The organism is Agromyces zhanjiangensis, assembly GCF_040496055.1.
Classification (GTDB): domain Bacteria; phylum Actinomycetota; class Actinomycetes; order Actinomycetales; family Microbacteriaceae; genus Agromyces; species Agromyces zhanjiangensis.
Genome location: NZ_JBEPKB010000004.1, coordinates 1 through 113731, shown reverse-complemented (window position 1 = coordinate 113731; position 113731 = coordinate 1). Strand labels below are relative to the sequence as shown.

Below are 113731 nucleotides of genomic sequence, written 5' to 3'. Positions count from 1 at the left end.
AGTCGCGGATGTCGAGGATCTCGGCGATCTCCTCGTCGGGCTGCAGCTCGAGCAGGTTCGCCACGTGCTGGCCCTTGGCGTCGCGGCCGGCCTCCTGGATCTCGTAGGTCTTCGCGCGGTACACGCGGCCCATGTTCGTGAAGAAGAGGAGCCAGTGGTGGGTCGTCGTCACGAAGAAGTGGTCGACGACGTCGTCGGCGCGCAGCTGCGCGCCCTTCACGCCCTTTCCGCCGCGGTGCTGCGAACGGTAGTTGTCGCTGCGCGTGCGCTTGACGTACCCCCCGCGCGTGACGGTGACGACCATCTCCTCCTCGGGGATGAGGTCCTCCACCGACATGTCCCCGTCGAAGCCGGGCACGATGTGCGTGCGGCGCTCGTCGCCGAACTTGTCGACGATCTCGCGGAGCTCCTCGGCGATGATCGTGCGCTGGCGGGCCGGCGTCGCGAGGATGTCGAGGTAGTCGGCGATCTGCCGCTCGAGCTCGGCCGCCTCGTCCATGATCTTCTGGCGCTCGAGCGCGGCGAGGCGTCGGAGCTGGAGCTCGAGGATCGCGCGGGCCTGGAGCTCGTCGATGTCGAGCAGCTCGATGAGCCCGTCGCGTGCGTCCTCCGCGGTCGCCGAGCGGCGGATGAGCGCGATCACCTCGTCGAGCGCGTCGAGGGCCTTGAGGTAGCCGCGAAGGATGTGCATCCGCTCCTCGGCCTTGCGGAGGCGGTACTCGGTGCGGCGCACGATGACGTCGATCTGGTGGTCGACCCAGTGCGAGATGAACCCGTCGATCGACAGCGTGCGCGGCACGCCGTCGACGATCGCGAGCATGTTGGCGCCGAAGTTGTCCTGCAGCTGCGTGTGCTTGTAGAGGTTGTTCAGCACGACCTTGGCGACCGCGTCGCGCTTCAGCACGATCACGAGGCGCTGGCCCGTGCGGCCAGAGGACTCGTCGCGGATGTCCGCGATTCCCGCGAGCTTGCCGTCCTTCACGAGGTCGGCGATCTTGATCGCCAGGTTGTCGGGGTTCACCTGGTACGGCAGCTCGGTGACGACGAGGCAGGTGCGGCCCTGGATCTCCTCGACGTTCACGACCGCGCGCATCGTGATCGACCCGCGCCCGGTGCGGTAGGCGTCGTGGATGCCCTTCACGCCGAGGATCTGCGCCGCCGTCGGGAAGTCCGGACCCTTGATGCGCTGGATGAGCGCGTCCTGGAGCTCCTCTCGCGATGCATCCGGGTTCTCGAGCGCCCAGAGGGCGCCGTCGGCGACCTCGCGCAGGTTGTGCGGCGGGATGTTCGTCGCCATGCCGACCGCGATGCCCACCGAGCCGTTGACGAGCAGGTTCGGGAAGCGGCTCGGCAGGACAGTCGGCTCCTGCGTGCGGCCGTCGTAGTTGTCCTGGAAGTCGACGGTGTCTTCCTCGATGTCGCGCACCATCTCCATGGCGAGCGGCGACATCTTGGTCTCGGTGTACCGGTGCGCGGCCGCGCCGTCGTTGCCCGGCGAACCGAAGTTGCCCTGGCCGAGCGCGAGCGGGTAGCGCATCGCCCACGGCTGCACGAGGCGCACGAGCGAGTCGTAGACCGCGCTGTCGCCGTGCGGGTGGAACTGCCCCATCACGTCGCCGATGACGCGCGTGCACTTCGAGAAGGCGCGGTCGGGGCGGTACCCGCCGTCGTACATCGTGTAGATCACTCGACGGTGCACCGGCTTCAACCCGTCGCGGACGTCGGGAAGCGCGCGGCCGATGATGACGCTCATCGCGTAGTCGAGGTACGAGCGCTGCATCTCGAGGTGCAGGTCGACCTGGTCGATGCGACCGTGGACGCCGAAGCCCTCGCCGTCGGGGATGCCGGGCTCGATGATGTCAGATGTCAAGGAAACGCACGTCCTTCGCGTTCTTCTGGATGAATGCCCGGCGCGACTCGACGTCGTCGCCCATCAGCGTCGAGAAGATCTCGTCGGCCGCCGCGGCGTCGTCCATCGTGACCTGCAGCAGGGTGCGGGTCTCGGGGTTCATCGTCGTGTCCCACAGCTCCTGGTGGTTCATCTCGCCGAGGCCCTTGTAGCGCTGCACGCCGTTCTCCTTGGGCAGGCGCCGGCCGGCCGCCTGGCCGTCGGCGATGACCGCGTCGCGCTCCCGGTCGGAGTACACGTAGTCGTGGTCGGCGTTGGACCACTTGATGCGGTACAGCGGCGGCTGTGCGAGGTAGACGTAGCCCATCTCGATGAGCGGCCGCATGTAGCGGAACAGCAGCGTGAGCAGCAGGGTCGTGATGTGCTGGCCGTCGACATCGGCGTCGGCCATGAGCACGATCTTGTGGTACCTGGCCTTCTCGGCGTTGAAGTCCTCGCCGATGCCCGTGCCGAACGCCGTGATCATCGCCTGGATCTCGGCGTTGCCGAGCGCGCGGTCGAGTCGCGCCTTCTCGACGTTCAGGATCTTCCCGCGGAGCGGGAGGATGGCCTGCGTCTCGGGGTTCCGGCCCGTCTTCGCCGAACCGCCGGCCGAGTCGCCCTCGACGAGGAAGATCTCCGACACGGTCGGGTCCTTGCTCGTGCAGTCGCTGAGCTTGCCGGGCATGCCGCTCGTCTCGAGGAACCCCTTGCGGCGGGTCGCCTCGCGCGCCTTGCGCGCGGCGATGCGGGCGGTGGCCGCCTGCTGCGCCTTGCGGATGACGTCGCGGGCCTGGTTCGGGTTGCGGTCGAACCAGTCGCCGAGCTGGTCGCCGACCACGCGCTGCACGAACGACTTCGCCTCGGTGTTGCCGAGCTTGGTCTTCGTCTGGCCCTCGAACTGCGGCTCGGAGAGCTTGACCGAGATGACGGCGGTGAGCCCCTCGCGGACGTCGTCGCCGGAGAGGTTGTCGTCCTTCTCCTTGATGATGCCCTTCTCGCGCGCGTAGCGGTTCACGAGGGTCGTGAGCGCCGCTCGGAACCCCTCCTCGTGCGTGCCGCCCTCGTGCGTGTTGATCGTGTTGGCGTAGGTGTGGACCGACTCGGTGTACGCCGTTGTCCACTGCATCGCCACCTCGAGCGCGATGTGGCGCTCGGTGTCCTCCGCCTCGAAGGAGATGATCTCGTCGTTGACCAACTCGACCTTCTTGGACTTGTTGAGGTACTCGACGTAGTCGACGAGCCCGCGCTCGTAGAGGAAGGTGTCGGTGCGCTGGACCGGGATCGTGATGGCCCCCGTCGTCGGGGTGTCCTCCGGGTCGATCTCGACGTGGCCGGCCCGCATGTCGGTCAGCGTGATCCGGAGCCCCTTGTTGAGGAACGCCATCTGCTGGAACCTGGTCCGGAGGGTCTCGTAGTCGAACTCCACGGTCTCGAAGATGTCGGCGCTCGGCCAGAACGTGATCGTGGTGCCTGTCTCGCCGCTCGCCTCGTCCCGCGAGAGCGGCGCGTTCGGCACGCCGACGGCGTAGGACTGGCGCCAGACGTGACCCTGCCGCTTGACCTCGACCTCGAGCCGGCTCGACAGCGCGTTCACGACCGAGGACCCGACGCCGTGGAGGCCGCCCGAGACCGCGTACCCGCCGCCGCCGAACTTGCCGCCGGCGTGGAGCACCGTGAGCACGACCTCGACGGTGGACCGCCCCTCGGTCTTGTGGGTGTCGACCGGGATGCCACGGCCGTTGTCGATCACGCGCACGCCGCCGTCGGGCAGGATCGTCACGTCGATGTCGTCGGCGAAGCCGGCGAGCGCCTCGTCGACCGAGTTGTCGACGATCTCGTAGACGAGGTGGTGGAGTCCGCGTGGCCCGGTCGAGCCGATGTACATGCCGGGACGCTTCCGAACCGCTTCGAGGCCCTCGAGAACCTGGATCGCGTCGGCGCCGTATTCAGGCGCACCCTGGGCCTTCGTCGGTTCCGCTGTCATGGGTGAATCGGGCTCCAAACCGTCGTTCTGGCGACTCTCGATCCTATCAAGGTCCGGTCGTCACCCGAGCCGCTCCGCGCCGATCTGAGGCCTCGAGAGAGGCGAAGTGACCGATTTTGCCGTCTCAGCCGTAGGTGTCGCGCGGACCGCGCCCTGGAACCGATCTGGGACCCTTTTTCCAGGTGGGGGCATCCGGGCCTTGGAAACGGATGGTGTCGACCCCCGCACGGGGATGTCGATCGAGGATCGCCCTGATGAGCTCCTCCCGCATCATCCGGAGCTGCGTGGCCCAGGCCGTGGACTCGCATCGGACCTGCAGCACGCCGCCCTCGATCGCGATGGGCTCGGAGTGACGGGCGATGTCCTCGCCGGCGATCTCGGGCCACGCCGACAGGAGGTCCTGCTGCGAGAGCGCACCGGTCCAGCCGAGCTGGGCGGTCAGCGCGTCGATCGCAGCGCCGAGGGGCTTCGGATCGCGGCCCGGCGTGAACGGCTCGCTGCCCTCGACCTCTCGGGTGCGCACACGCGCGCGGCCGGGCCGGGTCCTCGGCTCGCCGCCGAAGATCTCGCGGAAGTGCTGGTAGGTGCGTGCGGCCTCAGACACCGGATGCCTCCGTCGGCATGGGGTCGACGGTCGACCCGATGGCGTCGAGCGGTGACGGACCATCGACGACCTCGCCGGCAGCGATGCGGATGACGCGTTCGGAGAGCGGTTCCGGCACGTCCTCGAGCACCGCCGCGGTGATGAGCACCTGCTCGTAGCCGCCGACCGCCGCGGCCAGCCGCTCGCGCCGCATCCGGTCGAGCTCGGCGAAGACGTCGTCGAGTACGAGCACCGGGTCGCCGGTCGTCGAGTCGCGGCGCAGCAGCTCGGCCGACGCGAGTCGCAGGGCGAGCGCGAAGGACCAGGACTCCCCGTGGCTGGCGTACCCCTTCGCCGGGAGGCCGTTGAGCAGGAGCAGGACGTCGTCGCGGTGCGGTCCGGCCAGCGTCACGCCGCGCTCGAGTTCCTTGCGGCGGAGGGCGGTGAGCGCCGATGCGAACCGTTCGGCCGTGGACGCGCGGCGGGTCGATCCGCCGTCGGTCTCGTCGTCGCCCGGCGCGGACGTGGCATCCGCCTGGTCGTCGTCGGGGTCGGCACCGTCGATCGAGAGCACCGACCGCAGTTCCGGACGATGGTCGTCGTCGACGATCGACCGGTACGCGGCCGCGAGCGGCTCGCGCAGCTCGGCGACCAGTTCCTCGCGACGATCGACGAGCTCGGCCCCCAGGGTGACCAGCCGCTCGTCCCAGATGTCGAGGGTCGTGAGCTGCGACGCGGCGAGGCCGCGCGCACGGGCGCTCTTCAGCAGCGAGTTGCGCTGCTTGAGGACGCGCTCGTAGTCGGCCATGACGCCCGCGAGCCGTGGGACGCGTTGGACCAGCAGGCCGTCGAGCATGCGACGTCGCACCGACGGTTCGCCGCGCACGATGGCCAGGTCCTCCGGTGCGAAGAGGACCGTGTGCGCGTAGCGCGGCAGGTCGCGCGGCTTCGCCGCTCCTCGGTTGACCTGCGCGCGGTTCGCACCCTGCCGGTTGAGCTGGAGTTCGAGGAGGACCTCGCGACCCCCCGCCGAGAGGAGCGCACGGACGATCGCGGCATCCGCCCCGGATCGGATCAGCGCCTGATCGCTCGAGACCCGATGCGACCCCAGTGTGGCGAGGTAGCCGATCGCCTCGACGAGGTTCGTCTTGCCCTGGCCGTTGCGCCCGACGATGACCGTCGCGCCGGGCTCGAACGACAGCTCTGCCGATCGGTAGTTGCGGAAGTCGGTGAGCGAGAGCCTCGCGACGTGCACGGTGCGGCTCCCTTCTTGCGAACCCCCACGGTACCCGCCCGCGCCGACATCGACGGCGCGGGGACGCCGGCCTACCGGAGCAGCAGGTTCGGCTGCAGGAGGTAGCGGTAGCTGTCGGCGCCGGCCTGCTCCCGCGAGGTCTGGCTCGTGATGAGCACCGGCCCGGGCTTGTTCGGGTTCTCTGTCTTGGTGAACGAGATGCGCACGAACTCGCTCGGAACCGCCTGCAGGCCGTCGAGGAGGAACTGCGGCTTGAGCGACACGACCGTCTCGTCGCCGGTGAGGATGGCGTCGATCGACTCCGACGCCTGGGCCTGCTCGCTGCCGATGGCCTCGAGGGTGAGCCCGTCGGCCGTGAACGAGTAGCGGAGCGCGGCCTCGCGCTCGAGCACGAGCGCGACGCGACGCGTCGCCTCGATGAGCTCCGCCGTGTTCATGACGGCGTAGTTGTCGACGGTCTCGGGGAACAACCGGCGCACGGGCGGGAAGTTGCCCTTGATCAGCAGGCTGGTGACGGTCTTCCGATCGGCGGAGAACGCGATGAGCTCGCGGTCGTCGCGACTCGTGATCGCCACCGAGATCGTGCCCGAGTGGCCGAACGTCTTGCCGACCTCCTGGAGCGTGCGCGCGGGCACCAGCGCGGTGGTCGCCGTATCGGCGTCGCCCGCGACGCCCCCGCCGTCCCAGTCGATCTCGCGGATGGCGACGCGGTACCGGTCGGTGGCGACGAGGCTCAGGTTGGTCTCGCGCACCTCGAGCTGCACGCCGGTGATGACGGGGGTGACGTCGTCGCGGGACGCCGCGACCGCGACCTGCGCGACGGCCGACGCGAACTCCTCGGCGGGGACGACCCCCGTCTGCTCCCCGATCTCGGGGATCGACGGGTACTCCTCGACCGGCATCGAGAGCAGCGTGAAGCTGGCCGAGCCGCAGGTCACCGAGATGCGCGACTCCTCGGTCGACACCCGCACGGGCGCGTTCGGCAGGCGGCCGGCGATCTCGGCGAGCAGCCGACCGGACACGAGCACGGTGCCCGGCTCCTCGACATCGGCTTGGATCTCGGTGCGCGACGACACCTCGTAGTCGAAGGAGGAGAGGACGAGTCCATCGCCCTCGGCCTGGATCAGCACCCCGGAGAGGATCGGGAGGGTCGTGCGCTGCGGCAGCAGCTTGACGGCGAACGATACGGCCTCACTGAAGACGTCGCGATTGACCTGGAACTTCACGGTTCTCCCGTCGTGGAGGTGCTGGATGGCTCCCATGCTATCCGGACGCCCGTTTCCGACGCGGTGTTTTCAGGCGCCGGGATGCGCCTCGGCCGCTCGCTCGACTCGTCCACTCCCAGGTTGCCGAACGCCGTGGGTTAATCCATCTATCTCTTAACGGTGTTAACCGGTGTGGAAACTGTGGATGGCGTTCGGAGATCCGCGGGATCGTGCCGATCGAGGGCCCTCGGGGCTGTGCACGGCGTGTGGAAACCCGTGGGGGCGGCATCCGTCGACGTCGACCGGTGTTCGGAGTTGTACACAGGCCGACGGCCCGTCTCAACAGTCGTGGCGCGGTTGCTCGTTAACAATCCACAGATTTTCCACACCTGTGCGGAATCGTGTCGGCGGGCTCCCAGGATGCGCCGCAGGGCGGCCGGATGGCGCGCCGACGCGCCGCGCCGGCGCGCGGCGTCCGTCACCCGGACTCAGCGGTAGCGTGCGGTCTGCTTGATGCGGGCCGTGAGCTCGGTGACCTGGTTGTAGATCGAGCGGCGCTCCTTCATGAGCTCCGAGATCTTCTTGTTCGCGTACATCACGGTCGTGTGGTCGCGGTTGCCGAAGAGCTGGCCGATCTTCGGCAGCGAGAGGCTCGTCAGCTCACGGCAGAGGTACATCGCGATCTGGCGCGCCGTCGCGACCGCCTGCGAACGGCTCGACCCGTACAGGTCGTCGACCGTGAGCTTGAAGTAGTCGGCCGTCGCCGTGATGATGTCGACCGGCGCGACCACGTTGTCCGTGTCGTCGGTGATGAGGTCCTTCAGGACCGTCTGAACGAGCGGCATGTCGACCGGCGTGCGGTTCAGGCTCGCGAACGCCGTCACGCGGATGAGCGTGCCCTCGAGCTCGCGGATGTTGCTCGAGACCTTCGAGGCCATGTACTCGAGGATGTCGTCGGGCACCTGCAGGTGCTCGTTCTGCGCCTTCTTGCGGAGGATCGCGATGCGCGTCTCGAGGTCGGGCGCCTGGACGTCGGTGATGAGGCCCCACTCGAACCGGCTGCGCATCCGGTCCTCGAAGCCGGTGAGGTGCTTCGGGGGCACGTCGCTCGTGATCACGACCTGCTTGTTGTGGTCGTGGAGCGTGTTGAAGGTGTGGAAGAACGCCTCCTGCGTCTCCGCCTTGCCCTGGAGGAACTGGATGTCGTCGATCAGCAGGATGTCGATGTTCCGGTAGCGCTGCTGGAAGAGCGAACCGCGGTTGTTCGCGATCGAGTTGATGAAGTCGTTCGTGAACTCCTCGGACGACACGTACCGCACCCGGATCCCCGGGTACAGGCTCATCGCGTAGTGGCCGATCGCATGCAGGAGGTGGGTCTTGCCGAGGCCCGAGTCGCCGTAGATGAACAGCGGGTTGTAGGCCTTCGCCGGCGCCTCGGCCACTGCGACCGCCGCGGCGTGCGCGAAGCGGTTGGACTGGCCGATGACGAAGCTGTCGAAGGAGTACTTCGGGTTCAGGCGCGCATCGCGAGGGCGATCGATGCTGCCGCTGCCGCTGTCGAAGATGGGCTGCGGGCCGACGGCGACCTCGTCGACGCCGTCCATGCCGAGCGCCGCGCTCATGCCGGCGCCGGCCATGCCCGGGCCGCCCATTCCGGGTGCGCTCCCGCCGACGGATGGCGCCGCCCCGACCGGGCCGCTCGCCGCGGGTTCCGCCGGGCGCAGGTCCTCGAGCTCGGGGTTCACGACCACGTAGAAGGAGGTGACCGGCGAGGGCGCCTCGATCGCGCTCATCGCCGACAGCAGCGAGACCCGCATGCGCTGGTTCAGCATGCTCGCCGTGAAGTCGTTCGGAACCTCCAGGTAGAAGGTCCCCGCGGCGATGCCCTTCGGCTCGACCAGGCTGAGGAACCCCTGCAGCATCGGCGTGATCGCCTCGTCGTCGGAGAGTCGCTCGAGGACCGTCGCCCACGTCTCGCTGATGGGCTGTTCCGTCATCGCTCCCCGCAATCTCTCGCACCGTTCGGCGGCCGCTCGTCGCTCCCCCGAGCGATTCGGTGGAGCGGCCCGAAGGCGTCTGTACACAGCGTTCTCCACCGCCTGTGGGCAGAGTTGCGAGAACCGCGTGATTCCGCTGCACAGGCTGGGGATAACTGGTGTCACACGCTAGCGAATCGGACCTGCTCCGACAAATGCCCGGTGGGGGATCCCGAGCCTCAGCGGCGTGTCGTTCCGCGGAGGAACCTGTGGATCGGTGGAGAATGTCCGTTCCGATGTGCGCTCGGTTTGACCGTGGCATCCGCAAGCCGTAGTTTTAATCAGTTGACCGCAGCCCTTTCGGGCACCGAGTTCTCCCCGCCGGCGCACCTGTGACGCGTCCGTGCGCGGAATTTCCCAGCCGGAGAAGAAGATGAGCAAGCGTACGTTCCAGCCCAACAACCGTCGTCGCGCCAAGAAGCACGGCTTCCGCGCCCGCATGCGCACGCGTGCCGGCCGCGCGATCCTCTCGGCCCGCCGCTCCAAGGGCCGCACCGAGCTCTCCGCGTAAGTTCCTCGGTGCTCGCCAAAGCCAACCGCATCACGAGCGCCGATGACTACCGGTTCATCGTGCGCCGTGGTGCGAAGGTCGCCGGTGCCCACACCGTGAGCTACGTCCGCTCACGCGAGGCGGGTTCCGACGCGCGCTTCGGCGTCATCGTGTCCAAGAAGGTCGGCACGGCCGTCCGCCGCAACCTGGTTCGCCGGCGGATCAAGGCGGCCGGCCGCGAATTCGTCGACGGCGGCATCACCGCCGTCGACGTCGTCGTACGTGCGCTCCCCGCGGCGGCAAACGCCGGATTCGCCGATCTCCGCGACGAGCTCGGCGCGGCACTGGCCTCGCGAGCCGCTCGACGAGCCGCGGTCGCTCCGGTCCCACGCTCCGGAGCGTCGTCTCCGACCGTCGCCCCAGTGGAAGACCTCTGACGTGAAGAACCTCGCCTGGTTCGTCTGGCTCCTGCCCCGCAATGCGGGCGTGCTGCTCATCCGCGCCTACCGGGCCGTGGTCTCCCCGCTCTACGGCGACGTCTGCCGGTACTACCCCTCGTGCTCCGCCTACGGCCTCGGCGCCGTCCAGCACCGCGGCCTCGTCGTCGGTTCGGCACTCACCGCCTGGCGCATCGTGCGCTGCAACCCCTGGTCCGCGGGCGGCATCGACGACGTGCCCCTTCCACGGGTCCGTCGATTCCACGTCACCCGAGTCGGACTCGTGGTTCCGGCCGACTGGGCCGGCTCCCGCGGCCGCCACGTCGATCGTGACGGTCGTCGCCGTCGGGTCGCCGTGCCGCCGATCGCCGCGGCGGAGGTGCACGCCGGTCACGGCCACGAGGCATTCGACCACGCTGGCCGAACCCACGATCACACCCCGAACGTCGTCGACCCGGCATCCGCCTCGCCGAGCACCGGCGCCGCACCCGAACGCTCCCCCATCACGTCCCGGAAGGACTGACCCACCCCAATGGACATCTTCAGCATTCTCCTGTGGCCCATCAAATGGGTCATCGAGCTGATCCTCGTCGCGTTCCACTCGCTCTGGACGTTCCTCGGTCTGCCCTTCGATGCCGGTGTGACGTGGGTCCTCTCGATCGTGGGCCTCGTCGTGGTGGTTCGTGCCGCACTGATCCCGATCTTCGTCCGTCAGATCAAGAGCCAGCGGCGGATGCTCGAGGTAGCGCCGCAGCTGAAGAAGATCCAGGACAAGTACAAGGGCAAGAAGGACCAGTTCTCGCGCGAGGCGATGTCGCGCGAGACCATGGAGCTCTACAAGCGGACCGGCACCAACCCGCTGTCGTCGTGCCTGCCGCTCCTGCTGCAGATGCCGATCTTCTTCGGGCTCTTCTCGGTGCTGAACGACGCGTCCCGCAACGCGGAGCGCGGCGGCGTGGGCGTCCTCACCCCGGCACTGGCCGAGTCGTTCTCGAACGCCACGTTCCTCGGAGCCCCGCTGAACTCGACCTTCATCGGCGAGTGGAACGCCATGATCGCGGGCGATCCGTTCAGCGCGTCGACCATGTTCGTCGCCATCACGATGATCATCCTGATGACCGCCTCGCAGTTCATCACGCAGCTCCAGATCGTCTCGAAGAACATGTCGCCCGAGACCAAGGCGAGCCCGATGTTCCGGCAGCAGCGCATCCTGCTGTACCTGCTCCCGCTGGTCTTCGCATTCTCGGGTGTCGCCTTCCCGCTCGGCGTCATGTTCTACTGGCTGGTCTCGAACTTCTGGACGATGGGCCAGCAGTTCATCGTCATCCGCAACATGCCCACCCCCGGCAGCGATGCCGCCAAGGCCCGCGAGGCGCGCCTCGCCCGCAAGGGCAAGCTCGTCGTCGAGTCCAAGTCGGACGGCGACGACGCCGAGCCGCAGAAGCCCACCACGACGCAGCGCCAGCAGCCCATGGGCAAGAACCGCTCGAAGAAGCAGAACAGGAAGTGACCCCGATGACGGACGTCCAGCACGACGCCGCGACCCGGACCCTCGAACAGCTCGAGGAGGAGGGCGACATCGCGGCCGACTACATCGAGGAACTGCTCGACATCTGCGACCTCGACGGCGACATCGACATCGACGCGCGCAACGGTCGCGCGTACGTTTCGGTGCACGCGGCCGAGGCGGCCGACCTCGCCCTGCTCTCCCGTCCCGAGACGGTGACCGCGCTGCAGGAGCTCACCCGCCTCGCCGTGCAGACGAAGACCGGCGCGTTCTCGCGGCTCATCCTCGATGTCGGCGGATCGCGCGACGCGCGGCGCGACGAGCTCGGCCGACTGGTCGCTCGCGCCGCCGAGCGCCTCGACGGCGGCGCGTCCGAGGCGGCGCTCCCGCCGATGTCGTCGTACGAGCGCAAGCTCGTGCACGACCTCGTCGCGGAGCGCGGCCTGCACTCGGAGTCGCGCGGTGAGGGTGCGGACCGCCACACCGTCATCACCCGCGTCGGCTGATCCGCCGCCGCCGTTTCACGTGAAACATGACTGACTCGTCCTCGGACCTCTCCCCCGGACTCGAGCCCGAGCCCGCGGCTGCGGCGAGCGTGTTCGGCGATCGCCTCGACGTCGCACGCGACTTCACCGAGAACCTCGCCGCCCACGGCGAGGAGTTGGGCCTGATCGGACCGCTCGAGCTTCCTCGGCTGTGGACGCGTCACGTGGTCAACTCCGGCCTGGTGGCCCCGCTGCTCCGCCCGGGTCGCGTCGGCGATGTCGGCTCCGGGGCGGGGCTGCCCGGCCTCGTACTGGCCATCGCGCGCCCAGACGTTCACCTGACCCTCATCGAACCGATGGAGCGCCGGGTGGCATGGCTCGAGCGGCAGGTCGGCGAACTCGGGCTCGAGAACGTCGACGTGGTTCGTGCGCGCGCTGAGGAGGTCAAGCTCAAGGGCCGGCTCGACCAGGTCACGGCCCGGGCCGTGAGCGCGCTCCGGACCCTCATCCCCATCACCGCTCCCCTGCTCCGACCAGGTGGCGAACTCGTCCTGATGAAGGGCAGCGGGGTCGACGGCGAGATCGGCGCGGCCGAGAAGGCGATTCGCAAGTACCGCTTGACGGACGTCGAGGTGATGGTGCTCGGTGAGGGCATCGTCGACGACGTGACCCGCGTGTTCCGCGCGCGCGTTCCGGCGGAGTAGCCGACGCGTTGGTCGCCGGTTTCGTCGGCGGCATCGTTCGCTCCCTGTAGTCCCGAACGCCCGTGTGCGAGATGATCACGGCATGGCCGCGCACCAGTTGGTCCAGCCGCCGAAGGCCCGGCCGGGTGACCGGGTCGCCGTGCTCTCGCCGGCGTGGGCGGCCCCGGCGCACTTCCCTGCGATCCACGAGCAGGCGATGCGGCGACTCGAGGCGCTGACCGGACTCGTGCCGGTGGAGTACCCGACGACCGGTCGTCCCGATGCGAGTGCGACCGACCGTGCCGCGGACCTGATGGCGGCGTTCACCGACCCGTCCATGCGCGCCGTCCTCGCCACCATCGGAGGGGACGACCAGATCCTGGTCATCCCCCACCTGGACGCGGCCGCGGTGCGCGACGATCCGAAGCCGTTCATCGGGTACAGCGACAACACCAACCTGCACAACTGGCTCTGGTCCAACGGGATCGCGAGCTTCTACGGCGGCAGTACGCAGGTCCACCTCGGAGCAGGTGCCGGCATCGACGACATCCATGCGCGGTCTCTTCGTGCCGCGCTGATGGACGGCGGGAGGCTCGACGTGGTCGATCCGGGCGAGTCGGAGGACTTCGGCGTGCCGTGGACCGATCCGAGGTCGTTGTCGGAGTTCGGGAAGCGTGAGCCCACCGAGCCGTGGACCTGGGGCGGAGCGAACACTGCAGTGTCCGGCTCGACGTGGGGCGGATGCCTCGAGGTCATCGACCAATTGCTCGTCGCCGGGCGGTTCCCATTCGAGCCGGACGTGCTCGAAGAGTCGATCTTGCTGATCGAGACGAGCGAACTCCTGCCGCCGGCGGACTGGGTGACCCGCATCCTGCGTGCGATGGGCGAGCGCGGCCTGCTGGCACCCGTCGCGGGCGTGATCGCCGCCCGCCCTCCAGCGAGCTCCCTGGACGTGATGCCCGTGGATGTGGATCGGATCGCGTATCGCGCGGCACAGCGCGATGCGATCCTCGCAGTCTTCGCGCACTACAACCCGGACGCGGTCGTCTGCATCGGCCCACCATTCGGTCACACCCGACCTCAATGGATCCTTCCGCACGGTGGGGTCGTCTTGCTGGACCCCTCTGCGGCAACGATCACCGCAGACTACGGCCCCACCGCCTGATCGCGTCGCCCGCCCGTTTCACGTGAAACGGGCGGATGCGTCGTCTTTCGGCGGCGGGCCGATCTCCTCGGACGGTGCGCGCCGGCACGTGCCATGTTCCCGATCGCAGTGCTCGGCCGGGGCGGTTGGGACGAAGGTGCAGACGAAGTGCCGGGGTGTCGCCCCGCGATCCATCGGATCGAAGTGCGCACACAACGGCATCGTGAGGAGAGGCACCACATCTCCGACGCCGTGACCTCGCGAACCGTGACCACCGGAACCCGGCCTGACGGGGAATCAATGCGTCCAAAGCGGGCTCGAAGTGTTTCACGTGAAACACACCGGGTCACCGTCGAGACATGATCAGGCAGGCCAGGGGCTCGTTCAGCTCTCCACTCCGCGGTACGTCGACTACGTCGATGCGTCCGTCGACGACTGCACACCGTCGTCCTCACGAACCCGACGGACTTCCGTCCGCTTCCCGTCCGCTTCCTCTGCGTCCTTCATGTCCGTCGTCCCATCGTCCCTGTCTCCCTCGCCCCCTTCGCTTCGTTGGACCCGTCTTCTCCTCCGCTACCTCTTCTTCGCCTTCCTCCTCCTCCTCCTCCGCTTCTCTGGTCTCTCCTACCTGTCTCCCTCCTCTGTGTCTCCCTCCTCTGTCTCCCTCCTCTCTGTGTCGCTGTCTGTCTTCTCCGTCACTCAATCCCCACCGGCCCGGTCCATCACCCGGACTACTCACCCTTCGGCTCCTCACTCGGGATTCCACGCCGTGCCATCATGCAGGCGTGAACGTCGTCGGTCGCGCGAGATGCACGACGGAGTCGTGCATGAGCGGATCCATGCACTCGGAGCAACCGATCGAAGCCGCGACGCTCGTGGCGTCACGTTTCACGTGAAACGGCGGCACATGCGCAGTACCCCATGCCCATGCCGCGGGTGACTCGGTCGCGCCTTCGCCGGCTGGAACCGGAATCGCGAGTGCGACGCGGACATCGCCGCGCGTGCGAACACGGGGTATGGGCGACTCTGACTGTCCGCGAGCGTATGCATTCTCCCCAGACGTGGGCTGCCGTTGGGGTGCGCAGTGAGCACCTCTCCGCCATGCGCACAGGATCGGATGGCATGGGAGCAGGGTCACCGGGTCCACTCGAGCGCTCCCCCTCCTCCGGAAGGTGCTCCAGGCTGTTCGCGCGACATGTCGCGGCGCGGCGGAATAGGCGGAACGTGACGAATCCGACGACGCGTCCACCGGCATGATCACTCACGGACCTCATGGCCAACGTGACCAGGAGGCGCACCTCGCCGGGTATACGGAGATCCAGGCACGACCGAGCGCGCACGAACTGCCCCGGCTTCTCCGGTCGCCGCCCGGCTTCAGGGGCGCATCCATGTCCGACCCGAGCGAATTCCCACCGACCCGTGTGCCCGCCGCCGCGTTCCACGTGAAACGGCGTGAGCAGCCGGGCCGCGTCTCGACAGCGCGACGAACGGCCGACGGGCCGACTCTCGGAGCACCCTTTCGAACTCGGCGTCGGGGCTCCTCGCACGGTGCGCCGGTTCGCCGGATCCGCCGACCCGGTCAACGGGCGAGCGTGTCACCCGGGCCTTCCCCAGCAAACCAGGGTGGCACGTCCACGTACACACGCCTGCGCCGTCCCTGAGAGCCGATGCGTGTCCAGGCGCTGTGTCATGCCTCTGCGTTTCACGTGAAACGGTCGGTTGGAGTCGAACTCCGGCATGGTGACGACGAGATCGTGGATCCTCGGCGAAGCCGCTGCGTCGGTGTCCGCCGCGGCGATTAGGCTTGGGGCTCGGGGCGATCGCAGGGCATCGACGCGATCTCGGATGGGTCAGGAGTACGGCATGGCGAACGGTGGGCGCGGCTGGTTCCAGCGAAGGAAGCCGCAGTCCGATGCCGTCCAGCCGACGACCGGCTCGCGCGAACCGGAACTCACGAGGATCGAGGCGTACGAGGCGGAGCAGCGCGCCGAGGCAGCGGCCGAGGCTGCGAGGCGGCAGGCGATCGAGACCGGGCGGCCCGACTTCGACTCCCTCCTGCGTCCGGCGGCGGACGATGGAGGCGTACCGCGCCCGATGCCCCGTGCGGCGCAACCGGCGATGCCCGGCACAGTTCCAGCTCCGGTCGCGCCGACTGGCGCAGCGAGTGCTGACGACGACCCCGACCGCCGCTGGGCGCCGCCGGAGGAGTCGTGGCGTGCACCGACCGACGCCCGCCACGCCGTTCCGACGCCGACCGACGCACGCCCGGCCGGCGAGGCCGGACACGATGCCCGCCCGGCCGCGGAGGCGTCGACCACCGCGAGCAGAGACGCGACGGCGCGGACGGATTCATCGTCGCCCGACACAGGGCGCGCGAACGCACCGCGGGCGACGGCACGCTACGACTGGGATGCGGCGACGGCAGCCGCGCTCACCGACGAAGCAACGCCCTCGCAGGGGCCGGCCAATCAACCGCTCCCCCACAGCGACCCCGACAAGCTGCTCGAGGACATCATCCGCGAGATCGTCGGGGACGCGACGGCCGAGACTGTCTCGAGCCTTCACCAGCCGCGACCGCAGGCTGCGAGCCCGCAGGTCCCTGCGAGCGAGGCGAGCGGTCCAACGCCGCCGGCACCGGATGCTCCGGATGCCCCTGGTGCCGGCGCGGACGTCTTCCCGGACGAGGAGTCCGGCGCGACGCAGGATGAGATCGATCCTGCCGCCGAGGTCGCGGCCACCGAGGACGTTCCAGGACCGACGATCGACGCGGCATCCGCTCCCCCGGAGCCGTATGCTGTCGGGGCGGGTGAGGAGCCTCCAGCGGAGGCTGAAGCGGTAGACGCCGAACGTGCAGAGCCGGCAGCCCACCCCTATGCCGCAGCGACGAGTCACGCCGTCGTGGCCGGGCCACACGGGTCGGTTTCACGTGAAACACCAGAATCATACGGAGGAACTCCCCTGGCCGATCAGCTTGCCGACGAGACCCGACGCCGCCTCGCGCTCGACCAGGCCGTGCTGCCGCTTCCCGGGGCCACGCGCATCTTCACGATCTCGAACCAGAAGGGCGGCGTCGGGAAGACGACGTCGGCGGTGAACCTCGCGGCCGCGCTCGCGCGAGCGGGGGCCCACGTCCTCGTCGTCGACCTCGACCCGCAGGGCAACGCGTCGACGGCACTGGGAGTGGACCACCGCTCCGACCTGCAGAGCGTGTACGAGGTGCTCGTCGCCGATCTCCCGATCGCCGAGGTCGTGCAGCCCTCGACCGAGCACGACAACCTGGATTGCGTGCCCGCGACGATCCACCTCGCCGGAGCCGAGATCGAACTGGTCTCGCTGGTCGCCCGCGAGCAGCGGCTCCGCCGTGCACTCGATGCGCACCTCGCAGCCATGGAGCGCCCTTACGACTACGTGTTCATCGACTGCCCGCCGTCGCTCGGACTGCTCACGATCAACGCGTTCGTAGCTGCGCGAGAGGTGCTCATCCCCATCCAGTGCGAGTACTACGCGCTGGAGGGCCTGTCGCAGCTGCTGAGCAACATCGAGCTCATCGAGCGCCACCTGAATCCCGAGCTGCGCCTGACGACCATCCTCCTGACGATGTACGACTCGCGGACGAATCTCGCCCAGCAGGTGGCGCAGGAGGTCCGGGACCACTTCCCCACGCAGACGCTCGACACCATCATCCCCCGTTCCGTCCGGGTCTCCGAGGCTCCGAGCTACGGCCAGAGCGTGATCAGCTACGACTTCGCGTCGACCGGTTCCCTCTCCTATCGGGAGGCGGCGGCGGAGATCGCATGGCGTGGGGCGCAGAGCGTGTCAGAACAGAAGGAGTCACACTGATGGCGACCAAGCGCACCGGTCTCGGCCGCGGGATCGGCGCACTGATTCCGACCAACGAGGATGCGGCGCCGAAGGTCAGCCGTCCCGTCGACGTGTTCTTCCCCGACGGTGAGAAGCCGACGACCGCGGTCGCCGCGGTCGAGAACGCGGTCGAGGCCAACCTCGTCACGGTCCCCGGCGCTCACCTCGCCAGGCTCGACCCTGACGACATCGTTCCGAACGCGCAGCAGCCGCGATCGGTGTTCGATCCCGAGGATCTCGAGGAGCTCGTCCACTCGGTCCGCGAGTTCGGCGTCCTTCAGCCGATCGTGGTCCGCCCCCACCCCGATCAGCCCGGCAAGTACGAGCTCGTCATGGGCGAGCGTCGACTTCGCGCGACCAAGGCCGCCGGCCTCGACTCGATCCCCGCGGTCGTCAAGGACACGGCGAACGAGGCGATGCTCCGCGACGCACTCCTCGAGAACCTCCATCGCTCGCAGCTGAACCCGCTCGAGGAGGCATCCGCCTACCAGCAGTTGCTCGCCGACTTCGGGATCACGCAGGAGGAGCTTGCATCGAGGATCGGGCGATCCCGGCCGCAGATCTCGAACACGCTCCGGCTGCTGAAGCTGCCCGAGCCGGTCCAGGTGCGCGTCGCAGCGGGAGTCCTGAGCGCCGGCCACGCGAGGGCGATCCTCGCCGCAGGCGACCCGGAGGCGATGCAGCGCCTCGCAGACAAGATCGTCAACGAGGACCTCTCCGTGCGCGCCGCCGAGGCGATCGCGGCGTCGTCGCCGAAGCCGGCGCGCCTGAAGCCCGCGGCAGGCAAGCGCCAGGAGTTCCTCGACGACCTGTCGACGCGACTCGGTGATCGGCTCGACACGCGCGTGAAGATCTCGCTCGGCGCTCGGAAAGGCCAGATCAACATCGATTTCGCGACCGTTCAGGACCTTCGTCGCATCCTGTCGGAGCTCGGCGAGAACCTCGACGGGCTCTGAGCGGCCCGCGCCCGTTCCGAGCGGCCGGGACCGCAGCGGCGCGTCAGGCTCCGCGGTGTGCGGCCGTGCGGACCAACCCGTCGTAGACGGTCGCCGCATCCGTGTCGGACGCCTCGATGGCGAGGGGTACGAGCGAGGTCTCGGTGAGGCCGGGGAGCACGTTCGCCTCGAGGAACCACGGCGTGCCCTCGTCGTCGACGATGAGGTCGACCCGCGAGAGGTCGCGGAGGCCGAGCGTGCGATGAGCGGACAGGGCCGCGGCCGTCGCTCGCTCGACGTCCTCCTCGGAGAGGCGGCAGGGCGAGAAGAAGGTGGTCTCCCCCGCGTTGTAGCGTGCCTGGAACGAGTAGACGCCGGCCGACGGGACGATCTCGACCGCGGTGAGTGCACGCGGGGCGCCATCCGTCTCGACGATCGCCACCGCGAGTTCGGTGCCGATGACGCGTCGCTCGACCACCGCGACGTCGGCGTACGTGAACGCGTCGACCATCGCGCGCGGCAGGTCGGCGGGCGCCTCGACGATCGTCACGCCCTGTGCCGAGCCGCCTGATCCGGGCTTGACCACGAGGTCTCCGGGCAGCGCCTCGCGCACCACCCTGAGCACGCTCGCCGCACCGAGTTCGCGGAAGGCCTCGTGCGAGAGGACGATCGACTCGGGCACCGAACCGCCGGCGGCCGCGATGAGCGAACTGGCGACCGGCTTCGACCATGCCCGACGCGCGGCGGCGCCCGTCGAGCCGACGGTGGGGATCCGCAGCGCCGCGAGCAGTTCGAGGAGGGTGCCGTCCTCGCCGCTCGAGCCGTGCAGCGCGGGGAAGACCACGTCGGGTCGGTGCTCGGCGAGGTACGGCAGCAGTCCGAAGTCGGGATCGCGAAGTTCGACACGGTGGCCGGCCTCGGTGAGCGCGTCGGCCACGCGCCGCCCGGAGCGGAGCGAGACATCGCGCTCGTGCGAGATGCCCCCGGCGAGCACGACGACGGAAAGGCCGGTGGAATCGCTCATGATCAGGGGTTCTCCACTACTTGAGGTCGGTGGGCGGGGCCAGCTCGATGCCGGGCCGATCGGGGACTTGGAGCGTTCCGGTGCCGGCGAAGGTGTCGAGCAGGTCGAGCTCGCCGTTCACGACCGTCGCCAGGCGGCGGATGCCGAGGCGGATGGCGTCGGGGGTCGGATAGCAGAACGAGAGTCGCATCGCGTGCCGACCTCGACCGTCGGCGAAGAATGCGGTGCCCGGCGTATAGGCGACGAGCTCGCGGACGGCGCGCGGGAGCATCTGCTTCGAGTCGAGCACGTCGGGCAGCGTCACCCACACGTAGAACCCGCCGTTCGGGTTCGTCCACGAGAGCTGGGGCAGGTACTCCCCCAGTGCCTCGATCATCGCGTCCTTCCGTTCGCGGTAGACGCCGCGGAACGCGTCGATCTGTCCGCGCCAGTCCGCCTGCGAGAGGTACTCCGACACGACGAGCTGGCTGAACGAGGACGGCGAGAGGATCGCCGACTCGGCGGCGAGGATGAGCTTCTCACGGATGGCGTGGGGCGCGAGCGCCCACCCGACGCGGAAGCCGGGCGCGAGCGTCTTCGAGAAGGACCCGAGGTAGATCACGCCCTCTGGATCCATCGATCGCAGCGCGTCGGGCGCGGGCTGGTCGAAGTGCAGGAGGCCGTACGGGTTGTCCTCGAGCACGAGGATCTCGTTGGCCCGGCAGATCTCGAGGATCTCGGGCCGGCGCGCGGCCGAGAGCGTGACACCGGCGGGGTTGTGGAAGTTCGGGATCGTGTAGAGGAACTTGATCCGACGGCCCTGGCCGCGCAGGTGGGCGATGGTCTCGCGCAGCGCCTCGGGGATGAGGCCGTCGTCGTCCATGGCGACGTGCACCACGGAGGCCTGGTAGGACCGGAAGACGCCCATCGCGCCGACGTAGGAGGGCGCTTCGGCGAGCACGACGTCGCCCGGGTCGAGGAAGAGCTTCGCGACGAAGTCGAGCGCCTGCTGCGACCCGGTCGAGGTCACGACGTTGTCGACCGACGCGCGGATGCCCTCCAGGGACATGACCTCGAGGATGTGCTCGCGCAGCGACGGGACGCCCTGGCCGGAGCCGTACTGGAGCGCCACCGGGCCCTGCTCGCGCATCGTCCGCTCGAACGCCGAGGTGATGAGCTCCTGCGGGAGTGCGGACACGTATGGCATGCCTCCCGCGAGGGAGACGACCTCGGGGCGCGAGGCGACGGCGAACAGCGCGCGCACCTCGGAGGCGGCGAAGCCGGCGGCTCGGTCGGCGTAGTTCGCGTACCACGGATCGAGGTTGTTGCCGGCCCGTTGGGGCACTCCGTCAGAGGTCACTGCTGGTTCCGTTCTGCTCAGGCATTCCATGCTAGCCAGCCGGCCCGAGCCCGCTGAACCGGATGCCGCTGCGTGACGCGAACCGATCCGGGCCGCGGTGACGGTCCGCGCGACGGTGGGGTGTTCGGGCGGCGATGACGACGAAGGGCTGCAACCGCTCGGTGCGGTTGCAGCCCTTCGTGACGTCGGATGCGTCGGGATCAGCCGATGAACTCGGCGAGGTCCTGCTCGAGGATCGGCTTCGGCTTGGCGCCGATGACCGTGCGGACGACCTCGCCGCCCTTGAAGACCTTCATCGCGGGGATCGCGGTGATCTGGTACTTCATGGCGAGGCCCGGGTTCTCGTCGACGTTGAGCTTGACGATGTCGAGCTTGTCGGAGTGCTCGGTCGCGATCTGGTCGAGGATCGGGCTCACCGCGCGACACGGACCGCACCACTCGGCCCAGAAGTCGACGAGGACGGCCTTGTCGTTCTGCAGCACCTCCTGGTCGAAGGTGGCCTCGGACACTGCACGTGCAGTCATGGATATCTCCTTTGGTGGAAGCGATGACCGGAGCATCCGCCGGCATATGTCGATGCCGGCATCCGATCCGGAAGAGCGTCAGCGGGCGGCGTCGGCGAGGTCGACGGCGACGAGCTCATCGACCTCGGCGGCCTCGGCGGCGGCCGCAGCCGGCTCGCCGTCGGTGTCCTCGAGGGCCGCGAGGTAGTGCTCGGCGTCGAGTGCCGCGACCGTGCCGGATCCGGCCGCGGTGACGGCCTGGCGGTAGGTCGGGTCGATCACGTCGCCGGCCGCGAACACGCCGGGGACCGACGTGCGCGACGAGCGGCCGTCGACGGCGATGGTGCCCTCGGCGGTCAGGTCGAGCTTGCCGTGCACGAGGTGCGTGCGGGGGTCGTTGCCGATCGCGACGAACAGGCCGTCGAGGTCGAGCGCGCTGACGTCGCCCGAGACGGTGTCGCGCAACGTGACACCGGTTACGGCGGTGTCGCCGTGGATGGCATCGACGGCGGCGTTCCACACGAACTCGATCTTGGGGTTGTCGAACGCGCGCTGCTGCATGATCTTCGACGCCTTGAGCTGGTCGCGGCGGTGGATCACATAGACCTTGTCGGCGAATCGCGTGAGGAAGGTCGCCTCCTCCATGGCCGAGTCGCCGCCGCCCACCACCGCGATCGTCTTCTCGCGGAAGAAGAAACCGTCGCACGTGGCGCACCACGACAGCCCGTGGCCCGAGAGGCGCTCCTCTTCGGGCAGGCCGAGCTTGCGGTAGGCCGAGCCCGTTGCGAAGATGATCGACTTCGCCTCGTGCTCGCCCCCGTTGCCGAGCTTCACGCGCTTGACCGGACCCTCGACGTCGAGCTCGACGACATCGTCGTAGACGACCTCGGTGCCGAAGCGCTCCGCCTGGGCCTGCATCTTGCCCATCAGGTCGGGTCCCATGATCCCCTCGGGGAAGCCCGGGAAGTTCTCGACCTCGGTGGTGTTCATGAGCTCGCCGCCGATCTCGACGGAACTGGCGATCAGCAGCGGCTTCAGCTCGGCGCGGGCTGCGTAGATGGCGGCGGTGAAGCCCGCCGGACCAGACCCGATGATGATGATGTCGCGCAAACCCGCTCCTGTCGTTCCGTGCGATGCCTGCGGCATCCTACGTTCCGGATGCCACGACATGGTGAACACAGTCTAGGCGGCGCCTATTCCGGGCCCGATGGCGCTCACGGGCGGGTCACAGGCTGCGCGCGGCGGAGCGGATGGCCGGGGCTCGCGTCCCCGCGTCATCCGCCGTCATCGACGCCTCAGGCGGGCCACCACGGGCTCGGCGAAGCCGCGCAGCTCGGGCGAGCGCAGCAGCCAGAGGATGCCGCCGTAGAGCACGGCCATGGCCGTGCCGGTGATCGCCATCACGAGGATCGCACCCCAGCGGTCCGCGATCGCGAACCCGCCGGGGGCGAACCCGCCGAACGCCTGCACGATGGCCACGCCGGCGATCACGGGGACGATGACCGCGGCGAAGTCGCGCGCGAGGCTCGTGAGCACACGCCTCGCGTCGAGTCGCTCGAGCTTGGGCCGGAGCAGGAGCACGGCGAGGCCCAGTTGGATGGTGCCCGCGATCGTGGTCGACAGGGCGACGCCCACGGCGATCCACTCCACGGGGAGCAGGAGGCACGCCAGGGCGGCCAGGGTGAACACCACCACCTGGACGAGGGTGAACATGAACGGGGTCCTCGTGTCGCCGAGCGCGTAGAACGTGCGCTGCACGACGAAGAGGATGCTGAATCCGACGAGCCCCACCGCGAAGGCGATGATCACGTTGCCGAGCGCCGACGCGTTCGCGAAGTTGCCCGGCTGGAACACCGCGGCGAACGGGTACGCGACCACGACGAGCACGGCCGAGGCGAGCATGAGGATGAGGCCGACCGCACGAACCGCGCCCGAGAGGTCGGCGCGGACCCGGTCGAGCATGCCGTCCCGGGCGTGCTCGCTCATCCGCGTGAAGTAGGCGGTCGCGATCGAGACCGTGATCACCGAGTGCGGGAGCATGAAGATCAGCCAGGCGTTCTCGATCGCCGCGACCGAGGCGCCCTGCTCGGACGCCGTGCTGACGACCCGCGTCTGCACGATGCCGGCGAAGGTCGTGAGCAGGAGCATCCCGAACGTCCAGCCCGCCATGCGCCCGGCCGAGCGCAGTCCGACGCCGCGCCACTGGAAGTCCGGGCGGTAGCGCAGGCCGATCCGACGCCAGAACCAGAACAGCACGAGCGCCTGCGCGGCGATGCCCAGGGTCGCCGAGCCGGCGAGCAGGGCGATCATGCCCGGCGTCCAGTCGGAGGCGGAGCGGGTGCCGGCGGGGTCGAACCCGAAGAGCAGGCCGAACACCACGAGCCCGATGAGCGCGACCACGTTGTTCAGCACCGGGACCCAGGTGAACGGGCCGAAGCTGCGGCGGGCGTTCAGCACCTCGCCGAGCAGCGTGTAGAGGCCGTAGAAGAAGATCTGCGGCAGGCACCAGAACGCGAACGCGGTCGCGAGCGCGAGGGTGTCGGGTGCGAACCCGCCGCCGTAGAGCCAGGCAAGCGCCGGCGCGAGCGCCGTGGCGACCACCGTCGCCGCACCGATCACCACGAGCGCCAGGGTGACCAGCTTGTTGATGTAGGCGCTCCCCCCGTCGGCGTGCGATGCGGCGCGCACGATCTGCGGCACGAGCACCGCCGAGAGCACGCCCCCCGCGACGATCACGTAGACGGTGTTGGGGAGGCCGTTCGCCACTGCGAACGCGTCGGCGCTCGCCGAGCCCACGACGCCGATCGTCGCGGCGAGGACGATCGCCTTGAGGAACCCGAGGATGCGCGACACGATCGTGCCCGAAGCGAGGAACAGGCTCGCCCGGGCGATGCGGTCGTCAGCCATGCGTGGGGTCCTCCGGTCGTGCGGGTTCGGCTTCGGGTTGGGAGTCGGACTCGGGTGCGGGCTCGGTTCCGGAGTCGTGCGCGGCCTCGGACGTCGCGGCTGCGCGCTCGCGTCGACGGCGCAGGATCGTGCGCAGGATTCCGGCGCCGAAGACCACGACCGCGAGCACGGCCAGGATGGTCGCGCCGACGCCCTCCCAGTCGGCGTGGACGTTCGCTGGGATCCGGACGACCGAGCCGAGCGGCGTGCCGTCGGGCGAGGTGATGGAGACCTCGAGGTTCACCTCGCCGCTGCCGACGCCCGCCGCGACGGGCACCTGCACCGTCCGGCGGCTCTCGCCCTCGACGGTGGCCTCGACCGGTTCCTCGACGAGCAGCCGGCCGTTCGACGGGTCGACCGCGACGACGACGTCGACGGCGAACGGCAGGTCGTTCTCGATCGTGATCGGGATGCCGGTCTCGCTCGCCACCACGAGCACGCTGCTCGTCGGCACCACCGAGACCGAGTCGGTGATCGCCCGCTGGTCGATCAGCCACCGGCCGACCGCCTCGCTCCATTCGGTCGGCGTGTCCAGCCAGCCGACCGACAGGAGCTCGAGCAGGTCGCGGCGGGTCGGCGCGGTCAGGAGGGTCGGGTCGTCGAGCACGTCCGAGAACACCGCGACCGCCGCCTCCGCGCGGAGCAGGCGATCGACGTTGTCGATGCGCTGGGCGTCCTCGGGGAGCGACACGAGCGCGCGCGGGACCGGCGGCGCCCCGACGGCCTCGGCGAGGGTGGCCGGACGCGACCAGCTCGAACCGTCCAGCACGGCGAGGGTCGCGGCGACTCGATCCGCGTCGGCTCCGGCCGATCGAGCGAACGTGCCGACGAGGGTGGTGGACGCGTCGCCGGGTCCGACCGCCAGCTCGGCGAGCAGGCTCGCCGCGGCGCTGCGCCACTCGGCGTCGGTCTGGGCGGCCGCGGCGAGCCGGAGCGGGTTCTGCAGGCGCGCGTCGGCGACCACGGCGCCCCGGCCGTCGATCGTGGCCGCGGCGTTCGCGTCTCCGCCGGCCGACTCGACGTTCCCGGGTGCCAGGATCGCCGTCGTCAACCCGCCGGCGGCGAAGCGGTCGAGGTCGCCGGATGCCACGGTGTCGTCGGCAGGCCAGGCGAGGTCGGTCCGGGTGAAATCCCAATCGAGCAGTTCCGCATCCGTCGGTGCCTCCCCGGGTGCGGTCGTCGCGCCGGCGGGCCCCTGGACCGCGGCGAAGTCGGCGGGATCCACGACGTCGCCGAAGCCGAGCGGTTCGAGCGGGGCTTCGAGACCCGCCTGCGACTGGGCGGCGAGGTCGGCGTCGGCGTACGCGAGCGGGAACACCTCGTTGGGCATCTCCGCGAGCGCCTCGAGCCAGGCCACGGCCGACTCCGGCGCCGACGATCCGAGCGCGCGGATCGAGACGGGGATCCTGGGGTCGATGCCCACCGCCACGCCGGCTCCGGCGACGGCCTCGAGCTGGCGCGTCAGGAGACCGGTCGGGCCGGTCCAGGACTCGAGGCGGTCCGCGGGCAGGAGCCCGCCCTCGTTCACCGGTACCGTGAGCGGGTACGCGAGCGCGAGCGCGGGACGATCGTCGTCGGTCACCCGGGCGTTCGCCACGGCGGTGGTGTCGCCCGCGACATCCGCCCCACCCGATTCGAGCGACGCGGCGAGCCCCACCGCCGGGTCCCCCGCGTCCGTCGCGCTCGCGGGCAGGGTGAACTCGACGGTCGTGACGGCGCCCACGGGAAGCGCCGCGGTCTCGCGCTCGAGCACGGTCCGCGCGGAGGACGGCAGCCCGCCGTCGCTCGTCCATGCGTCGAGGTCGGCGTCGTCGTCGATCCCCGAGGCGGCGACACCGAGGGAGAGGGTGCCGGCCTCGATGGGGGCGTCGCCCCCGTTCACGATCTCGACGATCACGTCGAACGACGAGCCGGCGGTCACGGCGGCGCCGTCGGCGGGCGCGACGCTCACGCGGACTCCGCTCTCGGGTTCGGCCGCATGGGCGGCCGCGGCGCCCGTCGTGCCATCGAACGGCGCGACCGCGCCGGCGACCCCGAGGGCCACGGTCGCGGCCCCCGCGGACAGCGAGGCGAGGAGTCGGCGCAGGCGTCGAGGAGGGGTCGACTCGGCCGGCATGGAGGCGATTCTACGGGGACCGACCCGTGAGGTCGTGGGGCGGGAGCGGGGTGTGCGCGGGCGGCGACGAGGCGCCGCCCGCGGGGTCCTGCCTAACATGGAGCAATGCAGAGTGTCGCGGAGGCCCTCGACCGGCTCGCGGGTCTGGCGGCCTCGCCGACGGTCGCCACGCTCGCCGACGCCTTCCAGGCGGCCGGCTTCGAACTCGCCCTCGTCGGCGGACCGGTCCGCGACGCCTTCCTCGGCCGGTCGACCAACGACCTCGACTTCACCACGGATGCCACGCCCGACGAGATCCTCGCCGTCGTGAAGCCCGTCGCCGAGGCGCACTGGGACATCGGCCGAGCGTTCGGGACGATCGGCGCGATCGTGCAGGGGCACACGGTCGAGATCACGACCTACCGCGCCGACGCGTACGACGGCGCCTCGCGCAAGCCCGAGGTGGTCTTCGGGTCATCGCTCGAGGACGACCTCGTCCGCCGCGACTTCACCGTGAACGCGCTCGCGCTGCGCCTGCCGCAGCGCACGCTCGTCGACCCCTCGGGCGGCGTCGAGGACCTCATCGCGCAGGTGCTCCGGACGCCCGCCGAGCCCGAGGTCTCGTTCGGCGACGACCCGCTGCGGATGATGCGCGCCGCGCGCTTCGCGGCCCAGCTCGGGTTCGAGGTCGAACCGGGCACCCTCGCCGCGATGGCCGCGCTCGCGCCCGAGATCGACCGCATCTCCGCCGAGCGCGTGCGCGACGAGCTGTCGAAGCTGCTGTGCACGGGAGCGGCGAGCCGCGGCATCCGCCTGCTCGTCGACACCGGGCTCGCGGCCCGCGTGCTGCCCGAGGTCCCGGCGCTCCGGCTCGAGGTCGACGAGCACCACCACCACAAGGACGTCTACGAGCACAGCCTGACCGTGCTCGACCAGGCCGTCGACTACGAGGTCTCGCGAGGGGTGCTCGACTCCCCCGACCTCGTGGTGCGCCTGGCCGCGCTGCTGCACGACATCGGCAAGCCCGCGACGAGGCGGCTCGAACCGGGCGGTGCGGTCTCGTTCCACCACCACGACATGGTCGGCGCGAAGCTCGCGAAGAAGCGCCTGCGTGCGCTGCGGTTCGACAACGACACCATCAAGGCCGTGTCGCGGCTCATCGAGCTGCACCTGCGCTTCTTCGGGTACACGGATGGCGCGTGGTCCGACTCGGCGGTGCGCCGGTACGTGCGCGACGCGGGCGACCAGCTCGAGCGGCTCCACATCCTGACGCGGGCGGATGTCACGACCCGCAACCGTCGCAAGGCCGATCGCCTCGGGTTCGCGTACGACGACCTCGAGGAGCGCGTCGCCCGCCTCGCGGAGGAGGAGGAGCTCGCGGCGGTGCGGCCTGAGCTCGACGGCCAGCAGATCATGGAGATCCTCGGCATCCGCCCGGGTCCGGTGGTGGGCGAGGCCTACAAGCACCTGATCGAGGTGCGGCTCGACGAGGGCCCGATCGGCGAGGCTGCCGCGCGCGAGCGCCTGCTCGCCTGGTGGGCCGCGCGCGACGACGCCTGAACCCGTGCTCGCGCCGCCGTGCCACTGCGTCGCCTGCGCCCCCGCTCCCTGAGCTCCTCGGGGTCATCTCGCGCCACGATCGCGGGAGCCATGTCCTCGAGCCGGCGCGAAACGACCCCCTTGGAACTGCGCACCCGCCCTCCACGGGCGAGAACGGCGGCGAGCCACGCCCAGATCGTGAGATGTCGGGGTCGGTCGGGGCGCGAGCGGACAGGCTCCCTTCCGTGCGCAGACTCCCACTCGGATTCGTCCGATCGTCCGGCCATGGAGTCACCAGTGGGCGGACGCTCCAACGTGACGTCGCATCGGGGCACCTTCGGAGCATCCGCGCGGGCGTCGTCACCGGGCGCGTCGAGTGGCAGAGGGCCTCCGACCTGAGCCGATACCTGATGCGGGTCGGGGCCGTCGTGAACACCAGGAGGCACCGCGTCGTCCTGACCCACGAGGCAGCGGCCGCGATCTGGGGCATCCCGCACCTGGGCCGGCTGCCGGATGTGGTGGACCTCGCCGATTCCCGCGGGACCACGCCGCGCTCGAGGAACGGCGTGCGCTGGCGTCGCACGCCGTTCGAGCCCGACGAGGTCGTGGAGATCGGAGGTCACCTGGTCACCGGGCTGACGCAGACGTTGATCGATCTGGCATGCTCGCGCGACTTCCTCGGCGCGGTGACGGCGTTGGACGCGGCGCTCAACGGCCGTGTCGGAGCCGAGTTCCCGGTCGACCGCAGCGCACTCGTCGAGGTCCTCGGGCGCCACCGCCGGGTGGGTTCGTCCGCCGCGGCGGACGCGATCGCATTCGCCGACGGCCGAGCCGAGTCCGTGGGGGAATCCCTCAGCCGGGCCCAGATGCACCTGCTCGGCTTCCCGAACCCGGCCCTGCAAGCCGTGTTCCCCCGCCTCGACGGCGGGATCGATCGAACCGACTTCGACTGGCCGGAGTTCGCTCTGTTCGGCGAGTTCGACGGAGACCTCAAGTACCTCGACCCGGCATATCGTTCGGGCCGCACGATCGAACGCGTCATCCTCGACGAGAAGAAGCGGTCGGACCGGATCCGGAGTCGGTACCGACGCTCCGAGGTGCGGTGGGACTGGTCCGTCGCGCGTTCGCCGGCGCGACTCCGCGCCCTCCTGCTCGATGCGGGACTCCCCGTCCTCCGTCCGGCGCGATCCGCGTGAACTCCCGGGGTCATATCGCGACGAATCGTGCCGGTGCGCGGCGGGCGGATGTCGCGAAAGGACCCCCGCTGCGCGGGGCACGCGACGGGCGGAGGGGCACGCGGCGGGCGGAGGGGCGCGGAGCGGGGAGGCGCCGAGCGGGCGCAGACGGGCGGGCGGGGAGGCTGGGCTGATGCGAATGGCGCTTGGAGGCGGCATCCGTTACGATGTCAAGGTTGTCTGCGTGCCCGAGTCCGGGCCTCCGCAGTACGACGCATGTACACCCTCCTGTCACAGACCGTCTGTGACCGCTGAGTCCGAAGGAGGTGGGTCTGTCATGCACCAGTACGAGCTGATGGTCATCCTCGATCCGTCGATCGACGAGCGCACCGTTGCTCCCAGCCTCGACAAGTTCCTCAACGTCATCCGCAAGGACGGCGGCACCGTCGACAACGTCGACATCTGGGGCAAGCGTCGCCTGGCGTACGAGATCGACAAGAAGTCCGAGGGCATCTACGCCGTCGTCGACTTCACCGCCGAGTCCGCGACCACCAACGAGCTCGACCGCCAGCTGAACCTCAGCGAGGCCGTCATGCGAACCAAGGTGCTCCGTGCCGAGGAGGCGATCGCCCAGGTCGCCGCCGTGAAGAAGGCCGAGGAGGCGAAGGCCGCCAAGAAGGCCGCCGCCGCCGCCGCGAAGGCCCCCGCCAAGAAGGACGCCTAGTCCCCATGGCCGGCGAGACCGTCATCACCGTGGTGGGCAACCTCACCGCCGACCCCGAGCTGCGCTACACGCAGAGCGGGCTGGCTGTCGCGAACTTCACGATCGCGTCGACGCCCCGCACGTTCGACCGTCAGGCGAACGAGTGGAAGGACGGCGAGGCCCTCTTCCTCCGTGCGAGCTGCTGGCGTGAATTCGCCGAGCACGTCGCGGGGTCGCTCACCAAGGGAACCCGGGTCATCGCTTCCGGACGTCTCAAGCAGCGCTCCTACGAGACGAAGGAGGGCGAGAAGCGCACCTCCATCGAGCTCGAGGTCGACGAGATCGGCCCGAGCCTGCGCTACGCCACCGCGTCCGTGACGCGCGCCCAGTCCAACCGCGGCGTCGGCAGCGGAGGCGGCTCCTACGGGGGCGGCCAGCAGTCGTCGGACGACGCGTGGGCGCCGAGCGCTCCCGCCCAGTCCTCGGGCGGCGGCGACGTCTGGAACACCCCGGGCACCAACTACGGCGACGAGACGCCCTTCTAGGCCGTCAGGCCGGCGACGGATGCCACGCGGCATCCGCTCGCACCAGAAACTCACACACGACAGGAAAGAACCATGGCTGGAAAGAGCAGCGGCGACCGCCGCAAGCCTCGCGGCGGCAAGGGCGCGAAGAACGCCGCCCCCGCGAAGTCCGTCAAGGTCGGCGTCATCGACTACAAGGATGTCGCGACCCTTCGGAAGTTCATCTCGGAGCGCGGCAAGATCCGCGCCCGTCGCATCACCGGTGTCTCCGTGCAGGAGCAGCGCCTCATCGCCCGCGCCGTGAAGAACGCGCGCGAGATGGCGCTCCTGCCCTACTCGGGCTCCGGCCGCTAAGGAGCACGGAAATGGCAAAGATCATCCTCACGCACGAGGTCTCCGGTCTCGGTGAGCCCGGCGACGTGGTCGAGGTCAAGAACGGGTACGCCCGCAACTACCTCGTCCCCCAGGGCTTCGCGACCCCGTGGACCCGTGGCGGCCAGAAGCAGGTCGACCAGATCAAGGCCGCGCGCGCTGCGCGCGAGCTGCACTCCCTCGAGGACGCGCAGGCCCTCAAGGCCAAGCTCGAGTCGACCAAGGTCAAGCTGGCCGTCAAGGCCGGCCTCGGCGGCCGCCTCTTCGGCTCGGTCAAGCCCGCGGACGTCGCGTCGGCTGTCGCCGACGCCGGCCTCGGTGAGATCGACAAGCGCAAGGTCGAGTTCACCGCTCCGGTGAAGTCGGTCGGCGACCACGAGGTCACCGTCAAGCTGCGCGACGAGGTCACCGCGACGATCACCCTCCAGGTGGTCGCGGCGAAGTAATCGCTTCCGACGCACACGACGACGCGGCGGTGGGCTGAGGCCCCCGCCGCGTCGTCGTGTTCGGGGGTGCCGAGGGATGCAATACACCCGCTGCGAGGGTGGCCGCAAGTCCGCACTTTGGGGTGCTGTCCTCAGGTTTGTACACAGGTGGGTCGATCACGCCGTTGGAAAACGGAAGAATTTTCCCCCCACAGGTGTGGATTCTAGAAAACCCAGATCAGAGGCGAATTCAGTCGATGTCATTCACAAGATTTCCACAGTTCTCCACAGGGCCTGTGCACATGTTCTGCGGCGTTTCGCCCACGTCCTCCACAGAGTTATCCACAGGTCGGCTTGTGCTGTGGGAACCCCTTCCTTATGGTGAGTCAGTCTCCTTCGGAATGACGCCGTGAACGGGCCCCGCCAACGCCGTTCGACGAGGTGTCGGGGGGTCCGGCGAGACTGGTCGCGGGGCAATGGATGGTGCCCTGCGGGCGAGCGGAGGTAGGAATTGTCGATCGCGCACATCGGGATCGCCGAACCCGTCGACGAGTCCGAGGCCCGCCGTGGCGAGCGCACTCCGCCGCACGACCTGCTCGCGGAGCAGAGCGCGCTCGGCGGCATGATGCTGTCGAAGGACGCGGTGGCCGACGTCATCGAGACGCTCCGCGGCATCGACTTCTACGTGCCGAAGCACGAGGTCGTCTTCAACGCCATCCTCTCGCTGTACTCGCACGGCGAGCCGACCGACGTCATCGCGGTCACCGATGAGCTGACGAAGACCGGCGAACTGCAGCGGGCCGGCGGCGTCGAGTACCTCCACACGCTCACGAGCCTCGTGCCGACCGCCGCGAACGCCGGCTACTACGCCTCGATCGTCGCCGAGCGGGCGCTGCTGCGTCGCCTCGTCGAGGCGGGCACGCGCATCGTGCAGATGGGCTACGCGGGCGAGGGCGAGGTCGTCGAGCTCGTGAACAACGCCCAGGCCGAGATCTACTCGGTCACGGGCTCGGTCGAGAGCGAGGACTACGTCCCGCTGACCGACGCGATCGGCACCGCGATCGACGAGATCGAGGCCGCGAAGCACACCGACGGAAAGATGACCGGCGTGCCGACCGGGTTCGCCGACCTCGACGACCTCACCAACGGCTTCCACCCGGGGCAGATGATCATCGTCGCCGCGCGTCCCGCGATGGGCAAGTCGACGCTGGCGCTCGACTTCGCGAGGTCTGCGGCGATCACGCACGACCTGCCCACGATCTTCTTCTCGCTCGAGATGGGGCGCAGCGAGATCGCCATGCGACTGCTCTCGGCCGAGGCCTCCGTGCCCCTGCAGAACATGCGCAAGGGCACCGTGGACACGCGCGACTGGACGACCATCGCCTCGACGCGCGGCCGCATCAACGACGCGCCGCTCTACATCGACGACTCCCCCAACATGACGCTCGTCGAGATCCGCGCGAAGTGCCGGCGGCTCAAGCAGCGCGTGGGCCTCAAGATGGTGGTCATCGACTACCTGCAGCTCATGACGAGCGGCAAGCGCGTCGAGAGCCGCCAGCAGGAGGTGTCGGAGTTCTCGCGGGCGCTGAAGCTCCTCGCCAAGGAGCTCCAGGTGCCGGTGCTCGCACTGTCGCAGCTCAACCGTGGCCCCGAGCAGCGCGCGGACAAGATGCCGGCGCTCTCCGACCTCCGCGAGTCGGGCTCGATCGAGCAGGACGCCGACATGGTGGTCCTGCTCCACCGCGAATCGGCCTACGAGCGCGACAGTCCGCGCGCGGGCGAGGCCGACCTCATCGTCGCAAAGCACCGCAACGGCCCGACGCGCACCGTGACCGTGGCGTTCCACGGGCACTTCTCGCGGTTCGCCGACATGGTCCAGGTCTAACCCGGCTGCCCCCACCGCGCGCGGCCCGTCCCCGACGGGCCGCGCGCACCGGTCCGGTCGGCGCCCGGACGCGATCGCGGTGTGTCGATCGGCCGTCGGTTCCGGGTGCTGCCATGCTGATCGCGCGAACGGGCGCGGTGGCCCGTGCCTGCGGCCGGAAAGGCGGCGACGATGCCCAAGATGCAGCTGAAGCCCGACGGAACGCCCTCGGAGGCGACCGGCCGCCGGAAGACGGCGGCGCGCGTCCTGTTCTCGGTGGCGGCCGCGGTGGCACTCCTCGCGACCGTGCTCTACATCGCCCCGGGCGATCGGGTGGGCTTCGACGTCGGCGAGCTGACACGCCAGCGCACGTCAGCGCTGGCGCACGCGGCGATGTGGGCGAGCCTCACCGCGAGCTTCGTCGTCGCGGCGATCCGCGGCGCCTGGAGCACGGTGTCGACGGTGTTCGCCCTGATCGCCGGCGCATGCTTCGTCTACTTCCTGTACGCGGTCTACTTCTGGGGCGGCGCCTGGCCTTGGTAGCGACGCGCGATCTCAGCGCATGCCGCGGAACCGCGCCGCGCCGACGATCAGCGCGAGCGCGCCGCCGATCGCCGTGACGAGCGGCACCGCCGCAACGGCGAGGGCGATCGTGTTCGCCCGGAAGCGCAGGCCGTCCGGACCGTTGATGTACGCGCCGATGGGCACGGAGAACCCGCCACCACCGCCGCCGCTGCCTTCACCGTGGCCTGCGACGGCCCTGCCGGCCTCGGGCATCTCGCCCGAGCCCTCACCGCCGCCGAAGCCGAACACGACGAATGCGACGGGCACGGCCTCCTGGCCGTCGATGCTCGTCTTGTCGCCGTAGGCGACGCGTGCGCCCCACGAGGGGACCGATTCCGCGAGGTTCTCGATGAGCTTCCCCATGCGAACGACGGTACGCGCGATCTGCCGCGCGACCAGAGTGGGAGGACGATCGTGGACGACAGCCATCGGATCAGAACTGCTTCCGCCCCTCGTCCTCGGCGGCGCGTCAAACGGCCGCGCTCGCGCTCGATGGCTTCGCGAACACCGCGGGAATCGACAGCGCGAGGCCGACGACCGCCAGGGCGACGAGCCCGAGACCGAACCAGCCGAACGCCTGCTGGTTGTCGGTCGAGAAGAGCCCGAGTATCCCGGGCAGCATGTAGAGCGGCACGATCCACATCGCGAACCACGCCCACCGCTGCCCGGTCCGCAGGCCGAAGACGCAGACGAGGACCGCGAACGCGCCGACCGCGACGGTCCCGGAGAGGTTGGAGGAGTCCGCCATCTCCCACTGGGTCGCGACCGTCGGGTAGGCGCGCTCGAGTTCCGCCCAGGGCACTCCGGTGTCCGCTGAGAACGTCGCTCCGGTGTCGCCCACCAGCTGTGCGGCGCCCGCAAGCAGTTGGATCGCCGCGACCACGAGCACCATGATCCAGCCGACCTGTCGCATGATCTTCCCCTTCCCCAGGTGCCCGTGGCGTCTTCGGGACGGATGGCGCACGGGCGTCGGCATCCGCCATCGGTCACTCTGGTTCGTTCCCGTGTCCTCCGCCGAGCAGGAAGGGCGTTCGCACGCCGGTGTACATGAGGTGGGTGATGAGCCCGTCGGCGGCGTGCTGCAGATTGTGGCAGTGGTCCATCCAGATGCCCGGGTTGTCCGCGGTGAAGACGACCTCGTAGGCCTCGCCGGGTTGGACGTCGAGGCTGTCCGTCCACCATGGCGCTCCGTGGGCCGGCACGCCGTTCCGGCTCAGCACGAGGACGTGATGGCCATGCAGGTGCATCGGATGGACCTCGCTCGAGCGATTCTCGATGGTGACGCGGACGAGATCGCCCTCCGAGACGACGAAGATGGGGACGTCCGGATAGATGCCGCCGTTGATGGTCCACCACATCCCCGGACGACCGTCCGAGTATGCGAGCCTGCGATCGATGATGTATCGGAACTCCCGGTCGGGAGCGGCGAGGAGCGCGGGGTCGACGGCGGCCGGGGTTCCGTAGCCCAGCAGGTCCACCCGTCCGACCGGCACGCGGACCGCTGCCGGCGCCCGGTCTCCGAGGACGAGCCCGAACGGCCCTCCGAGGTGGACGCGGACGCCTCCAGCTGTCGGCGTGATCGACAGGTCGGCGCGCCCGCCGGCGGCGAGCACGAGCGCCTCTCCATCGATCGCCATCGGTCCGTTGATCTCGTTCCCGTCGATGGCGAGGATCTGGTACGGGGCGCCCGTCCAGATCGTGAGTGGGCCGCTGTCGGTGTTCACGACGCGCGCCCGGACGCTCGACGCGCCGTCGACGGGCACGACGGCATCGCCGTCGTGCCCGTTGACGGTGCGCACGCCGTTGTAGATGTGGGCGATCGCAATGACGTCCGGCGTGGTGTCGGGTGCAGCGGGCTCGATGATGATCGCGCCGAAGAGCCCGCGCCGCACCTGCTCGTGGGAGACCTGATGCGAGTGGTACCAGAAGGTGCCAGCCTGGTGCGAGATGAATCGGTACGTGTACGACTCGCCCGGGCGGACGGCGTCCTGCGTGATCCCCGCGACGCCGTCGGCGGCGTTGGGCACGTCGATGCCGTGCCAGTGCAAGGTTGCACCACGCGGGACTGACTCGTTCACGAGCGTGACCTGGAGGAGTTCACCGACCCGCATGCGTATGGTCGGACCCGGTGTGGTCCCGTTGAGCGTGTACGCATCGATGCGCCGGCCGCTCGGCAGTGCGTACGTCTCGGCGCGCGCGACGAGGGTGACCTCGACGTCCGGTTCGCGCGTCGTGCCTTCGGCGAGGGTCGTCACGCTCGCCCCCGTATCGTGGTGACCCTCCGCGAGGGGCGGCCCGCCGCCGGGGTCGGGGTAGCCCATCTCCATCGCCGACACGGTGTCGGCGCGAAGGCTCGCCCACCAGGACCACGCCAACGGAGCGATCGCGATCAGGATCGCGAGCAGGGCGATGCGTCGCAGCCACCGGTTCCTTCGCGAGGACGCGGCCATCGCTTATCCGGAGACCGGCGTCGCGTCGGCATCCTGCGCGGCCGACTCACGGCGCTGCAGCTTGATCCGCCGGCCCATGCGCACCGCGGCGAGCGTGGCGACCAGGAGGATCGCAAGCGCGTTCATCCCGTGGACGAGTCCGGCGGCTGGAAGCTCCGGCCCCCAGAACCCGAGCTGGGTCTGCAGCACGATGAGTGCGAGGACGACGCCGGCGAGGATCATCGCCACTCGATCGCGCGTGAAGAACGACACGATGAGCAGCGCGAGCCCGACGGCTGGGATGACGATGATCCCGTTGAGCGAATGCGCGGCGATCCCGAGCTCCTCGGGGAAATGCGGGTCTCCGCGTTCGGCGAGCACGGCCGCATCGAGGTACGCCCCGTCGTTGATCCATCGGAACATCCCCGAGACGAACCAGGCGATCGCTCCCGCTTGCAGGACGACCAGCGTCGCGAGGAGATAACCGAGCATGCTGTACGTCCGTTGCATGATCATCACTCCATTAGTTGACGATGACTCAATTTAGCAAGTGATGAAGAAATATTGAAGTATCACTACAGCAAGTACCATGGGCTCATGGCAAACGAGCGCGCATCGAGGCCGAGCTTGCGCGAACTGCAGAAGGAAGCCGGCCGCGCGCACATCGCCGACGCGGCAGGGGTGCTGTTCCTCGAGGAGGGGTACGCGAAGACGACCGTCCGCGATGTGGCCCGTGCGGCGGGCGTGGCCGAGGGGACGATCTACAACCTCTTCGGCGACAAGGCGACCCTGCTCCTCGAGTCGTTGAAGCGGCGTGTTCCGCCCGCCATGCACGATCTCGAGGCGGTCAGTTCCCAGATGGACGCCGCCACGAGCGGTGAGGAGGTCATCGATCGGTTCGTCGAGCACGACCTCGACGTCGCGATGCAGGCGACCGGCATGGTCCGGCTCATGCTCGAGGCCGCGGCCATCGATCCCATCGTCGCCGAGCACTGGCGTCATCAGGAGGAGTTCCGCTACGAGAGCCAGCAGTGGGTGCTCGACGTCCTGGCTCGCCGAGGATGGCTGCGGACAGATCGACCGAGGGATGAGCTCGCCCGATTCCTGTGGATGACCGTTTCGCCCGAGACCTGGGTGAAGGTGATGGACAGCGGAGTCCCCGCCGGCCCGCTGCACGCATGGAAGGCGGAGACGCTGAAGGCCGTGCTCCTCACCCGAACGTGAACGAGTACGCCGTCACTCCGGTGGGGACCTCGACGACGAGCTCGCCGTCACCGACGTCCGATCCGTCGTGCACGACGTACGAGCGCGGCACGCCGCCGACGTCGATCCGTCGGGTCCCTCCGCCCTCGTGCACCACGATCGTGCCGGTGCCCGAGAGCACCATGCGGACCTCCGCGGCCGTGTACCGCAGCCGGATGGCGCCGTCGGCGACGGGCGCGATCGACTGGGTCTCGAGCGACCACTCCCCCTCGAGCGCGAACGAGTCCGCCGGCTGCGCCTCGGGCAGCGCGAACGTGCTCGTCGATCGACGGTAGGGCTCGTCGCCGGCGAAGGTCACCTGCTTGGTGGTGCCGAGGAACGTCTCGGCGGTGAGCGCGCCGGCGTCCGGCGTCTCGTCGGCGACATCCGTCGGCTCGGGCAGCGCGACGGCCGGGTCGGCCGAGCGCAGCAGCTCGCGGATCAGGCGCTCGGTGCGGTCGTAGTGTCCTTCGCCGAAGGCGACGTGCCGGACGGTGCCGTCGGCGTCGATGAGGTAGTGCGCCGGCCAGTAGCGGTTGCGGTAGTTCGTCCACGTCGAGAGCGAGTAGTCGAGAGCGACCGGGTACTCGATCCCGAACGCGTCGGCGCCCGCCGCGACGTTCCGGGCCTCCTTCTCGAAGGCGTACTCGGGCGAGTGGACTCCGATGACGGTGAGCCCGGCGTCGCGGTACGCCTCGTCCCACGCGACGACGTGCGGGATGGAGCGCTGGCAGTTGATGCACGAGTAGGCCCAGAAGTCGACGAGGACGACGCGGCCGCGCAGGTCGTCGAGGTCGATCGACTCGCCGCCGGGGGTGTTGAGCCAGGCGGAGATGCCGCGGACCGGGTTCGCCGACCTCGACGACCTCACGAACGGCTTCCACCCGGGGCAGATGATCATCGTCGCCGCGCGTCCCGCGATGGGCAAGTCGACGCTGGCGCTCGACTTCGCGCGGTCTGCGGCGATCACGCACGACCTGCCCACGATCTTCTTCTCGCTCGAGATGGGGCGCAGCGAGATCGCCATGCGACTGCTCTCGGCCGAGGCCTCCGTGCCCCTGCAGAACATGCGCAAGGGCACCGTGGACACGCGCGACTGGACGACCATCGCCTCGACGCGCGGCCGCATCAACGACGCGCCGCTCTACATCGACGACTCCCCCAACATGACGCTCGTCGAGATCCGCGCGAAGTGCCGGCGGCTCAAGCAGCGCGTGGGCCTCAAGATGGTGGTCATCGACTACCTGCAGCTCATGACGAGCGGCAAGCGCGTCGAGAGCCGCCAGCAGGAGGTGTCGGAGTTCTCGCGGGCGCTGAAGCTCCTCGCCAAGGAGCTCCAGGTGCCGGTGCTCGCGCTCTCGCAGCTGAACCGAGACCGCGGCGTTCCACGGGCACTTCTCGCGGTTCGCCGACATGGTCCAGGTCTAACCCGGCTGCCCCCACCGCGCGCGGCCCGTCCCCGACGGGCCCGCGCGCGTGACTCCCGTGACCCGCTCTCGGCGTCGGCGCCGGCGTGGACGCTCAGCCCAGGCCGCGGATGATCTCGATGAGTTCGTCGAGCCGGTAGCCGTGGCGGCGCGCGTACTCGACGAGTTCGCGCGAACGGCGCACCACCTCGCCTCGCTCGGGCGAGGCGGCCACCGAGATGCCGCGGCCCCTGCGGAACTCCAGCAGGCCCTCGTCGCGCAGGGTCCGGAGCGCGCGCAGGACCGTGTTGACGTTGACATCGAGGACTGCGGCGAGATCCTTGGCGGGGGGAAGCCGATCACCGGGTCGTGCCTCGCCGTCGGCGATCGCTCGGCGGATCTCACCGGCGACCTGCTCATGCAGGTCGACGGGTCCTGACTTGTCGACTTCGAGGTTCACCATGGTGATAGTGATGCTATCATCATCTGAGCAGGGAAGCTCGGTCGACCGGCGAGGCCCGTCAGCGGATGCCGCGGAAGCGCGCCGCGCCGACGATCAGCGCCAGCGCCCCGCCGATCGCGGAGACCAGGGGGACCGCGGCCACCGCGAGGGCGATCGTGTTCGGTCGGAAGCGGAGGCCGTCCGGGCCGTTGAGGTACGCGCCGATCGGCACGGCGAACCCGCCCCCGCCGCCCCCGCTGCCCTCGCCGTGACCGGCGAGCGGCTTGGCGCCCTCCGGCATGTCGCCGGAGCCTTCACCGGCGCCGAACCCGAAGACGACGAAGGCGACGGGCACCGCCTCCTGTCCGTCGATGGTCGTCTTCTCGGCATAGGCCACGCGCGCGCCCCACGCGGGCACCGATTCCGCAAGGTTCTCGATGAGCTTCCCCATGCCTCGACCGTACGCGCGTTCGCGGCGAGCGGCCAGATCGATCGGGCGGAACGACTCGGCTCACGAGGTCGCGTCGCCGAGCGGGCCCAGCAGGTCGCGCACCACGGCCCTCCCGACGCGGTCGCCGGAGACGAGCGCGCCCTGGATCGACGCGGTGTCGCGGTGGTCGCCCGCGACGTACCGCCCGTCGTCCACGCGCGCGGGCCGCCGTGTCCGCAGCGGCGGGGGCTGCACCGGAAGGGCGTCGTGCAGGTCGTCGCGTCGGAGCAGGCGCCAGCCGGAGGCATCCGTCGACCAGACCTCGGACAGCTGACGGCGAACGTCGGCCTCCTGCGGTGCGGCGGCGGGATCCGTCCGGGCGGCGGGTGGGAGGAGGGCGGTGGCCGCGACGAGATGGCGCCCCGATGGGGCGGAGCGCGGCACGGTGTGCGAGAGCACCACGGCGTTCACGACCGGGCCGTGGCGGCGACCGTCCACGGCGAGCATGGCCGATGCGGTGGGTGCGCCGTCGGCGGCGAACCACCAGGTCTGGAGGCCGCGGGTCGTGGGTGCGGGCACGTCGATGAGGCCGGCGACCGCCTCGGGACCGACTGCGACGACGACTGCGGATGCTGCGACGCGCGAGCCGTCGGCGAGGTCGACGTGCACCCGTCCCGCCGGCCCGCGCGGTCCGACCCGCTCGACGACCGTCCCCGTGCGCACGACGGCTCCCGCCTCGCGCGCCGCCTCGGCGAGCTGTGCCGGGAGCGCGCCGATGCCGGCGGCGGGCAGGCCGGGCGCGCCGAGCGCGAACATCCGCATCAGCAGGCGGGCGAAGGCGTCCGACGTGTCGCCGCGGTCGTCGGCGAGGACCCCTGCGAGGAACGGCTCGAGCACCTCGGTTCGGAGCGGCCCGTGCAGTCCGGCGCGGTCCCAGGCCATCCGGAGCGAGCGATCCGGCCCGGCGATGACCGATCGTGGCCGGACCATGACCGGCGCGAGCCACCGCGAGACGGCGACGAGGTCGCGGGCCGGGACCAGCCCGCTGCGCAGGGTGCGGGGCAGGGCTCCGGGGTGCCGGAGGGGGTGGGCGAGCTCGACGAGGCCCTCCGTGCGGCGCACCTGCACGCCGACCGGGAAGCGTCGGAGGTCGAGTGCGTCGACGTCGACCCAGCGACGGACGGCCGGGTACGCGGGGTTCAGCACCTGGAAGCCGCGGTCGAGCCGGAACCCGTCGAACTCGTCGGTGCGCTGGCGTCCGCCGACCGTGTCGGCGGCCTCAAGCACGGTCACGCCGAGGCCGGATGCCGCGACCCGGGCCGCGCAGCGCAGGCCGGCGAGGCCCGCGCCGACGACCACGACGTCCGTCTCCTCCGACACCCCCACCTCCAGCACCGCCTTCCGGTCGCGGTCGCGGTCAGCCGAGCAGCTCCCGGGAGACCTCCCCGATCGCACGGTCCAGGATCTCGACGCCGAGGTCGATCTCCTCGTCGGTCGAGGTGAGGGGCGGCGCGATCCGGAACGTCCCGCCCATGCCCCGCAGTTGCACGACGTTCATGTGCAGGCCGAGTTCCAGGCAGCGGCGGGTGACGCCGACGCCGAGCTCGTCGGAGCCCTCCTTCGTCTCCCGGTCGAGCACCAGCTCGACGCCCTGCAGCAACCCGCGCCCGCGCACGTCGCCGACGACTCCGTGCCGATCCTGCAGGTCGAGGAGCCCGGTGCGTAGGCGGTCGCCGAGTACGCGCGCCCGCTCGTCCATCCGCTCGCGCTCGAGCACGTCGAGCACGGTGTTGCCGACCGCCGCCACGAGCGGGTCGGAGACGTGCGTCGTGAAGAACAGGAATCCGCGGTCGGCGGCCTCGGCCTCGATCTCGGTGCTCGTGACGACGGCGGCGAGCGGAAGGCCGGCGCCGAGCGTCTTCGACAGCGTGAGGATGTCGGGCACGACGCCGTCGCGCTCGAACGCATACCAGGTGCCGGTGCGGCACATGCCGGTCTGCGCCTCGTCGAGGATCAGGAGCATCCCCCGCTCGCGGCACTTCTGCTGCAGCGCGGCGAGGTACCCGGGCGGCGGCTCGATGATGCCGCCGGAGCTCAGGATGGGCTCGACGATGCACGCCGCGAGGCTGCCGACGGACTGCGCGTCGACGAGGGCGAACGCGTGGTCGAGCTGCTTCCGCCAGTCGAACCCCCCGTCGGGCGTCGTGAAGTCCGGGCGGTACGCGTTCGGGGTGGGGATGGCGAAGTTGCCGGGCGCCGTCGGGCCGTAGCCCTTGCGTCCCGAGCTGTAGGTCGCGCCGGCCGCCGCCGCGGTCATGCCGTGCCACGATCCGGCGAACGAGACGACCTCGTGCCGGCCGGTGACGAGCTTCGCCATCCGGATCGCGGCCTCGTTCGACTCGGCGCCGGTCGTGAGCAGCAGCACCTTCTCGAGCGGGTCGGGCAGCGAATCGGCGAGGCGTCGCGCCAGGTCGACGACCGGGCGGGAGAGCATGCCGCTGAACAGGTGGTCGAGCGTCGCCACCTGGCGCTGCACGGTCGCCACGATCTCGGGGTGGGCGTGGCCGAGGATCGAGCTCATCTGGCCGGACGTGAAGTCCAGCAGCCGACGGCCGTCCTCCGTCTCGACCCAGCTCCCCTCGGCTCGCACGATGATCTCCGGCGTGAACCGGCCGCCGTAGCGGACGAGGTGCCGGTCGACGTCGGACCAGAAGGCGTCGGGGGCGGTTCCGGTGCGGGACGGGGAGGATTCGGCGAGCGACATGACGTGACGCTAGCCCATGGACCCCGAGGCATCCAGAGCCGGGGCGGATGAGCGGCGCTTGTGCGGGAGCCCGACCCGGCCTACCATGTCCTCGCGCGATAATCGAAATTCCCATTCGATTATCGAATGCAACGACTCGCACCACAACGACGTGAGGAGCACCACGTGCAGTTCCACCACCATGGCTACGTATCCGGCGACCCCCGGGTGAAGCCCGCTGCCGGGGTCGGCATCGACCGCCCCGAGGAACTGCCCGGCGAGGTCGACGTGCTCGTCGTCGGATCGGGCCCGGCCGGCATGCTGCTCGGCGCGCAGCTCTCGCAGTACCCCGACGTCGTCGCCCGCGTCATCGAACGCCGTGACGGGCGACTCGTGCTCGGCCAGGCCGACGGCATCCAGCCGCGCAGCGTCGAGACGTTCCAGGCGTTCGGGTTCGCCGAACGCATCATCGCCGAGGCCTACAACATCGGCTACATGAACTTCTGGGGCCCCGACCCGGCCGACCCGACGAAGATCATCCGCACCTCCCGCACCGAGGACTACGGATACAAGATCAGCGAGTTCCCGCACCTCATCGTCAACCAGGCGCGCGTGCTCGACTACTTCGCCGAAGCCGCCGCGAACGGGCCGGGGCGGATCGTGCCCGATTACGGCATCGAGTTCACCGGACTCACCGTGCACGACGAGGGCTCCGACGCCGCGGGCGAGTACCCCGTCGAGGTCCGGGTGCGGTACACCGCCGGGGAGCGCGCGGGCGAGGAGCGCACCGTGCGCGCCAAGTACGTGGTGGGCAGCGACGGCGCCCGCAGCGGCGTCCGCGAGGCGATCGGCCGCAAGCACGTCGGAGGCATCTCGGCGCACGCGTGGGGCGTCATGGACGTCGTGGTGAACACCGACTTCCCCGACTGGCGCACGAAGTGCGCGATCAACTCCGCCGCGGGCAACATCCTGCACATCCCCCGCGAGGGCGGGTACCTCTGCCGCATGTACATCGACCTCGGCGAGGTGGCCGACGACACCCACGAGGTGCGAAAGACGCCGATCGAGACGATCATCGCCAAGGCGAACGACATCCTGAACCCGTACACGCTCGACGTGCGCAACGTCGCCTGGTTCAGCGTCTACGAGGTCGGGCATCGGGTCACCGACCACTTCGACGACCGCGAAGAGGGGGCGGATGCCGCACCGCGGGTGTTCCTCACCGGCGACGCGTGCCACACGCACAGCGCGAAGGCCGGGCAGGGCATGAACGTCTCGATGCAGGACGGCTTCAACCTGGGCTGGAAGCTCGGCTCGGTCGTCACCGGCCTGGCACCGGCCGACCTGCTCGCGACGTACTCGTCGGAGCGGCAGCCGGTCGCGCAGCAGCTGATCGACTTCGACCGCGAGTGGTCGTCGCTCATGGCGCGCAAGCCGGAGGAGATCTCGGACCCGCAGGAACTGGCGAAGCACTACCTCGGCACCGCCGAGTTCCCGTCGGGCTTCATGACGCACTACGGCCCGTCGATGATCACCGGCGACGCCGAGCACCAGGCGCTCGCCACCGGCTTCCCGATCGGCATGCGCTTCAAGTCCTCGCCGGTGTCGCTCGTGTGCGACGGGAACGTGGTGCACCTGGGCCACCATGCGCGAGCCGATGGACGGTGGCGGATCTACGCGTTCGCGGACGCGCCCGCGGCCGGCGAGGCATCCGCTCTCACCGACTGGGCCGAGTGGATGTCGTCGCCCGACGCCCCGCTGACGCGGTACACGCCCGACGGGGTCGACGTCGACGCCGTGTTCGACGTCAAGGTGGTCTACCAGCAGCCGCACGAGGACGTCGAGATCATGGCGGTGCCTGAGGTGTTCCGGCCGAGGACGGGGCCGTTCGCGCTCATGGACTGGGAGAAGGTGTTCGCGGCCGGGCCGAGCGCCTGGTGCCCCACCGACATCTTCGACGAGCGGGGCATCTCGCGCGACGGCGTCGTCGTCGTGGTGCGGCCCGACCAGTACGTCGCGCACGTCCTGCCGCTCACGGCGACCGACGAGCTCGCGGCGTTCTTCGAGCAGCACCTGCTGCCGCAGCGCGCGCTGCCGGATGCCCCGGTCGAGGCGACCATCGACGGCGACCTGGTCAGCCGCTGACGACGACGCTCAGGCCCCGTAGCTGCGGGACACCGCGCGCGCCGCAGCGGTGAGCCGCGCGGCGATCTCGGCCTCGGGTCGCGGCATCGAGACGTGGATGACCGCGATCGCCGCGGGCGGCTGCCCCGGCAGCGTGAGCGGCACGGCGACCGACCTCAGCGACGGCACGACCTCGTCGTGGCTCAGGGCGTAGCCGCGGGCGCGGCTCTCGGCGATCTCGGCGCGCAGCTCATCGGGGACGTCGACCGGCCACGAGCTCTCGGGCATGGCGAGCAGGATCGCCTTGCCGGGACCGCCGCGCGTGATCGGATGCCGATGCCCCGGCCGGTAGGAGACGACCGTCATGGTCTGGCGGGGCGCCGCGCTCAGCAGCGTGACCGCCTCCTCGTTGTCGGCGAGCACGGCGATGAGGCAGGTCATGCCGAGCTCGTTCGCGACCTCGGTGAGCTCGGGCAGGGCGACCTGCTGGAGGTCGCGCGCGACGCCGGCGGCGAGGGCTGCGAGCCCCGTGCCGAGCGCGAGCCGGCCCGCCGCGTCGCGCGCGACGAGCGTGTGCTCCTCGAGCGTGCGGACGAGCCGGTACGCGACCGAGCGGTGCAGGCCGAGCGCGGCCGCGACCTCGTCGATGGACAGGTTCCGCTCGGCGTCGGCGAGCACCTCGAGCACGCGGATGCCGCGGCTCAGCGTCTGCGATCCGGTGGCCGCGGCCGGCTTCGCTGCGTCCACGTCGATCCTCCGTCGCCTCGCCTGCCCGAGCGGATGACGCGGGCACTCGGTCGATAGTAGAACGCGGCTCGCGGAATCCGAACAGTCCCGGGGCTTCCGCGAGTAGGCTGACCGGCGTGAGCGGGTTCTCACGCGAGGAGGCGGCCGAGCGCGCCGGGGTCGACGTGACCTACGTCGACCGCCTGGTGGGGCTCGGCATCGTCGCGCCCGACCGTGACCGCTTCTCGACGGGCGACGTTCGCCGCATGCTCATGGCCCGGTCGCTCGAGGACGCCGCGATCCCGCTCGAGCGACTCGCCGCCGCCATCGAGCACGGCGCGCTCTCGCTCGGGTTCTTCGACGCGGAGGCCTACGAGCGCTTCGCCCCGCTGACCGGGGAGACCTTCCAGCAGGTCAGCGAACGCACCGGGGTGCCGCTCGACCTCCTGACGACGATCCGGGAGGCGATCGGGTCGCCGCTGCCATCACCCGACGACCTGGTGCGCGAGGACGAGATGGCCGTCGTGCCGTTCCTCGAGCTCCAGATCGTCGAGGGCTTCCGCCCGTCGGCCATCGAGCGCCTCCTCCGCGTGCAGGGCGACAGCACCCGCCGGATGGCGGAGGCCGAAGGCGCGTGGTGGAACTCCGAGGTGGTCGAGCCGGCGATCGCCGCCGGCAGGTCGGCCGACGACATCGCCAACCCGGAGTTCGCCGACCGCAGCGCGCCGCTCGCGGAGCGGGCGATGCTCGGGCTCTACCACGCCCAGCAGGCGCGGGCGTGGACCTCGAACATCATCGAGGGCTTCGAGGTGCTCATGGCGAAGGCCGGCATCCACAGTCACCTCGAGCGCCCGCCGGCGATCTGCTTCTTCGACATCACGGGCTACACGCGGCTCACGCAGGAGCGCGGCGACGAGGCCGCGGCCGACCTGGCCGCCACGCTCGCGCGGCTCGTGCAGCGCGGGTCGGTGCGGTACGGCGGCAAGCCCATCAAGTGGCTCGGCGACGGCGTCATGTTCCACTTCCGCGATCCCGGTCCGGCCGTCCGCGCCGGCCTGGAGATGGTCGACGAACTGACGACCGCCGGCCTGCCTCCGGCCCATGTCGGCCTGCACACGGGGCCGGTCCTCTTCCAACAGGGTGACTACTTCGGGCAGACCGTGAACCTCGCGTCGCGCATCGCCGACTACGCGCGACCGGGCGAGGTGCTCGTGACGGAGGCGGTCGCCGAGGCCGGCGGCGAGGAGGGCATCGTCTTCCGCGACGTCGGCCCGGCCGAGCTCAAGGGCGTGTCGGAGTCGATGCACCTCTTCCGGGCGGAGTTCGCCTGAGCGGCGCCCGCGCCCGCGCACTTTCCGGAACGCGAAAGAATGCCCGGTCTTTCCCGGTCATGCGCCCCGAAACATGGAGTCACCGGCATCCGTGGACCTAAAGTGATCGCGTGCAGCACCGTCGCCGCTCCGGCCCCACCGGACGACGTGCTCGCACGGACCCGTCCACGAGGTGCCGCATCGCATCGACTGACGGTCGAGCGATGAGAGGGAGTACGCATGACGCGCATCGGCGTCGTCACCGAGCAGGGCTCGGAGACCCGGGTCGCCGCCACGCCGGCGACCGTGAAGCAGTTGATCGGACTCGGCTACGAGGTCGTCGTCGAGGCGGGAGCGGGCGAGCGATCGTCGTTCCCGGATGACGCCTACGTCGCGGCGGGCGCGGGGCCCGTGACCCGTGATGCCGCCTTCGCGAGCGACATCGTCCTCAAGGTGAACCAGCCGGCACCCGAGGAGATCGCCGCACTGTCGCCGGGGACGACGCTCATCGGCCTGCTGAGCCCGGCACTGCGCCCCGACCTCGTCGAGGCGCTCGCCGCCCGCGGCGTCACGGCGCTCGCGCTCGACGCGGTCCCGCGCATCTCGCGCGCGCAGTCGATGGATGTGCTGAGCTCCATGGCGAACATCGCCGGCTACCGTGCCGTCGTCGAGGCCGCGCACGAGTTCGGTCGATTCTTCACCGGCCAGGTCACGGCCGCGGGAAAGGTGCCGCCGGCGAAGGTGCTCGTCGCCGGTGCCGGCGTCGCCGGCCTCGCGGCGATCGGCGCGGCATCGAGCCTCGGCGCCATCGTGCGCGCGACCGACCCGCGGCCCGAGGTCGCCGACCAGGTGAAGTCGATCGGCGGCGAGTACCTGAAGGTCGAGGTGGAGGTCGAGCAGTCGACCGACGGCTACGCCAAGGCGACGAGCGAGGCGTACGACCGGCGCGCGGCCGAGATCTACTCCGAACAGGCGCGCGATGTCGACATCATCGTGACGACGGCGCTGATCCCGGGTCGCGCGGCGCCGAGGCTGATCACGGCGGCGGATGTCGCGAGCATGAAGCCCGGCAGCGTCATCGTCGACATGGCTGCGGGCCAGGGCGGCAACGTGGAGGGCTCGGTCGCGGGCGAGCGCATCGTGACGCCGAACGGCGTGGTGATCCTCGGCTACACCGACCTCGCGTCGCGGCTGCCCGCGCAGGCGTCGCAGCTCTACGGCACCAACCTCGTGAACCTCGTCAAGCTCCTCACGCCCGGCAAGGACGGCGAGCTCGTCATCGACTTCGACGACGTCGTGCAGCGCGCGGTGACGGTCGTGCGCGACGGCGAGACGATGTGGCCGCCGCCGCCCGTGCAGGTATCGGCCGCCCCGGCTCCTGCGGGTGCGAGACCGACGGATGCCGCGGCATCCGCCGCAGGCCCGAAGCCGAAGCGCACGCTCTCGAAGGGCGGTCGCGCCGCCCTCATCGGAGTCGGCATCGCGGCACTGTTCCTCGTCAACGCGATCGCGCCGGCGCCGCTCCCGCAGCACTTCACGGTGCTCGCCCTGTCGATCGTCGTCGGTTTCTACGTGATCGGAAAGGTCGCGCACGCGCTGCACACGCCGCTCATGAGCGTCACGAACGCGATCTCGGGCATCATCATCGTCGGTGCGATCCTGCAGGTGACGAGCGACGTCCCGGTCGTCCAGGTGCTCTCGGCGGTCGCCATCCTCCTGGCGAGCATCAACATCTTCGGCGGCTTCGCCGTCACGCGGCGCATGCTCGGCATGTTCGCCAAGGGCGACCGGACGACGACGTGATCGCGATCTCCCGGCCCGGCCCGGCTTCCCCCCACGTGGCCCCCGCGCCCGCCACCGCGACCCTGATGACGACGTTCCCGAGGAGCCCCCAGCGTGCCTGAGACCCTGATCACCCCCGCCTCGGTGGCGGGTGCCGCGTACCTGGTCGCGGCCCTGCTGTTCATCCTGAGCCTCGCGGGCCTGAGCAAGCACGAAACCGCACGTGCCGGTGTCGGCTACGGCATCGGCGGAATGGCCATCGCGCTGGCCGCGACCATCTGGGTGACCGTCCAGGGTGCCTGGGGCGACCCGGCCGCCACGGTCGGCCTCATCCTCCTCGCCGTCGCCGTGCTCATCGGCGCCGCCATCGGCCTCTGGCGCGCCCGCGTCGTCGAGATGACCGGCATGCCGCAGCTCATCGCCCTGCTGCACAGCTTCGTCGGCCTCGCGGCCGTGCTCGTCGGCTGGAACGGCGCGCTCGCCGAACCGCACCTCGAGGGTGCGCTGCTCGACATCCACCACGCCGAGGTGTTCATCGGCGTCTTCATCGGTGCGGTGACCTTCACCGGATCGATCGTGGCCTTCCTGAAGCTCTCGGCGCGCATGAAGTCGGCGCCGCTCGTGCTGCCCGGCAAGAACGTGATGAACCTCGGCGCCCTGGTCGCGTTCGTGGTGCTGACCGTCTGGTACGTGATCACGCCGGAACTCTGGCTCCTCGTCGTCGTGACCGCGCTCGCGCTCGCGCTCGGCTGGCACCTCGTCGCCTCCATCGGCGGCGGCGACATGCCGGTCGTCGTGTCGATGCTGAACAGCTACTCGGGCTGGGCGGCCGCGGCCGCGGGCTTCCTGCTGAACAACGACCTGCTCATCGTCACGGGTGCGCTCGTCGGCTCCTCGGGTGCGTACCTGTCGTACATCATGTGCCGCGCGATGAACCGCTCCTTCATCTCGGTCATCGCGGGCGGGTTCGGCATCGAGGCGCCCTCGAAGTCCGACGACGACCTCGGCGAGCACCGCGAGATCGTGGCCGAGGATGCCGCCGAGATGCTGAAGAACGCCTCGAGCGTGGTCATCACGCCCGGGTACGGGATGGCGGTCGCCCAGGCGCAGTACCCCGTCGCCGAGCTGACGGCGAAGCTGCGCGAGCGGGGCATCGACGTGCGCTTCGGCATCCACCCCGTCGCCGGCCGGCTGCCCGGGCACATGAACGTGCTGCTCGCCGAGGCGAAGGTGCCCTACGACATCGTCGAGGAGATGGACGAGATCAACGACGACCTCGCGGCGACCTCGGTCGTGCTCGTCATCGGCGCGAACGACACCGTGAACCCGGCCGCAGCTGAGGACCCGGGCAGCCCGATCGCGGGCATGCCGGTGCTGCGGGTCTGGGAGGCCGACAACGTGATCGTGTTCAAGCGGTCGATGGCGTCCGGCTACGCCGGCGTGCAGAACCCGCTGTTCTTCCGCGACAACGCGCAGATGCTGTTCGGCGACGCGAAGGACCGGGTCGAGGACATCCTGAAGTCGCTCTGACCGCGCCGCCCCGGTCGGTGACCGGCTGAGACGGTGGCGGATGCCGCGGCCCGCGTCGCGGCATCCGTCGTCGTCCTGCGTGATGCGCGGCGCCCAGCATCCTCTCGATGAGCGCCCGCGTAGGATTGAACGGTTCCCCAGTCGAAAGAGGTCGCCGTGGCCGATGCCCGCGATGCCGCGCCCGAGCGCGCAGGCGCCTGGCTGCTCCCGGTGACCCGCGGAGCGCTCGCGATCCTCCCATCCGTGGTGATCACCTTCTCGCAGGACCACTCCGCCGCACTCGGCCTCGCCGTCTTCGGCTGGTGGGCCATCGTCGTCGGCGTCGTCGTGGGGGCGCTCTCCGCGCGTCTCGTGGCCGATCGCACGGCGCGATGGACCTTCGTCGCGAACGGCGTGATCACGGCTGCCGCGGGCCTCGTCGCCCTCCAGCTCGCCGAAACCCCCTCGTCCGGTGTCGCCGTGTTCACGTACGCGGTCGCCGTCTGGGCCGCCGTCACCGGCATCCTCGAGGTCTTCGCCGGGATCCGCGCGCGCGGCCGCGTCGCCGCAGCGCGCGACTGGCTGGCCGTCGGCGGGCTCACCGCCGTGCTGGCCCTCGTGTTCGTCCTCCTCCCGCTCGATCCCGTCACCGCGGTGGGCCTCTTCGGCGCCTACCTGGTCGTGACCGGCGTGCTGCTCGTGATCGGCGGGTTGTCGTTGAAGTGGGCCGCAGCGGAGCGCACGGGCTCCGGCGACGCGGCATCCGGATCGGAGCGATCGTGACCAACTCACCCGACGGCGGCTACCGCCCCAGCCGGCGCGACGTGCTGCGGCCCGTCGAGTACGTCGGCGGCGCCGCCATCGCGGCGGCGTTCACTGCGTTCATCGTGCTGTTCGGCACGCGCGACTGGACCCTCACGCTGATCACGCTCGGCGGCGTCTTCATCATCGTGCTGATGGTGCTCGCGCTGCTCTCGATGGCCGTGAAGCCGAACGCCGGCGAGCACGGCGACGGCACGGGCGGCGACTCCGAGCGTCGCCAGGGCGGCGACTCGGCGCACTGAGCGCTCGCCCGCAGCCGCCGCGCGCGCCCGCCCACGCGCGCCCGCCCACGCGCGGCGCCCGTGCACGGTTCGAGTGCGATTTCCGGGGTGGAGTGCCGTTTGAAACCGCGCTCCACCCCAGAAATCGGCCGTGAGCGTCAAGGGGGCGTGAGCGGCCGGAGCGCGGGCGCGGGCGCTCCTAGCCCTGCAGGCGGTCCACCAACTCGTCGGCGATGCCGGTGTAGGTCGCGGGCGTCAGCGCGAGCAGGCGCTGCTTCGCATCGTCGGAGATGTCGAGGTCGCCCACGAACTCGGCGAGCTCGGTCGCCCCGACGCGCTTGCCGCGCGTGAGCTCCTTGAGCAGCGCGTACGGGTCGGCGATCGACGATCGGCCGGCGGCCACCTCGGCGCGGATCACCGTCTGGATCGCCTCGCCGAGCACCTCCCAGTTGCCGTCGAGGTCCTCGAGGAGGAGCGCGCGGTCGAGGTCGATCTCGCCGAGGCCGCGGAGGATGTTGTCGAGCGCGAGCATCGAGTGCCCGAAGCCGACGCCGATGTTGCGCTGCGAGCTCGAGTCGGTGAGGTCGCGCTGCAGGCGGCTCGTCACGAGCGTCGCCGCCAGCGAGTCGAGGACGGCGCTCGAGAGCTCGAGGTTCGCCTCGGCGTTCTCGAACCGGATCGGGTTCACCTTGTGCGGCATGGTCGACGAACCCGTCGCGCCGGCGGCCGGGATCTGGCGGAAGTAGCCGAGCGAGATGTAGGTCCAGACGTCGGTCGCGAGGTTGTGCAGCACGCGGTTCGCGTGCGAGACGCGGCCGTAGAGCTCGGCCTGCCAGTCGTGCGACTCGATCTGGGTGGTGAGCGGGTTCCACGTGAGGCCGAGCGATTCGACGAACTCGCGCGAGACCGTGGGCCAGTCGACGCCGGGCGCCGCGACGACGTGGGCCGAGAAGGTGCCCGTCGCACCCGAGAACTTGCCGAGGTACTCGGTCACCTCGACCTGGCGGAGGATGCGCTCGAGGCGGTACGCGACGACCGCGAGTTCCTTGCCCATGGTCGTCGGGGTCGCCGGCTGCCCGTGCGTGCGGGAGAGCATCGCGGCGTCGCGGTGCTCCTCGGCGAGGCCGATGAGCTTCGCGATGACCGCGCGGTACTTCGGCAGCCACACCTGTGCGACGGCGTCGCGCACCGTGAGCGCGTAGGAGAGGTTGTTGATGTCCTCGCTGGTGCACGCGAAGTGCGTGAGCTCGGCGAGCTCCGAGAGGCCGAGCGCGTCGAGCCGGCCGCGCACGTAGTACTCGACCGCCTTGACGTCGTGGCGCGTGGTCGCCTCGAACCGTGCGAGCTCGTCGATGTCGGCCTGGCCGAAGTCGTCGACGACCGCACGGAGGGCGCGCTTCGCCTCGTCCGCCAGCGGGCTCGTGCCGAAGAAGCCGCGGTCGGTCTGGGCGATCAGCCACTCGATCTCGACATGCACGCGCGCCCGGTTGAGGCCCGCCTCCGACAGGTGCTCGCCGAGTTCGCCGACGGCGGCGCGGTAGCGCCCGTCGAGCGGGCTGAGCGGCTGGGGAGGCAGCGAAGTCATCGGTTTCCTTGTCTGAGAGCCGGCGCGAGTTGCCGGAAGAGCGCCTGAGTCGACCGCTCTATCATCCCAAGAACCCGATCGAACGTCGCATCGTCGCTGTAGTACGGGTCTGGGACGTCCTGCAGCGCCGCGAGCTCGGCGTCGAACTCGAGCAGCAGGCGCACCTTGTGCGCGTCGACCGGGGTGCGCGCCCAGTTCCGCAGCACGCGCGATTGGCCGCGGTCGAACGCGACCACGAGGTCGAGCCTCGGGAAGTCCTCGGGGTCGAACTGTCGCGCGCGGTGGCGGCTGCCGTCGTACCCGGCGCGCTCGAGCGCCCCGAGGGTGCGATGGTCGGCCTGCTCCCCCACGTGCCAGTCGCCGGTCGCCGCGGACTCGATCTCGAGCCGGTCGGAGATCCCCGCGCGTTCGGCGAGGGCGCGCAGCACGACCTCCGCCATCGGAGACCGGCAGATGTTGCCGGTGCAGACGAACGAGACACGGAAGCGCTGCGCGGATTCCCCGGCGGGCTCCGCAGGCGTCATGGAACCCTATTCTGGACCGAATCCGGGTGCGGGAACAGAGCGGGATCGGGTGCGGGTATCGACTCCGCGCCGACCGGGGAGGGGAGGCGGCCGTGACGGATGCTCCGCCGCCCGACTTCCACGTCGACGAGGCGCTCGCCGCGCGCCTCGTGGCCGCGCAGCACCCCGACCTCGCAGGCGAGGTCCGCCTGGCGGCGAACGGCTGGGACAACGTCGTGTTCCGCCTCGGCGACGACCTGGCGATCCGCGTGCCTCGGCGCCGCGAGGCGGTCGAGCTCATGCGGAACGAGCAGCGGTGGCTTCCCGAGCTCGCCCCGTACCTGCCCGTCGCCGTGCCCGTGCCGGTGCGCAACGGCAGGCCGGCGCCCGAGCTCGGCTACGACGCGCCGTGGAGCATCGTGCCGTGGTTCCGGGGCGAGAGCGGGCTCGCGTTCGACGCCCGGACGCGCGGGGTCGCCCTGAACGGACTCGCGGCGTTCGTCGCCGAACTCGGGGCGACCCCGACGCCCGCGGACGCCCCGCGCAGCGCGTGGCGCGGCGTGCCGCTCGCGCGGCGGGACGACGACGTCCGCGCCCGGCTCGCGGGTGGACGGGTCGCGGACGCCGCGCTCCTGGTTCCGGTGTGGGAACGCGCGCTCGCGGCATCCGCCTGGTCGGGCCGGCCCGTCTGGCTGCACGGCGACCTGCACCCGCACAACCTGCTGCTCGCGCCGTCGGGGGCGCTGATCGCCGTCGTGGACTTCGGCGACCTCGCCGCCGGCGACCCGGCGACCGACCTCGCGACCGCGTGGCTGACCTTCGACGCCCGCGCCCGCCGGATCTTCCGCGCCGAGCTCGAGGCACGCCGGGGCGTCGACGAGGCGACGTGGGATCGGGCCCGCGGCTGGGCGATCGTGATCGCGTCGGCGGTCGTCGACCGCCTCGGGCCGTCGGGGAGGTTCGGCCGGGTGGCGTCGTACGCGCTCGAGCAGGTGCGGATCGACTGACGGGGCGGTGGCGCGGTTCGCACGAGCGGGGCCGGCGTGCGCACCGGTCGTGCGCGGCGATGCAGGCGGCTCGGTGCCGTCCTCCCCCGACCGGCTTCCCGTCGATCCGCCCACACGAACGAGCACAGCGGATGCCTCGGCTTGCCCGAGCGCGCAGGCTCGCGGGGTGCTCGCCATGACGTCCCTCTCCCCCGCGTCCGCCGAACTCCGGCTCGAGGCGATCGAGCAGGCCCTGTTCGCCCTGCGGCGGCTCCGGGTCGAGGTCGAGTCGGTCAGGCCCGGGCTCGTGCTCGAGCGACTCGACGGATGGCACGACGATGCGGCCGACCTCTACGCCGAGCGTGCCCGGGAGCTGCGCTTCGCGCTCGCGGGCGCCGAGGGGGCGTTGGTCGATGCCGAGACCCGGCTCGTCGCGGAGCGCGAGCGCGCGCGGGAGGCGCGCGAAGCGGCCCTCGCGATCGCAACACCGGATCGACCGGTTTCCGGAGCGGGCGGACGCTGGTGAGCGGGCTCGACGTCCGCAGCGGCGGGCCCCACTCGGTCGAGACGGAGGCGCTCATCCGGGAAGCCGTGCGGATGGCGTCGGTCGCGCACGTCGTCGAGGGGTGGGCCGCCCGGGCCGCCGCCCTCAGGATGGAGGCGGAGCGGATCGCGACGCCCGATCCCGCCGATCGTGCGTGGGGCGCCGCGATCGATGCCGACACCGCACACGCCGGTTTCGCCTCGGCGGGTCGGACCGCCTCCGACCTGTCCGTCGCGCTCGGGCTGGGCGCGACGCAGTACGCGATGACGGAGGGCGTCGTCGAGGGGCTCGCCGAGGCGGGGCGCCGGTCGGGGGCGGGGCTCATCGGCCTGGCCGCATCGGGGATGCTGCTGCCGGCCGCCTCCGCGACCGCGATCGCGCTCGGCCCGACCGCGGTGGGCGGTGCGATCGCTGCCGCCGTCGATCGGGACCGTCACGCCGAGGCGGTCGGATCGGTGCTCGCCAGGCATGGCCTGCCGATCCTGTCCGACCCGGACTTCGTCTCCCTCGTCCGCGTCGCGGCCGACCAGGCCGATGAGTTCCTCGCCGGCCTCATCCGCTCGCCGGGGCTGTTCGCGATCGGATCGGAGCTCGACGCTCCCGAGAGCGCCGGCCTGGTGCTCGCGGCGGCGGGCGTCGTCGGGCTGGTGACGGGATCGAGGGGACTGCGGGAAACGGGGATCTCGGCACCGGTCCGGACTCCGGAGCCCGAGGCGGCCGTCGGGCGGGTGCTCGACGACGCGTCGTCGCCCCAGGGCATCGCCGACCTCGCCGATCGGATCCCTCCGTCCGACGCCGGCGGCCCGCAGGTGCGGATCGAGCGGTACGACGGCGCGGGTGGTGGCGCGAGGTGGATCGTGTACTCGGCCGGCACCGCCGACTTCGGCATGGCGCCCGCCGCCGAACCGTACGACATGACCGCGAACGTGCACGGTGTGGGCGGGGCATCCGTCCTGCACGACCTCGTCGGCCTCCCGGCGGAGGCGGCCGCGTCGGAGCGAGCGCTGCGCGCGTCGATGGCGGAGGCGGGCGTGCTGCCGGGAGACCCCGTGATCGTCGTCGGGCACTCGGCGGGCGGCATGGTCGCGGCGAACGTGGCCGCCGACGCCGACCTCGACGTGGTGGCTGCGGTCAGCTTCGGGGGTCCGGTCGCGCAGGCCGGAACCGGCGACACCCCCGTGCTCTCGGTCGCGCACGACGAGGACCTCGTGCCGGCCACCGCGGGGTCGGGCCTCGCGGCCGGCGGGCGGATAGAGGTGGGGCGCAGCCTCGGCGCACTCGCGCCCGGACCCGACGGCGCCGTGCCCGCGCACGCGATCGACCGCTACCGCGAGACGGCCCGCCTCATCGACGACGACGACGACGATCAGCGGCTGGCGGAGTTCCGCCACCTGGTCGCCGGGTTCACCGACGGCGAGGCGCCTGCCGAGGTGACGTACTGGCGGGTCGACCGCACACTCGGGTGACCGGCTCGGCCGCCCGCCACTCCCTCGGTCAGTCGGCCGGCCGGACGACCAGCCCGATCAGCCAGCTGATGAGGCCGAGCACGAGGGCGCCGAGGACGCCCCACCAGAACCCGTCGACCTCGAGGCCGAAGCCCATCAGGCCGCTGATCCAGTCGACGAGGAGCAGGAGCAGCCCGTTGACGATGAACGAGATGAGCCCGAGCGTCAGCACGTAGAGGGGGAAGCCGACGATGCGGATGAACGTCCCGATCGTCGCGTTCACGATGCCGAAGATCGCCGCGATCAGCAGGTACGTGAGCACCGTCGCGATGTCGGTGTCCTCGTAGGGCACCACCCTGACGCCCGAGACGATGAGCGTCGTGAGCCACAGCGCGAACGCGACGACGATGACCTTCAGGAGGAAGCGCATCCCACAACTATGGCAGCGGGTGGCGTGCGAGCGAAGGGGTACGGTGGATGCCGTGACCGCATCGGAGCCCACGCCCCCGCAGGTGCGCCTGCGCCCGGAGATCGCCGCGCTTCCCCCGTACCGTCAGGGCCGGCCCGCCCCGGAGGACGGCTTCAAGCTGTCGAGCAACGAGAACCCCTGGCCGCCCGTCGCGGCCGTCGAGGCGGCCATCTCCGCCGCGGCCTCCGGGGTCCACCGATACCCGGACGCGACCGCGCTGGCACTCCGCGAGCGGCTGGCCGAGCGATACGGCGTCGCCGTCGACGAGGTGCTCGTCGGGGCCGGGTCCGTGTCGCTGCTCGCCCAGTTCGTGCTCGCCGCGGCCGGGCCCGGCGACGAGGTCGTCTACTCGTGGCGTTCGTTCGAGGCCTATCCCGGGCTCGTCACCGTCGCCGGCGCCACGAGCGTGCAGGTCCCGAACCGGCCCGACCACGGCCACGACCTCGACGCCATGGCCGCCGCCGTGACCGACCGCACGCGCGTGCTCATCGTGTGCTCCCCCAACAACCCCACCGGGGTGCCCGTGACCGCCGACGAGTTCGAGCGCTTCATGGCGAGCGTGCCGGCCGACCGGCTCGTGCTGCTCGACGAGGCCTACGCCGAGTTCGTGAGGGACGCGGCATCCGTCGACGGCATCTCGCTCATCGGGAGGTACCCGAACCTCGTCGTGCTCCGGACCTTCTCGAAGGCCTACGGGCTCGCGGGCGTCCGGATCGGCTACGCGATCGGGCCGGTCGCGATCCTCGATGCCGCGCGCGCGACGGCGATCCCCCTCGGCGTGACCGCCGTCGCCACCTCCGGCGCGCTGGCCGCGCTCGAGCCGGAGAACGAGGCCGAACTGCTCGCCCGCGTCGACGCGCTCGCCGAGCGTCGTGAGGCGCTGCGCGAGGCGCTCATCGCGCAGGGCTGGGAGGTCCCGGCGGCGCAGGGCAACTTCGTGTGGCTGCCGACCGGCGACCGCACGGTCGAGGTCGCTGAGGCGCTCTTCGCGGGTGGGATCGTCGCGCGCGCGTTCCCCGGCGACGGCATCAGGGTCTCCGTGGGCGAGCACGAGTCTGTGGACGTGCTCCTAACGCTTCTCAGGGAGCTTGTCTGACCTCCACAAGAAGGGGCCCACATCGAGCGGGTACCGTGGAACGGTGGCAGCCCCCTCACGCGACTTCACCGCTCCGACGGTCCAGTTCCTGACGCCCGAGGGCGAACTGCGTCCGACGCCCGAGGCGGAAGGCTACCTGCCCCTCGTCGAGGCGTTGCCGGATGCCGCGCTCGAGCAGTTCTACCGCGACATGGTCGTCTCGCGACGGGTCGACGTGACCGGCGCGAACCTGCAGCGTCAGGGCCAGCTCGCGCTGTGGGTGCCGAGCCAGGGCCAGGAGGCTGCGCAGGTCGGCTCGGCCCGCGCCGCCCGACCGCAGGACCACGTCTTCCCGTCGTACCGCGAGCACATCGTCGGCATGATCCGCGGCCTCGACCCCGTCGCCATCCTGAAGCTGCTCCGCGGCGCGACGCTCGGCGGATGGAACCCTGAGGAGAACGGCAACTTCCACCTCTACACGCTCGTGCTCGCGTCGCAGACGCTGCACGCGACCGGGTACGCCATGGGACTGCAGTTCGACGGGGCGACCGCGACCGGCGACCCCGAGGCGGATGCCGCCGTGCTGGTGTACTACGGCGACGGCTCGACGTCGCAGGGCGACGCGAACGAGGCGCTCGTGTTCGCCTCGAGCTACAACACGCCGCAGGTCTTCTTCGTGCAGAACAACCAGTGGGCGATCTCGGTGCCCGTGTCGCGCCAGTCGCGCAGCCCGCTCTCCCTGCGCGGCGGCGGCTTCGGCATGCCGGGCATCCGGATCGACGGCAACGACGTGCTCGCGAGCTATGCGGTCACCAGGCGGGCGCTCGAGGAGGCCCGCGCGGGCGAGGGTCCGTCGTTCATCGAGGCCGTGACGTACCGCATGGGCGCCCACACGACGGCCGACGACCCGACGAAGTACCGCACCGACGACGAGGTCGCGTACTGGACCGCGCGCGACCCGATCACGCGCTTCCGCGCGTGGCTCGAGGGGCGCGGCGCCTCCGCCGGGTTCTTCGACGGCGTCGACGAGGAGGCCGCCGACATCGCGGCCGACGTCCGGACGCGCGCGCTCGAGCTCACCGCTCCCCCGCGCAGCGACATCTTCGCCCACGTCTACAGCGAGCCCCACCCGCTGATGGACGCGCAGTCGGCGTGGCTCGAGGAGTACGAGAACTCGTTCGAAGGAGACCAGGCATGACGGTCGAGACGGTCGCCGGCACGCCGGCCGAGGCGGACGAGCTGCGAGGCGTGCACACGCTCTCGATGGCGAAGGCGATCAACGCCGGACTCCGCGAGGCGATGCGGAACGACCCGAAGGTCCTGCTGATGGGCGAGGACATCGGCGCGCTCGGCGGGGTGTTCCGAGTCACCGAGGGCATCCTCGCCGAGTTCGGCGACCGGCGCGTGCTCGACAGCCCGCTCGCGGAGTCGGGCATCGTGGGCACCGCGATCGGCATGGCCATGCGCGGGTACCGCCCCGTGCTCGAGATCCAGTTCGACGGGTTCATCTTCCCGGCGTTCGACCAGATCACCACGCAGCTCGCGCGCATGAACCTCCGTCACGACGGCGGGATGCCGATGCCGGTCGTCATCCGCGTGCCCTACGGCGGCCACATCGGCTCGATCGAGCACCACCAGGAGAGCCCAGAGGCGTACTTCGCGCACACCCCGGGCCTCCGCGTGGTCAGCCCGTCGTCGCCGCACGACGCGTACTGGATGATCCAGGAGGCGATCGCCTCGAACGACCCGGTGCTGTTCTTCGAGCCGAAGAGCCGCTACTGGCCCAAGGGCCCGGTCGACCACGACCACGCCGGCCTGCCGCTGCACGCGAGCCGCGTCGTCCGGCGCGGAGACGACGTCACCGTGGTCGGGCACGGCGCGATGATCGCCACGCTGCTGCAGGCCGCCGACATCGCGGCCGAGGAGGGCCGGAGCCTGGAGGTCGTCGACCTGCGCTCCCTCTCCCCCATCGACTTCGGTCCGATCGTCGACTCGGTGCAGCGCACCGGCCGGCTCGTGGTCGCGCAGGAGGCCTACGGGTTCGTGAGCGTGGGCTCCGAGATCGCCGCGACGGTCGCCGAGCGGGCGTTCTACTCGCTCGAGGCCCCGGTGCTGCGCGTCTCGAGCTTCGACACGCCGTTCCCGCCCGCCGCGCTCGAGTCCGAGTACCTGCCCAGCGCGGACCGGGTGCTCGAGGCGGTCGACCGTTCGCTGTCCTACTGATCCGCGGCTCGCACCCGATGCCGCACCTTCGAACCTGAGGAGCACGATGAGCGAGATCCGATTCCCGCTTCCCGACGTGGGCGAGGGCCTGACCGAGGCCGAGATCGTGCAGTGGCGCGTCGCGCCCGGCGAACGCATCGCGCTCGACCAGGTGTTCGTCGAGATCGAGACGGCGAAGTCGCTCGTCGAACTGCCGAGCGCGTTCGAGGGCACCGTCACGGAGCTGCTCGTCGAGGAGGGCCGGACGGTCGACGTGGGCACTCCGATCCTGGTGATCCAGACGGATGCCGCTGCCGGCATGTCCTCGCCGGATGGCCCGCCCGCTCCCGCCGAGGCACCTGCCGCCGCACCGGGAGCACCGGCGTCGGCCGCACCCGCGTCGACGTCCGCCGACGAGGGCGGCGCCGTGCTCGTGGGACACGGCAGCAGCGGCCCGGGCCAGAGCCGTCGCCGTCGCCATCCGGCGCCCGGCGGTGCGCACGAGCACCTGGCTCCCCCGCCGCCGGCACCCCCCGCCGCGCCCGCGTCCCCTCCCCCGGCGGCACCCTCGCCCGCGCCGGCGGAGCCGACCCGCCCGGCGGAGCGCCACGACGACGGGGTCCCGGTGATCGCGAAGCCGCCGATCCGCAAGCTCGCGAAGGACCTCGGCGTCGACCTGTCGCGCGTCGCGCCGACCGGCCCGATCGGCGACATCACGCGCGACGACGTGATCCGCGAGGCCAGCCAGGCCAGCGTCTTCCGCAACATCCAGACGCCCGAGCTGCCCGCCGACCGCGAGACCCGGATCCCCGTGAAGGGCGTGCGGAAGGCGATCGCGCAGACGATGGTGCAGAGTGCATACTCCGCGCCGCATGTATCCGTCTTCGTCGACGTCGACGCGACGCGGACCATGGAGTACGTCAAGCGGCTGAAGGCGTCGCCGGACTTCGCGGGCGTGAAGGTGTCGCCGCTGCTGATCATGGCGAAGGCGATGATCTGGGCCGCGCGCCGCAACCCGACGGTGAACGCGCAGTGGACCGATGACGAGATCATCGTCAAGCACTACGTCAACCTCGGGGTCGCCGCGGCGACGCCCCGCGGGCTCATCGTGCCGAACGTCAAGGAGGCGCAGGCCATGACGATGGTGGAGCTCGCCACGGCGCTCGAGCAGTTGACGCTGACGGCTCGCGAGGGCAAGACGCAGCCCGCCGAGATGCAGGGCGGCACGATCACGATCACGAACATCGGCGTCTTCGGCATGGACACGGGGACGCCGATCCTGAACACCGGCGAGGTGGCGATCGTCGCGCTCGGCACCATCCGGCAGAAGCCCTGGGTGGTCGACGGCGAGGTGCGGCCCCGGTTCGTCACGACGATCGGCGGGTCGTTCGATCACCGGGTCGTGGACGGCGACGTCGCCAGCCGGTTCCTGGCGGACGTCGCATCGATCATCGAGGAGCCCGCGCTCCTGCTCGAGTAGCAGCGGCGTCGGTCCGGCGCGCGCCGGGACGACGTGTCAGAGGCGGATCTCGTAGACGACCACGCCGTCGGTCCGGCCCACCTCGACGAGGCCGGCCTGCTCGAGCACGCGACGAGCGGGCAGGTTCGCGATCTCGCACTCGGCGCGCGCGACGAGGGCGCCGGCCAGGCGGAGCACGTCGAGCGCGGCGTCGACGACGTGGTGGGCCAGGCCCGCGCCGCGGGCGGCGGGGACGAGCCCGAAGGCGAACTCGACGGCGCCGCGCTCGTCGGGCGGGCCGAAGAGGTTCACGCCGCCGACGGCGGCGCCGTCCTCTCCGTCGGTGCCGAGACGCCGAACGAGGTAGGGACCGAAGGGGGCCGGGTCGCCGTCGCGCTGCGCTGCGCGGATGTAGTCGGCGAGAAGCTCGGGTTCGTCGGTGAACGAGTAGCCGCCCTCCCAGCCGTCGAGCGGGTCGACGTGGCCGTCGAGCAGGCGCTCGGCGTCGGAGGGGGTGAACGGGTGCAGGGTGATCGGGCTCGTGGCGGTTTCCACGGCTGACACTCTCGCATGGACGACCGACGAAGGACAGCCCCCCTGCACAGAACGTCATGCGAACGATCGACGCCGGACAGATGGTTTTGACAATCATTATCAATAACGCGTACGCTCGTGCCATGCCCACCGCATCGACCCGCAGCATCCGCCTGTCCGCACTCGCCGTCGGTGCGACCTCCATCGCCCTGCTCGCGGGCTGCGCCGCGCCCGGCGGGTCGGAGTCGGGCGGCGTGCGGGTCGTCGCGACGACCACGCAGGTCGCCGACTTCGCCGCCGAGGTCGCGGGGGACGCCGCCGAGGTGACCGGGCTGCTCGAGCCCGGGCAGAGCGCCCACTCGTTCGACCCGTCGGCCGCGCAGCTGCTCGCGCTCGGGACGGCCGACGCCCTCGTCGTCAACGGCGCGGGGCTCGAGTCGTGGATCGACGACGCCGTCGCGGCCTCCGGGTTCGACGGCGTGCTGATCGACGCGAGCACCGGCATCGAACTCGAGGCGACCGATGACGAGCACGCGGGCGAGCACGACCACGAGGCCGAGGACGAGCACGCGCACGAGGACGGCAACCCGCACATCTGGACCGATCCGGGGCTCGCCGAACGCATGGTCGCGAACATCGCGGCCGGTCTCGAGGAGGTGCCCGGCATCGACGCCGGGGCGATCTCGGCGAACGCGGACGACTACACCGCTCGACTCGAGGCGCTCGACGCGTGGATCGCGGAGAACGTCGCGACGGTCCCGGTCGACCAGCGGCTCCTCGTGACCAACCACGACGCGTTCACCTACTTCCTGCACGCGTACGACATCACGTTCGTCGGCAGCGTGATCCCGAGCTTCGACGACAACGCCGAGCCGAGCGCAGCGGAGATCGACGCGCTCGTCGAGCGGATCGCCGAGACCGGCGTGCAGGCGGTCTTCTCCGAGGCGTCGATCTCGCCGAAGGCGGCCGAGACGATCGCCGACGAGGCCGGCGTGACGGTCTACTCGGGCGAGGACGCGCTGTACGGCGACTCGCTCGGCCAGCCCGGATCGGACGGGGAGACGTACCTCGGCAGCCAGGTCCACAACGTGGAGCTCATCCTCGAGTCGTGGGGCGTCGAGCCTTCCCCGGTGCCCTCGGTGCTGGGAGGATGACGACATGACCGAGTCGGGAGCCGTCCTCGTCCTCCGGGACGCCGCATTCCGGCACCCGGGAGGGGCCGGCGTCAGCGGCCTCAGGCTCTCGGTCGCACCGGGCGAGGCCGTCGCGGTCATCGGGCCGAACGGCGCCGGCAAGTCGACCCTCCTGCGCGGCATCCTCGGCCTCGTGCCGATCGTCGAGGGCACGATGCGTGTCGGGGGAGCGGAGCATGCCGCCGACGGCATGATCGGGTTCCTGCCGCAGTCGTCCGATCTCGACCCGGACTTCCCGATCAGCCTCGAGCAGGTCGTGATGCAGGGGCGCTACCGCAGGCTCGGCCTGCTGCGGTGGCCCGGCCGGCACGACCGCGAGATCGTCCGCGGTGCGATCGAGACCGTGGGACTCGCCGACCGCGCACGCCGTCGCTTCGGCGAGCTCTCCGGCGGCCAGCGCCAGCGCGGCATGCTGGCGCGCGCGCTGGCGTCCGAGCCGGTGCTGCTGCTGCTGGACGAGCCGTTCAACGGGCTCGACCAGGCGAACCGCGATGCGCTCATCGAGACCATCCGCACGCTCAAGTCGCGCGGCGTCGCGATCGTCGTCTCCACCCACGACCTCGAGCTGGCGCGGCAGGTGTGCGACTCGGTGCTCCTGGTGAACGGGAGCCAGATCGGCTGCGGCCCGGTGGACGACGTGCTCACGCTCGAGAACGTGCAGGAGTGCTTCGAGGGCGTCGAGGTCGAGATCGACGAGCACACCGTGGTCGTGCCCGGGCACGAGGGACATTGATGCCGGAACGGGCATGCGACCGGGGGAGTGGCCGGCGATGAGCCCGTACGACCTGCTCTTCGGCGCATTCGCGCTGCCGTTCATGGGGCGAGCGCTGCTGGTGCTCGTCGTGCTCTCGATCGTGGCGGGCATCGTCGGCGTGCTCGTGAACCTGCGGGGCCTGGAGTTCATCAGCGACGGCCTCACGCACGCGGTCTTCCCCGGTCTCGCGATCGGACTCGCCGTCGGGGGCACGGCGGGGCTCGTTCCGGGCGCCGCGATCGCCGCCCTCATCGGCGCGGTCCTGCTCACGCTCTTCCTCCGGAGCGGGGTCACCTCGGACGCCGCGGTGGCGGTCGTGCTCACCGCGACCTTCAGCATCGGCGTGATCGTCGTCTCGATGAGCGACGACTACGCGGGCGAACTCGAGGCGCTCCTGTTCGGCCGCGTGCTGACGATCGCACCGCAGGACGTCGCGCCGCTCCTCATCGTCTCGTCGGCCGCGGCCGTCGCCGTGGCGGCGACCCTCAAGCAGCAGGTGTTCCGGGCGTTCGACCCGCAGGGCAGTCGCGCGGCCGGCGATCGCGGGCTGGTCCTGGACCTGGTGCTCAACGCGGCGATCGCACTCGTCGTGGTGGCGGGAGCCAGCACGGTCGGCACGCTCCTCGTCCTGGCGTTGCTCATCGTCCCCGGAGCCTCGGCCCGTCTCGTCACGGTGCGCCTCTGGCTGCTCTTCCCCGTCGCGACCGCGATCGGCGCGACGAGCGCCTGGCTCGGCCTCGCCGTCGGGTTCGGCATCTCCGTCGGCGCCGGCGTCGACCTTCCGGCCGGCAGTACGGTCGTCGCGGTCTTCGTCGTGGTGTACGCGCTGATGCTGTCGGCGCGGCTCGTCCGGGACCGGATGACGCGGCGTGCCGCGGCATCCGACGCGCAGCGCCCGAGCGTCGCGGTGGGGGAGCGCTGATGGGGTACTTCGAGCGCGCACTGCTCGCCGCGGTGGTGATCGGGGCGGGCGCCGGTTTCGTCGGTGCGCTCGTCGTGCTCCGGCGGCGGACGTTCTTCGCGCAGGCGCTCACGCACGCGACCTACCCCGGCGCGGTCGCGGCGGCCGCCCTCGGCCTCAGCGTCCCGCTCGGTGCGGCCGTGGCATCCGTCGTCATCGTCGCGGTCATGATCGCGATCGCCCGCGTGCGGCATCAGGGTGCGCAGGTCGCCGCGGGCATCGTCCTCACGGGCGGGTTCGCGGCGGGGGCGCTCCTCCAGGCCGCGCTGCCGGGGATCCCGGTCCGTCCGGAGTCGCTCCTCGTCGGATCGATCCTGACGGTGACCGACGCCGACATCGCGCTCGCGGGCGCCGTCTTCGCCGCCGCGGTCGTGCTGGTCGGCGCCTTCGGCCAGCGCATCGCCTTCTCGACGTTCGATCCCGGCGGGTTCCGCGCCGCGGGCTTCCGCGAATGGCCGGTGGAGCTCCTCGTGCTCGGGCTCACCGCGGCATCCGTCGTGAGCTCGCTGCCGGCCGTCGGAGCGATCCTCGCGATCGCGCTCATCGCGGCACCTGCCGCCGCCGCGCGCGCCGTCGTCTCGACCTATCGCGGGGTGCTGTTCGCCGCGCCCGTCATCGGGGCGGCCTCGGGGGTCGTCGGGGTGCTCGCCTCCCGTGCGCTGGCGGTCGCGGCAGGGCCGGCGATCGCATTGGCGGCGACGGCGTTCTTCCTCGTCGCGCTCGGCGGCTCACAGCTGCGACGACTACCCTCGAGGCGGGCTCCGATACCGGTGGAGACCGCGGAGGACGCACGGATCGCATGAAACGGAACACCTGGCAGCGCGAGGCGGTGCGCGATGCGCTCGACGGCACCGAGGGGTTCATCAGCGCGCAGGCGCTGCACTCGGCACTGCACGCGAGCGGGTCGCCCATCGGCCTGGCGACCGTCTACCGTGCGCTCGGCGACCTCGCGGCGAGCGGCGACGCCGACTGCCTGCAGTCGCCAGAGGGCGAGGCGATCTATCGTGCGTGCAGCACCGGCCACCATCACCACCTCATCTGCCGCAACTGCGGGCTGACCGTCGAGATCGCGGCCGATGAGGTCGAGACGTGGGCCCAGCGCGTGGCGGCCGAGCAGGGGTTCACCGCGCCGGCCCACGTCGTCGACGTGTTCGGGCTCTGCGCCGAGTGCTCCCGTCAGGCTGCGGAGGGCGCGCGCGCCTGAGCCGACGACGTCCGTCGTGCGGTCAGGCGAGGCGCTCGAACGTGGCGAGGTGGTTCTCCGAACCCGCGTAGAGCCGCTCGAGCACGTCGACCACGTCGGCCTCGTCCTCGGCCGCGATCGCGGCGCCGAGGTCGGCGAGGTCCTTCTCCTCGATCGCGATGCCGACCTGGATCGCCTCGTCGAGGCTGGTCGATCCGCGCGCGACCAGTTCGTCGTAGAGCGCCTGGAGGTCGGGGTCGGTGAACACGCCGACCTCGTCCGACCGCGGGTCGTCGATGCCGCGTGCCGAGAGCAGCGGTGCGACGAGGTCCTGGTGCGTGGTCTCGCTGCCCGTGATGTTCGCGAACACCTGCGCGCCCCAGAGGTCGCCGAGCACGACGTAGACGTCGTGCGCCAGCTTCTCCTCCTCGATGAGGTACACGAGTGCGGCGGCGGTGCCGTCGCCGTCGTCCGGCGCGGACGCCTCCGGGGCGGCTGCCGACGCGTCGGGGGCGGATGACGGAGACGCCGACGCGGTCGCTGCCGGGGCGGGAGCGCTGTCCGTCGCCACCGGGGTGCAGGCCGTGAGCGACAGTGCCGAGCCCGTGAGGGCGATCGCGGCGAGTGCGCCGATGAGGGGGGTCGTGCGGGTGAGCATGCGAGTGCCTTCCTGTGTCCGACCGGGGCGGTCCGGATGACCGCGAGTCGGGGATCCCGGCCGAGCCTCCAACCTAGCAATACCCATGGGGTATCCATCGGGACGGAGGTCCCATGGACCGGGGGAGTGCGGCAGCTCGCGGCGTGACGGAAATCGCTGGCCAGGGCGGAATCCATCGCCACGATTTGAGAACCGATCGGGGAGGTGGATACGGTTGACGACGGTCCACGTGGACCGCCCACCCAGTCCGCGCCCCCGGTCGCCCGGCATTCGTCAGAGTGCCCACCGGGGTCGTACGGTTCCCCGCGTGGTGTCCGGCCCCAATGGCCGGGCGCGCTGGACTCGGTGCTCGCCCGGTGCACAGCACCACCGCGGCTCGAGCCCGACTCCCGGATCGCGCGGAACCCGGCCGTGACCTGAGCACGCTCCTGCCCGCCGGCCGCAGCGCACCATGGCCGGCGCGTCGAGCGCGCCTCGGAGTGCCTGCACACATGCTCGAAACCTCCGTCCACGACACGGACGGCGCCGCGACCCCCGAGGTCGCCGCGCCGCCCGGCACGAACCACGACACCGCCGCGGCCTCGGCCGCGGCCCGCCACGCCCCGCCGGCCCTCGAGGTCCGCGGCCTGACCCGGTTCTTCGGCCGCCGGCCGGCCGAAGCGCTCCAGCGACTCGCCGACGGCGCGACCCGCGACGACGTCGCCCACCTCGGGACCGCGGCCGTCGTCGACGCCGAGTTCGACGTCCGACGCGGCGAGATCTTCGTCGTCATGGGCCTCTCGGGCTCCGGCAAGTCGACGCTCATCCGCATGCTCAACGGCCTGCTCGAGCCGACCGCCGGCTCGGTCGAGCTCATGGGCGAGCGGATCACGGGAATCCCGTCGAAGCGCCTCCGCGCCATCCGCCGCGACCACGTCTCGATGGTCTTCCAGCACTTCGCCCTGCTGCCGCACCGCACGGTGCTCGACAACGCCGCGTACGGCCTCGAGATCCAGGGCGTGCCCGCCGAGGAGCGCCGCGAGCGCGCCTCGCGCGTGCTCGACCGCGTCGGCCTCGCGGGCTGGGGCGACAAGATGCCCGGCGAGCTCTCCGGCGGCATGCAGCAGCGAGTCGGCCTCGCCCGCGCGCTCGCCGCGGACACCGACATCCTGCTCATGGACGAGGCCTTCTCGGCCCTCGACCCGCTGATCCGACGCGAGATGCAGGAGCAGCTCGTCGAGCTCCAGCAGGAGCTCGGGAAGACCATCGTCTTCATCACGCACGACCTCAACGAGGCCATGTTCCTCGGCGACCGCATCGCCGTCATGCGCGACGGGCGCATCGTGCAGCTCGGCACCGCCGAGGAGATCCTCACCGATCCCGCCGACGACTACGTCGCGCAGTTCGTCCAGGACGTCGACCGGGCCCGCGTGCTCACCGCCGGCAACGTCATGGAGGCGCCGCGCGCGATCGTGTCGTCCTCCGCCGGTCCGCGCGCCGCGCTCCGAACGATGCGCGACCTGCAGACCTCGACCCTGTTCGTCGTCGCGCCGGGCCGGCGCCTGCTCGGGGTCGCGCACGACCGCGAGGTGCTCCGGCTCGTCCAGCGCGGCGAGCGCACGCTCGACGCCGCCATCCGGGACGACGTCGCGACCGTCGGCCCCGACGTGCCCCTCGCGGAGCTGCTCGGCAGCGCCGTCGAGCACGAACTCGCGCTCGCGGTCGTCGACGACCGGCAGCGCCTCCTCGGCGCCGTGCCACGGGTCACCCTGCTCGCCGCGCTCGGCAACGTGCCGGCGACCACGGGCGAGCTCCCGGCGATCACCCCGCCCGCCACGGTGCCCGTCGACGTGATCACCGAGACCCTGCGCTCGACGGAGGAGGGTCGGCCCGAGCCCGCACCGGGCCTCGAGGAGGCGATCGCCTCCGCCGACGCGGGCCGGGCAGCGAGCGAAGGGAGCCGCGCATGACCGACATCCGCCTCCCCCTCGGCGAGCTCGCCGAGGGTGCCATCGACATCCTGACCGACGCGCTCGGCGGCCTCTTCGACGTCATCCGCGCCGTCTTCGCCGGCTTCTACGACGTCGTCGACCTGGTGCTGTCGACCCCGCCGTTCTGGGCCGTGATCCTCGTGATCGCCGCGCTCGCGTGGTTCGCCAAGGGCTGGAAGCTCGCCGTCGGAACGCTGGTCGGCCTGCTCGTGATCGTGGGCGTCGACCAGTGGGAGAACGCCATGGACACGCTCGCGCTCGTGCTCGTCTCGAGCGCGATCGCCGTGGTCGTCGCGATCCCGCTCGGCATCCTCGCCGCCCGGAACGACGTGGCGAGCCGCGTCATCCGCCCGGTGCTCGACTTCATGCAGACGATGCCGGCGTTCGTGTACCTGATCCCCGCGCTGATCCTGTTCCGGGTCGGTGTCGTGCCTGGGATCGTCGCGACGATCGTGTTCGCGATGGCGCCCGGCGTGCGACTCACCGAGCTCGGCATCCGCGGCGTCGACCGCGAGGTCGTCGAGGCGGGTCACGCCTTCGGCTCGTCGCCGTGGCGCATCCTCCGCCAGATCCAGCTGCCGCTCGCGATGCCGTCGATCATGGCCGGCGTCAACCAGGTCATCATGCTCTCGCTCTCGATGGTCGTCATCGCCGGCATGGTGGGCGCGGGCGGCCTCGGCGGCGACGTCGTGCAGTCCCTCACGCGCATCGACGTCGGGCTCGGCTTCGAGGCCGGCCTGTCGGTCGTGATCCTCGCGATCGTGCTCGACCGCATCACGGGCGCGTTCGGCTCCGGCCGTCGTCGCCTGCTCCCGCGGCCGCGCCGGGCGGATGCCCCGCCGGTGGATGCCACCGAGAGCACGGATGCCTCGACGGCCACCACGCTCGCCGAAACCGAGGGCTCGGGCCTCGCGGTGAAGCACTCCGCCGTGAAGTCGCCGGTCGGCGCAAAGTAACCAGACCATTCGGTCACCGCCCTTCGGCCACGGAGCGGCGGCGCCCGGCATGCCCCGGGGCGCGGCATCCGCCGCCCCCAGGACCCCCGCGCGGAACCCGCGCGGAACCATCCCCAACACCCGTGCCACAGCACACGGGAGGAAAGGAACACCCTGCACATGACCAAGCGTCACCTCATCTCCACCCTCGCCCTCGGCGGCGCCGCGGCGCTCGCCCTCTCCGGCTGCGCCTCGGGCGCCGAGGCCGAGACCCTCGACAACGGCGACCAGCAGGACGTCACCATCGCCGTGTTCAACGGCTGGGACGAGGGCATCGCCGCGAGCGAGCTCTGGAAGGCCGTGCTCGAGGAGCAGGGCTACGACGTCGAGCTCGAGTACGCCGACGCCGCCCCGGTCTTCCAGGGCCTGAGCGACGGCGACTACGACGTCACGCTCGACACCTGGCTGCCCATCACCCACGCCGACTACGTCGAGCAGTACGGGAACGACATCGTCGACCTCGGCGCCTGGAACGAGGACGCCAAGCTCACGATCGCCGTGAACGAGGACGCCCCCGTCGACTCGCTCGCCGACCTCGCCGCCGACGCCGACGCGTTCGACAACCGCCTCGTCGGCATCGAGCCGGGCTCGGGCCTCAACCGCGTCACGACCGACAGCGTCATCCCGACGTACGGCCTCGACGGCATGGACTACCTCACCTCGTCGACCCCGGCGATGCTCGCCGAGCTGACCGCGGCCACCGACGCCGGAGAGAACATCGCCGTCACCCTGTGGCGTCCGCACTGGGCCTACGACGCGTTCCCGATCAAGGACCTCGAGGACCCCGAGGGCACGCTCGGCGACGCCGAGGGCATCCACTCGTTCGGCACCGCGGACCTCGAGGAGACCCACCCCACCCTCGCCGGGTGGCTGCAGGGCTTCACGATGGACAGCGAGCTGCTCTACTCCCTCGAGAACGCCATGTTCAACGAGAACGACTCCGACGACTACGGCCCCGTCGTCGAGCAGTGGATCGCCGACAACCAGGAGTACGTCGACTCCCTGACCTCCTGAGGCCGGGCCGCGCCGTGACGGCGCGATGAGCCGAAGAGCGGATGCCGCGGGCGCACGTCGTGCCCGCGGCATCCGCTTCGTCGTCCTTCCGGCCCTTGAGGCGCCGATCGGCGGGGACTATCGTCCGCACGGGTGCGGCCGCCGCGGCCGACGCGATGGAGGGGGACCATGGCACACGACGACGAGCTGCAGCCGACGTTCACGCGGGCGGGGGAGGCGACGACGGCGCGGTACACGGAGATACCGGAGCTGCCGATGCTGCCCGAGACCGCGTACCGCATCATCCACGACGAGTCGATGCTCGACGGCAACGCGCGCCTCAACCTCGCGACGTTCGTGACGACGTGGATGGACGAGCACGGCGACCGGCTCTACCACGACGCGTTCGACAAGAACATGATCGACAAGGACGAGTACCCGGCCACTGCAGCGATCGAGGAGTACTGCTGGCGGATCCTCGCCGACCTGTGGAACGCGCCCGACCCGAGCGACGCGATCGGGACGTCCACGATCGGATCGTCCGAGGCGTGCATGCTGGGCGGACTCGCGCTGAAGCGCCGCTGGCAGCACGCGCGACGCGCGGCGGGCAAGTCGACCGAGACGCCGAACCTCATCATGTCGAGCGCCGTGCAGGTGTGCTGGGAGAAGTTCTGCAACTTCTTCGACATCGAGATGCGGTTCATCGCGACGAGCGACGAGCACCCGCTCATGGACGGCACCGGGCTCGAGGACGTGGTCGACGAGAACACGATCGGCGTCGTCGTGATCATGGGCGTCACCTACACGGGCTCCTACGAGCCCGTGACGAAGGTCGCCGCGAAGCTCGACGAGATCCAGGCGGCGACCGGCCTCGACATCCCGATCCACGTCGACGGCGCCTCCGGCGCGATGGTCGCGCCGTTCCTGCAGCCCGACCTCCAGTGGGACTTCCGCGTGGAGCGGGTGCAGTCGATCAACACGTCGGGCCACAAGTACGGGCTCGTCTACCCGGGCGTCGGCTGGGTCGTCTGGCGGAACACCGCCGCGCTGCCCGAGGACCTCGTGTTCCGGGTGAGCTACCTCGGCGGCTCGATGCCGACGTTCGCCATCAACTTCTCCCGCCCCGGAGCGCAGGTGCTGCTGCAGTACTACCGGTTCCTGCGGCTGGGCCGTCTCGGGTACACCGCGATCCAGCAGGCGTCGCAGGACGTCGCCGTGTTCCTCTCGGGCGAGATCGCCGCGCTCGACGCGTACGAACTGCTGACCGACGGTACCGACATCCCGGTCTTCGCGTGGCGGCAGGTGCCCGGTTACACCGACAAGTGGACGCTGTACCACCTGGCCGAGCGGCTGCGCATCAAGGGATGGCTCGTGCCGGCCTACCCGCTCTCCGGCGACCAGTCCGACCAGACCGTCATGCGCATCGTGTGCCGCAACGGCCTCAGCCACGACCTCGCCGAGGACCTGCTGCGCGACATCCGCGAGGAGACGGAGTTCCTCGACGGCCTCGACGCGCCGATGCCGCACGAGGGCCTCGTCCAGGCCTTCCACCACTGAGCGATCGGGAGCGGGGCGGGATGGCGGCGCGCGGGGCGCGCGGGGTGGGCCGGGTGCGACGGCTCCGTCGCGAGGCGTGGGGCTTCGCGATCGGGTCGCTGTGCTTCCTCGTGGCGGCGTTCCCCTTCTACGCCGAGTGGTTGGGGCCGGTCGGCGTGAACATCACGTTCGTGGCCGGTTCCGTGTTCTTCACGCTGGCCGCCTTCGTGCAGCTCAGCCTCAGCGGCCGGCACCTGCCGCGCCGTCGCGTGACGAACCGGGCCGACTGGTGGGACTGGTGGGCGGCCGCGGTGCAGTTCGTCGGGACGCTCCTCTTCAACCTCAGCACCACGCTGGCCCTGCTGGCCGCGATCGCGGCGCCCGACTACGTGGGGGCCGGCTGGAAGCCGGACGCCTGGGGCTCGCTCGCGTTCCTCGCCGCGAGCGCGTTCGCGATGGTCGCGACGACGCACCGCGGCGAGCTGTGGGACACCGACGCCCGCACCTGGCACGGCACGTGGCTGGGCATGCTCGGCTCGGTGTTCTTCGGGCTCTCCGCGATCGGCGCCTACGTGATCCCGGAGACGGGGACGCTCCTGAACCTCCTCTGGGCGAACCTCGGGACCCTGCTCGGCGCGCTGTGCTTCCTGCTCGCTGCGCTGCTGTCGCGTCGTTGGGTCGACCGCGGCGAGCCGACGAGGGATGGCCCCACGCGCGTCGACGCCGCCTCACCGGGCGACGCGACGGCGGCGCGGCCGGCGCCGGGTTCGGGCTCGATGCCCTGATCTGCTAGGCTTTCCCTTTGGCTGGGCGCTTCCACCGCTCAGACCGTGGACGAATCCCCCGGTATCTACCGCGCGAGCGGAGGGGATCGCCTGCAGACAAGAGACCTTGGGAGGGGCCGTCCGGCCCCTCGGTATTGGAGGAAAGACCAATGGCAGCAGTGTGCCAGGTGACCGGAGCCGTCCCCGGCTTCGGCCACAACATCTCGCACTCGCACCGCCGGACGAAGCGCCGCTTCGACCCGAACGTGCAGAAGAAGACCTACTACGTGCCGTCGCTGCGTCGTAACGTCACCCTGAACGTGTCCGCCAAGGGCATCAAGGTGATCGACGCCCGTGGCATCGAGGCCGTCATCAAGGACATCCAGGCTCGTGGGGTGAAGCTCTAATGGCGAAGCAGCAGGACATCCGTCCGATCATCAAGCTCCGTTCGACGGCCGGCACCGGGTACACCTACGTGACCCGCAAGAACCGTCGCAACAACCCCGACCGTCTCGTGCTCAAGAAGTACGACCCCGTGGTGCGCAAGCACGTCGACTTCCGAGAGGAGCGCTAGGACATGGCCAAGAAGAGCAAGATCGCGCGCAACGAGCAGCGCAAGGTGGTCGTCGACCGCTACGCCGCGAAGCGCGCCGAGCTGAAGAAGACCCTCGTCGACCCGAACGCGACCGACGAGGCCCGTGAGGCCGCCCGCGTCGGCCTGCAGAAGCTGCCCCGCAACGCCTCGCCGGTGCGCGTCCGCTCGCGCGACGCCATCGACGGCCGCCCCCGCGGCGTGCTCACGAAGTTCGGCGTCTCGCGCGTCCGGTTCCGTGACATGGCGCACCGGGGCGAGCTGCCCGGCATCACCAAGTCGAGCTGGTAAGCACCCGCTTCACGAGAGGGGCGTCCCGGATCATCCGGGGCGCCCCTCTCGTCGTCCCCGGCGGACATGCGAGGTGCGCTTGACGACGGATGCCGCGGCATCCGTCAAGCCCCCTGCGAACCTGCCCGAATGGGCCGGAAATCCGCGTGTTTCCGCGGGACTCTGCTACATTCGAGGCGGCCTGAACGGCTACGGGGGCGATCGTGAGATCGGTTCTCCGTGTTTCCACACGACAGCTGTACCAACAGCGAAGGTCCGAGGAGGACATTCAATGGCTGACAAGTCGCTCAACAAGTCGGAGCTCGTTGCCAAGATCGCCGCATCGACGGGCCAGAGCCAGACGGCCGTCGACGCCGTGCTCAACGGCTTCTTCGACACCCTCGCCGAGTCGGTCGGCTCGGGCACCAAGGTGTCCATCCCGGGCTGGCTCGCCGTCGAGCGCACCCACCGCGCCGCCCGCACGGGCCGCAACCCGCAGACCGGCGAGACCATCCAGATCGCCGCCGGCAACTCGGTCAAGGTGACCGCGGGCTCGAAGCTCAAGGCCGCCGCGAAGTAACCCCGCGCGCGCCAGCAGACGCACTCGGCGACTCCCGAAGGGGCGCCCGGCATTCCCGGGCGCCCCTTCGTCGTGCACGGGCGAGCGCCGGGGCGAGGCCTCCCAGCCGGCTCGCCTAGGCTCGTACGGTGATCCGTTCCGCCCGCGTGCTGGGCCCAGCCGCCCTCGTCGCCGTCGCGCTCGCCGCGATGATCGCCGCCCTCGCATACGGCGGCGGTGCGGAGCCCTACCCGATCCAGGACCCGGGGCCCGTCGCCCGGTGGGGCGTCCCGGTCGCGAAGCTGTTCGTCAACCTCGGCGCAGCCGGCATGATCGGCGCACTCGTCCTGGCCGTCTGGGCGCTGAGCCCCACGCGCCGGGAGTTCGACCTCGCGCTCGACGTGGCCGCGGCGTCCGCCGCCGTGCTCACCGTCGCGAGCGCCGCCACCGGCGTGCTGACGTTCATGCTCGTCACCGGCGCCGAGTTCTCGCTGAGCGACCGCTTCGGCCAGCAGCTCGGCCAGTTCGTCACGTCGATCGAGCTCGGGCAGGCGTGGCTCGCGACGACGCTCATCGCGGCCGCGGTCACCGTCCTGTGCTTCGCGGTCCGCAACCACACCGCGCTCGTGTTCGTCGCCGTGCTCGCGGTCGTCGCGCTCGTGCCGATGGCGCAGCAGGGCCACGCGGCCGGAGCCTCGGGGCACAACGAGGCGATCACGGCCCTCGGGCTCCACCTCGTCTTCGCCGCCGCATGGCTCGGCGGGCTCGTCACGATCGTCCTGCTGAAGCCGGCGCTCGACGGTGATCGTCTCGCGGTGGTGCTCTCGCGCTACTCGACCGTGGCGCTCGTCGCGTTCATCGTCGTCGCGATCTCGGGCTACGCGAGCGCCGCGTTGCGGATCGGCACCTGGGACCAGCTCGCGACGCAGTACGGGGTGCTCGTCGTGATGAAGGTCGGCGCGCTCGGCGCGCTCGGCCTGTTCGGTGCCACGCAGCGACGCGTCATGATCGGGCGGATGCTCCGCGCCGACGCCGCGAGAAGCGGAACCGGTGCGGCAGGCGGGTCGGCGAATCGAACCTTCTGGCTGCTCGTGGTCGTCGAGCTCGCGTTCATGGGCATCGCCTCGGGCGTCGCCGCCGCGCTCGCGCGGACCGCGACGCCGGTGGCCGAGGACGTCTCCGGCGGACTCGCGCGCACGCCCGCCGAGATCCTCACGGGGGAGCCGCTCCCGCCCGCGCCCGACGCGCTGCGCTACTTCACCGAGTGGAGCCCGGACCTGCTGTGGCTGATCGCGTGCGGGTTCGGCATCTTCTTCTACGTGGCCGGCGTGGTCCGCCTGCGCCGTCGCGGCGACCGCTGGCCGGTCTACCGCATGGTGCTCTGGGTCGCCGGGCTGCTGCTGTTGGCCTGGATCACGAGTGGCGGCGTCGCCGCGTACGAGCAGTATCTCTTCTCCGCGCACATGCTCGGCCACATGGCGCTCACGATGGCGGTGCCGGTGCTGCTCGTGCCGGGGGCGCCCGTGACGCTCGCCGCCCGGGCGATCCGCCCCAGGAAGGACGGCAGCCGCGGCGGTCGCGAGTGGATCCTGCTCGCGGTGCACTCGAGGTTCGCATCCGTGATCGCCAACCCGATCGTCGCGGCCGTGCTGTTCGCGGGCTCGCTCTGGGTGTTCTACTACTCGCCGCTGTTCCGGTGGTCGATGGAGGATCACATCGGGCACGAGTGGATGATCACCCATTTCCTCATCACGGGGTACCTCTTCGTGCAGTCGCTCATCGGCATCGACCCGGTGCCGTACCGACTGCCCTACCCGTTCCGGCTGCTGCTGCTGCTCGGCACGATGGCGTTCCACGCGTTCTTCGGCCTCGCGATCATGATGGGCACCGGCCTGATGCTCGCGGACTGGTACGGCGCGATGGGCTGGGGCACCGATGCGCTCGCCGACCAGCAGGTCGGCGGCGGCATCGCCTGGTCGATCGGCGAGATCCCGACGGTCGCGCTTGCGATCACCGTCGCCGTGCAGTGGTCGCGATCCGACGCCAAGGAGACGAAGCGGCGCGACCGGCACGCGGACCGGACGGGCGAGGCCGAGCTGGAGGAGTACAACGCCAGGCTCGCGGCGCTCGCCGAGCGCGACGGCGCTCGCTGAGCGAGTCCGCGAGACCCGGGGAGTGACGCCGAGTCGTCAGCGTCGGAGGTCGAGTCAGCGCAGCTGGATCGAGATCGATCCGTCGGGCCGGACGGTCGCCTCGAGGGCGAGCGTGAACGACTCGTCCTGCTCGAGCGTCGAGAACGTGCCGTCGAACAGCGACTGCACCTCGACCGAGATGTGGGCGAGGCCCGGCGTGGGCGGCATCTCGAACCTCGTGTCGTTCGGCACGAGCGTGACCACGGGAGACTCGACGATGCTCCAGGCGGGCTCGCCGACGATGCGGTCGTCGATGACGACGCCGAACGGGCACCCGGCCGGCTGGAGCACGGGCTGGCTCGCGCACTGGTCGACGAGGTACTCGTCGACCTTCACCTGGACGCGTTCCACGAACGCCTCGGTCGGCAGGGAGTCAACCGTGACCTCGGCCTGCGCGCCGGGCTCGGCGATGACCTGGACCGGGACCGCCTCGAGGAGCGTCGACTGGTAGCCGAACTCGTACACGGCGGGGGCGATCGCGAGGTAGGGCGTCGTCTGGCTGAACGCCGACAGGTCATCGCCGGACTTCGTCGCGCGGGCGTCGAGCGTCAGCGACCCGACGGTGAACAGAGGGCTCTGGGCCGCCGTGACCTCGAGCACGGCGAGCGGGCTCGTCGCGAACTCCCAGCGGTGCAGCACGCCGTAGAGCGGCTCGATCGGGCTCACGACGAACGCGGTCTGCACGATCGCGGTGTCGAGCCGGTAGCTGACCGTCACGGTGTGCCGCCCGTCGTCGTGCGCCTCGTCGGAGATGACGCGCACGTCCTCCGGACCCGAGTCGACGACGTTCGAGCGGAGCATGGCCGTGGAGATGTCGGCGGGCAGGCCCGCGCCGGCCAGGTCGCCCTCGTCGAGCCGGACGCCCGGCGTCGCCGCGGCGCTCACGATGTCGTCGCTGGCGATCGCGTCGAGGTAGCGCTCGACGAACGCGGGGGCACCGTACAGGCTCTGGTTGAGACCGCCGAGCGCGGCGAGGAACCCGGCGACGAGCATGACGGCGAGGCCTGTCCACCCGACGATCGCGACCGGCGACAGGCGTCCCTCACGTCGGCCCGAGCTCCCCACCCGCCAAGTCTAGACAGCGCCGTGTGACGGCACGGTTTCTCCACAACGACGTGTGACGGGTCGACGGATGCCGCGACCGGGGCCCGGGGCCGGGGATCGCGGTCTACAGTGAAGACGCCCGCCCGCGGCATCCGCCCCACGACCAGCGGCGCGCGAGGCGGTGCGCCGAACCCCCGTCGAACCCAGCGAGACCGAAGGCCGACCGTTGCAGCACGTGACCCTCACCGCAGAGCAGCAGGCGGTGTTCCGGGCGATCGAGCACACGCGCGGGCACGTGTTCGTGACCGGCCGCGCGGGCACGGGCAAGTCGACGCTGCTGAACCACCTCAACTGGAACACCTCCAAGCAGATCGTGATCTGCGCGCCGACGGGCGTCGCGGCGCTGAACGTCGGCGGGCAGACCATCCACTCGCTGTTCCGCCTGCCGATCGGCGTCGTCGCCGACCACGAGATCGACCAGAACGACGCCGTCCGCAAGATCCTCAACGCCATGGACACGCTCGTGGTCGACGAGGTCTCGATGGTCAACGCCGACCTCATGGACGCGATGGACCGCTCGCTTCGGCAGGCGCGACAGCGCCCGCTGGAGCCGTTCGGCGGGGTGCAGGTCGTGCTCTTCGGCGACCCGTACCAGCTCGCGCCGGTGCCCGGCTCGGGCGACGAGCGCCGCTACTTCGCCGACACCTACCGGTCGATGTGGTTCTTCGACGCGAAGGTCTGGCAGGAGGCCGACCTGCGCATCTACGAGCTCGGCGAGATCCACCGGCAGCACGACGACGCGTTCAAGCACATGCTGAACGCGGTGCGGCACGGGATGGTCACGGCCGAGATCGCGGGCGTGCTGAACGACACCGGTGCGCGTCGTCCGCTGCCCGAGCAGGGCGCGATCACGCTCGCGACGACGAACGAGACGGTCAACCGCATCAACCGCGCGGCGCTGCACCGGCTGCCCGGGCACTCGATCGCGAACGAGGCCGACGTGAACGGCGAGTTCGGCGGCCGCGGCTACCCCGCCGACGAGCGGCTCGAGCTGAAGGTCGGCGCGCAGGTCATGTTCTTGCGCAACGACACGGCCGGCTGGGGCGAGGCCCCGCGCTGGGTGAACGGCACGATCGGCACCGTGACGTCGCTCGAGCGCGAGGTCCGCGTCGAGATCGACGGCGAGGAGCACGAGGTCGAGCCCGCGACCTGGGAGAAGTACCGGTACTCGTGGGATCCGGTCGCGAAGAAGCTCGAGCGCGAGATCGTCGCCGAGTTCACGCAGTTCCCGCTGCGACTGGCGTGGGCGGTCACGATCCACAAGTCGCAGGGCGCGAGCTACGAGACCGCGATCGTCGACCTCGGCTCGCGCGTGTTCAGCCCGGGCCAGACGTACGTCGCCCTCTCGCGCCTGACGAGCCTCGAGGGGCTCTACCTCGCCCGACCGCTCGTGCCGCGCGACATCATCGTCGACCGCGACGTCGAGCGGTTCATGTCGGGGGCGGACCGCGACCTCGGCACGGCCGACGAGCTGCCCGCCTGATCCACGACGGTCGGTCGCGTGCCCGCCGATCTGGGAGACTCGCCCACATGGCATGGGTGTTCCTCGCACTGGCGATCACGGCCGAGGTCGCGGCGACGAGCCTGATCGGCTTCACGGCGGGCTTCACCCGGCTGTGGTGGACCGTCGCGGTGCTCGCGGGCTACGGCTTCTCGTTCTGGATGCTCGCGCTGACCGTCCGCGAGCTCGAGATCGGCATCGTCTACGCGATCTGGTCGGGCGTCGGCACGGCGGCCATCGTCGCGATCGGCGTGCTGTTCCTCGGCGAGTCGATCTCGGTGCCGAAGCTCATCGGGATCGGCCTCATCGTCGCCGGCGTGCTCGTGCTCAACCTGTTCGCCGCGGAGTCGGCGGCGCACGGCTGACCGCGCCGGCGGGCCGTCGGCGGGCCGTCGGCGTCGGGAGCGCGCGGGCGCGCTGCAGGAGAGGCGGCCGGGGGCGTCATCGCCACGCGCCCCCGGCCGCGGTCGGGTGGTCAGTGGTGGGTCGGAGCGGTCGGCGCGTGGTCGGCGCCCGGCCCATGCTCCCCGTGCGGCACGGCGGAACGGCCGGCCTCGGTGGCGGCGAGGGCGGGGGTCGCGAGCGCCGAGACGAGCACGGCGCCGATCACGAGGCCCGCGACCGCGCGACCCGCCTCCGCCGCCGTCCCGGGCGCGCGGTCGCTCGCGGCCGCCCCGGCGCCGCCACGGCGGGAGCGTCGACCGCGTGCCGCGCCGGCCACCGACAGCGCGACGGCGGCGAGGAACACGGCGGCCGCCGCGAGCGGCAGGCCCGGGACATCCCTCAGGCCGTCGGATGCGACGGCGACGCCGCCCAGGGCGAGCGAGGCGACCGACGTCGCGAGCACCGTCCGCGGGGCGAGGGGGCGGCCTCCGCGGAGGGACAGGACGCCCCAGCCGAGCGCGGCGACGCCGAGCCCGGCCAGGACGGCCTGCGGTGCACCCCCGGCACCGGCGGCGAGGGCCGTGAGGACCAGGCCGCCGCCGAGGGCGGCGAGCATGGGCCAGGTACGGGTCATCGTCGCCGATGCGTGCATGGCGGGCTCCCTAGGCCGTCGCCACGCGTGCGGAGCGCTCGGCGCCGACGCCCACGCCGAGCAGCACGATCGCGCTGGCCAGGTGCAGGAAGTGGTCGGGCGTGTTGAGCGCGAGGATGTTGGCCGGCGTGCCGGCGATGAAGAAGCCGACCACGCCGAGCAGCAGGTAGGCCGCGCCCACGATCGCGTTCACGGTCTTCGCCGCCGCGATGTTGGACAGCCCCGCGATGAGGAGGGCTGCGCCGATCGCGAGGTGCGCGATGTTGTGGAGCGGGTTCACCGCGAACACGCCGAGCAGCAGCCCGCCCTCGGTGGCGATGAAGTCCACGCCGCCGGTCACGGCGAAGCCGAGCAGGCCGACGAGGACGTAGACCGCTCCGAACACGGTCGCGGCGATGCGGTTCGGTGAGTTCTTCATGGCGATGCCTCCTTGTGGATGTGCGCGGCCCGTGCCGTGCTGCACGGGGTTCGGCGCGACGGCGAGGACGGATTGGATCCGCCGGTCCTCCCATCGGGGGACACGCTCCGCGGACGCACGCAGCACGTCGCCGGGTCGCCGCGCAATGCCGTGCGGAAGGCCCTGCCGATCGGGTTACAATCGCAGCGGACACACGGCGGGGGGCACGGTGGCTGCACGGACAGGGCGGATGCGTCGGCTGGTCGCAGCGACGATGGCGTCTGCCGTCGTCGCGGTCGCGTTGAGCGCGTGCACCGGCGCCGACAGCCCGGCCGCGGACTTCGACCAGGTCGAGGGCGCGTTCGACGCGGAGGTCGTCGAGCAGCTCGACGCGACCCTCGCCGAGGCGGTCCGGCTGAGCGGATCGAGCGGCGCAGTCGCCGGCGTCTGGGCGCCCTGGGCCGGCAGCTGGACCGCGGGCACCGGCACGGTCGACCTGACGGACGGCGCCGACGCGGTCACGGCCGACACGCGCTTCCAGCTCGCCGAGGGAACCGGCGAACTGACCTGCGCGGTGATGCTGCGCCTCGTCGACGCCGGCGTCGTCGAGCTCGACGACCAGGTGTCCGACCTGGTGAACGGCATTCCCGGGCTCGACGGCATCACGCTGGAGCAGCTCTGCCGGAACCGATCGGGCATCGCCGACTACTACCGCCCGCTCCGCACCCACTTCGTCAAGAACCCCGAGCGGATCTGGCCCCCCAACGAACTGCTGGCGAGCGGCCTCGCCGCGGGTCGGAAGGGAGAGCCGGGGACGACCTGGGCCGAGTCGCGCACCGGCATCCTGCTCCTGACCGAGGCGCTCCAGGAGCGGACCGGCCGATCCTGGTCCGACCTCGCGGAGCAGTACGTCATCGACCCCCTCCAGCTCGAGGACACGTCGATTCCGGCGGCGAACGACCCGTCGTACGCGGGCGCCTTGGGCGGCTACGCCGCGACGTACTCGGGCGGCAAGCCGGTGTGCGACGCCATCGTCGACGTCTCGAGGCGCTCGAGCTCGATCGGCGGGACCGCCTCGGGCGCCCGAACCACGCTCGCGGACGCGAAGGCGATCAGCGAGTCCTTCGCGACCGGCGCGATGTTCCAGGAGGCCACCGCACGCGACGTGTGGACGCTCACGCCGTTCGGCGGAGACGCGCCCGGCTGGCAGGCGCAGGGGATCGGCGCCCAGCAGTACGGGCCGCTCCGCGGCGTCGCCGGCGAGTCCATCGGCGCGCTCTCCGCGATGTTCACGGACGCGTCGACCGGGCTCACCGTCGTCGTGGCGCTCAACAACTCCACGGGCGGAGAAGCCCTGGTCAGGGAGGCGGCGTTCGCGCTCGCCTCCATCGCCTCCAAGGCGGCGCCGGCCGAGGGTCGCGACCTGCCGCTCGTCGAGCTCCCGTGGTCGCTCGAGCAGGCGACGAAGCGCATGACGGATGCCGCGGCCTGCCCGCTCCCGGCAGAGCCGGAGGAGTGAGACCTTGGACCCATCGGCGCCGTCCGATCGGGTCCAGAATGGCGGCGACCGCGGCGGGCTCCACGGCGGGGGGAGGCGTTCGCATGTGCCGATGGCTGGCGTACTCGGGTGAGCCGCTGCGGACCTCGGCGGTCCTCCTCGACGCGACCCACTCGCTCGTCGCGCAGTCCCTGGACTCGCCGCTCGGCGCGGAGACGGTGAACGGCGACGGATTCGGGATCGGGTGGTACCCGATCGGCGCCGTCGCGGGCAGCATCCCCGCGGTGTTCCACAGCACCGAGCCCGCGTGGAACGACGAGAACGTCCGGGAGCTGGCCAGGGCCATCGAGAGCCCCCTCTTCTTCAGCCACGTGCGCGCGGCCGCCGGACCGCCGATCCAGCGCACGAACTGCCATCCGTTCCGCTGGGAGAACTGGCTGTTCATGCACAACGGCTTCCTCGCCGAGTTCGCGAAGGTCAAGCGCGAGCTGACGCTCGCGATCGACCCGTCGCTCTACCCCCACGTCCTCGGGACGACCGACTCGGAGGTGCTCTTCCACCTCGCGATCACGCACGGACTCGTCGACGACCCGGTCGCGGCGCTCCGCGCCACGGTCGACCTCGTCGAGCGGGTCGGCCGCGACCACGGGATCATGTTCCCGATGCAGGGCACGGTCGCGGTCGCCGACGGAGCGACGATCTGGGCGGTGCGCTACTCGACGCAGGGTCGGTCCCGCAGCCTCTTCCACTCGGCCGACCTGCCGACCATCCGCGAGATGTACCCGGACGCCGAGCGGCTGGCGCAGTTCGGCGAGCACGCCCACCTGGTGGTGTCCGAACCCCTGAACGACCTGCCCGGCGTCTTCATCGAGGTCCCGGAGTCCACGATCGCCATCCTCGACCGAGAGGGATACCACCATGAGCCCTTCCGAAGCGCGGCCTGAGCCACCGGACTCGACTGCGCCGCCGGACGGCGGGGTGCCGGCCGACTCGTCAGCGGGCCACGCACCCCCGCGGACCTCGTGGGTCGTCGTCACGGCGCTCGCCTCGGCCCAGTTCGTGATGGTCCTCGACAGCACGGTCATGAACGTCTCGATCTCGCAGGTCGTCCAGGACCTCGACACGACGGTCTCGGCGATGCAGGCCGCGATCACCTTCTACACGCTCACCATGGCCGCGCTCATGCTCGTCGGCGCGAAGCTCGGCGACGTGTGGGGGCGGCTGCGCGCCTTCGTGATCGGGGCGATCATCTACGCGCTCGGGTCGCTCACGACCGCGCTCAGCCCGAGCATCGTGGTGCTCTTCGCCGGCTGGTCGGTCGTCGAGGGCGTCGGCGCGGTGCTCGTCATTCCGGCGATCGCCGCGCTCATCGCCGACAACTACGAGGGCCGGGCGCGCGTCACGGCCTACGCGATGATCGGCGCCGCCTCCGGCGCCGCCGTCGCCGCGGGGCCGCTCATCGGCGGATTCCTGACGACCTACGCCTCGTGGCGGTACGTCTTCATCGGCGAGGTCGTCGTCATGGCCGTGGTGGTGCTGTTCGCGAGGCGCATCGCCGACCGCCACGAGCCCGTGCGGGTGCGCATCGACGTGCTCAGCGTGCTGCTCTCGTCGGTCGGCCTGATCGCCGTCGTGCTCGGGATGCTCCAGAGCAAGACGTGGGGATGGATCATCCCGCTCCAGTCACCCGAGATCGCCGGCGTCGAGATCGCCCCGTTCGGCGTCTCGCTCGCGGCCTGGCTGATCCTCGGCGGGCTGGGACTGCTCGCCTGGTTCGGCAGGCGGCAGCGTCGGCTGATCGACACCGGCCGCGAGCCGTTCCTCGACGTCAGGCTCCTGCGAATCGACCGCCTGCGGAGCGGACTCTCCTCGCTCGGCGCGCAGTACGCCGTCACCGCCGGCCTCTTCTTCATGGTGCCGGTCTACCTGCAGATGACGCTCGGGCTCGACGCGCTGCAGACCGGCCTGCGCATCTTCCCGCTGTCGATCTCGCTCATCCTGTTCTCGTTCGCCGGCACGCGCCTCTCCACCCGCTGGTCGCCCAAGCGGATCGTCGCCGTCGGGCAGGTCGTGCTCGCGGCGGCCGGCGTGCTCCTCCTGGCATCGGTCGACCAGGAACTCAGGCAGGTCGCCTTCAGCGTCGGGATGTTCATCGCGGGCGCGGCGCTCGGCCTCCTCGCATCCCAGCTCGGCAACGTCAACATGTCGAGCGTCGGCCCCGAGAAGTCGAGCGAGGTCGGCGGCATGCAGGGCGTGTTCCAGAACCTCGGTTCGTCGCTCGGCACGGCGCTCATCGGCTCGATGCTGATCAGCGCGCTTGCGACGTCGTTCGCGGGCGGGGTCGCGGCGAGCGACCTGTCGGGCGACGTGCGCACGGCCGTCGCCGAGGCGACGAGCGATGGCGTCGAGCTGGTGCCGGCGTCGACCGTCGCCCGGATCGGGACCGACGCCGGCCTGTCCGACGACGACGCGGCCGAGCTGTCGAGGGTCTACGGCGCCGCGCAGTTGCAGGCCCTGCGGGTCGCGTTCGTCGGGCTCATCGCCATCGCGCTGCTCGCGCTGCTGCTCTCACGGGGCATCCCGGACGAGGTCGAGGGTCGCGCTCCACCGGCCGGCGGGCGCCGAGCGAACGATTCAGAGGAGATCGGGGAACGACCATGAGCACCACCACCGGCTTCGACCGCCCGCCGACCGGACCGGATCCCGCGCCGGGTCCCTCCTCGACCGGCATCCCCGATCCGGCGCCGCGACACGACTTCGCCGGCCGCGCCGCCGCGGGGCGTGCGGCCCGGGCGAACGCCCCGCGCCGATCCCACGCCGGCTGGACGCCGCCCGCCGATCGGCCCGACCCGGTCGCGCTGCTCGAGGAGCAGGCCGAGAGCCGCGTGCCCGAGCTCGTTCCCATCCGCTACGCGCGCATGCTCGTCTCGCCGTTCACGTTCTACCGGGGCGCGGCGCTCATCATGGCGTCCGACCTCTCGCGCACGCCCGTCTCGGGGATCGTGGCCCAGATCTGCGGCGACGCGCACCTGTCGAACTTCGGGCTGTTCGCGTCGCCCGAGCGCGACCAGGTCTTCGACCTGAACGACTTCGACGAGACCCTGCCCGGACCATGGGAATGGGACGTCAAGCGGCTCGCGGCGAGCTTCGAGATCGCGGCGCGCTACCGGGGCTTCGACGACCACGACCGGCGCCGGGTGGTCCTCGCGAGCGTGGCGGCCTACCGCGAGCAGATGCGGCGCGCTGCGCAGTCCCGGGTCCTCGACGCCTGGTACGAGCACCTCGATGCGGCCGCGCTGCGCGAGTGGTTCGAGCGCGAACGGGCGGCGAGCCGGATCGGCCGGAAGCAGATGGAGCGGAGCGAGGCGACGCTGGCGAAGGCCCGCCGGCGCGACAGCGTTCGCGCGTTCAGCAGGCTCGTCCGGAGCGAGGGGGGCGTCATGCGCATCGCCGCCGATCCGCCGCTCATCGTCCCGATCGAGGAGCTCGTCGCCGATGAGCTGACCCGAGCCGACGAGGAGCGGATCATGCGCGGCCTCCTGCAGGAGTACCGGTCCACGCTGCCGCTCGAACGCCACCCCATCGCCGAGTACGACTACGTGCACATGGCACGCAAGGTCGTCGGTGTCGGCAGCGTCGGCACGCGGGCGTGGGTCATCCTGATGCGCGGACGCGACGACCGCGACCCGCTCATGCTGCAGGCCAAGGAGGCCCAGCCGTCGGTGCTCGAGCGGTTCCTGCCGCCGAGCGCCTACGCGAACCACGGCGAGCGCGTCGTGCGCGGCCAGCGCCTGATGCAGGCCGCGAGCGACCTCTTCCTCGGGTGGCAGCGCGTGATCGGCGTCGACGGGGTGCGTCGCGACTTCTACCTCCGCCAGCTCGCCGACGGCAAGGGTGCGGCCGACATCGAGTTGATGACGCCGAAGGCCGGCCTGCTCTACGCGGAGATGTGCGGGGCGACGCTGGCGCGGGCCCATGCGCGCGCCGGCGACCGGGTCGCGATCGCGGCCTACCTGGGGAAGTCCGACCGGTTCGACCACGCGATCGCCGCATTCGCGGCCGACTACGCCGACCAGAACGAGCGCGACTACCAGGCGTTCGCGCGTGCGGTCGCGTCGGGCCGCCTGGTCGCCGCCGACGCGGAGTGACGCGCGCGGAGGAAGGGCTGCGGCATCCGCCCCGCGCTTGGTAGCGTTCAGTCGTTCGGGTCGCACGGCGATGGCGCCGCGACCGCAGGCGACGGGCCGGGGAGGCGCGAATGTCGGCAACCGCAGGCGAGCACACGGCGGCGCAGCCGCGCGAGATGTGGACGGGGCAGGTCGGGTTCATCCTGTCGGCGATCGGATCGGCCGTCGGCCTCGGCAACATCTGGCGGTTCCCGGGGGTCGCGTACGAGAACGGCGGGGGCGCGTTCCTCATCCCCTACCTCGTGGCGCTCGTCACCGCGGGCATCCCGATCCTGTTCCTCGACTACGCGCTCGGGCACCGTTTCCGGGGCGCGGCGCCGACGGCGTTCCGACGGCTCGGCGGCGGGCGCCTGAAGTGGCTCGAGAGCCTCGGCTGGTTCCAGGTCATGATCTGCTTCGTGATCGCGCTGTACTACACGGTCGTGATCGCGTGGGCGGCGAGCTACTTCGTGTTCTCGTTCGACCTCCGCTGGGGCGACGACACCGCGGGCTTCCTCACCGGGGACTACCTGCAGGTCGGTGATCCCGGGTTCTCGTTCACGTTCGTGCCGGCCGTGCTCATCCCGCTCGTGATCATCTGGGTCGCCGCGATCGTCGTCCTGGCGTTCGGCGTCGCGCGCGGCGTCCAGCGCATCAACGTGATCTTCCTGCCGCTGCTGGTCGTGGCGTTCGCCGCGCTCGTCGTCCGCTCGCTGTTCCTCGAGGGCGCCGGCGACGGCCTGAACGCCCTCTTCACTCCCGACTTCTCGGCGCTCGCCGATCCGGACGTCTGGATCGCGGCGTACAGCCAGATCTTCTTCTCGCTCTCGATCGCGTTCGGCATCATGATCACCTACGCGTCGTACCGCCGGCGCCGCTCGAACCTGACGACCCCGGGCCTCGTGGTCGCGTTCGCGAACTCGTCGTTCGAGATCCTCGCCGGGATCGGCGTGTTCGCCACGCTCGGCTTCTTCGCGTTCCAGCAGGGCGTCTCCGTCGCCGAGCTCGAGGGGCTGACCGGGGTCGGACTCTCGTTCATCACCTTCCCCGCGATCGTCTCGCAGATGCCGGGCGGGCCGATCTTCGGCATTCTCTTCTTCGGTTCGCTCGCGATGGCGGGGTTCACGTCGCTGCTCTCGGTGCTGCAGGTCGTGTCGGCGGGGTTCCAGGAGAAGTTCGGGCTCTCCCCCCGACAGGCGGCGACCCGGGTGGGCATCGTGTCGATGATCCTCTCGGTGCTCCTCTTCTCGACGACGACGGGGCTCATCGCGCTCGACACGGTCGACAACTGGGCCAACAACATCGGCATCGTCCTCTCGGCCGTGCTCGCCGGGATCTTCGCCTTCTGGGTGCTCCGCAAGGGCCCGGAGCTGCGCTACCACCTGAACGCGGTCTCGACGTTCCGTGTCGGCGGGGTGTGGACCGTCCTGGCGGGCGTCCTCGCCCCGATCGTCCTCGGCTACATGCTGATCCAGCGCATCGTCTCGCTCATGGTCGAGGGCTACAGCGGCTACCCCGACTGGTACCTCGCCCTGATGGGGTGGGGGACGGTGGCGTTCTTCATCGTCGCGGCGGCCGTGCTGACCGGCATCCGGTGGCGGCGCAGCCCGGACGCGTTCCGACCGTGGCCGCCGCTGCCCGAGCCGATGCGGCGGGCTGATGCCGGCACGTCGACGGAAGGGGGTCGGTCATGACCGGGACCGCGGTCTTCTTCCTGGTCCTCGCGATCGTGCTGGTGTGGGGCGGGTTCACGGTGAGCGTGCTGGCGCTCAGCCGCAAGCCCGACCGCCACGACTTCCCGCCCGGCGGGGAGGACGACCACCGCGAGGACATCGGGCCGGTCGAGCGCGACACGTAGTCGGCGAAGGCGCAACCCCCTGAGCCGTCGCGGTCGCTCGCGGCATACTGTGGGGACCTCCGCCCGCGCGGAGGTCGAGAGGAGGTGCGCCGTGGCCGAACCCGGTGCCGGGACGCAGGGGAGTGGAGCACAGGACGGCGTGTCGACGGCCGGAGCGCCGGAGGACGCCGATCGCGGCCGTTGGCGGCGGTTCCACGAGCGGTTCATCGTCGAGGAGCGGTACCTGTCGTCGAGGGCGCGCCGCAACCTCTACGTCACCGCCGCGGCGCTCGTCGTCGCCGGCCTGGTCGGGTTCTTCGTGGTGCTCGACTCGATCCTCGAGTCCGACGACATCTCGTACATCGACGCCCCCGTCCAGGCGTGGTTCGAGTCGGGCCGCGACGACTGGCTGACGGTGTTCATGATCGTGCTCGCCGTCGGGTTCGGACCGATCGCGATGCCGATCATCATCCTGGTGACCACGGTGGCGTGGGGCGTCTTCGCGAAGCACGCCTGGCGACCGCTGCTGCTCGCGGGCGGAATGATCCTCGGCGTGATCACGGTGCAGCTGCTCGCCCCGCTCATCGCGCGCGACCGGCCACCGGCCGACGAGATGCTCTTCGGCTACGACCCGACCTCGTCGTTCCCGTCGGGACACGTGATGGGCGTCGCCGACTTCCTCTTCATCGGCACCTACCTCGTGTTCTCACGGCACCGGCGACCGGTCGTCACGACGCTGGCGTTCGTCGCGGCGGCGGTCATCGTGGTCCTCACGGCGGCGTGCCGCATCTACCTCGGCTACCACTGGGCGACCGACGCGCTCGGGTCGATCTTCCTCTCGCTCGTCGTGCTCGGCCTCGTGATCGCGGTCGACACGTGGCGCACGGTGCGCGTCGGGTCGGCCGAGCAGATCGCCGAGTCCGACCGTCGGCCCGAGGCATGGGGGCGCGATGAGCGGCACTGACGACACCGGCGCTCGGCCGGAGGCGCCGACGCCCCGCGACGCGACCGGAACCGAAGCCCCTCGCGACGCCCGGCAGTCGCACGCGCACGCGCCCGCACCGCTCCGCGTCAGTCGCCGCCCGTGGCTGGCCGCGGGCATCATCGCGCTGTGCGGCGTCGGACTCGTCGGCGGCGTCATCGTCTACACCGAGGCTCGGGAGCCGTTCGCGTTCGAGGTGGACCTGATGACCGCGCTCGCCGCGGTCCGGACGCCGGCCGTCACCTCGGGCGCCCTCGTGCTCGACGTGCTCGGCGGCGGCACCATGTCCAACGTGGTCTTCCCGATCCTGATCGCCGCCGGGCTGCTCGCGTGGCGGCGGCCCTGGGCCGCGCTCTACTTCGGCATCGCGACGCTCGCGAGCGCCGGCGTGACCCGGCTCGTGAAGGTGCTGGTCGGCAGGGTGCGGCCCGAGGACATCCTGGTCCAGCCCGACTTCGGCTCGTTCCCGTCCGGCCACAGCTCGGCGGCCGCGCTCATCGCGACCGCGCTCGGGCTCGTGTTCATGCGGACCTGGGTGTGGGTGGCGGGCATCGCCTGGACCGTGCTCATGATGCTCAGCCGCATGTACCTCGGCGCGCACTGGCTGAGCGACACGATCGGCGGGGCCCTGGTCGGTGCGGGCGTCGCCCTCGTCGTCTGGGCGCCGTTCGCCTACCGCCTGTATCGCGAGAACCGCCTGCCCCACCCGCCGGTCTGGCGATCGGTCGACACGTCGGCGAAGGCCTGACGCGCGGCCGCACCATCCGCCATCATCGGAACCGGAGGCCGGATGGGCGCGAACGAGCAGCGGGGGCGACGGCGGATGCCGCGCTGGGTGCCGCCCGGCGTCGAGGTCGCGCGCGACTACCGTCGCGACTGGCTCGTGCCCGACCTGCGCGCGGGGATCGTCGTCACCGCCCTGCTCATCCCCGCCGGGATGGGCTACGCGCGCGTCGCCGGCCTGCCGCCCGAGACGGGCCTCTACGCGACGATCGTGCCGCTGCTCGCCTACGCCCTCTTCGGGCCGAGCCGCATCCTCGTGCTCGGGCCCGACTCGGCGCTCGCGCCGATCATCGCCGCGGCGATCCTCCCGCTGGCGGTCGGCGACGACGAGCGGGCGGTCGCGCTCGCCGGACTGCTCGCGATCATGGTCGGCGCGATCCTGCTCCTCGGCGGGCTGCTCCGGCTGGGGTTCGTCACCGACCTGCTCTCCAAGCCGATCCGGGTCGGGTACCTCAACGCGATCGCCCTGCTCGTGCTCATCTCGCAGGTCCCGCCGCTGCTGGGCTTCTCGGTCGACGGCGATTCACCCGTCGCCGAGGTCGGCGCGATCTGGTCGGCCCTCGTCGGCGGCGAGGCCGAGCCGCTCGCGGTGGCCTTCGGCCTCGGCTCGCTCGCCGTGATCGTGGGCCTCACCCTCCTCCGTTCACCCGTGCCCGGCGTCCTCGTGGCGGTGGTCGCGGCGACCCTCGTCACGTGGGTCCTCGGCCTCGGGGAGCAGCTGCCCGTGGTGGGCGCGCTCCCGTCGGGACTGCCGGCTCCTGCGCTCGGCGGCCTCGTGTGGGCGGATGTCGCGGGCCTCGCGCTCCCGGCCGCGGGCATCGCGCTCGTCGCCTTCACCGATACCGCGGTGTTCTCTCGCGCGCTCGCCGCACGTCGCGGCGAGACCGTGAGCGGCAGCGGCGAGATGGCGGCGATCGGCTCGGCGAACGTGGCTGCCGGGCTGTTCGGCGGGTTCCCGATCTCGGCCTCCTCGTCGCGCACGCCCGTCGCCGAGCAGGCGGGCTCGAAGTCCCAGCTCACGGGCGTCGTGGGGGCGGTGCTGCTCGTCCTGTTCATCCTGCTCGCGCCGGGCGTGACCGAGTTCCTGCCGTCGGCGACGCTCGCGGCGGTCGTCGTCACGGCGGCGGCGCGCCTGATCGACGTGCGCGGGTTCGTGCGGCTCGTCGGGATGGACCGGGTCGACGCCGCGCTCTCGGCGGCCGCGTTCGTGGGCGTGTTCGCCTTCGGCGTCATCCAGGGCATCGCCGTGACGATCGGGCTCTCGCTCCTGGCGTTCGTGTACCACTCGTGGCAGCCGTACCGTGCGGAGCTCGGCCGGGTCACGGGGCTCCGCGGGTACCACGACCTGTCGCGCAACCCGGAGGGCGAGCGCATCCCCGGCGTGGTGATCGTGCGGTTCGACGCGCCGCTGTTCTTCGCGAACGGCGGGCTCTTCGACGACTTCGTCCGCTCGCGCGTCGAGGCGGCTGGGCCCGACATCCGCACCGTGATCCTCGCCGCCGAGCCGATCACCGACATCGACACGACCGCGATCGACGAGTTCGTCGAGCTCGACGACTGGCTCGCGAGCCGCGGCATCCGCCTCGTCATCGCGGAGATGAAGGACCCCGTCGTCGACGTGCTCCGCCGCTACGGGCTGGCCGATCGATTCACGCCCGACCGGTTCGCGCCGACGGTCGGCGCCGCGGTGGACGAGATCACGGGGACGCTCCGCGGCGACCTCGAGGGCACGAAGTGGGACGACGACGGGCCGGGGCAGCCCGAGGGGCGGCCGGGGCAGACCGACCCGCCGGAGCAGCCCGACCCGCCGGGGCGGCCGGGCCGCTGAGGATCACCAGTTCGATTCGCCGCGGATGACCGCGTCGGACCCGCCGTCGACGAAGACGACCTGGCCGCACAGGTGCGCGTTCTCCTCGCTCGTGAGCCACGCGAGCAGGTAGGCGACGTCGCGCGGCTGGAAGATCCCGTTCAGCGGCATGGGCACCATCTCGAGGATCGCCGTCCGGGCCTCCTCGGTGCTCGTGTACGCCGCCGTCATGGGCGTCTCGACCACGCCGGGCGCGATCGCGTTGAGCGGGACGCCGGCACCCGCCCAGTCGGGCCCGGGCGCGTTGCGTCGGATCCACCGCACGAGCGCGCGCTTGGTGGTGCCGTAGATGAGGTTCGCCTGCTCGGGCGGACCGGCCTCCAGTTCCGCGGCTCGGGCCAGCGCGGCCGGCTCGTCGCCCGCGAGGAACGCGTCGAGCAGGGCATCGTCGGGCGGGTAGAGCGAGGCCATCGAGGCGGTCGCGACCGCTCTCGGGGCCGGGGAGCCCGCGAGCAGCGGCCGGAGCCCCTCGAGCGTCGCGAGCGCGCCGAAGTAGTTCACGGCCGCGGTCTTCGCGATCGGGAGGGCGAGGCCGGCGTTCGCGATGATCGCGTCGATGCGGCCGCCGCTCGCCTCGGCGACGGCCGAGACGAGGTCCGCCCGCCCCTCGTCGGTCGTCAGGTCGACGTTCACGTCGGCGTCGTGGAGGTCGACCCCGATGACCCGGTGGCCGCGTTCGACGAGGAGGTCGGCCGTCGCGCGGCCGATGCCGCTCGCGGCTCCGGTGACGACGTAGGTGCGTGGCATGGCTGCTCCAGCTTCGTTGCGGACGTCGCGCCGTCACCGGCGCGCGGGGCTCCCGCCCACTTCCGAGCCTCGCGGGCGGTTCGCCGTCGGCGAGGGCCGTTGGACCCGCGGCGGCACCGGCCCGCCGCCTAGCCTCGGAGTCGGGAGGTGCGCGATGAGCAACGGATCGAACGCGGGTCTCGCCGGAGGCGGCGCGATCTACGGACTCGGGATCTTCGGGGCCTGGGTGTACTTCTGGCAGCAGGCGGATGCGTTCTGGGAATACGTCTGGGCGATCTTCCAAGGCCTGTTCTGGCCGGCGTTCATGGTCTACGAGCTCTTCGCGGCGCTCGGCGAGTGAGCCCGCCCGAGCCGGAGACGTCGGGCCCGAGCCGTCGGGCCGTCCTGATCGGCGGTGCCGCGGCCGTCGGTGCGATCGCCGTCGGTGCGGGCGGCCTCGCCTGGTGGGCCGGGTCCGGCGTCGGCGAGGAGGCCGCCGCGCCGTCCGACACCGGCGCGGGCGCGTCGCCCGACGGGACGCCGTCGGACACGACGGAGGAGACCTTCTCCGAGCCCGAGGTCCGCGCGAGCACCGGCGGGCGCCTCGACGTCGATCTCGTGGCGGCGGTCACGACCCTGACGGTCGGCGACCGGCAGGTGCGCGTGCTCGGCTTCGAGGGCGGCATGCCGGGACCCACCCTGCGGGTCCGCCCCGGCGACCGGATCTCGGTGCGGTACCGCAACGACCTCGGTGCCACGACGAACCTGCACACCCACGGACTGGAGGTCTCGCCGGAGGGGAACTCCGACAACGTGTTCGTGATGATCCCGGACGGCGGCACCTTCGACTACGCCTACGAACTCGGCGAGGGTCACCCGCCGGGGGTCTTCTGGTACCACCCGCACCACCACGGCACCACCGCCGACCAGCTCTTCGCCGGCCTCTACGGTGCGATCGTCGTCGAGGATGCGGACCCGGTCGCGGTGGCGCGCGAGCGGGTGCTCGTCATCGCCGACATCTCATTCGACGCGAACGGCGACGTCGTCGCCGCATCGCGCTTCGAGCGGATGCTCGGCCGCGAGGGCGACCTCGTGCTCGTCAACGGACGGCTGCTGCCGACGATGGTCGCGGCGCCGGGCGAGCGCGAGCGGTGGCGGATCGTGAACGCGTGCACCTCGCGGTACCTGCGCCTGCGCCTCGACGGGCAGCGGATGCGGCTCCTCGGGATCGACGCCGGCCGCTACCCGGAACCGCGCGACGTCGACGAGGTCGTGCTGCTCCCCGGCAACCGTGCCGACGTGCTGGTCGACGCGGTGGCGGGCGACGCGGTGCTGCAGACCCTGCCGTTCGACCGCGGCAGCATGGGCGCGATGGGCGCTCCGCGGAGCGCGACGACCGGCGCCGACCTGGCGCGGCTCTCGGTGCGGGGGGATGCCGCGGCATCCGTCGCACCGCTGCCCGCGGCATCCGTTGCGGCGCGGGACCTGCGAGACGAGGAGGTGGCCGTGCGCCGGACCCTCACGCTCGCGATGGGGGGCATGGGCCGGGGCATGGGCCAGGGCATGGGGTTCACGATCGACGGCCGGACGTACGCCGAGGGGCGCACGGACCTCGAGCCGTCGGCGGGCGCCATCGAGGAGTGGACGATCGAGAACACGAGCACCATGGACCATCCGTTCCACCTGCACGTGTGGCCCATGCAGCTCGTCGAGGTCGACGGCGCGCCAGTGACCGGCGTGGATCGCCGCGACGTGGTCCCGGTGCCCGCAGGCGGCCGGGTCGTCGTGCGGATCGCCTTCGAGGGCATCACGGGCCGCACCGTGTACCACTGCCACATCCTCGACCACGAGGACCTCGGCATGATGGGGGCCATCCGCGTCGCGTGAGCCGTCCGGGCCCCGATCCGCAGCGGATGCCTCGGGCGCACCGCCGCCGACCGGCCCGTTCGAGACACCGGGACGAAAGGCCGTCGATCTCCGGAGCGCGCGAGTACCGTGTGACTCGTCGAGGCAACCGTCGAAAGGAACTCCCCGTGGATCTCTGGCAGTGGTTCTGGTTCTTCTTCTGGATCTTCGCGTACGTCGCCTACCTGATGGTGCTCGTCTACATCGTGATCGACATCTTCCGCGACCACTCGCTGAACGGGTGGCTGAAGGCGGTGTGGATCATCTTCCTCGTGTTCCTGCCCTGGCTCACCGGCCTCGTGTACCTGATCGCGCGCGGTCGGGGCATGGCCGAGCGCTCGGCGCGGAAGCAGGTCGAGTACGAGACGCACACGGCGGAGGAGTACCGCGAGATCTCGTTCGCGAGCCCGTCGGAGGAGATCGCGAAGGCGCAGGCGCTGCGTGACCAGGGCGTCATCAGCGACGGCGAGTTCGAGGCGATCAAGGCGAAGGCGCTGGGGTCGAAGTTCTGAACGGCGGGGTCACGGACGCACGGCACAGCGCCCGGTACCGCGAGATCGCGGCGGTCCTGCGCCGGCACAGCTTCGGCTTCCTGGCCGGGCTGGTCGGTGCGGCACGCCGGAACCCGTTCCGACGCGGGTCGTCGGACCCGGCCACCGCCGACGCCCTCGCCGACGCCGGACCTGAGCACCTGCGCCGCGCCCTCGAGGAGCTCGGGCCGACGTTCATCAAGTTCGGGCAACTGCTCTCCACGCGATCCGACCTCGTCCCGCCCGCGTACGCCGACGAGCTCGCGAAGCTGCAGGACGCCGCCCCGCCGGTGCCGGTGGAGCAGGTCCGCGCCGTGATCCGGAGCGAACTCGGCGCCGACGCCGACGAACTGTTCGCCTCGTTCGAGGACGTGCCGCTGGCCTCCGCCTCGATCGGGCAGGCGCACGCGGCCGTCCTCGACGACGGCAGGGAGGTCGTCGTCAAGGTCCGGCGGCCGGGGGCCGTCGCGCAGGTGCACCAGGACCTCGAGATCCTCCGCAACCTCGCGGACCGCGCGAGCCGCACGTGGAGCCTCGCCCGCGAGCACGACGCCCCGGGTCTCGCGGAGGAGTTCGCGCAGACGCTGCTCGCCGAGCTCGACTACCTGCAGGAGGGGCGGAACGCCGAGCGCTTCGCCGAGGACTTCGAGTTCGAGGCGGATGTCGCGATCCCGCGCGTCTACTGGGACTACACGACGTCGCGGGTGCTCACCCTCGAGCGGATGGCCGGCCTCAACGTGGGCGATGCGGCCGCGCTCGACGCGGCCGGCGTCGACCGGAAGCGCGTGGCGCGGCGCGGCGCCGAGATCGTGTTGAAGATGACGTTCGAGGACCGCTTCTTCCACGCCGACCCGCACCCCGGCAACCTGTTCGTCCAGCCCGACGGCACGATCGCGCTCATCGACTTCGGGATGGTGGGCGAGATCGACGAGTCGCTGCGCGACCAGTTGGGCGCGCTCTTCGTGGCGCTCGTCCGCGGCGATCCCGAGCGACTCGCCTCGGCGCTCATCGACCTGTCCCCGACCTCGGCCGGCGTCGACCGCGAACTCCTGCAGGACGACCTCGCCGACTTCCTCGCGCGCTACCGGCTCGACTCGCTCCGGGAGACGCCGTTCGCGCGCATGATCGCCGAGCTGTTCGGGATCCTGCGGCGGCATCGGCTGCGACTGCCCCGCCAGATGGCCCTGCTGTTCAAGGCGCTGCTCGTCATCGAGGGGCTCGCGCTCCGGCTCGACCCGGAGTTCCGGCTCGGCGAGACCCTTCGTCCGTACGCCCAGCGGCTCGCGCGCGAGCGGCTCAGTGCGATCGTGCTCGCCAGGCGCATCGCGCGCGCCACGGCCGAGCTCGGCGAGCTCGCACTCGACATGCCGGGGACGCTGCGGCGGTTGCTCGAGCATGCCGACGAAGGCGGGATCCAGGTCCACCTCCGGGCGGCCGAGCTCGAACCGCTCGTCGGGCGCGCCGAGCGCATCGGCAACCGGCTCGTCGCCGGCATGATCAGCGCCGCGTTCATCACCGGGGTCGGCAGCCTCGTGGCGAGCGAGCGCCGGTGGCGTTCGTGGGAGGGAGTCATGCTGGGCACGGGGCTCGGCGTGATCGGCTCGCTCGGCGGCTACCTCGCCTGGACGATGCGGCGGACGGGGTCTCGGCGCCGGCGCTGAGGGCTGTGGAAACGGGGACTGTCGTCCCCCGTTCGGGGTGCCATACACTCGGCGGGTGGCCGACCCCGACGGCGCACTGGCGCACCCCCCGATGCGAGCGGAGCTCGCATCGCGCGCACGCGCCTCGCTCGGCGCCGAGCCCTTCGACGCGATCCTCGCCGCCGCGCAGGCGGGCGCACGCTGGGCGAACTCCGAGCTCTGGAACGAGTACGCGCCGGCGGTGGCGGCGTTCCTCCGGGCGCGCGGATCGCGCGAGCCCGACGACCTGACGAACGAGGTCTTCCTGGCCGTGTTCGACCGGCTCGGCTCGTTCCGCGGCGGGGAGGCCGAGTTCCGCGCATTCGTGTTCACGATCGCGTACCGACGGCTCACCGACGAGCTGCGCCGCCGCGGGCGCCGGGGCGAGCACGAGGAGTGGCAGCAGGAACTCGACGATCGCCGCGCGCCGAGCGCCGAGGAGGAGGCGCTCGGGCGTCTCGGCGATCGGTCCGCCCGAGTGCTCATCGATTCGCTCGCGCCCGACCAGCGGGACGTGATGGTGCTGCGCATCCTGGGCGACCTGACGGTCGAGCAGGTCGCGGTCGTGCTCCGGAAGCGACCGGGTGCCGTGAAGGCGCTGCAGCGGCGGGCCCTCGAATCGATACGCAGGAAGATCGCAGCAGGCCGTACCCCTGCGCGGGCCTTCGACGATGGCGGGAAATGAGATGACGACGCACCGGATCACCGACGACGACGCCGAGGCACTCCTCCGCGGTCGTCCCCCCCACGGCCGTGAGGACCTCTCCCCCCTCGCCGAGGCGATCGCCGGCTTCCGTGCTTCGTCATCCGGGGGGCCGCCGCGGCCGAGCGCCGCGGTGGCCTCCCGATTCGGCCTCGGCCTCCGGTCGGAGGTCGGGGTCGTCCCCGATGAGAGCCCGGACGAGGCGGCGCCCGCCCCTTCGCGCGCGCCGTCGGCAAGGAGACGAGTGGTGATGGAGTGGTTCGCGGGCCTGGGGCTCGCGGCGAAGATCTCGATGGGCGCGGTGGCCGCGGTGGCGGTCGGCGCGTCCGGTGCGGGCGCGGCCGGAGCAGCGGGCATGCTGCCCGAGCCCGCGCAGGTCGTGTTCGACCAGATGGCCGGCACGGACGCCGGCGTGGATGCCGGTGAGTCGGGCCTCACCGATGACGTCGCCGGCGACGAGGGCGTCGACGGCGGCGACGCGAGCACCGGGCTCGAGAACGCCGACGAGAAGGCCGGGTCCGGCCTCGACACCGCGGTCGAGCACGCCGACGAGAACGCGGAGTTCGGGCTCGAGACCGCCGAGGAGAACGTCGGCTCGGGCATCGGCTCGGGCGAGCAGGCGTCCGACGGCGCCGGCGCGCCCGAGCGTGCGGGCGACCAGGCCGGCGACGCCGGTACGCAGGCCGATGGCGCGGGTTCCCAGGCGGATGACGCGGGCTCGCAGGCCGGCGACCGACCCTCCTCCGGCGGTGCGGACGACTGACGGTCCGCCGTCCGAACGAACCACGACGGGCCCTCGCCGATCTCGGCGGGGGTCCGTCGCCGTGCGTCGAGGACATCTGCTCGGCCCTCGGCCAGCTCGCCGCGATCGCAGCCCGAGAGATACCTGAAGGGTATTTTGACAATACCCCCGGGGTATTGTTACGATCGTGCCATGACCTCGAAGCGGTACCTCATCATCGGCGGCGTCGCGGGCGGAATGTCCGCAGCCACCCGCCTCCGTCGCCTCGACGAGCACGCCGACATCATCGTGCTCGAGCGCGGCGGCCACGTCTCGTTCGCCAACTGCGGCCTGCCGTACTACCTCGGCGGCGTCATCGAGGAGCGCTCCAGCCTCCTCCTCCAGACCCCCGCCTCGCTCGGCAGCCGATTCAACCTCGACGTGCGCGTGCGCACCGAGGCCGTCGCGATCGACCGCGACGCGAAGACCGTGCTCGTCCGCGACCTCGTGACCGGTGACGAGACCGTCGAGGCGTACGACGCCCTCGTGCTCTCACCCGGCGCCACGCCGGTGCGCCCGCCCATGCCGGGCGGCGACCGCATGCTCACGCTGCGCGACATCGACGACGTCGACCGCGCGATGGCCGAGCTCGAGGTCGCCCCGCGCACCGCGCTCGTCATCGGCGCCGGGTTCATCGGCCTCGAGATGGTCGAGAACCTGGTGCACCGCGGCCTCGACGTCACGCTCGTCGAACTCGGCGACCAGGTCCTCCCGCCGCTCGACGCCGAGATGGCCGCGCCGGTCGCCGACCGCCTCCGCGAGGCCGGCGTCGACGTGCGCCTCGGCACGCAGGTGACCGAGCTCCACGGCGACACCGCGCTGCTCAGCGACGGCACGACCGTGCCGGCCGAGTTCGTGCTCGGCTCGATCGGCGTGCGCCCGGACACCCGCCTGGCCGTCGCCGCCGGCCTCGAGATCGGCGAGCGCGGCGGCATCCGGGTCGGTGACGACCTGCGCACGAGCGACCCGCACATCTGGGCCATCGGCGATGCCGTCGAGAAGGTCGACGCGATCAGCGGCGAGCACCGCCTCGTCGCCCTCGCTGGCCTGGCGAACCGCCACGGTCGGCTCGCCGCCGACGTGATCGCCGGCCGCGACATCCGCGTCCGCGACGCGCTCGGCACGGCCGTCGTCGGCCTCATGGGCCTCACGATCGCGACGACCGGCTGGCCCGAGAAGCTGCTCCGCCGCGTCGGGCGCGAGATCCGCGTCATCCACACCCACCCCGCCTCGCACACCGGCTACTACCCGGGCGCAGAGCAGATGGCACTGAAGCTGGTCGTCGACGCCCAGACCGACGAGATCCTCGGCGCGCAGGGCATCGGCGGCGACGGCGTCGACAAGCGCATCGACGTCATCGCGACCGCGATGGCCGGCGGCCTGACCGCGTCCGACCTCGCCGACCTCGAACTGGCCTACGCGCCGCAGTTCTCGTCCGCGAAGGACCCGGTCAACATGCTCGGCTACGTCGCGCTCAACGCCGTCGAGGGGCTCACCCCGTCGATCCAGTGGCACGAACTCGACGACGCGATGACGGCGGGCGACGTGCTCGTCGACGTCCGAACGCCGGACGAGGTCGCCGCGGGCGCCATCCAGGGCTCGATCAACATCCCGCTCGACGAGATCCGCGCGCGCGTCGACGAGCTGCCCGCCGGGCGCCTCATCGTGCACTGCAAGGTCGGCCAGCGCGGCCACACCGCGGTGCGCCTGCTCGCCCAGCTCGGCCGCGAGGCCGTGAACCTCGACGGCGGCTACCTGACGTGGCAGGCCGGCGAGTCCGCGCTCACCCACGCCGAGCCCCGCGAGACCGCGGCCGCGGCCTGAGCCGTTCCGGCTTCCCACACCCCACCCACGCACACGCGAACCTCGAGGAGAACCATCATGTGCAGCCCCGTCACCTGTTCCTGCGGCAAGACCACCTGGTCGGGCTGCGGCCAGCACATCGACTCGGTCAAGGACTACGTCCCGGCCGACCGGTGGTGCGACGGCGACCACGCCGACCGCTGAGCCGCGGCATCCGCCCCACCCGACCACGACGCTTCCAGAACTCCGAGGAGAAACCACATGTGCCGAGCCGTCACGTGCCGCAAGTGCGGCAAGACCACCTGGGCCGGTTGCGGCCAGCACGTCGACCAGGTCATGCGCGGCGTGCCGCGCAACCAGCGCTGCGCGGGCCACGAGAACGAGCCGTCGACCGGCTTCTTCGCGAAGCTCTTCGGTCGCTGAGCCGCCGTCGACCCCGCTGAGCCGATGCCGATGATCCGGCTCCGCCGAGACCCACGGGCCGAGACGGAGGAGAATCCGCCGAGCGAGCCGCGTGTCCACCCCCGACACGCCGCCGCCGGTCGAGATGTTCCTCCGTCTCGGCCCGTGCTCGTGCGCGACGAGGTCCGCGCGCTCCGCGCCTCGGCCGCGGAGGCGTGGGCCGCGGCGATGGGGGATGCCACGTCCTGCGCGCTGGCGAAGTACGGCCGGTCCCACCCCGCCGGCAAGTTCCACGAGGGGCGGACGGCGGCCCTCGGCGAGCTGCTGCGAGCCTGCCCGACGGATGCCACGGGCGAGACGGTCGTCGCGCTCGCCGCGTCGCTCGCCGATGGATGGGCGTCTCGGGTCGCCCCCGGCGGTGGGAGCCCCGACTGGGAGAGCTACCGGGCGGGCGGCATCGACGCGCTGCGCGCGGTCGCGGCATCCTGAACCCGGGCCGTCCTCGGCCGACATGACGGGCGGGGCCCGACCTCCCCGGCCGAACCCCGCCCGGGCCACGTGCGCCGCTGCGGCGGTCGCCGCGCTCCGGTGCCGGGCGCGGCGAAGTGAGCCCACGCTAGTGACGGGGGACGGTCTCCGACAGTCCCCCGTGGGGGTGCCAGCGGAGCGCCGACCGGCTCGTGATCCGGCCGCGGCGGCTGGTGGCCGCGCCCGCGGCATCCGTACGATGACGTCAGGCCGCTCCGCGCGGCCGCGCGGGCGATCGGGGACGGGGTCGGCATGCTGGCGGTGACCGTGGTGATGGCGATCATCGTCGTCTGGAGCGCGCTGTCGAAGCCGCTGGACCGCCGGGGAATCACGCCGGCGCTCTTCCTCATGGTCGTCGGCTTCGGGGTGAGCGTGTTCGCTCCGGACCTGCTCGACGTGTCGCTCGAGACGGTGGTCGCCGAGCGCATCGCCGAGATCGCCCTCGTGCTGCTGCTGTTCAGCGACGCGACGCGCATCGACCTCCGTTTGCTGCGCAACCAACTCGTCTGGCCCAGCCGGCTTCTGCTGATCGGCCTGCCGCTGACGATCCTCGCCGGAACCGGCGTCGCGGCGCTCGTGTTCCCCGGCATGGCGCTCGCATCCGCGTTCCTCCTCGCGATCATGCTCGCACCCACCGACGCGGCGCTCGGGCAGAAGGTCGTCGCGGACACGCGGGTGCCGGCGCGCGTGCGCCAGGCCCTCGACGTGGAGAGCGGACTCAACGACGGCCTCGCCGTGCCGCTCTTCCTCGTGGCGCTGTCGATCGCGAACGCCGAACTCGAGGCCGGGGCCACCGGTATCGTCGCCGGCAGCATGGCCGCCCAGATCGGGTGGGGGCTGACGGCCGGGCTCGTCGCCGCCGTCCCAGGCGGCGTGCTCTTCCGCGCCGCGGACCGGCGCGGCTGGATCGCGCGGGAGTGGCGGCAGATCCTGCCGCTCGCGGCGGCGCTCGTCGCGTACTCGGTCGCGCAGGAGCTCGGCGGCAGCGGGTTCATCGCCGCGTTCGTCGGCGGCATCGCGTTCGGCCGGCTCGCCGGGCCGAGCCGATCGAAGGTGACGGTGCTCTCCGAGGCGGCGGGCGACCTGCTCGCGGCCGTCACCTGGATCGCATTCGGGGCGCTCGCGCTCACGCTCGCCCTGCCGTACGTGACCTGGCAGGTCTTCGTCTACGCGGTGCTCAGCCTCACGGTCGTCCGGATGGTGCCGGTCGCGATCGCCCTCGCCGGCAGCGGTGCGCGCCGACCGACCGTCGCCTTCATCGGATGGTTCGGCCCGCGCGGCCTCGCCTCGCTCGTCTTCGCCCTGCTCGCTGCCGAGAGCGGGGTGCCGGAGGGCGAGACCGTCCTGACCACGATCGTCGTCACCGTCGCGCTCAGCATCGTGCTCCACGGGCTCACCTCGGCGCCGCTCGTCGAGGTGTACCAACGCTGGTACGGCGCGAACACGCCGTCCGACTCGACCGAGGGCGAGTCGGCGCCCACGAGCCTGCCCCGACGTCGTCGGCAGTTCCCGGGCATGAACGGCGGCGATGTCGACCACGGCGACGAGGACGCACCTCGCGTGACGTGAGCCGAGCGGTCCGTGTCCGCCAAAGTGCGGACTGCTGGTCCAAGGGACTTGCGAGTAAGACGGGGGTAGTGCGGCTCGCGCTGACGCAGTGGATCCGAGCGGTGGTGCGCGAGGAGCCGCTGACGGTGCGTGCGGGGGTGCGCATGATCTGGATGGGACGCGACGACGCCCGAATCGCCGTGGCACACGACGCCTTCACCCGATCAGGCGGAGACGCCGCGCGACCGGACGTCGAGCTGAGTTCGCGCCGAGTCGGAACGGCTGACCCTGCCTCCGGAAGCGTTGTCGCAGATGTTCGGGCGCGCGCCCACCGCCCGATGGGCGAGGGGAGGAACGGCCCGCCCTCACCCTGGTGACCGCAGTTCCGCATGCAGCTCTCGCGGAGGAAAGCCTCATGATCGACGTAGCGCTGATCGCACCGGTGCGCGCCTACCGAGACGCGCTCGCTGCGACCATCGCCGCCGATTCCGAGTTCCGTATCGTCGTGCACGCCCCGTCATTCGCGGATGCGGTCTCATCGATCGTTCCTCATTTCCCACGGGTCGCCCTCCTCGACTTCTCCGTGGCCGACTTCCTCGTCGTGCTGCGCTCGGTGCGTCGCACCGCACCGACGACGGTCCTCGTCGGGATGGGGATCGAACCCTGCAGGGAGCACTCGGAGCTCGTCGTCCGGGCGGCGGAAGCGGGGCTCGCGGGGTTCCTGGACGCGGATCAACCGATCGAGGATGTCGTCGGCGCAATGCGCCTCGCACTCCGAGGCGAATCGTCATGCAGTCCGCGCGCGGCGTCGCTCCTCCTCGCCGCGATGCAGCGACAGCCGGTGGCTCCCATCGGCGGAGACGCCCCGCCGGCGACCGCTGCGCTCACGCCGAGGGAGGCCCTTGTCGCCGAGCTCATCGCATCGGGCCTGACGAACCGACAGATCGCGTCGCGACTCGTCGTCGAGGAATCGACCGTGAAGACGCACGTTCATTCGATCCTGACGAAGCTCGGCGTCGCCCATCGCACCGACGTCATGCTCGCCGCGACCGAGCACGCCGGTTCGTGGCGCAGCTGATCCGAGGGCGGCGGGCTCGACGCCTCCGATCCCCGCGGCGCGCTGCTTCTCGACGCCCGACCTCGACGCGCCGGTGTTCCCTGGGCATCCGAGCATGGGTCTCCACCGGATGAGGTCGAGGTGGAGCGCACGCTCCACCCGGAATCTCCATCGCGGCTCTCCCCCGACGGCGGGTGTCGCATCGGTCCTCGCGGAGCAGGCTTGCGGTCGGTCGGCACGGACGGGATTCGAGGCGGCACCGCGTCGAGGGCCTCCTCCGGACCGGTTCGCCGATCTCGCTGAAGGGGGAGTCGAACAATGTCCAACACAACGCAAGCACCCGGCCTCGATCAGGAGACGCGCGATCTCGTGGACGCCGTCGTGCGGAACCTGGTCGCCGCCGAGATGGGTGGCAGCCGCGACGTCGGTCCGGACGCAGGATCCGGCGCGAGCCAGTCGCAGACGATGGTGAGCGCGGATCAGCAGCGCTTCTTCGGCAGCATCGTGGGCGGCCTCGTGTCGCAGGTGATCCCCAAGGTCGCACCGATCATCTTCAACATGCTCCAGCAGCGTCGGCGGGACCTGGGGATCCCCGAGCAGCGCGACGCGGACAGCGTGTCGCGGGACTTCGGCTCGATCCTCCAATCGCTCCTGCCGAAGCTCCTGGACGCCGTTCCCGGCATCGTGACTGCGCTGCAGGGCCGCCCCGCGCCGCGCAGCGTCGAGGAGGAGAACGAGCGATTCCTGCCGTTCCTTGCCGCCGTGGTCCCGGCGCTCATCTCGGCCGCGCCATCGATCATCGGGATGTTCAACAAGCAGCGCGGCGCCGATCCGACGCCCCCGCCGATCTCGGACCGGGAGGTCTCCGAGCGATTCATCGGGCCGCTGCTCAACGTGGCGGTGCCCGCGCTGCTGCAGGCCGCGCCGTCGATCCTCGGGTCCATCTTCGGCGGCGGCGGTCGAGACGTTGCCACGAACGCGTGGTGACCATCCACGACGCCGAGTCGCACTGCAGCGTGGCGGAGGTGGCCGCGATCCGTGCCACCTCCGCCGTGCGCTGGCTCATCTGACGAAAGGGAAGCTCATGCTCGGGATGAATCGAGCGGTGTTCGCTCGCACGCTTCGGCAGGGTCACAAGGGGGAGGACGTCCGACGCCTCCAGGAGATGCTCACGCAGGCCGGTTTCGACCCCGGGCCGATCGACGGAGACTTCGGGCCTCGCACGCACGCCGCGGTCCTGGCGTTCCAGCGATCCGCCGACCTGGTCCCCGATGGCCTCGTCGGTCCGCTGACGACGGCCGCGCTCACCGAGGCCGTGCTCGGCTCGGGAGCGCCATCGGGTCACACGCCGACGGGCCTGTCGCTGCACATCGGCGTGAACAACGTCGACCCGGCCGCGTACCCCTTCCACGTCCCGCCGCTCGCCGGTTGCATCAACGACGCGAACGACATGCGCGACCTCGCCCAGGGGCAGGGGTTCCGGGTTCGCCAGTTGCTGGACGGCGCCGCGACATCCGCTGCCGTCATCGACGGGATCCGCACCGCCGCCCAGCAGCTCGGGAGCGGCGACATCTTCCTCATCACCTACTCCGGGCACGGGAGTCAGGTGCCGGATCCGGCCGAGGACGATCAGCGGAGCGAGACCTGGGTGCTGTGGGACCGTCAACTCATCGACGACGAGCTGTACGCGCTGTGGGGACTCTTCAGACCCGACGTGCGGATCATCGTGATCTCCGACAGTTGCCACAGCGGCACCGTCACACGCGAGCTCAACCTCCTCACCGCGCAGCTCTCCCAGGCGACGGAACGCGCGCTCGACACGCAGCTCGCCGCCATTTCCGCCGCCGACGCGGCCCGAGTGGCGCTGGCGCTGTCGGACGCCATGGCCCCCGTGCTGGAGCGGGCCGGCGATCCTCGTGCCGACGCATCGCGCGACCTGGCGCTCTCGGTGATCAGCGACCTCGTCGAGCCGGCCGGCACCGCTCGGAGCATCGGGGTCGTCGATCAGCCGCGCCTGCTGAGGATCGAGGATGCCACGAGGGATGTCACGCTCCGCGCCGACCTCTACCGCGAGGCGATCGACCGCGTCGCCGGCACTCCGCCGCCTCGCTGCAAGGTCCTCCTGATCTCCGGATGCCAGGACAACCAGACCTCGAGCGACGGGCGCCCCGACGCGTCCGGCCACCAGAACGGCGCATTCACGAAGGAGCTGCGGCTCAAGTGGGCGGCGGCGAGGGACTACGCCGACCTCCACGCCAGGATCCTCGCCGACATGCCGTCGACGCAGTCGCCGAACCTCTTCTGGGCCACGCCGAGAGATCCGGCGTTCGAGGGACAGAGGCCGTTCACCGTGTGAGCTTCGTCATCGCATCCCACCGCCGTCGGCGTGAGCCGCCGGGCCGCCGAGGCCCGCATGGCGACGGAACTCACGCCGTCGGCGGTTCCTCGGTGCCGGCTTCGTCGCGCTCGGCCTTCCGCGGCGACAGGAAGAGGTTCGCGAGGTACCCGGTGAACGTGCCGAAGATGCCCACGCCGACGACGATCATCAGGCCGCCCGCGAAACGGCCCGCGTTGGTCACGGGGTACTCGTCGCCATACCCGACGGTCGAGATCGTGACGACCGTGTACCAGAGCGCGTCCGACGCCGTCGTGATGTTCGCGCCCGGTGCGTGCTGCTCCAGGTAGAGCATCGTGAGGCTCCCGAACTGCAGTACGAGCACGCCCATCAGGAGCAGTGCGTACAGGGCGCTGCCGGCGCGGTCCCGCACGAGGGTCCGCCAGATGGTGCGCGCCCCGAGTTCGCGGAACAGGCGGATGACGCGGATGATCCGGAACAGCCGCAGGATCTTGAGCTGGGCGAACGGCAGGCTCGCGAGGAGGTCCGCCCAACCGAAGTGGCGGAAGAAGTACGCGCCGCGCTCGGGGGCCGTCGTGAGCCGGTAGGCGAAGTCGACGAGGAACACGGCGCTGAACACGGCGTTCATCACCCAGAGCACGGTGTCGAGCGCCGGATCGGCCAGCGCGTACATGAGGACCAGGTTGACGATCGAGAGCACCGACAGTGCGCCGACGAAGATCTCGTACCCGGTGCTCTTCAGCTCGCTGCGCGGCTTCGGCATGCGTGGATCATGGCACGGGCGGGCCGTGCGGGGCGGGAGCCACGAGGGGCGTCGCGCAGGCGGTTCGGCCGGTTAGATCGCGACGCGTGCGTGGGTCTCCTCGCGGGCGCCGTCCGTCGGTGCTGGCGCCCCGACGATGAAGCGCTCCGCGTCGGCTACCGCGGCGGTGAGCAGCGCGACGAGCCGCTGGTCGCGGTCTCCGATCGATGCCGTCGCGATTCCGTCGACGGCCCCGGTGATGACGTGCCGGCACTGCTTCACCGACGTCCTCGGGTGGCCGCGCCCGACCTCGTCGATGAACCTGATGGCCCAGGCGTCCGCTCCCGGGGCGGATCGCAGGGCCGACTCGGCGAGCTCGCGCCCCGCCGCGGAGGCCTCGTCGTCGCGGCCGTCGAGTGCGACCATCGCGGCGCGGAGGCCCACCGCCTGGGACCGCTGGCGTTCCTCGGCAGCGACCGGAAGGGCCGCGTTCGCGGCCCGCACGGCCAGCAGCACATCGAGCAGCGGATCGTCGCTCGTCAGGCCGACGACCGACGGGATGAGCTCCGTGAGGCGCTCGCGGCCGGTGTCGCTCGTGCGATCGTTGACCAACCGGGCGAGGTGGGCGAGCGTACCGTTCGTGCACTTCGGATGGTCGCTCCAGCGCTCGCCGGCGAGGAACGACGCGAACTCCATGAAGCACGCGCCGCGCCGCGGCGAACGATGCCGCCCCGGCGAGAGGATGGGCACGACATCCGGTCGGTATTCGGCGCTTCGCATGGGAACCTCCCTCGCAGGTTTCCACTGTGCGCCTGTCGTGCCGGCGAATCAAGGGGGGCGTCGGTTGCCGGACGCTCGGTCGCCCCGGTTGCGGGCTCGGCGGCGTTCGGCCGTCTTCCTCAGCCCTGGACCTGGGAGGCCCGGAGTTCGGCCTATCGAGGGACCTTCCTCCGACGATCGGTGACGGACGGGCGGGCGCCGCGGGGCGTGACGAGGCTGGCGACGGTCGCCACGGCGATCGTTCCCGCGATGAACAGCAGTGACAGCCAGATCGGGATCTCGGGGATCACGGTGATCGGCTCGCCGCCGTTGATGAACGGCAGTTCGTTCTTGTGCAGGGCGTGGATGAGCAGCTTCACGCCGATGAAGGCCAGGATGACCGCCAACCCTTGAGCGAGGTAGGCCAGTCGCTCGAGCAGGCCGCCGATCAGGAAGAAGAGCTGTCGCAGCCCCATCAGCGCGAACACGTTGGCCGTGAAGACGATGTACGCCTCCTCGGTCAGTCCGTAGATGGCGGGGATCGAGTCGACGGCGAAGATGAGGTCGACGAAGCCGATGGCGATGATGGTCAGCAGCATCGGCGTGACCCATCGCCGGCCGTCCTTCCGCACCGTGAGGCGGTCTCCGTGGTACTCGTCCGTCACTGGCAGGTGACGGCGGACGAACCGCATGAACCGCCCGTCGGCAGGGTTCGAACCATCGTGCGAGAACGCCTGCTGGTAGGCGAGGAACAGCAGCAGCGCACCGAACACGTAGAAGACCCAGGTGAAGTTCTCGATCAGTGCGGCGCCGACGGCGATGAAGATGCCGCGCAGGATCAGCGCGATGACGATGCCGACCATCAGCACCTTCTGCTGGTAGATCTTCGGCACGGCGAAGCTCGTCATCACGATGAGGAAGACGAACAGGTTGTCGATCGAGAGGGCCTTCTCGGTCAGGTAGCCGGCGAAGTACTCGCCCCCGTACGTCCAGCCTGAGACCACGCCGATGCCGACGCCGAACAGCAGCGCGAGGGCGATGTAGAACGCCGACCACCGTGCCGACTCCCCGATGGTCGGCTCGTGGGGCCTCCGCACGTGAGCGAAGAACTCGTAGACGAAGAAGGAGACCGTGATCGCGATCGTGATGACCCAGACGAGCGGGGTGACATTCAAGAGCAACTCCGAACCTTGGCGTGGACGTATCGACGCCAAGGTCTCCTCCATTCCCTCGATGGGAACCGATGGCCCGGGATGCGAAGTGCATCCGTAATGACGAGCGATCGTGCCGGAGTACTCCCCTTGGACTTCGAAGTCTACCGGTCGCGGGACGAAGAGGGAGGGCCGATGGCCGCCCCCGGGGGCGGCTCAGGCGACGGGCGCGACCAGAGCCCCTTCCGGAGGGCTTCGGTAGAAGTAGGAAGCGTGAAGTCGAGTGAATCAGGATGATCTCGAACTTGTGTGCCCCTCATCGAGTCCTGTGTCTTCCGCTACTTCGCGGATTCGTGGGTCTTGTCCTGCATCTTCTTCATGGGGGGCCGGGAGCTGTCGGAGCCGCCGTCGAGTGTGAGGTCGCCGACGTAGATGGTGCGATCCTTTTTCTGGCCGCCCATGACGCCACTCTTCCCGTGGGCCACCCCGTTGTTCAGGTTGGCGGCCTGACGCGGTTCGGCGGGCGGAACCAGCGCATCGAGCCAGGCGTAGAAGTTGTCGCCGCACATGGTGTACGCACCGAACGGATTGGTCGAATTGAGCTCCTCGGCGCATTGCAGCGCCGTCACGTCCAAGACGGGCAGGCGGAATTGGGGGTGCGACTTGGCGGCGGTGGTGGTCCATCCGGGTGGGCCACTGGTCCAGTCGCCGGTGGTGTCGATGCCGCACCACGTCGACGTGCCCTCGTAGAAGCTGTCGTTCGCGCTGGCCGGCGGGAGAGCCGGGTTGGGAACGGTGTTCGTGCAGGAGTCGTTGGACCCGGCGGGCACCTGCAGGCCTGCGAAGGAGTTGAAGTAGTCGCCAGCCGTCTGCGGGTCGTAGATCGGGTAGAAGACCCCGGGGCTGAAGCCCGTGTCCATGAAGGCATACACCTGCGTTGTCAGGTGCACATTGCTGAACGGCTGGATGGTGAACGCATAGTTGGTCACGAAGATCGTGTTCACCGGGATGCCGGAGAACCCGCGCGCGCTCATCAGATAGTCGGCACCGTTCGTGTACGTGCCCCAACTCGGGCCGGTGTTGTAGATGTCCTGGATCTGCCCCATCGGGGCGGCTCCCCACGTCCCGCCGTAGCTTGTGCCGTAGCCGCCGTAGGAGCCGCCGATCGCGGTGTCGCTGTAGGTCCCGGCAAGGATCCCGCACGGGGCGTTCGAGTTCAGTCCCGGGCAGCTCGAGTCGCTGTTGATCGAGTTGAAGACGCTCGGGTCGGACGCCCACAGGGTGGTGGATCCGACGTAGAGGTGGACGGGCTGGGAGTTCACGGTCGGATCTGTGGTGTACGGCGCGCCGCCGAACGTGAGCTGATCTGCGATCCGACCGCGTTCCCCGGACTGTCCGTCCTCGCCGAGGACCGCCCAATCGGCGTTCTCGCACCAGGACAGCACGTCGCCGGTAGCGGAGGCCCCGCAGATCGTCTCGGGCAGGTTCGTGATGGTCTTGACCGTCGACGTCGGCGAGTCGGCTGCCTGCCAGGCCTCGAAGTTCATCGCCTCGACCACCATGGTGATGCCCTCGACCTGGATGGTCTCGTAGTAACCGATCAGCGGCGCGATGACCGTGTCGTAGTAGACGTCGTCCGTCTGTCCCGCGTAGTTGGTCGGCAGGTTCGCAGGCTGCGACAGGCAGCTCTGCAGGAGGCCGGTGTTGGCGGCCGGTGCGATGAGGGTGGTATCGAGGTCCTGGAGGTAGTCCTGGACACTCTTGCCGCCGATGCCCTCGTTGTTGTTGTTCAAGACCTGGTCGGCCCAGACCTGCATGTCGGCGACGGTGACCGTGTTGTTCTGCGCCTCGGCGACGATGCCCTGATAGGACTGCTGGGGCACCGACCCGCCGAGAGGTCCCGAGGACGCGGCGTTGGGGTCCCAGAGGTTGCTGATGGCGTCGACCATCGGCTCGGCGCTCTGGATCCAGGTATCGCAGTCGAGCTTGTCGACCGCGTTGGTGAGCGCGGCGATCTCCGACTCGATATCGGTGAGAGTCTGCTCGATCGCGTCGAGCTCGGTGCTGATCTGGTCCAGCACCGCGGCGTCCTGGTTCGCCGAGCCCGCGCTGGGCAGCACCCAGCCCGCGAGCGTGCTGCCGACCTGGCCACCGGCACCCTTGACGATGGAGCTGAGCAGGTCGGTGACGGCGGAGGTCGTGGGATCACTCAGCGTGGGAGGCGGCGGTGCCGTCTTGGCGATCGCGGGCGCCGAGTCCACGCTGGTGCCCACACCGACGGCGACAATCGCGAGCATGCCGATAGCGACCTGCGCCGCGCCACGAACAGACGGGAGTTTCATGTGCCTCACCTTCCCGACGATCCGTCAGCGCCGCTCGCTGGCGGGTGGGACGTACTTGTCCTTGGCGGTGTCACTGTTCCGCGCCAGCGCAGCGCCGCGAGGCCATGACCTCCCCAGATGCTGCCGACGCTAGTCCCGCCCTTTCACGCGCACAAGAGGACGCCTGCGTGCCTCAGCGACCTCACCTCCCGACGAGCCAACCCCGCCGCGGAGCGACGCTGCGATCCTCGCGAGGTGCGCGAGCGAACCACAAACGCACGAATCCACGCGCGTACGCGACCCGCCGCTCTCGCGCAGTGCCCGGTTGGGGATCCATCACTGCGAGCCTGCAGGCGGCAATGCTCAGTAGTGCGACGCCATCCAGCGAATGCCGGCGTCCCTACTCGTCGCGCTCATCCTTTCGAGCGTCCTCGTAGTCACCGGTGCGCTGGTGATCCTCCTTGCGCCTCAGGCATCAGCGTCCTTCGGATGGTTCGCCTACCAGCCGCTCTCCGATGCGGTGTTCGTCCCCGGAGGGTTCATCGTCCTGTCCCGCGCGGGGTCAGACCTGCGCGCGCCGACGACGCGCGAGCTCGCGGCGTCGAGTTCGGGAGGTTGCTGCCGAGGCCACTGTCCGCGGGAACTTGTGACTACTAAGTGACTACGAGAGCGATGGAGCAATCGAGAGCCGCGGCTCCGTTGGAGTCGAAATCCCTGATCAGCCCCAGTAAACCTGTCGAGGTGTATCCGCGTGGACTGTTTCCGCGCGATCCTGTGGGATCGCGTCCCACTGCCGGAGCATGGAAAGTGCCTCTGACCAAGGAATTTTTGGAGAGCCGATGACGGGAATCGAACCCTCGCTGTCTGCTTGGGAAGCAGAAGTGATCCAGTAGTGATTCACTCGACTTCGCCCGGGCTCACGGACCCCGGAATCCTGGGAAAGTGTGAGCTCGAGTGAATCAAAGTGATGCCGAATTTGTGACTATCAAGTGACTACGAGGGTGCCATCGGTGCCGCGGGGCGAGATCCGCGTCGCTCCCTCAGTGTTCTCGATGAGTCTCGCACGGCGCCGTTCGATTGGCGTCACGCACCCCTGAGTGTGACGCGAATCGGGGGCCCTGTCCGGGCAGTTCATCGGATAGTGCTTCTGCGACTGACGCTACGTCCGGGTACTGCGAACCGCCGCGGCACCTCCGGCCGGCGTCGAAGCCTCGCTGAGGCACCGCCATCTCACAATCCCGGCCGGTCCCAAGGCGTTAGCAGCGAGACATTCACTATTGGACGCCGACACGCGCGCAAACTCCGCGTGGTGGAGGGGGTGCCTGAAGCCAAGACCAAAGTCCCTTCTCGGGTCGGTCGTGACGTGGTACAGAGGAACCAACCGAGTGTCGGTCCGACCAGGAACTGGTCCGTGGACCGGCGCTTCGAGGGGGTTGTCAGGAATGGGAATCGGAAGGGTTCTCGCTGGATCCGCGCTGGCCATCGCGTTGACGACGGTGCCGGTGAGCACCGCACTCGCGGATGAGCCCGTTGAGATCGAAGGTTCGATTACCCCCACGGACGTGAATCCGTGCACTGGCGAACTCCACATGTTGACCATCGAGTATTCGCTTCGCCTACATGTGCACGACGGGCGCACGGTCCAACACTTCTCGCGTACGGGATGGACCGACAGCGGCTACGTCTTGCAGCAGGGCGTCCGAACCGATCAGTTCAACGGGGAAGCAGAACAGAGGGTGGTGATCGACAACTGGTCGAATCCTGACGGCTCGAGGATACAACTACGGTACGTTTTCGTGTTCAACGCCAATCTGGGCGACCTGGTCTTCACCGACTTCACCCTGCGCTGTATCAGATGACGGCGCTCGTTCCCGACGGATTGACCGTAGGCGGTAGCGGCGCAGAACTCTTCCTTCGGGGAGGGTCAGCCGCGCCGCGCCGCGGTTACCAGTTCTGCCATCGTGCCGAGCGGTCCGAGTGGCGCGTCGAACTTCACGCGATCGATCATGAGCGCGCCGGACCCGTCTGGTCGGAACTCGTGTTCGTGCCGGAACGAGCGGAACGGCCCGCGCACCTGCTCGTCGACGAAGCACTCCGGTACCGTCATCGCGGTGATGCGGCTGGTCATTCGGATCGGCACCCCGAAGTGCCACGCCCGCCACGTGACCTCTTCGCCGTCGCTGATCAGACCGGTCGTGACGCCAGCGATCGCGCGCTCACGCGAAGCGGACATGGACGCCATGTGCAGGTCGATGCTCCGAGAGCGGTCGAATGCCTCCTGCACGCCGGCGGGCACGTGCGTGCGGCACTCGAACTCGACGGTCACAGCGATCAGTGTCCCACCGCGGCCGAGTCGATGAGTCGGGGGCATGACCGTCGGCCACGGTCGCTGAGGCGGAGGGTCCGCTCGAATTTGTGACTATTAAGTGACTACGAGAAGTTGTTTCGCAATCGAGAGTCGCGGCTCCGTCGTAGTCGAAATCCCTGATCAGCGCCGTGAACCTATCGAGGTGCATCCGCGTGGGCTGCTTCCGTGCGATATGCGGGATGCACGCATGCTGCGCGAGCATGGAAACTGCGTCTGATCAGCCGATTTGCGAAGAGCCGATGACGGGAATCGAACCCGCGCTGTCTGCTTGGGAAGCAGAAGTTCCTAAGTGCCGGTTCACGGTGACTCACTCAGGCTCACGACCGGCGGAATTGTGCGGAAAGTGACACGCAGTGAGTTCCGGTGAACTCGGCAAAACCGTGAGTTAACCGTGAGCGCCCGTCGCCGTGGAGCGATCCGCAGTGTCGAGACGGTCCTCCTGCTCGTTCTATTCAGGGGAGCCGTTATCCTCAGCACCTGCCCTCTGCCCTCGGGTCTGGTGCACGAGCCTTTGCGCGCGATCCAAAGTTGAGCAGCACTCGGATAACGATCTCCGTTTCGTAACGTCTTGCGGACAGATCCTGGGCTCGGGTCTCCGGGCGAATAGGTTTCTCTCGCGCTGTCCGGTTCGTGACAGTTGGATCGGGTGGAGTGGTTGTGCGGCCTAGCTGGCGTCATGGCGTTCGTTGTGTGCTTTCCGTTGCTATTGTCGGGGTGTTGACGGGCTCGCTGGTGCAGCCGGCATTCGCAGAGGAGCCCACTTCAGATCCGGTGGCAGCGCCGTCCGTGGAGCAACTCGTGGAGTTGCCGCCCGCGCAATCGGCGGAGTCGGCCGAGGACGCGGTAGCTGCGACTTCGCTGGAACCAACGCTTGACGTGGGCGATTTCGAGCCGGACGTTGCGGCCGGTTCCGCGGCCGAGGAGCGGGTCTGTCCGCGTTTTTGTGTAAGTGGTCATCGGCTCGGTTGTTTAGTTGAGTCCTAGGCGGTCGCCGTAGGTCATGGCCAGCACGTTCAGGATGCCC

107 protein-coding genes and 2 pseudogenes (1 of these 109 cut by a window edge) are annotated in these 113731 nt (G+C 70.8%); 73 read left to right on the top strand and 36 right to left on the bottom strand.

Annotated features, from left to right (window positions below; genetic code table 11):
- The 6 genes from gyrA to dnaA all read right to left on the bottom strand — a co-directional run.
- Positions 1-1780, bottom strand: the 5' portion of a protein-coding gene (gene gyrA, locus ABME02_RS09620) for a DNA gyrase subunit A (RefSeq protein ID WP_436408257.1). Its footprint begins 734 nt before the window's first position; the window shows 1780 of its 2514 coding nt (coding positions 1-1780); it begins with the start codon at positions 1778-1780; its stop codon lies off the left edge, out of view.
- A 79-nt stretch (positions 1781-1859) separates the two neighbouring features.
- Entirely contained in the window at positions 1860-3875 is a 2016-nt protein-coding gene (gene gyrB / locus ABME02_RS09615) for a DNA topoisomerase (ATP-hydrolyzing) subunit B (protein WP_353815072.1), read from the bottom strand.
- Positions 3876-3999: 124 nt separating this feature from the next.
- Positions 4000-4479 (bottom strand): DciA family protein, encoded by a 480-nt coding sequence (locus tag ABME02_RS09610; RefSeq protein WP_353815071.1) that lies wholly within the window; start codon positions 4477-4479, stop codon positions 4000-4002.
- Positions 4472-5713, bottom strand: coding sequence for a DNA replication/repair protein RecF (recF, locus tag ABME02_RS09605; protein ID WP_353815070.1), 1242 nt, complete (start codon positions 5711-5713; stop codon positions 4472-4474). The genes ABME02_RS09610 and recF overlap by 8 nt, the downstream gene beginning before the upstream one ends.
- A gap of 71 nt (positions 5714-5784) precedes the next feature.
- Positions 5785-6939, bottom strand: coding sequence for a DNA polymerase III subunit beta (gene dnaN / locus ABME02_RS09600; protein WP_353815327.1), 1155 nt, complete (start codon positions 6937-6939; stop codon positions 5785-5787).
- Positions 6940-7406: 467 nt separating this feature from the next.
- Positions 7407-8840, bottom strand: a complete 1434-nt coding sequence (gene dnaA / locus ABME02_RS09595) for a chromosomal replication initiator protein DnaA (protein ID WP_436408256.1) — start codon at positions 8838-8840, stop codon at positions 7407-7409.
- 487 nt (positions 8841-9327) lie between these two features.
- On the opposite strand from dnaA, the gene rpmH reads away from it, so the two are divergent.
- The 9 genes and pseudogenes from rpmH (at position 9328) to ABME02_RS09550 (ending at position 18517) form a co-directional block, all read left to right on the top strand.
- The gene (rpmH, locus tag ABME02_RS09590) at positions 9328-9465 is read left to right on the top strand and encodes a 50S ribosomal protein L34 (protein ID WP_064002918.1); all 138 of its coding nucleotides are present in this window, start codon (positions 9328-9330) and stop codon (positions 9463-9465) included.
- Positions 9466-9473: 8 nt separating this feature from the next.
- Positions 9474-9881, top strand: a complete 408-nt coding sequence (rnpA, locus tag ABME02_RS09585) for a ribonuclease P protein component (protein WP_353815068.1) — start codon at positions 9474-9476, stop codon at positions 9879-9881.
- Position 9882: 1 nt separating this feature from the next.
- Positions 9883-10176: pseudogene (yidD, locus tag ABME02_RS09580) on the top strand (membrane protein insertion efficiency factor YidD); the annotation flags it as partial.
- 237 nt (positions 10177-10413) lie between these two features.
- Positions 10414-11391: a membrane protein insertase YidC gene (yidC, locus tag ABME02_RS09575; protein WP_353815067.1), complete on the top strand. Its 978-nt coding sequence runs from the start codon at positions 10414-10416 to the stop codon at positions 11389-11391.
- A 5-nt stretch (positions 11392-11396) separates the two neighbouring features.
- Complete coding sequence (locus tag ABME02_RS09570; RefSeq protein ID WP_353815326.1) at positions 11397-11894, top strand: Jag family protein; 498 nt, start codon at positions 11397-11399, stop codon at positions 11892-11894.
- 26 nt (positions 11895-11920) lie between these two features.
- Positions 11921-12577: a 16S rRNA (guanine(527)-N(7))-methyltransferase RsmG gene (gene rsmG / locus ABME02_RS09565; RefSeq protein WP_353815066.1), complete on the top strand. Its 657-nt coding sequence runs from the start codon at positions 11921-11923 to the stop codon at positions 12575-12577.
- Positions 12578-12659: 82 nt separating this feature from the next.
- The gene (locus tag ABME02_RS09560; RefSeq protein ID WP_353815065.1) at positions 12660-13721 is read left to right on the top strand and encodes a S66 family peptidase; all 1062 of its coding nucleotides are present in this window, start codon (positions 12660-12662) and stop codon (positions 13719-13721) included.
- A 2877-nt stretch (positions 13722-16598) separates the two neighbouring features.
- Complete coding sequence (locus tag ABME02_RS09555; protein ID WP_353815325.1) at positions 16599-17540, top strand: ParA family protein; 942 nt, start codon at positions 16599-16601, stop codon at positions 17538-17540.
- Complete coding sequence (locus tag ABME02_RS09550; RefSeq protein ID WP_353815064.1) at positions 17540-18517, top strand: ParB/RepB/Spo0J family partition protein; 978 nt, start codon at positions 17540-17542, stop codon at positions 18515-18517. The genes ABME02_RS09555 and ABME02_RS09550 overlap by 1 nt, the downstream gene beginning before the upstream one ends.
- Positions 18518-18560: 43 nt before the next feature.
- Here ABME02_RS09550 and ABME02_RS09545 read toward each other — a convergent pair whose 3' ends face one another.
- The 6 genes from ABME02_RS09545 to ABME02_RS09520 all read right to left on the bottom strand — a co-directional run bounded on the left by ABME02_RS09545 (position 18561) and on the right by ABME02_RS09520 (position 26424).
- Positions 18561-19520, bottom strand: coding sequence for a D-alanine--D-alanine ligase family protein (locus ABME02_RS09545; RefSeq protein WP_353815063.1), 960 nt, complete (start codon positions 19518-19520; stop codon positions 18561-18563).
- Positions 19521-19536: 16 nt separating this feature from the next.
- Entirely contained in the window at positions 19537-20859 is a 1323-nt protein-coding gene (locus tag ABME02_RS09540) for an aminotransferase-like domain-containing protein (RefSeq protein WP_353815062.1), read from the bottom strand.
- Between the two features lie 200 nt (positions 20860-21059).
- Positions 21060-21383, bottom strand: a complete 324-nt coding sequence (trxA, locus tag ABME02_RS09535; RefSeq protein ID WP_129233079.1) for a thioredoxin — start codon at positions 21381-21383, stop codon at positions 21060-21062.
- A 78-nt stretch (positions 21384-21461) separates the two neighbouring features.
- Positions 21462-22472 (bottom strand): thioredoxin-disulfide reductase, encoded by a 1011-nt coding sequence (gene trxB / locus ABME02_RS09530; RefSeq protein ID WP_353815061.1) that lies wholly within the window; start codon positions 22470-22472, stop codon positions 21462-21464.
- A gap of 174 nt (positions 22473-22646) precedes the next feature.
- Positions 22647-24269, bottom strand: coding sequence for a murein biosynthesis integral membrane protein MurJ (murJ, locus tag ABME02_RS09525; protein WP_353815060.1), 1623 nt, complete (start codon positions 24267-24269; stop codon positions 22647-22649).
- Positions 24262-26424, bottom strand: coding sequence for a DUF6049 family protein (locus ABME02_RS09520; RefSeq protein WP_353815059.1), 2163 nt, complete (start codon positions 26422-26424; stop codon positions 24262-24264). The genes murJ and ABME02_RS09520 overlap by 8 nt, the downstream gene beginning before the upstream one ends.
- A gap of 105 nt (positions 26425-26529) precedes the next feature.
- On the opposite strand from ABME02_RS09520, the gene ABME02_RS09515 reads away from it, so the two are divergent.
- From ABME02_RS09515 to ABME02_RS09480, 8 genes are all read left to right on the top strand, one after another.
- Positions 26530-27963: a CCA tRNA nucleotidyltransferase gene (locus ABME02_RS09515; RefSeq protein ID WP_353815058.1), complete on the top strand. Its 1434-nt coding sequence runs from the start codon at positions 26530-26532 to the stop codon at positions 27961-27963.
- A 407-nt stretch (positions 27964-28370) separates the two neighbouring features.
- Positions 28371-29138 carry a hypothetical protein gene (locus tag ABME02_RS09510; protein WP_353815057.1) on the top strand — a complete coding sequence of 256 codons (768 nt, stop codon included), beginning with the start codon at positions 28371-28373 and terminating at the stop codon, positions 29136-29138.
- A gap of 316 nt (positions 29139-29454) precedes the next feature.
- Positions 29455-29841, top strand: coding sequence for a 30S ribosomal protein S6 (gene rpsF / locus ABME02_RS09505; protein ID WP_353815056.1), 387 nt, complete (start codon positions 29455-29457; stop codon positions 29839-29841).
- Positions 29842-29846: 5 nt separating this feature from the next.
- Entirely contained in the window at positions 29847-30365 is a 519-nt protein-coding gene (locus tag ABME02_RS09500; RefSeq protein WP_353815055.1) for a single-stranded DNA-binding protein, read from the top strand.
- A gap of 72 nt (positions 30366-30437) precedes the next feature.
- Positions 30438-30698: a 30S ribosomal protein S18 gene (gene rpsR / locus ABME02_RS09495; protein WP_067947514.1), complete on the top strand. Its 261-nt coding sequence runs from the start codon at positions 30438-30440 to the stop codon at positions 30696-30698.
- An 11-nt stretch (positions 30699-30709) separates the two neighbouring features.
- Complete coding sequence (gene rplI / locus ABME02_RS09490; RefSeq protein WP_353815054.1) at positions 30710-31162, top strand: 50S ribosomal protein L9; 453 nt, start codon at positions 30710-30712, stop codon at positions 31160-31162.
- Positions 31163-31652: 490 nt separating this feature from the next.
- Positions 31653-33026: a replicative DNA helicase gene (gene dnaB / locus ABME02_RS09485; RefSeq protein ID WP_353815053.1), complete on the top strand. Its 1374-nt coding sequence runs from the start codon at positions 31653-31655 to the stop codon at positions 33024-33026.
- A 171-nt stretch (positions 33027-33197) separates the two neighbouring features.
- Positions 33198-33548, top strand: a complete 351-nt coding sequence (locus tag ABME02_RS09480) for a hypothetical protein (RefSeq protein ID WP_353815052.1) — start codon at positions 33198-33200, stop codon at positions 33546-33548.
- Between the two features lie 12 nt (positions 33549-33560).
- Here ABME02_RS09480 and ABME02_RS09475 read toward each other — a convergent pair whose 3' ends face one another.
- The 4 genes from ABME02_RS09475 to ABME02_RS09460 all read right to left on the bottom strand — a co-directional run bounded on the left by ABME02_RS09475 (position 33561) and on the right by ABME02_RS09460 (position 36508).
- Positions 33561-33932 carry a hypothetical protein gene (locus ABME02_RS09475; RefSeq protein WP_353815051.1) on the bottom strand — a complete coding sequence of 124 codons (372 nt, stop codon included), beginning with the start codon at positions 33930-33932 and terminating at the stop codon, positions 33561-33563.
- Between the two features lie 106 nt (positions 33933-34038).
- The gene (locus ABME02_RS09470) at positions 34039-34482 is read right to left on the bottom strand and encodes a hypothetical protein (RefSeq protein WP_353815050.1); all 444 of its coding nucleotides are present in this window, start codon (positions 34480-34482) and stop codon (positions 34039-34041) included.
- Positions 34483-34555: 73 nt separating this feature from the next.
- Positions 34556-36019: a multicopper oxidase family protein gene (locus ABME02_RS09465; RefSeq protein WP_353815049.1), complete on the bottom strand. Its 1464-nt coding sequence runs from the start codon at positions 36017-36019 to the stop codon at positions 34556-34558.
- A gap of 3 nt (positions 36020-36022) precedes the next feature.
- Entirely contained in the window at positions 36023-36508 is a 486-nt protein-coding gene (locus ABME02_RS09460; protein WP_353815048.1) for a hypothetical protein, read from the bottom strand.
- A gap of 87 nt (positions 36509-36595) precedes the next feature.
- On the opposite strand from ABME02_RS09460, the gene ABME02_RS09455 reads away from it, so the two are divergent.
- On the top strand, positions 36596-37222 hold the full coding sequence (locus ABME02_RS09455) for a TetR/AcrR family transcriptional regulator (RefSeq protein ID WP_353815047.1): 627 nt from the start codon (positions 36596-36598) through the stop codon (positions 37220-37222).
- Here ABME02_RS09455 and ABME02_RS09450 read toward each other — a convergent pair.
- Positions 37209-38141 carry a redoxin domain-containing protein gene (locus ABME02_RS09450; protein ID WP_353815046.1) on the bottom strand — a complete coding sequence of 311 codons (933 nt, stop codon included), beginning with the start codon at positions 38139-38141 and terminating at the stop codon, positions 37209-37211. The genes ABME02_RS09455 and ABME02_RS09450 overlap by 14 nt on opposite strands.
- Between ABME02_RS09450 and ABME02_RS09445 the strand changes: the two are divergent.
- Positions 38083-38613: pseudogene (locus ABME02_RS09445) on the top strand (DnaB-like helicase C-terminal domain-containing protein); the annotation flags it as partial. The gene ABME02_RS09450 and the pseudogene ABME02_RS09445 sit on opposite strands and share 59 nt — an antisense overlap.
- Positions 38614-38761: 148 nt before the next feature.
- Here the strand turns inward: ABME02_RS09445 and ABME02_RS09440 are convergent.
- The 4 genes from ABME02_RS09440 to ABME02_RS09425 are packed head-to-tail and all read right to left on the bottom strand — an operon-like array spanning position 38762 to position 42282.
- Positions 38762-39109, bottom strand: coding sequence for a GntR family transcriptional regulator (locus ABME02_RS09440; protein ID WP_353815045.1), 348 nt, complete (start codon positions 39107-39109; stop codon positions 38762-38764).
- Between the two features lie 58 nt (positions 39110-39167).
- The gene (locus ABME02_RS09435) at positions 39168-39539 is read right to left on the bottom strand and encodes a hypothetical protein (protein WP_353815044.1); all 372 of its coding nucleotides are present in this window, start codon (positions 39537-39539) and stop codon (positions 39168-39170) included.
- A 60-nt stretch (positions 39540-39599) separates the two neighbouring features.
- Positions 39600-40898, bottom strand: coding sequence for an FAD-dependent oxidoreductase (locus tag ABME02_RS09430; RefSeq protein WP_353815043.1), 1299 nt, complete (start codon positions 40896-40898; stop codon positions 39600-39602).
- Positions 40899-40935: 37 nt separating this feature from the next.
- On the bottom strand, positions 40936-42282 hold the full coding sequence (locus ABME02_RS09425) for an aspartate aminotransferase family protein (protein ID WP_353815042.1): 1347 nt from the start codon (positions 42280-42282) through the stop codon (positions 40936-40938).
- A gap of 165 nt (positions 42283-42447) precedes the next feature.
- Between ABME02_RS09425 and ABME02_RS09420 the strand changes: the two genes are divergently transcribed.
- On the top strand, positions 42448-44406 hold the full coding sequence (locus ABME02_RS09420; protein WP_353815041.1) for an FAD-dependent monooxygenase: 1959 nt from the start codon (positions 42448-42450) through the stop codon (positions 44404-44406).
- A 9-nt stretch (positions 44407-44415) separates the two neighbouring features.
- On the opposite strand, the gene ABME02_RS09415 is transcribed toward ABME02_RS09420, so the two are convergent.
- The gene (locus ABME02_RS09415) at positions 44416-45132 is read right to left on the bottom strand and encodes an IclR family transcriptional regulator (RefSeq protein ID WP_353815040.1); all 717 of its coding nucleotides are present in this window, start codon (positions 45130-45132) and stop codon (positions 44416-44418) included.
- 116 nt (positions 45133-45248) lie between these two features.
- On the opposite strand from ABME02_RS09415, the gene ABME02_RS09410 reads away from it, so the two are divergent.
- From ABME02_RS09410 to ABME02_RS09390, 5 genes are all read left to right on the top strand, one after another.
- The gene (locus ABME02_RS09410) at positions 45249-46442 is read left to right on the top strand and encodes an adenylate/guanylate cyclase domain-containing protein (protein ID WP_353815039.1); all 1194 of its coding nucleotides are present in this window, start codon (positions 45249-45251) and stop codon (positions 46440-46442) included.
- 219 nt (positions 46443-46661) lie between these two features.
- Entirely contained in the window at positions 46662-48224 is a 1563-nt protein-coding gene (locus ABME02_RS09405; RefSeq protein WP_353815038.1) for a Re/Si-specific NAD(P)(+) transhydrogenase subunit alpha, read from the top strand.
- 93 nt (positions 48225-48317) lie between these two features.
- On the top strand, positions 48318-49733 hold the full coding sequence (pntB, locus tag ABME02_RS09400) for a Re/Si-specific NAD(P)(+) transhydrogenase subunit beta (RefSeq protein WP_353815037.1): 1416 nt from the start codon (positions 48318-48320) through the stop codon (positions 49731-49733).
- Positions 49734-49889: 156 nt separating this feature from the next.
- Positions 49890-50495, top strand: coding sequence for a DUF308 domain-containing protein (locus ABME02_RS09395; protein WP_353815036.1), 606 nt, complete (start codon positions 49890-49892; stop codon positions 50493-50495).
- Positions 50492-50776: a hypothetical protein gene (locus ABME02_RS09390; protein ID WP_353815035.1), complete on the top strand. Its 285-nt coding sequence runs from the start codon at positions 50492-50494 to the stop codon at positions 50774-50776. The genes ABME02_RS09395 and ABME02_RS09390 overlap by 4 nt, the downstream gene beginning before the upstream one ends.
- A 178-nt stretch (positions 50777-50954) precedes the next feature.
- Here ABME02_RS09390 and purB read toward each other — a convergent pair whose 3' ends face one another.
- Both purB and ABME02_RS09380 read right to left on the bottom strand, forming a co-directional pair.
- Complete coding sequence (purB, locus tag ABME02_RS09385) at positions 50955-52340, bottom strand: adenylosuccinate lyase (RefSeq protein WP_353815034.1); 1386 nt, start codon at positions 52338-52340, stop codon at positions 50955-50957.
- The gene (locus ABME02_RS09380; protein ID WP_353815033.1) at positions 52337-52864 is read right to left on the bottom strand and encodes a low molecular weight protein-tyrosine-phosphatase; all 528 of its coding nucleotides are present in this window, start codon (positions 52862-52864) and stop codon (positions 52337-52339) included. The genes purB and ABME02_RS09380 overlap by 4 nt, the downstream gene beginning before the upstream one ends.
- Before the next feature lie 92 nt (positions 52865-52956).
- Here ABME02_RS09380 and ABME02_RS09375 point away from each other — a divergent pair, with 92 nt between their 5' ends.
- The 3 genes from ABME02_RS09375 to ABME02_RS09365 all read left to right on the top strand — a co-directional run bounded on the left by ABME02_RS09375 (position 52957) and on the right by ABME02_RS09365 (position 55839).
- Entirely contained in the window at positions 52957-53850 is an 894-nt protein-coding gene (locus ABME02_RS09375; RefSeq protein ID WP_353815032.1) for an aminoglycoside phosphotransferase family protein, read from the top strand.
- 166 nt (positions 53851-54016) lie between these two features.
- Entirely contained in the window at positions 54017-54355 is a 339-nt protein-coding gene (locus ABME02_RS09370) for a hypothetical protein (RefSeq protein WP_353815031.1), read from the top strand.
- Positions 54352-55839, top strand: coding sequence for a hypothetical protein (locus tag ABME02_RS09365; RefSeq protein WP_353815030.1), 1488 nt, complete (start codon positions 54352-54354; stop codon positions 55837-55839). Before ABME02_RS09370 ends, ABME02_RS09365 begins: the two co-directional genes overlap by 4 nt.
- A gap of 28 nt (positions 55840-55867) precedes the next feature.
- Here ABME02_RS09365 and ABME02_RS09360 read toward each other — a convergent pair whose 3' ends face one another.
- Positions 55868-56248 (bottom strand): phage holin family protein, encoded by a 381-nt coding sequence (locus ABME02_RS09360; protein WP_353815029.1) that lies wholly within the window; start codon positions 56246-56248, stop codon positions 55868-55870.
- Positions 56249-56300: 52 nt separating this feature from the next.
- On the opposite strand from ABME02_RS09360, the gene ABME02_RS09355 reads away from it, so the two are divergent.
- The 4 genes from ABME02_RS09355 to ABME02_RS09340 all read left to right on the top strand — a co-directional run bounded on the left by ABME02_RS09355 (position 56301) and on the right by ABME02_RS09340 (position 61044).
- A complete protein-coding gene (locus ABME02_RS09355) occupies positions 56301-57383 on the top strand; it encodes a histidinol-phosphate transaminase (RefSeq protein WP_353815028.1) in 1083 nt (360 codons plus the stop codon).
- A gap of 43 nt (positions 57384-57426) precedes the next feature.
- Positions 57427-58560 (top strand): thiamine pyrophosphate-dependent dehydrogenase E1 component subunit alpha, encoded by a 1134-nt coding sequence (locus ABME02_RS09350; protein ID WP_353815027.1) that lies wholly within the window; start codon positions 57427-57429, stop codon positions 58558-58560.
- Between the two features lie 65 nt (positions 58561-58625).
- Positions 58626-59585 (top strand): alpha-ketoacid dehydrogenase subunit beta, encoded by a 960-nt coding sequence (locus ABME02_RS09345; RefSeq protein ID WP_436408255.1) that lies wholly within the window; start codon positions 58626-58628, stop codon positions 59583-59585.
- A gap of 46 nt (positions 59586-59631) precedes the next feature.
- On the top strand, positions 59632-61044 hold the full coding sequence (locus ABME02_RS09340) for a dihydrolipoamide acetyltransferase family protein (protein WP_353815025.1): 1413 nt from the start codon (positions 59632-59634) through the stop codon (positions 61042-61044).
- A gap of 36 nt (positions 61045-61080) precedes the next feature.
- Here ABME02_RS09340 and ABME02_RS09335 read toward each other — a convergent pair whose 3' ends face one another.
- Complete coding sequence (locus ABME02_RS09335; protein WP_353815024.1) at positions 61081-61578, bottom strand: GNAT family N-acetyltransferase; 498 nt, start codon at positions 61576-61578, stop codon at positions 61081-61083.
- A gap of 122 nt (positions 61579-61700) precedes the next feature.
- Here ABME02_RS09335 and ABME02_RS09330 point away from each other — a divergent pair, with 122 nt between their 5' ends.
- Genes ABME02_RS09330 through ABME02_RS09310 form a run of 5 tightly spaced genes read left to right on the top strand, consistent with a single transcriptional unit; the run spans position 61701 to position 65669 of the window.
- Positions 61701-62711: a metal ABC transporter substrate-binding protein gene (locus ABME02_RS09330; RefSeq protein WP_353815023.1), complete on the top strand. Its 1011-nt coding sequence runs from the start codon at positions 61701-61703 to the stop codon at positions 62709-62711.
- 4 nt (positions 62712-62715) lie between these two features.
- Positions 62716-63483 (top strand): metal ABC transporter ATP-binding protein, encoded by a 768-nt coding sequence (locus ABME02_RS09325; RefSeq protein ID WP_353815022.1) that lies wholly within the window; start codon positions 62716-62718, stop codon positions 63481-63483.
- Between the two features lie 37 nt (positions 63484-63520).
- Positions 63521-64426 carry a metal ABC transporter permease gene (locus tag ABME02_RS09320; RefSeq protein WP_353815021.1) on the top strand — a complete coding sequence of 302 codons (906 nt, stop codon included), beginning with the start codon at positions 63521-63523 and terminating at the stop codon, positions 64424-64426.
- Positions 64426-65268 carry a metal ABC transporter permease gene (locus ABME02_RS09315; protein WP_353815020.1) on the top strand — a complete coding sequence of 281 codons (843 nt, stop codon included), beginning with the start codon at positions 64426-64428 and terminating at the stop codon, positions 65266-65268. The genes ABME02_RS09320 and ABME02_RS09315 overlap by 1 nt, the downstream gene beginning before the upstream one ends.
- Complete coding sequence (locus ABME02_RS09310; RefSeq protein WP_353815019.1) at positions 65265-65669, top strand: Fur family transcriptional regulator; 405 nt, start codon at positions 65265-65267, stop codon at positions 65667-65669. Before ABME02_RS09315 ends, ABME02_RS09310 begins: the two co-directional genes overlap by 4 nt.
- A 22-nt stretch (positions 65670-65691) precedes the next feature.
- Here the strand turns inward: ABME02_RS09310 and ABME02_RS09305 are convergent, their stop codons facing one another.
- Complete coding sequence (locus tag ABME02_RS09305; RefSeq protein ID WP_353815018.1) at positions 65692-66306, bottom strand: DUF2202 domain-containing protein; 615 nt, start codon at positions 66304-66306, stop codon at positions 65692-65694.
- Between the two features lie 491 nt (positions 66307-66797).
- Between ABME02_RS09305 and ABME02_RS09300 the strand changes: the two genes are divergently transcribed.
- The 10 genes from ABME02_RS09300 to ABME02_RS09255 all read left to right on the top strand — a co-directional run bounded on the left by ABME02_RS09300 (position 66798) and on the right by ABME02_RS09255 (position 76138).
- Positions 66798-68255, top strand: a complete 1458-nt coding sequence (locus tag ABME02_RS09300) for a quaternary amine ABC transporter ATP-binding protein (RefSeq protein WP_353815017.1) — start codon at positions 66798-66800, stop codon at positions 68253-68255.
- Positions 68252-69232 carry an ABC transporter permease gene (locus ABME02_RS09295; protein ID WP_353815016.1) on the top strand — a complete coding sequence of 327 codons (981 nt, stop codon included), beginning with the start codon at positions 68252-68254 and terminating at the stop codon, positions 69230-69232. The genes ABME02_RS09300 and ABME02_RS09295 overlap by 4 nt, the downstream gene beginning before the upstream one ends.
- Positions 69233-69391: 159 nt before the next feature.
- Positions 69392-70285 carry a glycine betaine ABC transporter substrate-binding protein gene (locus ABME02_RS09290; protein ID WP_353815014.1) on the top strand — a complete coding sequence of 298 codons (894 nt, stop codon included), beginning with the start codon at positions 69392-69394 and terminating at the stop codon, positions 70283-70285.
- A gap of 168 nt (positions 70286-70453) precedes the next feature.
- Complete coding sequence (gene gad / locus ABME02_RS09285; protein ID WP_353815013.1) at positions 70454-71821, top strand: glutamate decarboxylase; 1368 nt, start codon at positions 70454-70456, stop codon at positions 71819-71821.
- 53 nt (positions 71822-71874) lie between these two features.
- Complete coding sequence (locus tag ABME02_RS09280) at positions 71875-72585, top strand: hypothetical protein (protein ID WP_353815012.1); 711 nt, start codon at positions 71875-71877, stop codon at positions 72583-72585.
- 149 nt (positions 72586-72734) lie between these two features.
- The gene (rpmB, locus tag ABME02_RS09275) at positions 72735-72971 is read left to right on the top strand and encodes a 50S ribosomal protein L28 (protein WP_056727420.1); all 237 of its coding nucleotides are present in this window, start codon (positions 72735-72737) and stop codon (positions 72969-72971) included.
- Entirely contained in the window at positions 72971-73138 is a 168-nt protein-coding gene (rpmG, locus tag ABME02_RS09270; RefSeq protein WP_021760158.1) for a 50S ribosomal protein L33, read from the top strand. Before rpmB ends, rpmG begins: the two co-directional genes overlap by 1 nt.
- A 3-nt stretch (positions 73139-73141) precedes the next feature.
- On the top strand, positions 73142-73447 hold the full coding sequence (gene rpsN, locus ABME02_RS09265) for a 30S ribosomal protein S14 (protein WP_155053011.1): 306 nt from the start codon (positions 73142-73144) through the stop codon (positions 73445-73447).
- A 271-nt stretch (positions 73448-73718) separates the two neighbouring features.
- Positions 73719-74006, top strand: coding sequence for an HU family DNA-binding protein (locus ABME02_RS09260; RefSeq protein WP_129233735.1), 288 nt, complete (start codon positions 73719-73721; stop codon positions 74004-74006).
- 188 nt (positions 74007-74194) lie between these two features.
- Positions 74195-76138, top strand: coding sequence for a bifunctional copper resistance protein CopD/cytochrome c oxidase assembly protein (locus ABME02_RS09255; protein ID WP_353815324.1), 1944 nt, complete (start codon positions 74195-74197; stop codon positions 76136-76138).
- A gap of 54 nt (positions 76139-76192) precedes the next feature.
- Here the strand turns inward: ABME02_RS09255 and ABME02_RS09250 are convergent, their stop codons facing one another.
- A complete protein-coding gene (locus tag ABME02_RS09250) occupies positions 76193-77242 on the bottom strand; it encodes a hypothetical protein (RefSeq protein ID WP_353815011.1) in 1050 nt (349 codons plus the stop codon).
- 205 nt (positions 77243-77447) lie between these two features.
- On the opposite strand from ABME02_RS09250, the gene ABME02_RS09245 reads away from it, so the two are divergent.
- Positions 77448-78764, top strand: coding sequence for an ATP-dependent DNA helicase (locus ABME02_RS09245; RefSeq protein ID WP_353815010.1), 1317 nt, complete (start codon positions 77448-77450; stop codon positions 78762-78764).
- A 47-nt stretch (positions 78765-78811) separates the two neighbouring features.
- On the top strand, positions 78812-79147 hold the full coding sequence (locus ABME02_RS09240) for a DMT family transporter (protein ID WP_353815009.1): 336 nt from the start codon (positions 78812-78814) through the stop codon (positions 79145-79147).
- A 110-nt stretch (positions 79148-79257) separates the two neighbouring features.
- Here ABME02_RS09240 and ABME02_RS09235 read toward each other — a convergent pair whose 3' ends face one another.
- Positions 79258-79818, bottom strand: a complete 561-nt coding sequence (locus tag ABME02_RS09235) for a hypothetical protein (protein WP_353815008.1) — start codon at positions 79816-79818, stop codon at positions 79258-79260.
- Positions 79819-79828: 10 nt separating this feature from the next.
- A complete protein-coding gene (locus tag ABME02_RS09230; RefSeq protein WP_353815007.1) occupies positions 79829-80236 on the bottom strand; it encodes a DUF4383 domain-containing protein in 408 nt (135 codons plus the stop codon).
- Between the two features lie 253 nt (positions 80237-80489).
- On the opposite strand from ABME02_RS09230, the gene ABME02_RS09225 reads away from it, so the two are divergent.
- From ABME02_RS09225 to ABME02_RS09185, 9 genes are all read left to right on the top strand, one after another.
- On the top strand, positions 80490-81734 hold the full coding sequence (locus tag ABME02_RS09225) for a serine hydrolase domain-containing protein (protein WP_353815006.1): 1245 nt from the start codon (positions 80490-80492) through the stop codon (positions 81732-81734).
- A gap of 83 nt (positions 81735-81817) precedes the next feature.
- Positions 81818-82657, top strand: coding sequence for a class II glutamine amidotransferase (locus ABME02_RS09220; protein WP_353815005.1), 840 nt, complete (start codon positions 81818-81820; stop codon positions 82655-82657).
- On the top strand, positions 82632-84374 hold the full coding sequence (locus ABME02_RS09215; RefSeq protein WP_353815003.1) for an MFS transporter: 1743 nt from the start codon (positions 82632-82634) through the stop codon (positions 84372-84374). Before ABME02_RS09220 ends, ABME02_RS09215 begins: the two co-directional genes overlap by 26 nt.
- Entirely contained in the window at positions 84371-85861 is a 1491-nt protein-coding gene (locus tag ABME02_RS09210; protein WP_353815002.1) for a DUF2252 domain-containing protein, read from the top strand. Before ABME02_RS09215 ends, ABME02_RS09210 begins: the two co-directional genes overlap by 4 nt.
- Positions 85862-85971: 110 nt before the next feature.
- A complete protein-coding gene (locus tag ABME02_RS09205; protein ID WP_353815001.1) occupies positions 85972-87573 on the top strand; it encodes a sodium-dependent transporter in 1602 nt (533 codons plus the stop codon).
- Positions 87570-87737: a methionine/alanine import family NSS transporter small subunit gene (locus ABME02_RS09200; RefSeq protein ID WP_353815000.1), complete on the top strand. Its 168-nt coding sequence runs from the start codon at positions 87570-87572 to the stop codon at positions 87735-87737. The genes ABME02_RS09205 and ABME02_RS09200 overlap by 4 nt, the downstream gene beginning before the upstream one ends.
- Positions 87738-87828: 91 nt before the next feature.
- Positions 87829-88680, top strand: a complete 852-nt coding sequence (locus tag ABME02_RS09195; RefSeq protein WP_353814999.1) for a phosphatase PAP2 family protein — start codon at positions 87829-87831, stop codon at positions 88678-88680.
- Complete coding sequence (locus ABME02_RS09190) at positions 88667-89446, top strand: phosphatase PAP2 family protein (protein ID WP_353814998.1); 780 nt, start codon at positions 88667-88669, stop codon at positions 89444-89446. Before ABME02_RS09195 ends, ABME02_RS09190 begins: the two co-directional genes overlap by 14 nt.
- Before the next feature lie 42 nt (positions 89447-89488).
- Positions 89489-91309 carry a SulP family inorganic anion transporter gene (locus ABME02_RS09185; protein WP_353814997.1) on the top strand — a complete coding sequence of 607 codons (1821 nt, stop codon included), beginning with the start codon at positions 89489-89491 and terminating at the stop codon, positions 91307-91309.
- Between the two features lie 3 nt (positions 91310-91312).
- Here ABME02_RS09185 and ABME02_RS09180 read toward each other — a convergent pair whose 3' ends face one another.
- Entirely contained in the window at positions 91313-92095 is a 783-nt protein-coding gene (locus tag ABME02_RS09180) for an SDR family oxidoreductase (protein ID WP_353814996.1), read from the bottom strand.
- A gap of 154 nt (positions 92096-92249) precedes the next feature.
- Between ABME02_RS09180 and ABME02_RS09175 the strand changes: the two genes are divergently transcribed.
- From ABME02_RS09175 to ABME02_RS09110, 14 genes are all read left to right on the top strand, one after another.
- Positions 92250-92435: a hypothetical protein gene (locus ABME02_RS09175; RefSeq protein ID WP_155053041.1), complete on the top strand. Its 186-nt coding sequence runs from the start codon at positions 92250-92252 to the stop codon at positions 92433-92435.
- Complete coding sequence (locus ABME02_RS09170) at positions 92432-93961, top strand: multicopper oxidase family protein (RefSeq protein ID WP_353814995.1); 1530 nt, start codon at positions 92432-92434, stop codon at positions 93959-93961. The genes ABME02_RS09175 and ABME02_RS09170 overlap by 4 nt, the downstream gene beginning before the upstream one ends.
- Before the next feature lie 146 nt (positions 93962-94107).
- A complete protein-coding gene (locus tag ABME02_RS09165) occupies positions 94108-94491 on the top strand; it encodes an SHOCT domain-containing protein (protein WP_353814994.1) in 384 nt (127 codons plus the stop codon).
- On the top strand, positions 94488-96170 hold the full coding sequence (locus ABME02_RS09160; RefSeq protein WP_353815323.1) for an ABC1 kinase family protein: 1683 nt from the start codon (positions 94488-94490) through the stop codon (positions 96168-96170). Before ABME02_RS09165 ends, ABME02_RS09160 begins: the two co-directional genes overlap by 4 nt.
- A gap of 55 nt (positions 96171-96225) precedes the next feature.
- The gene (locus ABME02_RS09155; RefSeq protein ID WP_353814993.1) at positions 96226-96873 is read left to right on the top strand and encodes an RNA polymerase sigma factor; all 648 of its coding nucleotides are present in this window, start codon (positions 96226-96228) and stop codon (positions 96871-96873) included.
- A 265-nt stretch (positions 96874-97138) separates the two neighbouring features.
- Positions 97139-97654: a hypothetical protein gene (locus tag ABME02_RS09150; RefSeq protein ID WP_353814992.1), complete on the top strand. Its 516-nt coding sequence runs from the start codon at positions 97139-97141 to the stop codon at positions 97652-97654.
- A 171-nt stretch (positions 97655-97825) separates the two neighbouring features.
- Positions 97826-99496 carry an FAD-dependent oxidoreductase gene (locus tag ABME02_RS09145; protein WP_353814991.1) on the top strand — a complete coding sequence of 557 codons (1671 nt, stop codon included), beginning with the start codon at positions 97826-97828 and terminating at the stop codon, positions 99494-99496.
- Between the two features lie 57 nt (positions 99497-99553).
- Positions 99554-99679 (top strand): DUF8730 family Cys-rich protein, encoded by a 126-nt coding sequence (locus tag ABME02_RS09140; protein ID WP_277985233.1) that lies wholly within the window; start codon positions 99554-99556, stop codon positions 99677-99679.
- A gap of 57 nt (positions 99680-99736) precedes the next feature.
- Complete coding sequence (locus tag ABME02_RS09135) at positions 99737-99898, top strand: DUF8730 family Cys-rich protein (RefSeq protein ID WP_155053029.1); 162 nt, start codon at positions 99737-99739, stop codon at positions 99896-99898.
- Positions 99899-100042: 144 nt separating this feature from the next.
- Complete coding sequence (locus ABME02_RS09130) at positions 100043-100366, top strand: hypothetical protein (RefSeq protein ID WP_353814990.1); 324 nt, start codon at positions 100043-100045, stop codon at positions 100364-100366.
- A 291-nt stretch (positions 100367-100657) separates the two neighbouring features.
- The gene (locus ABME02_RS09125) at positions 100658-101974 is read left to right on the top strand and encodes a cation:proton antiporter (RefSeq protein WP_353814989.1); all 1317 of its coding nucleotides are present in this window, start codon (positions 100658-100660) and stop codon (positions 101972-101974) included.
- A gap of 394 nt (positions 101975-102368) precedes the next feature.
- A complete protein-coding gene (locus ABME02_RS09120) occupies positions 102369-103031 on the top strand; it encodes a LuxR C-terminal-related transcriptional regulator (protein WP_353814988.1) in 663 nt (220 codons plus the stop codon).
- 297 nt (positions 103032-103328) lie between these two features.
- On the top strand, positions 103329-103997 hold the full coding sequence (locus ABME02_RS09115) for a hypothetical protein (RefSeq protein WP_353814987.1): 669 nt from the start codon (positions 103329-103331) through the stop codon (positions 103995-103997).
- Positions 103998-104094: 97 nt separating this feature from the next.
- Positions 104095-105366, top strand: coding sequence for a caspase family protein (locus ABME02_RS09110; protein ID WP_353814986.1), 1272 nt, complete (start codon positions 104095-104097; stop codon positions 105364-105366).
- 70 nt (positions 105367-105436) lie between these two features.
- Here the strand turns inward: ABME02_RS09110 and ABME02_RS09105 are convergent, their stop codons facing one another.
- The 4 genes from ABME02_RS09105 to ABME02_RS09090 all read right to left on the bottom strand — a co-directional run bounded on the left by ABME02_RS09105 (position 105437) and on the right by ABME02_RS09090 (position 110360).
- Complete coding sequence (locus ABME02_RS09105; RefSeq protein WP_353814985.1) at positions 105437-106129, bottom strand: ion transporter; 693 nt, start codon at positions 106127-106129, stop codon at positions 105437-105439.
- A 72-nt stretch (positions 106130-106201) separates the two neighbouring features.
- The gene (locus ABME02_RS09100; RefSeq protein WP_353814984.1) at positions 106202-106888 is read right to left on the bottom strand and encodes a hypothetical protein; all 687 of its coding nucleotides are present in this window, start codon (positions 106886-106888) and stop codon (positions 106202-106204) included.
- Between the two features lie 152 nt (positions 106889-107040).
- A complete protein-coding gene (locus tag ABME02_RS09095) occupies positions 107041-108042 on the bottom strand; it encodes a TerC family protein (RefSeq protein ID WP_353814983.1) in 1002 nt (333 codons plus the stop codon).
- Positions 108043-108356: 314 nt separating this feature from the next.
- Positions 108357-110360 carry a hypothetical protein gene (locus ABME02_RS09090; RefSeq protein WP_353814982.1) on the bottom strand — a complete coding sequence of 668 codons (2004 nt, stop codon included), beginning with the start codon at positions 110358-110360 and terminating at the stop codon, positions 108357-108359.
- Positions 110361-111841: 1481 nt separating this feature from the next.
- On the opposite strand from ABME02_RS09090, the gene ABME02_RS09085 reads away from it, so the two are divergent.
- Entirely contained in the window at positions 111842-112198 is a 357-nt protein-coding gene (locus tag ABME02_RS09085; protein ID WP_353814981.1) for a hypothetical protein, read from the top strand.
- Between the two features lie 65 nt (positions 112199-112263).
- Here ABME02_RS09085 and ABME02_RS09080 read toward each other — a convergent pair whose 3' ends face one another.
- Entirely contained in the window at positions 112264-112665 is a 402-nt protein-coding gene (locus ABME02_RS09080; protein WP_353814980.1) for an SRPBCC family protein, read from the bottom strand.
- Positions 112666-113731: the final 1066 nt, after the last annotated feature.

Excerpts from the sequence above, each read along its gene's own strand:
- gyrB (WP_353815072.1), bottom strand. The coding sequence starts at position 3,875 with ATGACAGCGGAACCGACGAAGGCCCAGGGTGCGCCTGAATACGGCGCC.
- dnaA (WP_436408256.1), bottom strand. The coding sequence starts at position 8,840 with ATGCTGCAGGGGTTCCTCAGCCTGGTCGAGCCGAAGGGCATCGCCGCG.
- rpmH (WP_064002918.1), top strand. The coding sequence starts at position 9,328 with ATGAGCAAGCGTACGTTCCAGCCCAACAACCGTCGTCGCGCCAAGAAG.
- yidC (WP_353815067.1), top strand. The coding sequence starts at position 10,414 with ATGGACATCTTCAGCATTCTCCTGTGGCCCATCAAATGGGTCATCGAG.
- ABME02_RS09570 (WP_353815326.1), top strand. The coding sequence starts at position 11,397 with ATGACGGACGTCCAGCACGACGCCGCGACCCGGACCCTCGAACAGCTC.
- rsmG (WP_353815066.1), top strand. The coding sequence starts at position 11,921 with ATGACTGACTCGTCCTCGGACCTCTCCCCCGGACTCGAGCCCGAGCCC.
- ABME02_RS09560 (WP_353815065.1), top strand. The coding sequence starts at position 12,660 with ATGGCCGCGCACCAGTTGGTCCAGCCGCCGAAGGCCCGGCCGGGTGAC.
- ABME02_RS09550 (WP_353815064.1), top strand. The coding sequence starts at position 17,540 with ATGGCGACCAAGCGCACCGGTCTCGGCCGCGGGATCGGCGCACTGATT.
- ABME02_RS09545 (WP_353815063.1), bottom strand. The coding sequence starts at position 19,520 with ATGAGCGATTCCACCGGCCTTTCCGTCGTCGTGCTCGCCGGGGGCATC.
- trxA (WP_129233079.1), bottom strand. The coding sequence starts at position 21,383 with ATGACTGCACGTGCAGTGTCCGAGGCCACCTTCGACCAGGAGGTGCTG.
- murJ (WP_353815060.1), bottom strand. The coding sequence starts at position 24,269 with ATGGCTGACGACCGCATCGCCCGGGCGAGCCTGTTCCTCGCTTCGGGC.
- ABME02_RS09520 (WP_353815059.1), bottom strand. The coding sequence starts at position 26,424 with ATGCCGGCCGAGTCGACCCCTCCTCGACGCCTGCGCCGACTCCTCGCC.
- ABME02_RS09515 (WP_353815058.1), top strand. The coding sequence starts at position 26,530 with ATGCAGAGTGTCGCGGAGGCCCTCGACCGGCTCGCGGGTCTGGCGGCC.
- rpsF (WP_353815056.1), top strand. The coding sequence starts at position 29,455 with ATGCACCAGTACGAGCTGATGGTCATCCTCGATCCGTCGATCGACGAG.
- ABME02_RS09500 (WP_353815055.1), top strand. The coding sequence starts at position 29,847 with ATGGCCGGCGAGACCGTCATCACCGTGGTGGGCAACCTCACCGCCGAC.
- rpsR (WP_067947514.1), top strand. The coding sequence starts at position 30,438 with ATGGCTGGAAAGAGCAGCGGCGACCGCCGCAAGCCTCGCGGCGGCAAG.
- rplI (WP_353815054.1), top strand. The coding sequence starts at position 30,710 with ATGGCAAAGATCATCCTCACGCACGAGGTCTCCGGTCTCGGTGAGCCC.
- ABME02_RS09480 (WP_353815052.1), top strand. The coding sequence starts at position 33,198 with ATGCCCAAGATGCAGCTGAAGCCCGACGGAACGCCCTCGGAGGCGACC.
- ABME02_RS09475 (WP_353815051.1), bottom strand. The coding sequence starts at position 33,932 with ATGGGGAAGCTCATCGAGAACCTCGCGGAATCGGTCCCCTCGTGGGGC.
- ABME02_RS09470 (WP_353815050.1), bottom strand. The coding sequence starts at position 34,482 with ATGCGACAGGTCGGCTGGATCATGGTGCTCGTGGTCGCGGCGATCCAA.
- ABME02_RS09465 (WP_353815049.1), bottom strand. The coding sequence starts at position 36,019 with ATGGCCGCGTCCTCGCGAAGGAACCGGTGGCTGCGACGCATCGCCCTG.
- ABME02_RS09460 (WP_353815048.1), bottom strand. The coding sequence starts at position 36,508 with ATGCAACGGACGTACAGCATGCTCGGTTATCTCCTCGCGACGCTGGTC.
- ABME02_RS09455 (WP_353815047.1), top strand. The coding sequence starts at position 36,596 with ATGGCAAACGAGCGCGCATCGAGGCCGAGCTTGCGCGAACTGCAGAAG.
- ABME02_RS09450 (WP_353815046.1), bottom strand. The coding sequence starts at position 38,141 with ATGATCATCTGCCCCGGGTGGAAGCCGTTCGTGAGGTCGTCGAGGTCG.
- ABME02_RS09440 (WP_353815045.1), bottom strand. The coding sequence starts at position 39,109 with ATGGTGAACCTCGAAGTCGACAAGTCAGGACCCGTCGACCTGCATGAG.
- ABME02_RS09435 (WP_353815044.1), bottom strand. The coding sequence starts at position 39,539 with ATGGGGAAGCTCATCGAGAACCTTGCGGAATCGGTGCCCGCGTGGGGC.
- ABME02_RS09425 (WP_353815042.1), bottom strand. The coding sequence starts at position 42,282 with ATGTCGCTCGCCGAATCCTCCCCGTCCCGCACCGGAACCGCCCCCGAC.
- ABME02_RS09405 (WP_353815038.1), top strand. The coding sequence starts at position 46,662 with ATGACGCGCATCGGCGTCGTCACCGAGCAGGGCTCGGAGACCCGGGTC.
- purB (WP_353815034.1), bottom strand. The coding sequence starts at position 52,340 with ATGACTTCGCTGCCTCCCCAGCCGCTCAGCCCGCTCGACGGGCGCTAC.
- ABME02_RS09380 (WP_353815033.1), bottom strand. The coding sequence starts at position 52,864 with ATGACGCCTGCGGAGCCCGCCGGGGAATCCGCGCAGCGCTTCCGTGTC.
- ABME02_RS09360 (WP_353815029.1), bottom strand. The coding sequence starts at position 56,248 with ATGCGCTTCCTCCTGAAGGTCATCGTCGTCGCGTTCGCGCTGTGGCTC.
- ABME02_RS09345 (WP_436408255.1), top strand. The coding sequence starts at position 58,626 with ATGGCGAAGGCGATCAACGCCGGACTCCGCGAGGCGATGCGGAACGAC.
- ABME02_RS09340 (WP_353815025.1), top strand. The coding sequence starts at position 59,632 with ATGAGCGAGATCCGATTCCCGCTTCCCGACGTGGGCGAGGGCCTGACC.
- ABME02_RS09330 (WP_353815023.1), top strand. The coding sequence starts at position 61,701 with ATGCCCACCGCATCGACCCGCAGCATCCGCCTGTCCGCACTCGCCGTC.
- ABME02_RS09325 (WP_353815022.1), top strand. The coding sequence starts at position 62,716 with ATGACCGAGTCGGGAGCCGTCCTCGTCCTCCGGGACGCCGCATTCCGG.
- ABME02_RS09320 (WP_353815021.1), top strand. The coding sequence starts at position 63,521 with ATGAGCCCGTACGACCTGCTCTTCGGCGCATTCGCGCTGCCGTTCATG.
- ABME02_RS09315 (WP_353815020.1), top strand. The coding sequence starts at position 64,426 with ATGGGGTACTTCGAGCGCGCACTGCTCGCCGCGGTGGTGATCGGGGCG.
- ABME02_RS09310 (WP_353815019.1), top strand. The coding sequence starts at position 65,265 with ATGAAACGGAACACCTGGCAGCGCGAGGCGGTGCGCGATGCGCTCGAC.
- ABME02_RS09305 (WP_353815018.1), bottom strand. The coding sequence starts at position 66,306 with ATGCTCACCCGCACGACCCCCCTCATCGGCGCACTCGCCGCGATCGCC.
- ABME02_RS09300 (WP_353815017.1), top strand. The coding sequence starts at position 66,798 with ATGCTCGAAACCTCCGTCCACGACACGGACGGCGCCGCGACCCCCGAG.
- ABME02_RS09295 (WP_353815016.1), top strand. The coding sequence starts at position 68,252 with ATGACCGACATCCGCCTCCCCCTCGGCGAGCTCGCCGAGGGTGCCATC.
- ABME02_RS09290 (WP_353815014.1), top strand. The coding sequence starts at position 69,392 with ATGACCAAGCGTCACCTCATCTCCACCCTCGCCCTCGGCGGCGCCGCG.
- gad (WP_353815013.1), top strand. The coding sequence starts at position 70,454 with ATGGCACACGACGACGAGCTGCAGCCGACGTTCACGCGGGCGGGGGAG.
- rpmB (WP_056727420.1), top strand. The coding sequence starts at position 72,735 with ATGGCAGCAGTGTGCCAGGTGACCGGAGCCGTCCCCGGCTTCGGCCAC.
- rpmG (WP_021760158.1), top strand. The coding sequence starts at position 72,971 with ATGGCGAAGCAGCAGGACATCCGTCCGATCATCAAGCTCCGTTCGACG.
- rpsN (WP_155053011.1), top strand. The coding sequence starts at position 73,142 with ATGGCCAAGAAGAGCAAGATCGCGCGCAACGAGCAGCGCAAGGTGGTC.
- ABME02_RS09260 (WP_129233735.1), top strand. The coding sequence starts at position 73,719 with ATGGCTGACAAGTCGCTCAACAAGTCGGAGCTCGTTGCCAAGATCGCC.
- ABME02_RS09255 (WP_353815324.1), top strand. The coding sequence starts at position 74,195 with ATGATCGCCGCCCTCGCATACGGCGGCGGTGCGGAGCCCTACCCGATC.
- ABME02_RS09240 (WP_353815009.1), top strand. The coding sequence starts at position 78,812 with ATGGCATGGGTGTTCCTCGCACTGGCGATCACGGCCGAGGTCGCGGCG.
- ABME02_RS09235 (WP_353815008.1), bottom strand. The coding sequence starts at position 79,818 with ATGCACGCATCGGCGACGATGACCCGTACCTGGCCCATGCTCGCCGCC.
- ABME02_RS09230 (WP_353815007.1), bottom strand. The coding sequence starts at position 80,236 with ATGAAGAACTCACCGAACCGCATCGCCGCGACCGTGTTCGGAGCGGTC.
- ABME02_RS09225 (WP_353815006.1), top strand. The coding sequence starts at position 80,490 with ATGGCGTCTGCCGTCGTCGCGGTCGCGTTGAGCGCGTGCACCGGCGCC.
- ABME02_RS09220 (WP_353815005.1), top strand. The coding sequence starts at position 81,818 with ATGTGCCGATGGCTGGCGTACTCGGGTGAGCCGCTGCGGACCTCGGCG.
- ABME02_RS09215 (WP_353815003.1), top strand. The coding sequence starts at position 82,632 with ATGAGCCCTTCCGAAGCGCGGCCTGAGCCACCGGACTCGACTGCGCCG.
- ABME02_RS09210 (WP_353815002.1), top strand. The coding sequence starts at position 84,371 with ATGAGCACCACCACCGGCTTCGACCGCCCGCCGACCGGACCGGATCCC.
- ABME02_RS09205 (WP_353815001.1), top strand. The coding sequence starts at position 85,972 with ATGTCGGCAACCGCAGGCGAGCACACGGCGGCGCAGCCGCGCGAGATG.
- ABME02_RS09200 (WP_353815000.1), top strand. The coding sequence starts at position 87,570 with ATGACCGGGACCGCGGTCTTCTTCCTGGTCCTCGCGATCGTGCTGGTG.
- ABME02_RS09190 (WP_353814998.1), top strand. The coding sequence starts at position 88,667 with ATGAGCGGCACTGACGACACCGGCGCTCGGCCGGAGGCGCCGACGCCC.
- ABME02_RS09185 (WP_353814997.1), top strand. The coding sequence starts at position 89,489 with ATGGGCGCGAACGAGCAGCGGGGGCGACGGCGGATGCCGCGCTGGGTG.
- ABME02_RS09180 (WP_353814996.1), bottom strand. The coding sequence starts at position 92,095 with ATGCCACGCACCTACGTCGTCACCGGAGCCGCGAGCGGCATCGGCCGC.
- ABME02_RS09175 (WP_155053041.1), top strand. The coding sequence starts at position 92,250 with ATGAGCAACGGATCGAACGCGGGTCTCGCCGGAGGCGGCGCGATCTAC.
- ABME02_RS09145 (WP_353814991.1), top strand. The coding sequence starts at position 97,826 with ATGACCTCGAAGCGGTACCTCATCATCGGCGGCGTCGCGGGCGGAATG.
- ABME02_RS09140 (WP_277985233.1), top strand. The coding sequence starts at position 99,554 with ATGTGCAGCCCCGTCACCTGTTCCTGCGGCAAGACCACCTGGTCGGGC.
- ABME02_RS09135 (WP_155053029.1), top strand. The coding sequence starts at position 99,737 with ATGTGCCGAGCCGTCACGTGCCGCAAGTGCGGCAAGACCACCTGGGCC.
- ABME02_RS09125 (WP_353814989.1), top strand. The coding sequence starts at position 100,658 with ATGCTGGCGGTGACCGTGGTGATGGCGATCATCGTCGTCTGGAGCGCG.
- ABME02_RS09120 (WP_353814988.1), top strand. The coding sequence starts at position 102,369 with ATGATCGACGTAGCGCTGATCGCACCGGTGCGCGCCTACCGAGACGCG.
- ABME02_RS09115 (WP_353814987.1), top strand. The coding sequence starts at position 103,329 with ATGTCCAACACAACGCAAGCACCCGGCCTCGATCAGGAGACGCGCGAT.
- ABME02_RS09110 (WP_353814986.1), top strand. The coding sequence starts at position 104,095 with ATGCTCGGGATGAATCGAGCGGTGTTCGCTCGCACGCTTCGGCAGGGT.
- ABME02_RS09105 (WP_353814985.1), bottom strand. The coding sequence starts at position 106,129 with ATGCCGAAGCCGCGCAGCGAGCTGAAGAGCACCGGGTACGAGATCTTC.
- ABME02_RS09100 (WP_353814984.1), bottom strand. The coding sequence starts at position 106,888 with ATGCGAAGCGCCGAATACCGACCGGATGTCGTGCCCATCCTCTCGCCG.
- ABME02_RS09090 (WP_353814982.1), bottom strand. The coding sequence starts at position 110,360 with ATGAAACTCCCGTCTGTTCGTGGCGCGGCGCAGGTCGCTATCGGCATG.